100 protein-coding genes, 1 other RNA gene and 1 riboswitch (2 of these 102 cut by a window edge) are annotated in these 114,005 nt (G+C 67.5%); of the genes, 60 read left to right on the top strand and 41 right to left on the bottom strand.

What is annotated here, in order from left to right; genetic code table 11:
- From leuD to ilvC, 8 genes are all read right to left on the bottom strand, one after another.
- Positions 1–98, bottom strand: the beginning of a protein-coding gene (gene leuD, locus ACGFZ3_RS06405) for a 3-isopropylmalate dehydratase small subunit (RefSeq protein ID WP_392918026.1). The gene continues 481 nt to the left of window position 1, outside the view; the window shows 98 of its 579 coding nt (coding positions 1–98); it begins with the start codon at positions 96–98; its stop codon lies off the left edge, out of view.
- On the bottom strand, positions 98–1,519 hold the full coding sequence (gene leuC, locus ACGFZ3_RS06400) for a 3-isopropylmalate dehydratase large subunit (RefSeq protein WP_392918024.1): 1,422 nt from the start codon (positions 1,517–1,519) through the stop codon (positions 98–100). The genes leuD and leuC overlap by 1 nt, the downstream gene beginning before the upstream one ends.
- 48 nt (positions 1,520–1,567) lie before the next feature.
- Complete coding sequence (locus ACGFZ3_RS06395; RefSeq protein ID WP_392918020.1) at positions 1,568–2,350, bottom strand: class I SAM-dependent methyltransferase; 783 nt, start codon at positions 2,348–2,350, stop codon at positions 1,568–1,570.
- 11 nt (positions 2,351–2,361) lie between these two features.
- On the bottom strand, positions 2,362–3,915 hold the full coding sequence (locus ACGFZ3_RS06390) for a 2-isopropylmalate synthase (protein ID WP_392918017.1): 1,554 nt from the start codon (positions 3,913–3,915) through the stop codon (positions 2,362–2,364).
- On the bottom strand, positions 3,912–5,009 hold the full coding sequence (locus ACGFZ3_RS06385) for a threonine dehydratase (RefSeq protein WP_392918014.1): 1,098 nt from the start codon (positions 5,007–5,009) through the stop codon (positions 3,912–3,914). The genes ACGFZ3_RS06390 and ACGFZ3_RS06385 overlap by 4 nt, the downstream gene beginning before the upstream one ends.
- Positions 5,010–5,114: 105 nt before the next feature.
- Positions 5,115–5,375 (bottom strand): ACT domain-containing protein, encoded by a 261-nt coding sequence (locus ACGFZ3_RS06380; protein WP_392918011.1) that lies wholly within the window; start codon positions 5,373–5,375, stop codon positions 5,115–5,117.
- Complete coding sequence (gene ilvG / locus ACGFZ3_RS06375; protein ID WP_392918008.1) at positions 5,359–7,095, bottom strand: acetolactate synthase 2 catalytic subunit; 1,737 nt, start codon at positions 7,093–7,095, stop codon at positions 5,359–5,361. The genes ACGFZ3_RS06380 and ilvG overlap by 17 nt, the downstream gene beginning before the upstream one ends.
- Positions 7,096–7,133: 38 nt before the next feature.
- Positions 7,134–8,108, bottom strand: a complete 975-nt coding sequence (ilvC, locus tag ACGFZ3_RS06370; protein ID WP_093533610.1) for a ketol-acid reductoisomerase — start codon at positions 8,106–8,108, stop codon at positions 7,134–7,136.
- Positions 8,109–8,183: 75 nt separating this feature from the next.
- Between ilvC and ACGFZ3_RS06365 the strand changes: the two genes are divergently transcribed.
- Together ACGFZ3_RS06365 and ggt are read left to right on the top strand one after the other, a co-directional pair.
- Positions 8,184–8,528, top strand: coding sequence for a hypothetical protein (locus ACGFZ3_RS06365; RefSeq protein WP_392918005.1), 345 nt, complete (start codon positions 8,184–8,186; stop codon positions 8,526–8,528).
- A gap of 74 nt (positions 8,529–8,602) precedes the next feature.
- Complete coding sequence (ggt, locus tag ACGFZ3_RS06360; protein ID WP_392918003.1) at positions 8,603–10,321, top strand: gamma-glutamyltransferase; 1,719 nt, start codon at positions 8,603–8,605, stop codon at positions 10,319–10,321.
- 148 nt (positions 10,322–10,469) lie between these two features.
- On the opposite strand, the gene ACGFZ3_RS06355 is transcribed toward ggt, so the two are convergent.
- Complete coding sequence (locus ACGFZ3_RS06355; RefSeq protein WP_392918000.1) at positions 10,470–12,041, bottom strand: BCCT family transporter; 1,572 nt, start codon at positions 12,039–12,041, stop codon at positions 10,470–10,472.
- A gap of 68 nt (positions 12,042–12,109) precedes the next feature.
- Positions 12,110–12,211, top strand: a riboswitch (TPP riboswitch).
- A gap of 113 nt (positions 12,212–12,324) precedes the next feature.
- Between ACGFZ3_RS06355 and thiC the strand changes: the two genes are divergently transcribed.
- From thiC to ACGFZ3_RS06330, 5 genes are all read left to right on the top strand, one after another.
- Positions 12,325–14,094, top strand: a complete 1,770-nt coding sequence (thiC, locus tag ACGFZ3_RS06350; RefSeq protein WP_392917997.1) for a phosphomethylpyrimidine synthase ThiC — start codon at positions 12,325–12,327, stop codon at positions 14,092–14,094.
- A 114-nt stretch (positions 14,095–14,208) separates the two neighbouring features.
- A complete protein-coding gene (locus tag ACGFZ3_RS06345) occupies positions 14,209–14,886 on the top strand; it encodes an ion channel (RefSeq protein ID WP_392917994.1) in 678 nt (225 codons plus the stop codon).
- A gap of 272 nt (positions 14,887–15,158) precedes the next feature.
- Positions 15,159–17,474 (top strand): winged helix-turn-helix domain-containing protein, encoded by a 2,316-nt coding sequence (locus tag ACGFZ3_RS06340; protein WP_392917991.1) that lies wholly within the window; start codon positions 15,159–15,161, stop codon positions 17,472–17,474.
- 122 nt (positions 17,475–17,596) lie between these two features.
- Positions 17,597–18,478, top strand: a complete 882-nt coding sequence (locus ACGFZ3_RS06335; protein WP_392917988.1) for a helix-turn-helix transcriptional regulator — start codon at positions 17,597–17,599, stop codon at positions 18,476–18,478.
- Between the two features lie 68 nt (positions 18,479–18,546).
- A complete protein-coding gene (locus ACGFZ3_RS06330; protein WP_392917985.1) occupies positions 18,547–21,390 on the top strand; it encodes a TonB-dependent receptor in 2,844 nt (947 codons plus the stop codon).
- 238 nt (positions 21,391–21,628) lie between these two features.
- Here the strand turns inward: ACGFZ3_RS06330 and ACGFZ3_RS06325 are convergent, their stop codons facing one another.
- Together ACGFZ3_RS06325 and ppa are read right to left on the bottom strand one after the other, a co-directional pair.
- On the bottom strand, positions 21,629–22,750 hold the full coding sequence (locus tag ACGFZ3_RS06325) for an HDOD domain-containing protein (protein ID WP_392917982.1): 1,122 nt from the start codon (positions 22,748–22,750) through the stop codon (positions 21,629–21,631).
- A gap of 152 nt (positions 22,751–22,902) precedes the next feature.
- Complete coding sequence (gene ppa / locus ACGFZ3_RS06320; RefSeq protein ID WP_320458030.1) at positions 22,903–23,439, bottom strand: inorganic diphosphatase; 537 nt, start codon at positions 23,437–23,439, stop codon at positions 22,903–22,905.
- 188 nt (positions 23,440–23,627) lie between these two features.
- Between ppa and ACGFZ3_RS06315 the strand changes: the two genes are divergently transcribed.
- From ACGFZ3_RS06315 to ACGFZ3_RS06295, 5 genes are all read left to right on the top strand, one after another.
- Positions 23,628–24,152 (top strand): hypothetical protein, encoded by a 525-nt coding sequence (locus ACGFZ3_RS06315; RefSeq protein WP_392917978.1) that lies wholly within the window; start codon positions 23,628–23,630, stop codon positions 24,150–24,152.
- A 39-nt stretch (positions 24,153–24,191) separates the two neighbouring features.
- A complete protein-coding gene (locus tag ACGFZ3_RS06310) occupies positions 24,192–24,698 on the top strand; it encodes a hypothetical protein (RefSeq protein ID WP_392917976.1) in 507 nt (168 codons plus the stop codon).
- A gap of 108 nt (positions 24,699–24,806) precedes the next feature.
- Positions 24,807–25,307: an RNA polymerase sigma factor gene (locus ACGFZ3_RS06305; RefSeq protein WP_392917973.1), complete on the top strand. Its 501-nt coding sequence runs from the start codon at positions 24,807–24,809 to the stop codon at positions 25,305–25,307.
- 73 nt (positions 25,308–25,380) lie between these two features.
- Positions 25,381–26,343: a FecR family protein gene (locus ACGFZ3_RS06300; protein WP_392917971.1), complete on the top strand. Its 963-nt coding sequence runs from the start codon at positions 25,381–25,383 to the stop codon at positions 26,341–26,343.
- 133 nt (positions 26,344–26,476) lie between these two features.
- Entirely contained in the window at positions 26,477–29,401 is a 2,925-nt protein-coding gene (locus tag ACGFZ3_RS06295) for a TonB-dependent receptor domain-containing protein (RefSeq protein ID WP_392917969.1), read from the top strand.
- Positions 29,402–29,440: 39 nt separating this feature from the next.
- On the opposite strand, the gene ACGFZ3_RS06290 is transcribed toward ACGFZ3_RS06295, so the two are convergent.
- Entirely contained in the window at positions 29,441–29,686 is a 246-nt protein-coding gene (locus ACGFZ3_RS06290; protein ID WP_392917967.1) for a DUF2789 domain-containing protein, read from the bottom strand.
- Positions 29,687–29,863: 177 nt separating this feature from the next.
- On the opposite strand from ACGFZ3_RS06290, the gene ACGFZ3_RS06285 reads away from it, so the two are divergent.
- Complete coding sequence (locus ACGFZ3_RS06285) at positions 29,864–30,451, top strand: biliverdin-producing heme oxygenase (protein ID WP_392917965.1); 588 nt, start codon at positions 29,864–29,866, stop codon at positions 30,449–30,451.
- 28 nt (positions 30,452–30,479) lie between these two features.
- Entirely contained in the window at positions 30,480–30,842 is a 363-nt protein-coding gene (locus ACGFZ3_RS06280; protein ID WP_392917963.1) for a YbaN family protein, read from the top strand.
- A 50-nt stretch (positions 30,843–30,892) separates the two neighbouring features.
- On the opposite strand, the gene ACGFZ3_RS06275 is transcribed toward ACGFZ3_RS06280, so the two are convergent.
- Entirely contained in the window at positions 30,893–32,920 is a 2,028-nt protein-coding gene (locus tag ACGFZ3_RS06275; protein WP_392917961.1) for a sodium-translocating pyrophosphatase, read from the bottom strand.
- Between the two features lie 336 nt (positions 32,921–33,256).
- Between ACGFZ3_RS06275 and ACGFZ3_RS06270 the strand changes: the two genes are divergently transcribed.
- Positions 33,257–33,760: a hypothetical protein gene (locus tag ACGFZ3_RS06270; RefSeq protein ID WP_392917959.1), complete on the top strand. Its 504-nt coding sequence runs from the start codon at positions 33,257–33,259 to the stop codon at positions 33,758–33,760.
- 97 nt (positions 33,761–33,857) lie between these two features.
- Here ACGFZ3_RS06270 and ACGFZ3_RS06265 read toward each other — a convergent pair whose 3' ends face one another.
- Positions 33,858–35,114 carry a 6-phosphofructokinase gene (locus ACGFZ3_RS06265; protein WP_392917956.1) on the bottom strand — a complete coding sequence of 419 codons (1,257 nt, stop codon included), beginning with the start codon at positions 35,112–35,114 and terminating at the stop codon, positions 33,858–33,860.
- A gap of 139 nt (positions 35,115–35,253) precedes the next feature.
- Here ACGFZ3_RS06265 and ACGFZ3_RS06260 point away from each other — a divergent pair, with 139 nt between their 5' ends.
- From ACGFZ3_RS06260 to ACGFZ3_RS06250, 3 genes are all read left to right on the top strand, one after another.
- The gene (locus ACGFZ3_RS06260) at positions 35,254–35,817 is read left to right on the top strand and encodes an adenylate kinase (RefSeq protein ID WP_392917953.1); all 564 of its coding nucleotides are present in this window, start codon (positions 35,254–35,256) and stop codon (positions 35,815–35,817) included.
- A 366-nt stretch (positions 35,818–36,183) separates the two neighbouring features.
- Positions 36,184–37,548 (top strand): UDP-N-acetylmuramate:L-alanyl-gamma-D-glutamyl-meso-diaminopimelate ligase, encoded by a 1,365-nt coding sequence (gene mpl / locus ACGFZ3_RS06255; RefSeq protein ID WP_392917950.1) that lies wholly within the window; start codon positions 36,184–36,186, stop codon positions 37,546–37,548.
- Positions 37,549–37,558: 10 nt separating this feature from the next.
- A complete protein-coding gene (locus ACGFZ3_RS06250) occupies positions 37,559–38,170 on the top strand; it encodes an LON peptidase substrate-binding domain-containing protein (protein WP_392917948.1) in 612 nt (203 codons plus the stop codon).
- Positions 38,171–38,211: 41 nt separating this feature from the next.
- Here the strand turns inward: ACGFZ3_RS06250 and ACGFZ3_RS06245 are convergent, their stop codons facing one another.
- A complete protein-coding gene (locus ACGFZ3_RS06245) occupies positions 38,212–40,200 on the bottom strand; it encodes a bifunctional DedA family/phosphatase PAP2 family protein (RefSeq protein ID WP_392917945.1) in 1,989 nt (662 codons plus the stop codon).
- A gap of 55 nt (positions 40,201–40,255) precedes the next feature.
- Here ACGFZ3_RS06245 and ACGFZ3_RS06240 point away from each other — a divergent pair, with 55 nt between their 5' ends.
- A complete protein-coding gene (locus ACGFZ3_RS06240) occupies positions 40,256–40,918 on the top strand; it encodes a serine/threonine protein kinase (protein WP_392917942.1) in 663 nt (220 codons plus the stop codon).
- A gap of 207 nt (positions 40,919–41,125) precedes the next feature.
- The gene (locus ACGFZ3_RS06235; RefSeq protein ID WP_392917939.1) at positions 41,126–41,968 is read left to right on the top strand and encodes an SDR family oxidoreductase; all 843 of its coding nucleotides are present in this window, start codon (positions 41,126–41,128) and stop codon (positions 41,966–41,968) included.
- A 436-nt stretch (positions 41,969–42,404) separates the two neighbouring features.
- Here ACGFZ3_RS06235 and ACGFZ3_RS06230 read toward each other — a convergent pair whose 3' ends face one another.
- Entirely contained in the window at positions 42,405–43,277 is an 873-nt protein-coding gene (locus ACGFZ3_RS06230; RefSeq protein ID WP_392917936.1) for an ion transporter, read from the bottom strand.
- A gap of 64 nt (positions 43,278–43,341) precedes the next feature.
- Between ACGFZ3_RS06230 and ACGFZ3_RS06225 the strand changes: the two genes are divergently transcribed.
- Positions 43,342–44,571, top strand: a complete 1,230-nt coding sequence (locus tag ACGFZ3_RS06225) for an acetylornithine transaminase (RefSeq protein WP_392917933.1) — start codon at positions 43,342–43,344, stop codon at positions 44,569–44,571.
- A gap of 34 nt (positions 44,572–44,605) precedes the next feature.
- On the opposite strand, the gene ACGFZ3_RS06220 is transcribed toward ACGFZ3_RS06225, so the two are convergent.
- Positions 44,606–45,220 (bottom strand): HAD-IA family hydrolase, encoded by a 615-nt coding sequence (locus ACGFZ3_RS06220; RefSeq protein WP_392917930.1) that lies wholly within the window; start codon positions 45,218–45,220, stop codon positions 44,606–44,608.
- A 143-nt stretch (positions 45,221–45,363) separates the two neighbouring features.
- Between ACGFZ3_RS06220 and azu the strand changes: the two genes are divergently transcribed.
- On the top strand, positions 45,364–45,792 hold the full coding sequence (gene azu, locus ACGFZ3_RS06215; protein WP_392918879.1) for an azurin: 429 nt from the start codon (positions 45,364–45,366) through the stop codon (positions 45,790–45,792).
- 25 nt (positions 45,793–45,817) lie between these two features.
- On the opposite strand, the gene hemL is transcribed toward azu, so the two are convergent.
- Positions 45,818–47,107: a glutamate-1-semialdehyde 2,1-aminomutase gene (gene hemL, locus ACGFZ3_RS06210; RefSeq protein ID WP_392917927.1), complete on the bottom strand. Its 1,290-nt coding sequence runs from the start codon at positions 47,105–47,107 to the stop codon at positions 45,818–45,820.
- Entirely contained in the window at positions 47,104–47,751 is a 648-nt protein-coding gene (gene thiE, locus ACGFZ3_RS06205) for a thiamine phosphate synthase (protein WP_392917925.1), read from the bottom strand. The genes hemL and thiE overlap by 4 nt, the downstream gene beginning before the upstream one ends.
- Positions 47,752–47,823: 72 nt before the next feature.
- On the opposite strand from thiE, the gene ACGFZ3_RS06200 reads away from it, so the two are divergent.
- Complete coding sequence (locus ACGFZ3_RS06200; RefSeq protein ID WP_392917922.1) at positions 47,824–48,015, top strand: rubredoxin; 192 nt, start codon at positions 47,824–47,826, stop codon at positions 48,013–48,015.
- Between the two features lie 120 nt (positions 48,016–48,135).
- Here the strand turns inward: ACGFZ3_RS06200 and ACGFZ3_RS06195 are convergent, their stop codons facing one another.
- The 8 genes from ACGFZ3_RS06195 to ACGFZ3_RS06160 all read right to left on the bottom strand — a co-directional run bounded on the left by ACGFZ3_RS06195 (position 48,136) and on the right by ACGFZ3_RS06160 (position 52,166).
- The gene (locus ACGFZ3_RS06195) at positions 48,136–48,981 is read right to left on the bottom strand and encodes a SirB1 family protein (protein ID WP_392917919.1); all 846 of its coding nucleotides are present in this window, start codon (positions 48,979–48,981) and stop codon (positions 48,136–48,138) included.
- Between the two features lie 88 nt (positions 48,982–49,069).
- Positions 49,070–49,516 carry a DUF192 domain-containing protein gene (locus ACGFZ3_RS06190; protein ID WP_392918876.1) on the bottom strand — a complete coding sequence of 149 codons (447 nt, stop codon included), beginning with the start codon at positions 49,514–49,516 and terminating at the stop codon, positions 49,070–49,072.
- A gap of 55 nt (positions 49,517–49,571) precedes the next feature.
- Positions 49,572–50,219: a ribose-5-phosphate isomerase RpiA gene (rpiA, locus tag ACGFZ3_RS06185; protein WP_392917916.1), complete on the bottom strand. Its 648-nt coding sequence runs from the start codon at positions 50,217–50,219 to the stop codon at positions 49,572–49,574.
- A 25-nt stretch (positions 50,220–50,244) separates the two neighbouring features.
- On the bottom strand, positions 50,245–50,721 hold the full coding sequence (locus ACGFZ3_RS06180; RefSeq protein WP_068853897.1) for an EVE domain-containing protein: 477 nt from the start codon (positions 50,719–50,721) through the stop codon (positions 50,245–50,247).
- A gap of 8 nt (positions 50,722–50,729) precedes the next feature.
- Positions 50,730–51,305: a 5-formyltetrahydrofolate cyclo-ligase gene (locus ACGFZ3_RS06175; RefSeq protein WP_392917912.1), complete on the bottom strand. Its 576-nt coding sequence runs from the start codon at positions 51,303–51,305 to the stop codon at positions 50,730–50,732.
- Positions 51,306–51,375: 70 nt separating this feature from the next.
- A non-coding RNA gene (gene ssrS / locus ACGFZ3_RS06170) (6S RNA) lies at positions 51,376–51,560 on the bottom strand.
- Positions 51,561–51,651: 91 nt separating this feature from the next.
- Positions 51,652–51,948 carry a cell division protein ZapA gene (locus ACGFZ3_RS06165; protein ID WP_392917909.1) on the bottom strand — a complete coding sequence of 99 codons (297 nt, stop codon included), beginning with the start codon at positions 51,946–51,948 and terminating at the stop codon, positions 51,652–51,654.
- Complete coding sequence (locus ACGFZ3_RS06160; RefSeq protein ID WP_068853894.1) at positions 51,945–52,166, bottom strand: TIGR02449 family protein; 222 nt, start codon at positions 52,164–52,166, stop codon at positions 51,945–51,947. The genes ACGFZ3_RS06165 and ACGFZ3_RS06160 overlap by 4 nt, the downstream gene beginning before the upstream one ends.
- Positions 52,167–52,295: 129 nt before the next feature.
- Here ACGFZ3_RS06160 and ACGFZ3_RS06155 point away from each other — a divergent pair, with 129 nt between their 5' ends.
- Positions 52,296–52,844: a UPF0149 family protein gene (locus tag ACGFZ3_RS06155; protein WP_392917905.1), complete on the top strand. Its 549-nt coding sequence runs from the start codon at positions 52,296–52,298 to the stop codon at positions 52,842–52,844.
- A 7-nt stretch (positions 52,845–52,851) separates the two neighbouring features.
- Positions 52,852–54,180 carry an aminopeptidase P N-terminal domain-containing protein gene (locus ACGFZ3_RS06150; RefSeq protein WP_392918873.1) on the top strand — a complete coding sequence of 443 codons (1,329 nt, stop codon included), beginning with the start codon at positions 52,852–52,854 and terminating at the stop codon, positions 54,178–54,180.
- 427 nt (positions 54,181–54,607) lie between these two features.
- On the opposite strand, the gene pepQ is transcribed toward ACGFZ3_RS06150, so the two are convergent.
- The 7 genes from pepQ to rph all read right to left on the bottom strand — a co-directional run bounded on the left by pepQ (position 54,608) and on the right by rph (position 61,875).
- Positions 54,608–55,933, bottom strand: a complete 1,326-nt coding sequence (pepQ, locus tag ACGFZ3_RS06145) for a Xaa-Pro dipeptidase (protein WP_392917903.1) — start codon at positions 55,931–55,933, stop codon at positions 54,608–54,610.
- An 82-nt stretch (positions 55,934–56,015) separates the two neighbouring features.
- Entirely contained in the window at positions 56,016–56,363 is a 348-nt protein-coding gene (locus tag ACGFZ3_RS06140) for a PilZ domain-containing protein (RefSeq protein WP_392917900.1), read from the bottom strand.
- The gene (locus ACGFZ3_RS06135) at positions 56,360–58,825 is read right to left on the bottom strand and encodes a DUF1631 domain-containing protein (RefSeq protein ID WP_392917897.1); all 2,466 of its coding nucleotides are present in this window, start codon (positions 58,823–58,825) and stop codon (positions 56,360–56,362) included. Before ACGFZ3_RS06135 ends, ACGFZ3_RS06140 begins: the two co-directional genes overlap by 4 nt.
- A gap of 81 nt (positions 58,826–58,906) precedes the next feature.
- Positions 58,907–60,112 (bottom strand): radical SAM family heme chaperone HemW, encoded by a 1,206-nt coding sequence (gene hemW / locus ACGFZ3_RS06130; protein ID WP_392918871.1) that lies wholly within the window; start codon positions 60,110–60,112, stop codon positions 58,907–58,909.
- A 58-nt stretch (positions 60,113–60,170) separates the two neighbouring features.
- Complete coding sequence (rdgB, locus tag ACGFZ3_RS06125; RefSeq protein ID WP_392917894.1) at positions 60,171–60,764, bottom strand: RdgB/HAM1 family non-canonical purine NTP pyrophosphatase; 594 nt, start codon at positions 60,762–60,764, stop codon at positions 60,171–60,173.
- Complete coding sequence (locus ACGFZ3_RS06120) at positions 60,761–61,150, bottom strand: VOC family protein (RefSeq protein WP_392917891.1); 390 nt, start codon at positions 61,148–61,150, stop codon at positions 60,761–60,763. The genes rdgB and ACGFZ3_RS06120 overlap by 4 nt, the downstream gene beginning before the upstream one ends.
- Entirely contained in the window at positions 61,147–61,875 is a 729-nt protein-coding gene (gene rph, locus ACGFZ3_RS06115) for a ribonuclease PH (RefSeq protein WP_392917889.1), read from the bottom strand. Before rph ends, ACGFZ3_RS06120 begins: the two co-directional genes overlap by 4 nt.
- A 120-nt stretch (positions 61,876–61,995) precedes the next feature.
- On the opposite strand from rph, the gene ACGFZ3_RS06110 reads away from it, so the two are divergent.
- The 14 genes from ACGFZ3_RS06110 (at position 61,996) to ACGFZ3_RS06045 (ending at position 78,940) form a co-directional block, all read left to right on the top strand.
- Positions 61,996–62,856 carry a YicC/YloC family endoribonuclease gene (locus tag ACGFZ3_RS06110; RefSeq protein WP_392917886.1) on the top strand — a complete coding sequence of 287 codons (861 nt, stop codon included), beginning with the start codon at positions 61,996–61,998 and terminating at the stop codon, positions 62,854–62,856.
- A complete protein-coding gene (gene gmk / locus ACGFZ3_RS06105) occupies positions 62,853–63,518 on the top strand; it encodes a guanylate kinase (RefSeq protein ID WP_392917883.1) in 666 nt (221 codons plus the stop codon). Before ACGFZ3_RS06110 ends, gmk begins: the two co-directional genes overlap by 4 nt.
- A gap of 111 nt (positions 63,519–63,629) precedes the next feature.
- Positions 63,630–63,929, top strand: a complete 300-nt coding sequence (rpoZ, locus tag ACGFZ3_RS06100) for a DNA-directed RNA polymerase subunit omega (protein WP_068853884.1) — start codon at positions 63,630–63,632, stop codon at positions 63,927–63,929.
- Between the two features lie 172 nt (positions 63,930–64,101).
- On the top strand, positions 64,102–66,261 hold the full coding sequence (locus ACGFZ3_RS06095) for a RelA/SpoT family protein (RefSeq protein ID WP_392917879.1): 2,160 nt from the start codon (positions 64,102–64,104) through the stop codon (positions 66,259–66,261).
- A gap of 106 nt (positions 66,262–66,367) precedes the next feature.
- Positions 66,368–66,754 carry a RidA family protein gene (locus ACGFZ3_RS06090; RefSeq protein WP_068853882.1) on the top strand — a complete coding sequence of 129 codons (387 nt, stop codon included), beginning with the start codon at positions 66,368–66,370 and terminating at the stop codon, positions 66,752–66,754.
- Between the two features lie 7 nt (positions 66,755–66,761).
- Positions 66,762–68,873, top strand: a complete 2,112-nt coding sequence (gene recG / locus ACGFZ3_RS06085) for an ATP-dependent DNA helicase RecG (protein WP_392917876.1) — start codon at positions 66,762–66,764, stop codon at positions 68,871–68,873.
- Between the two features lie 90 nt (positions 68,874–68,963).
- Positions 68,964–69,902, top strand: coding sequence for a nucleoside hydrolase (locus tag ACGFZ3_RS06080; protein ID WP_392917873.1), 939 nt, complete (start codon positions 68,964–68,966; stop codon positions 69,900–69,902).
- A gap of 113 nt (positions 69,903–70,015) precedes the next feature.
- Positions 70,016–70,282 (top strand): type B 50S ribosomal protein L31, encoded by a 267-nt coding sequence (locus ACGFZ3_RS06075; RefSeq protein WP_093533653.1) that lies wholly within the window; start codon positions 70,016–70,018, stop codon positions 70,280–70,282.
- Between the two features lie 322 nt (positions 70,283–70,604).
- On the top strand, positions 70,605–71,882 hold the full coding sequence (locus ACGFZ3_RS06070) for a citrate synthase (RefSeq protein ID WP_392917869.1): 1,278 nt from the start codon (positions 70,605–70,607) through the stop codon (positions 71,880–71,882).
- A 396-nt stretch (positions 71,883–72,278) separates the two neighbouring features.
- The gene (locus tag ACGFZ3_RS06065; protein WP_392917866.1) at positions 72,279–72,791 is read left to right on the top strand and encodes a CS1 type fimbrial major subunit; all 513 of its coding nucleotides are present in this window, start codon (positions 72,279–72,281) and stop codon (positions 72,789–72,791) included.
- Positions 72,792–72,842: 51 nt separating this feature from the next.
- Positions 72,843–75,470 carry a CS1-pili formation C-terminal domain-containing protein gene (locus ACGFZ3_RS06060; RefSeq protein WP_392917863.1) on the top strand — a complete coding sequence of 876 codons (2,628 nt, stop codon included), beginning with the start codon at positions 72,843–72,845 and terminating at the stop codon, positions 75,468–75,470.
- The gene (locus ACGFZ3_RS06055) at positions 75,455–76,594 is read left to right on the top strand and encodes a CfaE/CblD family pilus tip adhesin (RefSeq protein ID WP_392917860.1); all 1,140 of its coding nucleotides are present in this window, start codon (positions 75,455–75,457) and stop codon (positions 76,592–76,594) included. Before ACGFZ3_RS06060 ends, ACGFZ3_RS06055 begins: the two co-directional genes overlap by 16 nt.
- A 17-nt stretch (positions 76,595–76,611) precedes the next feature.
- Positions 76,612–77,310 carry a pilus assembly protein gene (locus ACGFZ3_RS06050; RefSeq protein ID WP_392917857.1) on the top strand — a complete coding sequence of 233 codons (699 nt, stop codon included), beginning with the start codon at positions 76,612–76,614 and terminating at the stop codon, positions 77,308–77,310.
- Positions 77,311–77,323: 13 nt separating this feature from the next.
- Positions 77,324–78,940 (top strand): YadA-like family protein, encoded by a 1,617-nt coding sequence (locus tag ACGFZ3_RS06045; RefSeq protein WP_392917856.1) that lies wholly within the window; start codon positions 77,324–77,326, stop codon positions 78,938–78,940.
- 21 nt (positions 78,941–78,961) lie between these two features.
- Here ACGFZ3_RS06045 and ACGFZ3_RS06040 read toward each other — a convergent pair whose 3' ends face one another.
- Positions 78,962–79,582, bottom strand: a complete 621-nt coding sequence (locus ACGFZ3_RS06040) for a hypothetical protein (RefSeq protein WP_392917854.1) — start codon at positions 79,580–79,582, stop codon at positions 78,962–78,964.
- A gap of 91 nt (positions 79,583–79,673) precedes the next feature.
- A complete protein-coding gene (locus tag ACGFZ3_RS06035) occupies positions 79,674–82,094 on the bottom strand; it encodes a penicillin-binding protein 1A (RefSeq protein WP_392917851.1) in 2,421 nt (806 codons plus the stop codon).
- Positions 82,095–82,319: 225 nt separating this feature from the next.
- Between ACGFZ3_RS06035 and ACGFZ3_RS06030 the strand changes: the two genes are divergently transcribed.
- From ACGFZ3_RS06030 to tkt, 14 genes are all read left to right on the top strand, one after another.
- Positions 82,320–83,378, top strand: coding sequence for a pilus assembly protein PilM (locus ACGFZ3_RS06030; protein ID WP_038686523.1), 1,059 nt, complete (start codon positions 82,320–82,322; stop codon positions 83,376–83,378).
- Positions 83,378–84,193, top strand: coding sequence for a PilN domain-containing protein (locus ACGFZ3_RS06025; RefSeq protein ID WP_392917848.1), 816 nt, complete (start codon positions 83,378–83,380; stop codon positions 84,191–84,193). Before ACGFZ3_RS06030 ends, ACGFZ3_RS06025 begins: the two co-directional genes overlap by 1 nt.
- Complete coding sequence (locus ACGFZ3_RS06020; protein WP_392917845.1) at positions 84,190–84,864, top strand: type 4a pilus biogenesis protein PilO; 675 nt, start codon at positions 84,190–84,192, stop codon at positions 84,862–84,864. The genes ACGFZ3_RS06025 and ACGFZ3_RS06020 overlap by 4 nt, the downstream gene beginning before the upstream one ends.
- Positions 84,865–84,899: 35 nt before the next feature.
- The gene (locus ACGFZ3_RS06015; protein ID WP_392918869.1) at positions 84,900–85,394 is read left to right on the top strand and encodes a pilus assembly protein PilP; all 495 of its coding nucleotides are present in this window, start codon (positions 84,900–84,902) and stop codon (positions 85,392–85,394) included.
- A gap of 20 nt (positions 85,395–85,414) precedes the next feature.
- Positions 85,415–87,397 carry a type IV pilus secretin PilQ gene (locus tag ACGFZ3_RS06010; protein WP_392917842.1) on the top strand — a complete coding sequence of 661 codons (1,983 nt, stop codon included), beginning with the start codon at positions 85,415–85,417 and terminating at the stop codon, positions 87,395–87,397.
- 124 nt (positions 87,398–87,521) lie between these two features.
- Positions 87,522–87,791, top strand: a complete 270-nt coding sequence (locus ACGFZ3_RS06005; protein ID WP_392917838.1) for a YkgJ family cysteine cluster protein — start codon at positions 87,522–87,524, stop codon at positions 87,789–87,791.
- 92 nt (positions 87,792–87,883) lie between these two features.
- Positions 87,884–88,915: an AAA family ATPase gene (locus tag ACGFZ3_RS06000; protein WP_392917835.1), complete on the top strand. Its 1,032-nt coding sequence runs from the start codon at positions 87,884–87,886 to the stop codon at positions 88,913–88,915.
- A 7-nt stretch (positions 88,916–88,922) separates the two neighbouring features.
- Positions 88,923–89,849 (top strand): DUF58 domain-containing protein, encoded by a 927-nt coding sequence (locus ACGFZ3_RS05995; protein WP_392917832.1) that lies wholly within the window; start codon positions 88,923–88,925, stop codon positions 89,847–89,849.
- Entirely contained in the window at positions 89,846–90,307 is a 462-nt protein-coding gene (locus tag ACGFZ3_RS05990; RefSeq protein WP_392917829.1) for a DUF4381 family protein, read from the top strand. The genes ACGFZ3_RS05995 and ACGFZ3_RS05990 overlap by 4 nt, the downstream gene beginning before the upstream one ends.
- Positions 90,304–91,308, top strand: a complete 1,005-nt coding sequence (locus ACGFZ3_RS05985; protein ID WP_392917827.1) for a vWA domain-containing protein — start codon at positions 90,304–90,306, stop codon at positions 91,306–91,308. Before ACGFZ3_RS05990 ends, ACGFZ3_RS05985 begins: the two co-directional genes overlap by 4 nt.
- Complete coding sequence (locus ACGFZ3_RS05980; RefSeq protein WP_392917824.1) at positions 91,305–93,023, top strand: tetratricopeptide repeat protein; 1,719 nt, start codon at positions 91,305–91,307, stop codon at positions 93,021–93,023. The genes ACGFZ3_RS05985 and ACGFZ3_RS05980 overlap by 4 nt, the downstream gene beginning before the upstream one ends.
- Positions 93,020–94,708, top strand: coding sequence for a BatD family protein (locus ACGFZ3_RS05975; protein WP_392917822.1), 1,689 nt, complete (start codon positions 93,020–93,022; stop codon positions 94,706–94,708). The genes ACGFZ3_RS05980 and ACGFZ3_RS05975 overlap by 4 nt, the downstream gene beginning before the upstream one ends.
- A gap of 67 nt (positions 94,709–94,775) precedes the next feature.
- On the top strand, positions 94,776–96,101 hold the full coding sequence (locus tag ACGFZ3_RS05970) for a dicarboxylate/amino acid:cation symporter (RefSeq protein WP_392917819.1): 1,326 nt from the start codon (positions 94,776–94,778) through the stop codon (positions 96,099–96,101).
- 240 nt (positions 96,102–96,341) lie between these two features.
- Positions 96,342–98,351, top strand: a complete 2,010-nt coding sequence (gene tkt / locus ACGFZ3_RS05965; RefSeq protein WP_392917816.1) for a transketolase — start codon at positions 96,342–96,344, stop codon at positions 98,349–98,351.
- A gap of 280 nt (positions 98,352–98,631) precedes the next feature.
- Here tkt and ACGFZ3_RS05960 read toward each other — a convergent pair whose 3' ends face one another.
- Positions 98,632–100,581, bottom strand: coding sequence for an acetyl-CoA hydrolase/transferase C-terminal domain-containing protein (locus ACGFZ3_RS05960; protein ID WP_392917813.1), 1,950 nt, complete (start codon positions 100,579–100,581; stop codon positions 98,632–98,634).
- 126 nt (positions 100,582–100,707) lie between these two features.
- Between ACGFZ3_RS05960 and ACGFZ3_RS05955 the strand changes: the two genes are divergently transcribed.
- The 3 genes from ACGFZ3_RS05955 to ACGFZ3_RS05945 are packed head-to-tail and all read left to right on the top strand — an operon-like array spanning position 100,708 to position 102,864.
- Positions 100,708–101,073, top strand: a complete 366-nt coding sequence (locus ACGFZ3_RS05955; RefSeq protein ID WP_392917810.1) for a BlaI/MecI/CopY family transcriptional regulator — start codon at positions 100,708–100,710, stop codon at positions 101,071–101,073.
- The gene (locus ACGFZ3_RS05950) at positions 101,066–102,304 is read left to right on the top strand and encodes a TonB family protein (RefSeq protein WP_392917807.1); all 1,239 of its coding nucleotides are present in this window, start codon (positions 101,066–101,068) and stop codon (positions 102,302–102,304) included. The genes ACGFZ3_RS05955 and ACGFZ3_RS05950 overlap by 8 nt, the downstream gene beginning before the upstream one ends.
- A 5-nt stretch (positions 102,305–102,309) precedes the next feature.
- Positions 102,310–102,864, top strand: a complete 555-nt coding sequence (locus tag ACGFZ3_RS05945) for a hypothetical protein (RefSeq protein WP_392918867.1) — start codon at positions 102,310–102,312, stop codon at positions 102,862–102,864.
- A 20-nt stretch (positions 102,865–102,884) separates the two neighbouring features.
- On the opposite strand, the gene ACGFZ3_RS05940 is transcribed toward ACGFZ3_RS05945, so the two are convergent.
- The 4 genes from ACGFZ3_RS05940 to ACGFZ3_RS05925 form a co-directional block, all read right to left on the bottom strand.
- A complete protein-coding gene (locus tag ACGFZ3_RS05940) occupies positions 102,885–103,685 on the bottom strand; it encodes an MBL fold metallo-hydrolase (RefSeq protein WP_392917804.1) in 801 nt (266 codons plus the stop codon).
- A gap of 9 nt (positions 103,686–103,694) precedes the next feature.
- A complete protein-coding gene (locus ACGFZ3_RS05935; RefSeq protein ID WP_392917801.1) occupies positions 103,695–104,510 on the bottom strand; it encodes a S1/P1 nuclease in 816 nt (271 codons plus the stop codon).
- Positions 104,511–104,623: 113 nt separating this feature from the next.
- The gene (locus ACGFZ3_RS05930) at positions 104,624–106,294 is read right to left on the bottom strand and encodes an ankyrin repeat domain-containing protein (RefSeq protein ID WP_392917799.1); all 1,671 of its coding nucleotides are present in this window, start codon (positions 106,292–106,294) and stop codon (positions 104,624–104,626) included.
- Positions 106,295–106,706: 412 nt separating this feature from the next.
- Entirely contained in the window at positions 106,707–107,333 is a 627-nt protein-coding gene (locus tag ACGFZ3_RS05925) for an OmpW family protein (RefSeq protein ID WP_392917796.1), read from the bottom strand.
- A 200-nt stretch (positions 107,334–107,533) separates the two neighbouring features.
- On the opposite strand from ACGFZ3_RS05925, the gene gap reads away from it, so the two are divergent.
- The 4 genes from gap to ACGFZ3_RS05905 form a co-directional block, all read left to right on the top strand.
- Entirely contained in the window at positions 107,534–108,538 is a 1,005-nt protein-coding gene (gene gap, locus ACGFZ3_RS05920) for a type I glyceraldehyde-3-phosphate dehydrogenase (RefSeq protein ID WP_392917793.1), read from the top strand.
- Positions 108,539–109,011: 473 nt separating this feature from the next.
- Positions 109,012–111,669 carry a DUF2339 domain-containing protein gene (locus ACGFZ3_RS05915; RefSeq protein ID WP_392917790.1) on the top strand — a complete coding sequence of 886 codons (2,658 nt, stop codon included), beginning with the start codon at positions 109,012–109,014 and terminating at the stop codon, positions 111,667–111,669.
- Positions 111,666–113,018: a DUF3999 domain-containing protein gene (locus ACGFZ3_RS05910; protein WP_392917787.1), complete on the top strand. Its 1,353-nt coding sequence runs from the start codon at positions 111,666–111,668 to the stop codon at positions 113,016–113,018. Before ACGFZ3_RS05915 ends, ACGFZ3_RS05910 begins: the two co-directional genes overlap by 4 nt.
- 98 nt (positions 113,019–113,116) lie before the next feature.
- A protein-coding gene (locus tag ACGFZ3_RS05905; protein WP_392917785.1) for a phosphoglycerate kinase crosses the window boundary here: on the top strand, positions 113,117–114,005 show its 5' portion. Its footprint extends 287 nt past the window's final position; 889 of the gene's 1,176 nt are visible here — the first part of the coding sequence; it begins with the start codon at positions 113,117–113,119; its stop codon lies beyond the right edge, outside the window.

Genomic DNA, 114,005 nt, shown 5'->3' with positions numbered 1-114,005 from the left:
GTGGTGGAGAGGAACCGAGCCGGAATGATCTGGTCGGTGTCGATGTTGGTCTCGCGCAGCACCACGCTGCACGAGGTCAGGGTACGGAAGCCGCTCATCAGGCCACCTCCTGGCTGGCATACAGTTCACGCGGGTCGGCTACGCGGCCGTTCACCGCCGCCCACGCGGCGGTCATCGGCGAGGCCAGCAGCGTGCGCGAGCCCGGACCCTGGCGGCCTTCGAAGTTGCGGTTGCTGGTGCTCACCGCCAGCTGCCCGGGCGCCACCAGGTCGCCGTTCATGGCGATGCACATCGAGCAGCCCGGTTCGCGCCATTCTGCGCCAGCGTCGCGCACGATGGCGTCGATGCCTTCGGCCTCGGCCTGGCGCTTGACGATCTCCGAGCCCGGCACCACCAGCATGCGCACGCCCGAGGCGACGCGCCGGCCCTGCAGCACCTGCGCCACTTCGCGCATGTCGCTCAGGCGGCCGTTGGTGCATGAACCGACGAACACCACGTCTACCGGGGTGCCAGCGAGGGTCTGCCCGGCCTGGAAGTGCATGTAGTCCAGGCCTTTCTGGTCGGCCGCATCGTTGGCCGCCGGGATCGGTGCGTCCACTGCGATGGCCGTGCCCGGGTGGGTGCCCCAGGTCAGGGTGGGGCGGATGTCGGCGGCGTCGATGTGCACTTCCACGTCAAAGCGCGCGCCGGCATCGCTGCGCAGCTGCGACCATTGCGCCATGGCCACGTCGAACGCCGCGCCCTTGGGGCCGCGCGGGGTGTTGGCCACCCAGTCGAACGTGACCTGGTCCGGCGCGACCATGCCGGCGCGTGCGCCGGCCTCGATGGACATGTTGCACAGGGTCATGCGCTGCTCCATGTCCATCGCGGTGATCGCGCTGCCACGGAATTCCAGCACATGGCCGGTGCCGCCGTTGACCCCGATCACGCCGATGATGTGCAACACCACGTCCTTGGCGCCCACGCCCGGCGCCAGCGCGCCATCGACGGTGATCGCCATGGTTTTCGCCTTGCGCTGCAGCAGGCACTGTGTGGCCAGCACGTGGCCCACTTCGCTGGTGCCAATCCCGAACGCCAGCGCGCCGAACGCACCGTGGGTGGAGGTGTGGCTGTCGCCGCACACGATGGTCATGCCCGGCTGGGTGAAGCCCTGCTCGGGTGCGATCACGTGCACGATGCCACGGTTGGCCGACTGCAGGTCGAACAGCTCGATGCCATGCTCGGCGCAGTTGCGCGCCAGCATGGCGACCTGGGCTTCCGAGGCGGCGCTGGCATACGGCAGCTTGCCGTCGGCGCCGGCCGGCAGGGTTGGGGTGGAGTGATCCATGGTGGCCTTGGTCCGGTCCGGGCGGCGCGGCGACAGGCCGCGCTCGCGCAGTTCGGTGAAGGCCTGCGGCGAGGTCACCTCATGGATCAGGTGCAGGTCGATGTACAGCACGGCGGGCGCGCTGTCCGATTCGGGCACGACCACGTGGGCGTCCCACAATTTGTCGTACAGGGTGCGGGGAGCTGGGGTCATGGAATGGCCTTGCTGTGGTTCATGTGACGATAGGACGGTTCGGGTCGGTCAGGAAGTGCGCAGCCGCGCCTCGAAGCGCAGCCGCACATAATCGGCGGTCCATTGGCCATGCGCATCGCGCTGGGTCGGGGCCAGCAGCGCCACGGTGTCGTCGAGCACGCGCTGGCGCTGGCCGGCATCCAGGCCGACGAGGAACGGCGAGGCGAAGGTGCGCAGCCAGCCCTGCATGCCGGTGGGCAGCACGGTCGGGCGCGCCAGGCATTCGATATGGCGCACCTGGAAGCCGTGCGCGCGCAGGCGGTCGGCGTACTCGTCTTCATTGGGGAAGTACCACGGGAACGCCGGCACCGCATGGCCGTTGCTGCACAGGGCGGCCTGCAGTGCGCTGGTGATGGTGGCCACGTTGCCCTGGCCGCCCATCTCGGCGACGAAGCGGCCACCGGGGCGCAGCGCACGGCGCACGCCGTCGATCACCTCGTCCGGTTCGCGCATCCAGTGCAGCGCGGCGTTGCTGAACACCGCATCGAAGCGGCGCTCGAAGGTCATCGCATGAGCGTCCATCAGCTGCGCATCGATGCCGCGGGCGCGCGCGGCGCCGATCAGCTCGGGCGAGCTGTCAACGCCGGTCACCTGTGCACCGCTCAGTGCCAGGTCGAAGCTCAGTACGCCATCGCCGCAGCCCAGGTCGAGGATCCGCTCGCCGCGCTGCGGGTCGAGCAGGCGCGCCACCGCACCGCCGAGCAGCGGCACGAAGCCGGCATCGATGGCGTAGTCGTGCGCGTTCCAGTGCTGGGAAGCGTCGGTGGTGTAAGGACTGTCGAAGGCACTCATGCGTGGGTTCCTCAGGCGGCGGCGGTGGCGGCAGGGTGTTCGGCACTGGCCTGGCGCTGGCGCAGCAGGCGGTTGGCCACGTCCAGCCAGGCCAGGGCCGAGGCTTCGATGATGTCGCGGCTGGTGCCGGTGCCTTCGTACTCCACGCCGTCGTGGCGCACGCTCAGGTTGGCCTCCCCGCGCGCGTCGGCGCCGATGCCCACGCTGTGCACGTGGTAGCTGTCCAGCATCAGCTGCACGCCGGTGGCGGCGGCCAGCGCGCCAAACAGCGCGTCCACCGGGCCATCACCCTGCGCGGTTTCGGCCACGCGGTTGCCGTCCGGGTCCGACAGTTCGACCAGCGCGTTGGCGCGGCTGCCCACGTCGCTGATGGTCATCGAGGCCAGCCGGTAGCCGTTCTGGGTGGAGCTGCCCTGCATCAATACCTGCAGGTCGGCATCGGTCACCACGCGCTGCTGCTCGCACAGGGTCTTGAACTGCTCGAACACCAGCTTCAGCTCTTCTTCCTCCAGCCAGAAGCCCAAAGCACGCAGGCGCGCTTCCACCGCGGCACGGCCGCTGTGGCGGCCCAGCACCATCTGCGAATTCTCCCAGCCCACGTCTTCCGGGCGCATGATTTCGTAGGTGCCGCGGTGGCGCAGCATGCCGTGCTGGTGGATGCCCGATTCGTGCGCGAAGGCATTGGCGCCCACGATCGCCTTGTTGCGCTGCACCGGCATGCCGACCAGACGCTGCAGCAGCTGCGAGGTGGACACGATGCGCGGCGTGTTGATGCGGGTGTCTTCTTCGTAGAAGGCGTTGCGCACCTTCAACACCATGGCCAGCTCTTCCAGCGAACAGTTGCCGGCGCGCTCGCCGATGCCGTTGATGGTGCACTCCACCTGGCGGGCGCCGCCTTCGATGGCCGCCAGCGAGTTGGCCACGGCCAGGCCCAGGTCGTTGTGGCAGTGCGTGCTGAAGATGATTCGGTCACTGTCGGGCACCCCGGCGATGACGCGCTGGAACATGCCGCGGATCTCTTCGGGGGTGGTGAAGCCCACCGTGTCGGGCAGGTTGATGGTGGTGGCGCCGGCGGCGACGGCCACTCGGGCCACTTCGACCAGGAAGTCTTCCTCGGTGCGGGTGGCATCTTCGGCCGAGAACTCCACATCGTCGATATAGCTGCGCGCCAGGCTCACGTGCTTGTGCACCGACTCCAGTACCTGCTCGCGGCTCATGCGCAGCTTGTGCTCGCGGTGCAGCGGGCTGGTGGACAGGAACACGTGCAGGCGCGCATTGGCAGCTGCGTCCAGGGCTTTGGCCGAGGTTTCGATGTCGGCCGCCAGGCAGCGCGACAGCACCGCCAGGGTCGGGCGGCGCACTTCGCGGCCGATCATCGCCATCGCATCGCGGTCGGACTGCGAGCTGGCCGGGAAGCCGGTTTCGATGACGTCCACGCCCAGCTCGTCGAGCGCGCGTGCCATCACCAGCTTCTGCTGCGGGCTCATGCTGCAGCCGGGCGATTGCTCGCCGTCACGCAGGGTGGTGTCGAAAATTCGAATTCGGGGGGAGTTGGGCGTGGTCACCAGGAGGTCTCCTCGACGGCAAGGTCGGATGGCAAGGCAGGGGAAGGAAGGACGATGGAATGCGGGGGTGGCGCGAGCACGGTCGGTAGCGGTGGCCGTGTGCGCTCGCTGGCGCGGCGGCGCGGTTTGCGCGGCGGGCGTGGGCGGATGTCGGACAGCAGCTGGGCCAGCACCATCGCGTCGATGTTGCCGCCGGAGACCACCGCGCACTTGCGCTTGCCGGCCACGCGGCGACCGGCGGCCAGCGCCAGCGCGCCGGCGCCTTCGGCGATGATGTGTTCTTCCAGCGCCAGCCGGACCAGGGTTTCGCGCAGTTCGGCTTCGCGCACGATCACCACGTCGTCCAGCAGCGCACTGCACAGGCGGCGGGTCAGGGTGCCGGGGATCTTCACTTTCACGCCGTCGGCCAGGGTGGCCACCGGTGCGATCTCGCGCGTGTCGCCGCGGATCGCGCGGGCCATCGAATCCACGCCTTCGACCTGCGCGCCGACAATGCGCACGCCCTGCGACTTCAGCGCCAGTGCCACGCCGGACGCCAGCCCGCCACCGCCGATCGGCACGATCACCACGTCCGGCGCATGCGCGGCCAGTTCGATGCCCAAGGTGCCCTGGCCGGCGATCACGTCCGGATCGTCGAAGGCGGACAGGAAGCGGTAGCCGTGCTGGTCGGCCAGGGCGCGCGCGAAGGCGTACGCCTCGTCATAACTGTTGCCGTGCTGGCGCACGGTGGCGCCCCAGTGGGCGACGCCGGCAATCTTGGTCGCCGGGGCGCCATGCGGCATCACCGTGATGGCCGGGATATCCAGCCGGTAGGCCGACCACGCCACGCCCTGGGCGTGGTTGCCGGCCGAGGCGCAGATCACCGGACGGTCGTCGCCGCGCTCGCGCCCGGCCAGTAGCGCGTTCAATGCGCCGCGCACCTTGTACGAGCCGGTGCGCTGCAGGTTTTCCAGCTTCAGCCAGGTGCCGAACCGCTCCGCGTAATGCAGCGGCGTGGGTGGCAGGAACCGGCGCAGCCGCGCCTGCGCGGCCAGCACGTCGGCGACGCTTACATCGCCTACCTCCGATTCCTGCGGGGCACGGCTAGCCGGCATGGCGGCTCCGCAGCTCGCATGCGGGATGATGGACACGGTCGTGCGTGGGCGGCGGGCCTTGAAGAAGACCCCTCCGTACCGGCACCGGAACCACGGCGCGGGCGTTCATGCAGTGACTCCGGACCCTGGCTCCAGCGCGCTGATCCGCACCGAAACACAGTCATAGATCTTCTCGATCTGGCGGCACAGCGTCTCCGGCGGACGGGTGCTGTCCACCACCAGTTGCAGGTGCCAGCGGCCGTCGTCGGCCGCATTGGGCGCACCCACGATCGCGCGCGGCGCGAAGCCGCGGCGTTCGGCCATGCCGATCACGCGCAGCAGCGCGCCTTCGGCGGGAACCAGCACCAGGTCAAGCCGGTATTGCATGGGGGAACTCCTGGGGCTGATGGGCAGGGTTGCTTTCCAGCATCGTGCTGTTGGCGTTGTTGGGCGGCACCAGCGGCCAGACGTTGGCGCGCGCATCGATGGCCACGTGCAGCAGCGCCGGGCCGGGTTCGGCCAGCAGCGCGGCCAGGCCACCTTCGACGTCGTCGCGGTTCTCGATGCGGGTGGCGGGAATGCCGAACACCTTGGCCAGTGCGGCGAAGTCCGGGTTGTCGGACAGGTCGATCTCGCTGTAGCGCTCGGCGAAGAACAGTTCCTGCCACTGGCGGACCATGCCCAGCGAGCTGTTGTCCAGCAGCACGATCTTCACCGGCAGGCGGCAGCGGGCGATGGTGGCCAGCTCCTGCACGTTCATCATGAAGCTGCCGTCACCGGAGACCAGCACCACGGTGCGGTCGGGGCAGGCGAACTGCGCGCCCATCGCGGCCGGCAGGCCGAAGCCCATGGTGCCCAGCGCACCGCTGGTCAGGTGGTTGCGCGGGTGGTTGAACCGACAATGCTGCGCCACCCACATCTGGTGCTGGCCGACATCGCAGGCAATGATCGCGTCGGCCGGCGCCACTTCGCTCAGGCGCTTCAGCAGCGCCGGGGCGTAGATGTGCGCGCCCGGTGCGTCGTAGCGCGCGGCAAAACGCTCACGGTGCCCTGCGCAGCGCCTGCGCCACGCCTCCTGCGATGCGGCGGCGCGCGGCAGGGCCGCGGTCAGGGCACGCAGCGCGGTGCCGACATTGCCTGGTACCGCCACATCGGCGGTACGCAGCTTGGAGATCTCGTACGCGTCGGCGTCGATATGGATGACCCGGGCGAACGGGGCGAACTCATTCAACTTGCCAGTGGCGCGGTCGTCGAAGCGCGCGCCGACCACCACCAGCAGGTCGCTCTCCTGCACCGCCATGTTGGCCGCGCGGGTGCCGTGCATGCCCAGCATGCCCAGGTAATGCGGGTGCTGCGCCGGCAGCCCGCCCAGGCCGCGCAGGGTCAGCACGGTGGGAATGGCGGTGGCATCGACGAAGGCGCGGAAATCTTCCACCGCATCGCCCAACGCCACGCCACCACCGGCGTAGATCACCGGTTTTTCAGCGGCCTGGATCGCGACGATGGCCTCGGCCAGCGCCGCGTCGGCCGGGGCCACCGGCGGGTTGACCGTTTCCGGCACGTGCGCCGGCAGGTGGCTGGCGTCGGCGATCTGTACATCCTTGGGCAGGTCGATCAGCACCGGGCCGGGGCGGCCTTCGCGCGCAATGCGGAACGCCTCACGGACGATCCGCGGCAGGTCGTCGACCGAGCGCACCAGCCAGCTGTGCTTGACGATCGGCAGGGTCAGCCCGAACACGTCCAGTTCCTGGAACGCGTCGGTGCCCAGCAGCGGGGTGGCGACCTGGCCGGTGATGCAGACCATCGGCACCGAATCCAGCATGGCATCGGCGATGCCGGTGACCAGGTTGGAGGCGCCCGGGCCGGAGGTGGCCACGCAGACGCCCACGCGGCCGCTGGCGCGCGCATAGCCGTTGGCGGCCAGCGCCGCGCCCTGTTCGTGGCGTACCAGGATGTGCTTCAGCCCGGAATCCACCAGGGCGTCGTAGAAGGGCATGATGGTGCCGCCCGGATAGCCGAACAGCGTATCGACGCCCTCGGCTTCCAGGGCCTGCGTCAACCAGCGTGCGCCGTTGCGGGGCGCGGTGCTGTGTGCGGAGGTGTTCATGCGGTGACCTTTGCGAAAGCGGTGGGGGAGCCGCGCGGTTACGCGGCTTGACTTTGCAACCAGACCATCTTGGCGCGCAGTTCCTTGCCTACCTTCTCGATCGGGTGTTCCAGGTCGGCCTGCTTGAACTTGTTGTAGTTCGGCAGGCCCGCTTCGTATTCGGCCACCCAGTTCTTGGTGAAGGTGCCGTCCTGGATGTCGGCCAGCACCGCCTTCATGCGCTCCTTTGTGCCGGCGTCGATCACCCGCGGGCCGCTCACGTAATCGCCGTACTGCGCGGTTTCGGAGATGAATTCCAGCATGCGGGTGATGCCGCCTTCGTAGAACAGGTCCACGATCAGCTTCAGTTCGTGCAGGACTTCGTAGTAGGCGATTTCCGGCTGGTAGCCGGCTTCCACCAGCGTTTCAAAACCGGCCTGGACCAGCGCCGAGGCGCCGCCACACAACACGGCCTGTTCGCCGAACAGGTCGGTTTCGGTTTCTTCCTTGAAGGTGGTCTGGATCAGGTTGGCGCGTGCGCCGCCCAGGCCGGCGGCATAGGCCAGCGCGTACTCGGCGGCCTTGCCGCTGCGGTCCTGGTAGACCGCCCAGATGCACGGCACGCCACGGCCGATTTCGTATTCGCGGCGGACCAGCGCGCCCGGGCCCTTCGGTGCAACCAGCACCACGTCCAGGTCATCGCGCGGGGCGATCATGTTGAAGTGCACGTTCAGGCCGTGGGCGAACAGCAGCACCGCGCCCTGTTTCATGTTCGGCGCCAGCACGTCTTCGTAAAGCTTCTTCTGCACCATGTCCGGGGTCAGCACCGCGACCAGGTCCGCATCCTTCACCGCCTCGGCCGGCGCCTTGACGGTGAAGCCGTCGGCCTGTGCCTTGACCTCGGTAGGGCCGCCTGGACGCAGGCCGATGACCACGTCGAAGCCGGATTCACGCAGGTTCAGTGCGTGGGCGCGGCCCTGGCTGCCGTAGCCGACAACAGCGATCTTGATCTGGGGCAGGTCGTTGGTGCTCATGGGGAGGTCCTTTGGAGGAAGAAATCGGAGGGTTCTGAAACGAAAAAACCCGCACCAGGGCGGGTGCGGGTTTTGATGGATACCTGGCAGTTCTACTTACACGCCGGTCCGTCCCGCACCTGTTGGCTGGGTAATAAGTACGAGGACGAGAAGCGAACGGATCGTGGCCGCGCCGGGACCGGCGTGCTCGATGGATTCGCGAATGGGCGTGTGGCGCTGCAACATGTGATCGAGAAAACCACAGCGGTTTTGCCGCTGTCAACCGTGTTCCAACAATTTCCAACGGTTTCCGCTGCATCCAGCGCAAAGCCCTGCTCTGTAAGGATGGTTGCGCCTGAAAGCGTTCCGGTGAACACTCGTTCAAGTATTGAAGCGCGGTTTCTGCGCGGATCAGGCTGTCGCGGACGGCTCTGTGCATGACCATTGTCGGATGTGCGCAGCCGGCCCCAGCCGCCACCATCAAGCGCTTGCCACCCCTCCAGGAAACCCACGCCGTGACCCGACCCCTGACCCGTGCCATTCTGGCCGCAGCGCTGCTGTGCGCCCTGCCGCCGCTGTCTTCCGCTGCAGACCGGGTGACCGGTCGCGACTTTGCCACGCGCTCGGAAGTGATCGCTCCCCATGCGATGGCAGCCACCTCGCAGCCGCTGGCCACCCAGATCGCGCTGGATGTGATGAAGGGCGGCGGCTCGGCGGTGGATGCTGCGATCGCCGCCAACGCGGCGCTGGGACTGATGGAGCCCACCGGTAATGGGGTGGGCGGGGATCTGTTCGCGATCGTGTGGGATCCGAAAACGAAGAAGCTGTACGGCTACAACGGCTCGGGCCGGTCGCCGAAGTCGTTGACGCTGGCCGAGTTCCAGCGCCGCGGGCTGACGGAGATCCCAGCCACGGGGCCGCTGCCGGTGTCGGTGCCGGGCGCCGTGGACGGCTGGTTCGCGCTGCACGACCGCTTCGGCCGCAAGCCGATGGCCGACAACCTGGCGCCGGCGATCCGTTACGCCCGCGAGGGCCACCCGGTGGCGGAGGTGATCGCCTACTACTGGGACCGTTCGGTGCCGAAGCTGTCGCAGTACCCGGGCTTCAAGGAGCAGTTCACGATCAACGGGCACGCGCCGCGCAAGGGTGAGCTGTGGAAGAACCCGAACCTGGCCAACACGCTGGAACAGATCGCACAGGGCGGCCGTGACGCGTTCTACAAGGGCGACATCGCACGCACGATCGGCACCTACTTCAAGGCCAATGGCGGTTACCTGAGCTACGACGACATGGCCAGCCACCACGGCGAGTGGGTGGAGCCGGTGAGCAGCAACTACCGCGGGTATGACGTGTGGGAGCTGCCGCCGAACAGCCAGGGCATCGCGGCGCTGCAGATCCTGAACGTGCTGGAGGGGTACGACTTCTCGAAGATTCCGTTCGGCTCGCCGGAGCATGTGCACCTGTTCGTGGAAGCCAAGAAGCTGGCCTTCGCGGACCGTGCGCGCTTCTACACCGATCCGGCGTTCCAGCCGGCGCCGGTGGCCAGGCTGGTCTCGAAGGAATACGCGGCCGAGCGGCGAAAGCTGATTTCCCTGGACAAGGCGCTGCGCGAGGTGCAGCCGGGCACGCCAAAGCAGCTGGAAGAAGGCGACACGATCTACATGACGGTGGCCGATGCGGACGGGATGATGGTGTCGCTGATCCAGTCCAACTACCGCGGCATGGGCAGCGGCATGGCGCCGCCGGGGCTGGGCTTCATCCTGCAGGATCGCGGTGAGATGTTCGTGCTGCGCAAGGACCACCCCAATGGGTATGCGCCGGGCAAGCGGCCGTTCCAGACCATCATTCCAGGCTTCGTGACCAAGGACGGCAAGCCGTGGATGAGCTTTGGCGTGATGGGCGGTGCGATGCAGCCGCAGGGCCACGCGCAGATCGTGATGAACCTGGTGGACTTCGGTATGAACCTGCAGGAAGCCGGCGATGCGCCGCGCATCCAGCATGAAGGGTCGACCGAGCCGACCGGGCAGGCCACGGCAATGAGTGACGGCGGTGAGGTGAACCTGGAAACCGGCTATCCGTATGAAACGGTGCGCGCGCTGATGCGCAAAGGCCACCGCGTGACGTTCGCCGACGGTCCGTACGGTGGGTACCAGGCGATCATGCGCGATCCGGAAACCGGCGTGTATTACGGGGCATCCGAAAGCCGTAAGGATGGCCAAGCGGCGGGGTACTAAAGAGTTTCGTAGAGCCGGGCTCTGCCCGGCTGCTTCATGCATCCAGGCGAACAGCCACTGGTTCAATCATGGCCTGAGCTGGGCCGACCCTCGACGGCGTGTTGGTGGCCACGGGAAGATCGACGGCGGCTTCGATCATTTTCATGCGTTAACCATCCGCTCGCGACGCCTCATCGCGCGTCTCTTCCTGCGCGGCGATCTCGCGCTCGATCCAGGCATCCATCATCCGCCGCGCGCGCAACGCGCGGCGGCGCTGCAGGGCGTACTCCATGTCGAGCACGCGGTACAGCGACCACATGACCGCCAGCATCAGCAGTGCAAAGGGCAGGGCGGCGATGGTGATCATGCCCTGCAGCGCATCCAGGCCGCCGGCCAGCAACAGCACGGCGGCGATAAGCGCGATCGCCACGCCCCAGGTGATCCGTCGCGACAGCGGCGGATCGCCGGCTTCGTCGGTGGACATGCTGGCCAGTACCAGCACGGCGGAGTCTGCCGAAGTAACGAAGAAGATCATCAATAGCAGCAGTGCGATCACCGAAAGCACGGTGGGCATCGGCAGGCTGTCGAACATGGTGAACAACACGGTTTCGTAGCCGTTGCCCAGCGCCTGCACCAGGTCTACATGGCCGAATATCTGCGACCACAGCGCCGTGCCGCCGAACACCGAGAACCACAGGAAGCCCAGCACGCTCGGTGCGATCACCACGCCGAGCACGAATTCGCGGATGCTGCGGCCGCGCGAGACGCGGGCAATGAAGGAACCGACGAACGGCGCCCACGCGATCCACCACGCCCAGTAGAAGATGGTCCAGTCGGCCACCCAGGTACTGCCCGAGAACGGCGACATGCGCAGGCTCATGGTCACCAGCTGGTTGAGGTAAGAGCCGATGGTGGTGGTGAAGGTATCGAAAATGAAGGCAGTCGGACCCAGTACCAGCACCAGCGCCAGCAGCACCGCCGCCAGCCCCAGGTTGAAGTTGGACAGCCACTTGATGCCGCGATGCACGCCGCTGGCAGTGGAGGCCATGTACAGCACGAAGGCTACCGCGATGATGGTCAGCTGCAGCGGCGCGCCGGCGTGGAGTCCGAACACGCGCTCAAGCCCGGCGGCGATCTGGATGGTGCCAAAGCCGAGCGTGGTGGCCACGCCGATCGCGGTGGCGACCACCGCGGCCACGTTCACCACGGTGCCGATCCAGCCCCGATGGTGCGTGCCGATCAGCGGCTGCAGCAGGTCGCTGATCAGTCCACGGCCGTTGCGGTTGAACTGGAACCAGGCCATCGCCAGCCCGATCAGCGCGTAGATCGCCCACGGATGCAGGCCCCAGTGGAAGAATGCATAGCGCATCGAGGCGCGCGCCGCGTCCATGCTCTGTGGTGGCAGGCCTTCGGGTGGCGTGACGAAGTGCGAAACCGGTTCTGCCGCGCCCCAGAACACCAGGCCGATCCCCATGCCGGCGGCGAACAGCATCGACATCCAGCTGGCGTTGGAAAAATCCGGTTCGGCGTCTTCGCCGCCGATCCGCAGCGAACCCAGCCGCCCGAACGCGAGGTAGAGCAGGAACGAGAGCGTGATGAACACCACCAGCAGGTACAGCCAGCCGGCGCTGCGGATGATGTGCACCAGCCCGCCGCGCACGATCTCGTTGAACGGGTCGGGTGCCACGCCAGCGGCCAGCACCAGCAGCACCACCAGGGCGATGGAGAGTCGAAATACCATGCGCGGCAGTCTAGCCAAGGCGGCATGACATGGCTGTTCACACTTCCGGCGCAGGTGTGGTCTAATCCGCCCCGAAGCGGGGGTACCGCGGCCATGTGGCCACGGTTGAGACAGTCCCTTCGAACCTGATCCGGTTGATACCGGCGTAGGGAAGCTTCGCAACAGCCGATGCACCGCGCCGCCCAGCCCCCGCCTGGAAACCGCGCGCCGTGCGCCGGCCGTGCGCCGCCGCTTCGTCCCTCGCCGTGCGAACCCTCGCACCGACAACCCAGGACGATGCCCGATGAACGCACACCCTTCCGCCCTGCAGCAACAGGCCCAGCAGCTGTCTGAATCGGTCACCCGACCCATTCCCGGCTCACGCAAGATCTACGTGCCCGGCTCGCGCAGCGACCTGCAGGTGCCGATGCGCGAGATCGCGCTGAGTGGCGGCAACGCCCCGCTGACCGTGTACGACACCTCCGGCCCGTATACCGATCCTGATGCCCGCATCGACCTGTCCACCGGCCTGCCGGCGTTGCGCGCGGGCTGGGTCGCCGAGCGCGGCGACACCGAGCTGCTGGGCCGGCCCAGCTCGGCGTTCGGGCGGTCGCGCGCAACCGATGCGCGGCTGGACGCGGTGCGCTTTTCGTCGCGGCTGCAACCGCGCCGCGCCGTGGCCGGCGCCAACGTCACCCAGATGCACTACGCCCGGCGCGGCATCATCACTCCGGAAATGGAGTTCGTGGCGATCCGCGAAAACCAGCGCATCGAGGCGATCCGCGACCAGGCGCTGCTGGTGCAGCACCCCGGGCAGTCGTTCGGTGCCTCCATCCCCGCCTCGATCACCCCGGCGTTCGTGCGCGAGGAAATCGCGCGCGGGCGGGCGGTGCTGCCCAACAACATCAACCACCCCGAAAGCGAGCCCATGATCATCGGCCGCAACTTCCTGACCAAGATCAATGCCAACATCGGCAACAGCGCGGTGTCGTCCGGCATCGCCGAGGAAGTGGAAAAGCTGGTGTGGGCGATCCGCTGGGGCGGTGACACGGTCATGGACCTGTCCACCGGCAAGCACATCCATGAAACCCGCGAATGGATCCTGCGCAACTCGCCGGTGGCGATCGGTACGGTGCCGATCTACCAGGCGTTGGAGAAGGTCGATGGCCGCGCCGAGGACCTGAGCTGGGAGATCTTCCGCGACACCCTCATCGAGCAGGCCGAGCAGGGCGTGGACTACTTCACCATCCATGCCGGCGTGCTGCTGCGCCACGTGCCGCTCACCGCCAATCGGGTCACCGGCATCGTCTCGCGCGGCGGCTCGATCATGGCCAAGTGGTGCCTGGCCCATCAGCGCGAGAACTTCCTCTACACGCACTTCGAGGACATCTGCGAGATCATGAAGGCCTACGACGTGACCTTCTCGCTGGGCGACGGCCTGCGCCCCGGCTGCATTGCCGATGCCAACGATGCGGCGCAGTTCGGCGAGCTGGAAGCGCTGGGCGAGCTGACGAAGATTGCCTGGAAGCACGATGTGCAGACCATGATCGAAGGCCCCGGCCATGTGCCGATGCAGCTGATCAAGGAGAACATGGACAAGCAGCTGCGCGAATGCGGCGAGGCGCCGTTCTACACGCTGGGGCCGCTCACCACTGATATCGCGCCGGGGTACGACCACATCACCAGCGCGATCGGCGCGGCGATGATCGGCTGGTATGGCACCGCCATGCTCTGCTACGTCACGCCCAAGGAGCACCTGGGCCTGCCCAACCGGCAGGACGTGCGCGACGGCATCATGGCCTATCGCATCGCGGCCCACGCCGCCGACCTGGCCAAGGGCCACCCGGGCGCGCAGGTGCGCGACAACGCGCTGAGCAAGGCGCGCTTCGAGTTCCGCTGGGAAGACCAGTTCCACCTGGGCCTGGATCCGGACAAGGCGCGCGAGTTCCATGACGAAACCCTGCCCAAGGACGCCCACAAGGACGCCCATTTCTGCTCGATGTGCGGCCCGCATTTCTGTTCTATGAAGATCACCCAGGACGTGCGCGACTACGCAGCGGGCCAAGCGGGGTAGGTCACGACCGTTGGTCGTAACCCGCCAGGACGGGCGGCCAAGGCGGACCGTCATGCCGCCTCGGCGCGGCAGCCGCTAAGCTTCGGCCACCGACACAGGGGCAGGGACACCACGATGGCCATAGCGCGCACCACCCGATGGCTGGCCATCGCCCGGCGGCACCCCTCGGCCTGGTTGCTGGGGGTGCAGCTGCTGGGGGTGCTGCTGTACCCCGCCATGGACGAGTCCGGGGCCGGTCGCGCGCTGTTCGGCGCCTTTGGCATCGCGGTGCTCGGCCTGGCACTGTGGGTGGTGCGGCGCAGCCCGCTGGGAATGTGGGTGGCGCTGCTGCTGGCCATCCCCTCGGTGGTGTTCTCGCTCTCCGGGGCGCTGCTGGGGCGGCCGGCACTGGTCACCACCGCCCAGCTGCTGGAGTGCCTGCTCTATTTCTATACGGCCGGCAGCCTGATCGCCTACATGCTGCAGGACCACAAGGTGACCCGCGACGAGCTGTTCGCCGCGGGCGCCACCTTCACGCTGCTCGCGTGGGCGTTCGCGTTCGCCTTCGCGGTCTGCCAGCAGTTTTTCCCGGGCAGTTTCGTGGCCACCAGCGAGAGCGACCTGCGCACGTGGATGGAGCTGCTTTATCTGAGCTTCAGTTTGTTGTCCGGAGTGGGGCTGAGCGACGTGGTGCCGGTGCACCCGCAGGCACGCGCGCTGGTGATGCTCGAACAGTTCGCGGGCGTGATGTACGTAGCGTTGGTGGTGTCGCGACTGGTCGGCCTGACCATGATCCGCAACGCGCGAAACTGAATCGCTGATAAAAAAATACTGAATCGCAGATAAAAAATTCGCGCCATGAGGCGCGAATGTTGAAGCGATTTATGTGGATTCGTCGGCGAGAGAGGCCTGATGTCCTCTGCGCGCACAGGCGCAGTTAACCGGCATAGGCTAGTATTCGCGCGCTTCAGTGTTTTTGCCCTTTGCGCTGATGCCTTGTGCGGAATCTGGCGGTTCGTTCGATCTGTGGTTGATTCGATGAATGCTGCGTTCCCGTTGTTCAGTTGTCTGTACGTAGCGCCGGAATGATCAGCCTGGAAAGTGAGACACCCGCTGCCGACCGCCTCCGGATCGGCGACTGCACCATTACGCTGTCATCGCGTGAAGTGGTGGTGGACGGCGCGCGTCGTCCGCGGCGTCTCACGCCCAAGGCGCTGGGTGTCCTCAAGGTGCTCATGCGCGCTCCCGGTGCGGTCGTCACCCGCGATGAGCTGTTCGCCGAGGTCTGGCCGGACACGCTGCCGACCAACGACGTGCTGACCCAGGCGGTGACCCAGCTGCGCAAGGCGTTCTCGCGCGACGACGACGCGGGCACGGCATATATCGAAACGATCGCCAAGACCGGCTATCGACTGCTGCAGCCGGTAACGGCGCTGGTCGAACCGACCGCCGATGCACTCGATGCGGGGCTGGCACCCAGTGAAGATGAGCGCAACGCGCTGGCCGCCACCTTCGCCGCCGCCCAGGCCGTGCCGCGCCCGCGCAGCCGCTGGCGCCGCGCGCGCCGCTATGTGCTGCTTGCCATTGGCCTGGCCATGGTCGTCGCACTGCTGGTGCTCACGGCGCTGCTGCTGCAGCGGCCCTCGCCCAACCCCACCGCCAGCGGGGTACTGGAAGATGGCAGCCGTGTGGTCGGCAGCCCGCAGCGCCCGTATCGCCTGATCACCGCCACCGCCGGGTTCGAGACCTACCCGACCGTATCCCCGGACGGCTCGCAGGTCGCCTATGAAGCGGACGACGCAGCCGGCGGCGGCAGCGCGGTCAAGGTGCAGACCTCGGGCAATGCGCCCGCGCGGCTGCTGACCGAGACTCCGGCCGGCTATTCCGACCGCTTCCCGAACTGGTCGCCGAACGGCCGCGATATCGCGTTCGCGCGCTTCGGACCGGAGGCCAGCTGCGAGGTGTTGATCGCCAGCGCCACCGGCGGGGCGATCCGCCATGTGACCCGCTGCGACGGCACCGAGCTGCTCAGCTTCGACTGGACGCCTGACGGCCGCGGGCTGGTATTCGGGTCGCTGTCGGGGCGCCACGCCCATCGCGGCATCCGCGTACTGGACATCGCCAGCGGGGCCTGGACCCCGGTCAACTACCAGGTCGCCGACGACAGCTTCGACTACGCCCCGCGCTTCTCCCCCGATGGGCGCTGGATCGTGTTCGTGCGCAATCCGCAGATCGGCGACCTGTGGCGGCTGCCGGCAGCGGGCGGCCAGCCCGAGCAGCTCACCAGCGACTCTGCCGAGATACGTGGGTGGGCCTGGCGTGGCGACAGCCGCCACATCGTGTTCGGCCGCCGCGTGGACAGCGAGGCCCGGCTGTACGAACTGGATACCGAAACGCGCACTCTGCGGGATGTCGGCCTGGATGACGCGCAGTCGCCGGCGCTGTCGCGCCACAACAACATGCTGGCCTTCGTGCACCGCAAGGCGCAGTTCGGCCTGTTCCGCGTGCCGGTGAAGGACGGGCGTCCAGGCACCCCTGAGCGGCTGTTCCCGTCCAACGGACGCGATGCCCAGCCGATGCTGGCGCCCGATGGCCGGCAACTGGTGTTCACCTCGGATCGTTCCGGCAATTACGGGCTGTGGTGGGCGGACCTGACCCGGCCCGAGTCGTTGCGACCGGTCGAAGGCCTGCGCCCGGAAACCCGGCAGGCCGCCGATTGGTCGCCGGACAGCACCCACTTGCTGGTGTCTGGCCGCGATGCCCAGGCACGGCCGTTGATTTACGAGGTTTCCCCGCGCGACGAACAGGTCGTGGCGCTTCCGGTGCCGGTGGCACAACCACTGCAGGCGCTGTATGCGGGCGACAATGATCACCTGCTGGTCGTCGAGCGCGACCATGATGAGCACATGCGGCTGTCGCTGTTTGACCGGCGCAGTACGCCGTGGAAACTGCTCGGCCACGTGGACGGGGTCTCGCAGGCACGGCTCGATCCGGGCAACCAGCGCGTCCTGTTCACCCGCCTGGCGGCAGGCGGGCTGTGGTCGGCCGATCTTCGCCTGGATCCGTCCAGCATCCGGCAGGTCAGCGAAGACCGGCCCTCGCGCTGGCGCTACCGAACCTGGGCCGTGGCCCGCGATGGCAGTCTGGATTACCTCTCCAACCGTGCCGATTGTTCAACGGTGTTTACCCGCATCAGCGCCCCCTCGGCCGGTGTCGAGTACTGCCTGGATGCGCAACGGCTCAGCGCCGGCAACGGCTTCAGCGCGCAGCCCGACGGCAGTGCGCTGTACCTGGCCCTGGCCGTCGCCGATGGCGCCGATATTGGCGTGATGACCCTGCCCGAACCCGCACGCCCGGTGTTCTCGCTGGTTCCCAACGTATTGTTCTGGAAGGGAAAGTAGTCGTCGTACTTTTTTCGTGATGGCGTCGTGGCGAATTCGGATCAATCTCGTCGAAACGTCCTGACGCACACCGCCTGATTTGGCAAAACGGGAGCCCTGTAACGGCAAACCCGGTGTACGTCATGCGTCAGCTTTCCCTCGCCGATCGCGGCCAATCGCTCTCCCTGGACAAGATCGTCGACGACGGTCCGCTGCCGACCTGCCTGGGCGTGGCCCGGTTGGGCAGCCTGCAGACGGCTGGCACCACCTTCACCGTATTGATGCAGCTGCGTGGCAGCGCGTGGGTCGAATCCAAGGAAGGCCGCTTCCGCCTCCGCCAGCGCGAGTGGATCGCGTTCGAAAAGGAATCCAAGCCGATGATCCAGGCCGGCCGCGATGGCTTGTGCATCGGCTTGAGCCTGGCGCCTGAAGCGCTGCGCGCGTTGGGCGAACTGGCCGACTGCAGCCTGTACGCCGGTCGCGGCAGCATGAGCCGCAGTGAAGTGCGGGTCGCGCTGCGCCTGTGGCGCGATGCACTGGCCAGCGGCCAGCCCGCGCAGGCACTGCGCCCGGTGTTGCTGCACCTGGCCTCGATGCAGCGTGGCATGGCTGTCGGCGTGCAGCGCTGCCCGGGCCGTTCGCGCATCCGCAAGCGCCAGGTGTTCGGCCGCATGCAGCGTGCGCGCCTGTATCTGGAAGGCAACAGCCACCGGGTCGTGCGGATCGGCGAACTGGCCGAGCTGACCAACTTCTCCAGCTGGTACCTGTCCAAGACATTCCAGAGCCTGTATGAAGAAAGCCCGCAGTCGCTGTCGGCACGCCTGCGCCTGGAGCGCGCAGCGGATCTGCTGCGCGATACCGACATGATGATCGGTGAAGTTGCGGCCGCCAGCGGCTTCGACAACTGCTGCAGCTTCGCGCGCGCATTCCGCGCCCGTTATGGCCAGTCGGCGTCGGGCTATCGGCAGACTGGCGGATCGCTTTCGCCAAACTCGGCAAAGAGTCCGGTGGCATCGCGCAAATAATTAACGGTAACGCAATCGTAACTTTCCGAGGCGGTTTAACACGCTACTAACGTACCTTGGAGAGATTGATGAATTTTCGTACTCCCGCAGTGCGGCTGGGTCTTCTGCCGGCCGGCATTGCGCTGGCGCTCGTGCCGAGCTTCGCTTCGGCACAGGAAGCAGCCTCCGGCACCACTGACCTGGATCGCATCTCGGTCACCGGCTCGCGTATTCGCGGCGCCAACATGGAGACCCAGCAGCCGATCCTGACGATGACCCGCGAAGCCCTGGAAAAGCAGGGTTTCTCGAACGTCGCCGACGTGCTGAACAACCTGACCTCGGCCGGTTCGCCGGCCATCTCGCGTTCGGACTCGCTGTCCTCGGGCGAGAACGTGGGCGGCTACTACGTCGACATCCGTAACTTGGGCGCCCAGCGCACCCTGGTGCTGATGAACGGCAAGCGTCTTGGCGCCACCACCGGCGGCTACCAGGATCTGAGCCAGATTCCGATGTCGGCCGTTGAGCGCATTGAAGTCCTGAAGGACGGCGCCTCCTCGATCTACGGTTCCGACGCCATCGCTGGCGTGGTCAACGTGATCACCCGCAAGAACTTCGACGGCGGTGAAGTCAACGTCTACTTCGGTCAGTACGACCAGGGCGACGGCGAGAACCAGCAGTACTCGATGACCCTGGGTGCAACTGGCGAGCGCGGCAGCCTGACCCTGTCGGCCGAATACTCCAAGCAGGATCCGGTGTGGGCCAAGGACCGTTGGTACAGCCGTGATGGCAGCCGTGGTCCGAACTCCGTGGCCGCCGATGGCAGTCCGATCAGCCAGTACGGCAGCTGGTGCAACCCGCTGCAGGTCAACTGCGCCGATTCCAAGACCGCCGTGTGGCAGACCCTGAATCAGGGTGGCAACCCGAACAATCCGAACGACTACCACACGCTGACCGCCGAGGAGTACGCCAACTCCAACGAGCAGATGAGCCTGCTGACCGGTATCGAGCGCAAGTCGCTGTACGTCAACGGCACCTACGACTTCACCGACGCCATCAGCCTGAACACCGATGTGCTCTACAACGAGCGCAACACGTTCCAGCAGATTGCCGGCTACCCGTACCAGTCGTCGTCGTTCGGCACCCCGCTGACTGCTGAAAGCGCCTTCAACCCGGTCGGCCAGGACGTCAGCTTCCGTCGCCGCCTGTGGGAAGTGCCGCGTACCACCGACAGCCAGCTGAAGACCCTGCGCTTCGCCCCGACCGTCAGCGGCTACTTCGAGCTGGCTGGCAAGTCCTTCGATTGGGACGTCGGCGCGCTGTGGAACCGCAATGAGTCGATCAAGACCCAGCGCGGCGACATGAGCCTGATCGCTTCCGAACAGGCCCTGGGTGCGTCCTTCATCAATGCGCAGGGCGTGGCACAGTGTGGTACCGCTGCCAACCCGATCGCACTGGGCGACTGCCGTCCGTGGAACCCGCTGCTCCCGTACGGCGTTGCAGGCCAGGGTTCGCTGGCGGATCCGGAGCTGCAGGACTTCCTGTTCCCGACCTACACCACCCGTGGTGTGACCAAGACCACCAGCTTCACCGCCAACCTGTCCGGTTCCATCGTGACCCTGCCGGCCGGCGACCTCGGCTTCGCCGTGGGCGTGGAGCACCGCAAGGAAGAAGGCAGCTACGTGCCGGACGCCTTCGCACAGTCGGGCATGTCCACCGGTCTGGGCCAGAAGCCGACCCAGGGTGAGTACGATCTGAACGAGGTCTACCTCGAACTGAACGTGCCGATCCTGGCCGACATGGCGTTCGCCAAGGAACTGACCCTGAACGTTGCCAGCCGTTATTCGGACTACAGCAACTTCGGTGGCACCACCAACAGCAAGTTCGGCCTGACCTGGCGTCCGATCGACGAGCTGCTGGTCCGCGGCACCTATGCCGAGGGCTTCCGCGCTCCGACCATCAGCGACCTGTACGGTGGCCTGAGCTCAAGCTTCGAGCGTTACACCGATCCGTGCGCCGTTGGCGTGTCGGGCAGCGTGGCCGGCAATGCCGCCTGCCTTGCCGGTGGCGCTCCGGCCAACTACGTGCAGTTGGGCCAGGGCAACGTCCCGTGCTCGACCACGCCGTGCCAGTCGGGCGACCAGTTCATCTCGGGTGCGAACCCGAACCTGTCGCCGGAAACCTCCAAGAGCAAGACCGTCGGTCTGGTCTGGAGCCCGCGTTGGGTGCAGGGCCTGGATGTCTCGCTGGATTGGTACCGCTACGAAATCAGCAACATGATCATCGACGACTCCGTCGATCGCATTTTGCGTGATTGCTACGTGCTGGGCGATTCCAGCCGTTGCAGCAGCGTGACCCGTGCGGCCGATGGCCACATCAGCGCGATCACCTATGGCACCGCCAACCTCGGCAAGATGGACACCGAAGGTTACGACCTGGGCATCAAGTACCGCCTGCCGGAACTGGCCATCGGTCAGTTCAACATTGACTGGCAGACCAGCTACCTGACCAAGTACGACGAAGCCGCACAGAACGCCGCTGGCGACAACATCATGATCGGCAAGGTGGGTCAGGATGCACTGTTCCGCGTGCGCTCGAACCTGGGCGTCAACTGGTCGCTGGGCAGCTTCGGTGTGAACTACACCGCGCGCTACTACTCGGGCCTCAACGAAGCCTGCATCGCGATCGGCTGCACCGATCCGGACCGCATCGCTTACGGCGAGACGGCTCCGCTGCGCAAGACCGGCTCCAATACTTTCCACGACCTGCAGGTCAGCTGGAAGGCGCCGTGGGATGCCACCATCGCCCTGGGCGCGAACAACGTGTTCGACCACAAGGGTCCGCTGATGTACTCGCAGCAGAACTCGAGCTTCGCCTACTACGGCGGTTTCGATATCGGCCGCTTCCTGTACATGAAGTACACCCAGAAGTTCTGATCCATCGAACCACTGGTGCAATTGCAATAAGAGAGAGGGCGGCCCGCAAGGGCCGCCCTTTCTTTTTGATCACGACCAACGGTCGTGATCTACCGATGACACGAGCAACGGTCGTGATCTACCGCTGACCCACGACCATTGGCGATGGCGCCGCGCAAAAAAAATGGCGCGCCACACGGCACGCCATCATCGTTCCTGAAATCGCCGCCGGCAGGCAACGACCGCTGGTCGTTGCGCCTTATGCGTCCGCCGTAGCGAGACCCATCAACCCATTGGCGTGATCCCGCCACTGCGGCAGCTTGGCCAGCACGCCCGCACGCTGCAGGTAGTCCTCGTCCACCGGGTCGCCGTTGACCAGCGCCAGCGCCACGTGCACTGCGCCGGTGACCCAGAAGCTGCGCGTGTTGGAACGCTGCGGCTGCAGGTGGAAGGCCACCGCTTCGATGATCGGCATCGGCAGGCCCCACAGCCCCAGCAGGTAGGCACCGGCTTCGCTGTGCCCCGGGCGCGGATCGGCGTCGTCGGCCGGTTCGCTGCGCTCGTTGCGCACACCGGGCAGCAGCAGGCCGATATCGGCCAGCAGTGCGGCAGTCGCGCCCAGTTCGGCGCTGGAGTCAGGCAACAGCTTCGCGGCCAGCCGCGACGCGAGCAGGGCGCGCTGCTGCAGCGCGTTGCGCTCGCCGCTGGACAGCGGCGAGGCCGAGAACACCTCGCTGGCCAGCACCAGGTCGCGCAGGGTTGCCAGGCCCAGCCGGGTCACGGCGGTGCGCAGGTCGGAAATGGTCCGGCCGCTGTTGAAGAAGGCCGAGTTGGACAGCTGCAGCACCTTGGCCGCGATGGCCGGATCGGCCGACACCAGCTTGGACACGTCGGCCGTGTCGGTGTCGTCGTCGTGCTCCAGTGCCTGGGTCAGGCTCAGGTACAGGTGCGGCGGCGAAGGCAGCTTCTCGATGCGGCCGATGGCACTGCGCAGGCGCGCACTGTCAAGCAGCTCGCGCAGCTCTTCCAGGCTGGTCAGCGCTTCAAGCAGCACTTCCGGTGCCAGCGGCAGCGGCAGGAAACGGTGGGCAACGCCGATCAGGCGTGCCGGCGGCGGGCGGTTGCCCTGGGCCGCGTCGACCAGCGCGATGCGGATCGTCTCCGGGCGCAGCGTCCGGATCTGGCCCAACAACGTGGTGGCGTTGAGATCGGGCAGGGAAGGGCAGGCGATCACCGCATCCACCGGCGTGGACGCCACCATGTTCATGGCCGTCTGGCCATCGGGTGCCCGCAACGGCTGCCACTCTTCCCCAAGATCGGCAATGAAATCCATCAGCTCAGCCGACAGGCTGGCTTCGTCCCCAACTAGCAGAATACGCACGACACAATCCCCTGGGTGACCACGATGAAACGCACCGTGGACGGTGTAGAAGTCGCAATGTACCCAATCCGGCGCAAACAGTGATGCGCCGCATTGTAAAAACGTGATGCCCATCGCTCCGGCGGCGTGCGCCGGAGCAGGGTCATTCAGCCTCAGCTGTTGCTGGACAGGTAGCGCTGGTGGGCGTCAACCAGGATCTGCTTGGCTTCGGCAGCGCCGCCCCAGCCGTCCAGCTTGACCCACTTGCCCTTCTCCAGGTCCTTGTAGTGCTCGAAGAAGTGGCCGATGCGCTCCAGCCAGTGCTTGGACACCTGCTCGATGTCTTCCACGTGCGCGTAGCCGCTGAACACCTTGGAGATCGGCACGGCCAGGATCTTTTCGTCGCCGCCGGCTTCGTCGCTCATCTTCAGCACGCCCACCGGACGGCAGCGCACCACCGAACCCGGGACCAGCGGCAGCGGCAGCACGACCAGCACGTCGGCCGGATCGCCGTCGCCACACAGGGTGCTCGGCACGTAGCCGTAGTTGCAGGGGTAGCGCATCGGGGTGGAGAGGATGCGGTCGACGAAGATCGCGCCGGTTTCCTTGTCCACTTCGTACTTGACCGGTTCCGAGTCCTTCGGGATCTCGATGATGACGTTGATTTCTTCCGGCGGGTTCTTGCCGGGCGAGACGAGTTCCAGACCCATGGTGTGCTCCGAGAGGGGGGATGGCGCGATAAGACCTCCCATTTTATGCCTTTGCCGGCCAACGTGCAGGTGGGGGCCTGCCGACCCACGTTCGCGGCGAGCGCCGACCCGCGGACTGGCGCCCCGCTGATCCCCCCCAAGCCGCCGGCAGCGCACCGTAGAGCTCCCGCCACGAGCCCGAGCGCCCCATGTCCCAGCCTTCACCGTTGCGCCGTCTGCAGTCGCTGTGCTCCGTCCTGCTGGTGGCCGGCACCGTCCTGCCAGCCCCGGCGGCCGCCAGCCCGCCGCGCTACATCGACCTTGCCGACCGCCTGGAACCGGGCGAGCCGGTCGACGACACCGCCTATCACGATCTCGACCGCTGGCTGGCAGAGGAGTTCACCGATGCCTGCCCGGACGTGTTCTGCGCGGGCGCGTTCGGAAACTACCGCCCGCTGCGCCTCAACTGCGTGGTCGACACCCGTGACGACCACATCCACAACTGCCGGTACGCGGTGGTCGCCAGCCAGAGCCGGGTCCATCCCGGCAACGGGGCGGTCACCACCGAACTCAGCCAGTGGCATTGTCCGGTACCGCTGCCGGCCGGTGTGTCGGCCGCCACGTTCCTGTCGGTCATGACCACCCTTCAGCCGGACAGCTCCGGCTACCTGTTCAACCGCCTGCCGGGCTCGTCGGAGTCACTGTTCGACGTCCTGCGCCGCTGCCTGCCTTGACCCCATGAACCTGAACCCAGGACCCGAGGAGAACTGCCCATGCATGGCCTTTCCGTACTGCTCCGTTGTTCCCTGTTGCCCGCCGCGCTGCTGCTCCTGCTTCCTGCATCGGTCGTGCGCGCTGCCGCCGCAGTTCAACCGCTGCACGTCGATCTGGTCGATTACCCCACGCCGCAGGCGAACTGGTCAGCCTTCCGCGACCTGCGCCACCGCCTTGAGGCCGGGTTCGACGACGTCTGCCCCGACACCTTCTGCGAAGGCGAGTACACCGACTACCAGCCGCTGAAGATGCGCTGCTCGGTTGAACTGGCCACGGGTCGGGTGAAAACATGTGGCTGGGCATTTGCCGCCAGCGATCTGCAGGTCGACCCATCGACGGGCAACCTGGAGCGGCAGCAGCCCACCTGGCTGTGCCATTTCCCGATTGGCGGCGGCACTACCGTAGCGGCGTTGCTGGCGGCGATGGACGGGCCGCAGCCGCTGTTACGGCGTCTTCCCGGTACGGGACAGTCGGTATTCGAGGCGCTGGGAGACTGCCTGCGCTAGTCGCCCGCGCAAGGGGGGGGGCTGCATTTTGTGGATGCGATGCAACGAACTTAACGTGACGCATTCTCATTTGGGCGGTAAGATGCGGCTGCTCCGCGCGCCCTCCGCATGTCCTCCAACGCCTCCACCCTGACCGACCTGTTGATCCGCGAACGCCCGGCGCTGCTGCGCCTTGCGCAACGGATCCTCGGCAGCGACGGCAGCGCCGAGGACGTGATTCAGGCTGTCTGGTTCAAGGCGCGCGGGGTGGATGCCAGCCTGACCATCGACAACCCGCGGGCCTATCTGTACCGTCTGGCCACCAACCTGGCTACCGACCAGGGCCGGGAACGCAGCCGCCATGCGCGGCTGTTGGCCGACCACTATCTGTGGGGGCCGGATGAAGTGCTGTCCACGGAAGAACAGGCCATGGCCCAGGACGAGCTGCAGCGCGTGCTCGCCGCAGCCGACCACCTTCCCGAACCGACGCGCACGATCTTCCGCCTCAACCGGTTGCAGGGGCTGACCCAGGCGGAAATTGCCCGGCGCCGCGGCGTGTCGGTCACGACCGTGGAAAACCATGTGCGCGCTGCGTTGCAGCGGCTGGCATGGGCGCGTAGCGGCCGGTGACGCGCGGGCGTGGGGAAGTGCCGTTCCCCAGGTCTTGATGGTATCGGCGCTGCCCTTCCCACGCTTGCCAGCCATGAGCCCGCACGACCTGCCCACCGACCCGACCACGCCCACCCCGCCCGACCTGCTTGCCGAACAGGCGCAGGCGTGGATCACATGGCTGGCCTCCGGCTCCGTGGATGCGCCGCGCATGCAGGCCTTTGAAAACTGGCTCAGCCTGCCCGGTCATCGCCGGGCATTCGAATACGAGCGCCAGCTGTGGCAGGCCGTGGCGCAGCCCCCGGCGGTGGCACAGCGCGCGCAGACCCGCCATCGTCGCCTTTCACGCTTGGCCCTGGCCACTGCCGCCGCGTTGGCGCTGGCATGGGTTTCACCCGAAGCCTGGCTGCGCCTGCGCGCGGATCATCGCAGCAGCCAGGAGGTCGTCACGCTCGCCTTGCCCGATGGCAGCCGCGCGGTGCTGGATGCCGATTCGGCGATTGCCGTGGACTACGACGACCAGCGGCGCGGCATCCGCCTGCTGCGCGGGCGCGCCTGGTTCGAAGTTGCGCCCGGGCACGCGCAGCCATTCCAGGTGAGCGCGCAGGGCGGCATGGTGGAGGACATCGCGACGGCGTTCGCGGTGGCCAGCACCCCGCAGGGGGTGCAAGCGGAAGTCTCGCAGGGCCAGGTCCGCGTCGCGGCCTCACCCAATGGCGGGTGGACGTACCTGTTGGCGGGCCAGCGCGCCGGCTTCGCGCAAGGAGGTCGGGTGGTGCGCCATGACGACCTCGCCCCCGATCGCATCGCCGCATGGCGCGACGGCGAGCTGCTCCTCGATTCCACCGGGGTGGCAGACGCGGTTGCGCAGATTGCCCGCTATCGCGACGGACCCACCTACGTGCGCGGCGACCTCTCATCCCTCCCCACGGTCAACGCTGCGCTGCGCGCGGACCAGCCCGAGCAGGCACTGGACGCGCTGGCGACGTCGGCCGGGCTGCGTGTCACGCGCCTTCCGATGGGCGTGGCGATCGTGAGCGTCGCACCGGCGCGCTGAACCCGCCTTGGGGAAGTGGCCGCGCCGCACGTCTTACCCCCGAACGTACCCGCCGCCGCCACGTACGCGCAGCGCCCGCACCCCGTGCGGGGAAGCCGTGCTTCCGCGGCATCGCCTCTCGACAGGTTTCAACATGCTTCCTCTTTCCCGACCGGCGCCGATGCTGCGCCCGTCCCGCCTGTTCATCGCGCTGTTGGCCGCCGGCATGGCCTGGGCAAGCACGCCGCCCGCCGTGGCTCAGTCGGCGGACACCCGCGCACTGGCCGGCACCCGTCAGTTCGACATCCCCGCCCAGCCGCTCGCCGATGCACTGCGTAGCTACATGCGTCAATCCGGGGTGCAGGTGGCGTACCCGTCCGCACTGGCCGACGGCGCACGCTCCACCAGCGTGCGCGGGGCGCTGGACCCACAGGTGGCACTGGCGCGGCTGCTGCACGGCAGCGGCCTGGTGCCGCGCGCGCTGGGCCCGGGTGCGGCGACCCTGGAGCGCGCGCCGCGCGGCCAGGGCGACGACGGGGTGATCCACACCGCTCCCCTGCGCGTGGCCGCAGACCAGGTCAGCGCCCAAGGCGCCGCCGAGCGCGCGCTGGAGCAGTACCGCAACAGCGGTTCAAGCGTATACGTGCCGCGCGCCACCATCGAGCGCTTCCGCGGTACGTCCACCGCCGACATCGTCAAGGGCGTGGTCGGCGTCACCGCCGGTGATCCACGCACGGCCAGTGCGCTGGACCTCAACATCCGCGGTATCCAGGGCCAGAGCCGAATCCCGGTGATCATCGACGGCGGGCAGTCCACCATGGACACCTACCGCGGTTATGCCGGCCAGTCGCAGCGCACCTACCTCGACCCGGACCTGATCTCCAGCCTTACCGTGACCAAGGGCCCCAGCCTGGGCGCCAACGCGTCGGGTGGCATCGGCGGCGTAGTGGAAATGGAAACGCTGGACATCGGTGATGTGCTGCGCGACGGCCAGCGCGCCGGCCTGCGCGTGCGCAGCGGCATCTCCAACGGCAGCGCGCGCGATCTTCCCGCGTACAACGCCACCCCCGGCACCCACCGCAACAGCCTCGGTGGGCAGTTCTTCAACATCGCCGGCGGCAGGCAGTGGGATCGCTTCGACCTGGTGGCGGCCTATGCCTGGCGCGATACCGGCAACTACCATGCGGGCAAGCACGGCTACGACGATTTCCCGCAGACCCGGCGCACCCTTGCGCCGCTGAACCCGCCCAGCACCGAAGTGTTCAATACCTCGTCCAAGTCCAACTCGGTACTGCTCAAGGGCACCTGGCGGATTGACGACACGCAGACGCTGGAAGCCGGCTATCGCCGCTACAGCGGCCGCCAGGGGGAAATCATGGCCTCGCAGATCATCCGCGTGGACCGCGACCGCGTACCGCAGTGGGAGCCGGGCAGCGTGGACATGGATGCCTACAACCTGCGTTACCGCTTCAATCCGGACAACGACATCGTCGACCTGAAGGCCAACCTCTGGTACACAGACGCCGACAGCCTGATGTACAACGGCCTGACCGGCATCACCCCGTGGTACTTCGACCGCCGCACCGAGTGGTATGACGGCCCGTCCTTCAACACCGATCCCGGTTACAAGGAGGCCTACCGCAACGACATGGCCCAGACCCGGCTCGGCCTGGACGTGTCCAACACCACGGTGATGAGCACCGACAGTGCCGGCTTGTTCACCTTCGACTACGGGTTGTCCTTCAGCGACGAAGACGTGGGCCCGGGCGACAGCGCGCCGATCATGCACGATGACCTGATCAACAACCGCTTCCTGCGCAATGCCACGCGCAGGGAGTACAGCGCAGTGACCTCGATGAAGTGGCAGCCGGGCGAGCGCTGGGACATTCTGGTGGGCGGACGCTTCAACCGCGTCAGCATCCGCGACCGCAACCGCCTGGCCACGCCGGATACCATGGAAGTGATCGGCCAGTACCGCTACACCCAGCTGCTCAACGGCAACCCGGCGCTGCCGGCGTGGCGCGCGCAGCGGATCGCCATGCTCAACTGGTACCCCGATGCGAACGGCCAGTTCACCGAAGCCTCGCTGCTGGCTTCGCCGTACAAGAAGGGCACGGTGGCCGACATCACCGGTTGGAACTTCCACGACGTCACCGCCACCGAAGACCTGATCGTACCGACCAGCTGGACCTGGTCGCAGCCGATCCGCCGCACCGACAACGCGTTCATGCCCACCGCCAGCGTCACCTGGCACGCCGCTGAAGACACCCTGGTGTACCTCAAGTACGCCGAAGGGGTGAAGTTGCCCAGCCTGTTCGAGAGTACCCTGGGGCTGTTCACGGCGGCCAAGCCGGTGGACGGCGAACTCAAGCCCGAGCGCGCCGGTACGTGGGAAGTGGGGGCCAGCACCGTGCGCCACGACCTGTTTGCCGAAGGCGACCAGGCCGCATTCAAGCTCTCCTACTTCAACACCCGCATCGACGATCTGATCACGCGCGACTACCGCACGCTGTCGGCCGGCTATATCCGCAACATTGATCGGTTCAAGGTCTCGGGCCTGGAGTTCCAGTCCAGCTATGACGCCGGCACGGTATTCGCCGATCTGTCGGCGCATTACTACTTTGAAGCCAAGACCTGCGCCCCGGACATCGCCGCCGAGCGCCGCGCTTATGGCGTGCAGCGGAAGATCGAAGAGCTGGCCAGTACCCCCGACTGTGTCGACGGCGGTTTCGAAGGCTCCTACAGCAACACCCAGAACCCACCGCGCTACACGGTCAACCTGACGCTGGGGTCACGGCTGGTGGACCAGCGCCTGGCCTTCGGGGCCCGCGTGATCCACAACAGCGGGCCGATCAGCACGCTGGACAAGGAATGGAACGTGGGCCTGTCGGCGATCCAGCAGCTGTACCAGCCGGCCACCATCGTGGACGTGTTTGCCAGCTGGCAGGCCAGCGAGCAGCTGGCGGTCGAGGTCAACGCAGACAACCTGACCGACCGTTACTACCTGGACCCGCTCGCACTGGGGGTAATGCCAGCCCCGGGCCGGATCATGCGTCTGTCGCTCACCTGGCGGTATTGAGAACGTCGCGGGCCGGGATCCACCCGGCCCGCGCGGACACTACCGGGCGGTCGCATCCGCATGCAGCGCCTCGTTCAACTCATCCACCACGATCGCCCAATCCGCATCTTCCTTCAGCTCTTCGCGCAGGAACTGGCGCTGCGCATCGCTCCAGTACGTGGCTTCGGCCAAGGTCACGTCGCCGGGCAGCTGGTGCGCCCGGATGAACCCCGCAATGGCCTCAGGGCTGGAGTCCAACCCCAACTGCTCGAACAGGTTGGTCATGCGCGATTCGGTGGTGTCCATCATGGCAATCCTTGTGGGCGGAAGAATGCGCCATTATCAACACCCCAAGGTGAGGATGGCATCGCCGGAACGGGGGAGGGCAGCACCGGCGATCCGGGTTGGGGTAGTCTGCGCCACAGGCGTCCTATCCCTGTGCCGGGCCTTGCCGGCGCTGCCACCTCTTTCTGTCATAACGCCATGAACGCCACCGATACCCTTGAAGCCACCCGCAGCCAACGCCTGAAGGCGGCTACCCGAGACAGCCACGGCGCGCTGGACAAGCGCATCATGGCCGGCGACATCTTCGCCGACCGTGGGCGGTTCGCGCGCTTCCTGCGGGTCCAGTACCGCTTCCACCGCGATATCGACGGCCTGTACGCCAACGCCGCGCTGGATGCGCTGCTGCCGGACCTGGCCGAGCGCCGGCGGCTGCCGCAGATCACCCGTGACCTGCGCGATCTTGAACAGACCCTGCCAGACCCGGTGCCGCTGCGGCTGGACCCGGATCTGCCGCTGCCTGCTGCACTGGGCTGGTTGTACGTGGCTGAAGGCTCCAACCTCGGCGGCACCGTCCTGTACAAGATGGCCGCGCAGCTGGGACTGGATGCGGACTTCGGCGCCCGCCACCTGGCCGCGCATCCGGATGGTGCCGCACGCCACTGGCGCGCGTTTACCGCCGCACTGGACAGCGTGGTGCTTACCGAGCAACAGGAGCAGGAGGTGGTGGATGCGGCCGATGCCGCGTTCCGCAGCGTGCACGCTCATGTGGAGCTGGAATTCGCATGAGCACTGATGCGCGCATCGGGTCGCGCTGATGCGCTGGCTCTGGTTCTGCCTGGGCTGGGTAATGGTGGCGCTGGGGGTGATCGGCGCGCTGTTGCCGATCATGCCGACGACCATCTTCCTGATCCTGGCCGTGGGATGTTTCGCACGCAGCTCGCCGCGCTTTGAACGCAAGCTGCTGGACCATCCCCGGTATGGCCCGTCGTTGCGTGCATGGCGCGAGCAGAGCGCGGTGAGCCGTAAAGGCAAGGCATTTGCCGCCGGCGGCATGGCCTTCGGCTTCGCGATGTTCTGCTGGGGCGCGCGGCCATCGTGGCCGTTGCTGCTGGGCGTAGGCGTGTTCTTCGCGGCGAGCGCAGCCTACGTGCTGTCGCGCCCGACCCCGCTACCGTAGAGCCACGCAGGGTAGCCCCCGACCGTTGGTCGGGGGGGACCCGAAAACTTCTACAACAACGGCACCAGCAACAACGCCACGATGTTGATGATCTTGATCAGCGGATTGATCGCCGGCCCAGCGGTGTCCTTGTAGGGATCGCCCACGGTATCGCCGGTTACCGCCGCCTTGTGCGCCTCGCTGCCCTTGCCGCCGAAATGGCCGTCTTCGATGTACTTCTTGGCGTTGTCCCAGGCACCGCCGCCGGTAGTCATCGAAATGGCCACGAACAGGCCGGTCACGATGGTGCCGATCAACAGCCCGCCCAGCGCGCGCGGCCCGAGCAGCAGGCCCACCACCACCGGCACCGCGACCGGCAGCAGCGACGGTACGATCATTTCGCGGATCGCCGAGCGGGTCAGCATGTCCACCGCGCGGTCGTACTGTGGCTTGCCGGTGCCTTCCATGATCCCGGGGATTTCGCGGAACTGCCGTCGCACTTCCTCCACCACCGCGCCGGCGGCACGGCCCACCGCTTCCATGGCCATTGCGCCGAACAGGTAGGGGATCAACCCGCCGATCAGCAGGCCGATGATCACCGTGTGGTCGGAGAGGTCGAAGGCGAACACTTCACCCGGGTGCGCCGCCTGCAGGTTGTGGGTGTAATCGGCGAACAGCACCAGCGCGGCCAATGCCGCCGAACCGATCGCATAGCCCTTGGTCACCGCCTTGGTGGTGTTGCCCACCGCATCGAGCGGGTCGGTGATGTTGCGGATCTCCGGCGGCAGCTCGGCCATCTCGGCGATGCCGCCGGCGTTGTCGGTGATCGGCCCGTACGCATCCAGCGCCACGATCATGCCGGCCATGGACAGCATCGCGGTGGCCGCGATGGCGATGCCGTACAGGCCGCCGTGCAGGTGCGCCAGCCAGATCGCCAGGCAGACCGCGATCACCGGCAGCGCGGTGGACTTCATCGACACGCCCAGGCCGGCGATGATGTTGGTGCCGTGACCGGTGGTGGACGCCTGCGCCACGTGCTGCACAGGCTTGTACTGGGTGCCGGTGTAGTACTCGGTGATCCATACGATCAGCCCGGTCAGGACCAGCCCGATCAGCGCGCAGAGATAAAGGTTCGTTGCCCCGTGGGCGTTGTCCGGCATCAGCTGCAGGGTGATCGGGTAGAAGGCGATGGCGGCCAGCACGCCCGACACGATCACGCCCTTGTACAGCGCGCCCATGATCGAACCGCCCGGCTTCACCTTGACGAACAGCGCGCCGATGATCGAGGCGATGATCGACACCCCGCCCAGCACCAGCGGATACAGGATCGCGTTGCGGCCGGCCTCGGCGATCATCAGGCTGCCCAGCAGCATGGTGGCGATCACCGTCACCGCGTAGGTCTCGAACAGGTCGGCGGCCATGCCGGCGCAGTCGCCGACGTTGTCGCCCACGTTGTCGGCAATCACCGCCGGGTTGCGCGGGTCGTCCTCGGGAATGCCGGCTTCGACCTTGCCGACCAGGTCGGCGCCCACGTCGGCACCCTTGGTGAAGATGCCGCCGCCCAGCCGCGCGAAGATCGAGATGAGCGAGGAGCCGAACGCCAGCCCGACCAGCGCATGCAGCGCCGCCGCGGTATCCAGCCCCATCTTCAGCAGCAGCGCGTAGTAGCCGGCCACGCCGAGCAGGCCCAGCCCGACCACCAGCATGCCGGTGATCGCACCGCCGCGAAATGCCACGTCCATGGCGGCACTCAGCCCGTTGCGCGCCGCTTCGGCGGTGCGCACGTTGGCCCGCACCGACACGTTCATGCCGATGTAGCCGGCCGCACCGGACAGCACCGCACCGATCGCGAAGCCGATCGCGGTGTACCAGCTGAGGAAGATGCCGACGAGCACGAACAGCACCGCGCCGGCGATGCCGATGGTGAGGTATTGGCGGTTGAGGTAGGCGCGCGCGCCTTCCTGGATGGCGGCGGCGATTTCCTGCATGCGGGCATTGCCAGCCGGTTGCCGGAGGATCCAGCGTGCCGACACGATGCCGTAGAGAATCGCGAGAATGGCGCAGAACAGCGCCAGAGAAAGCCCATGACGTTCCAGCATGTCCCCTCCCGGGTGATGGATGGCATCCAGTTGACGGACGAACCTCACCACGCGGGGCACAACGGGCTGCAACGATGGACCGACCCGTTCAGACCGTACCCGGTCATCAAGCGTGTGGCTTTGTTCAGCAATCCCTGGTGCCCCGAGTATGCAGGGAAAAACAAGGAAAGCACCACAACCCTGCGCCAAAGCGCCAACCACGCCCCACTTGCCAGCCGCACGAGCGTAGTGCCAGGCACTGCCTGGCAACCACGCACACCCAAATGGGGTGGCGCCTTGCCACACCATTCATCCACCCAATGCCAGCCTCCCCCCATCCCCAAGGAGGCCCCGCCCATGTCCCCCCGCCACCTCATCCTGCTGGCCCTGCTTCCCGCCCTCGCGGCTAACGCCGCTGAAACCCCCGAACGCCAGCGTCCGGTAGGCGCGGCACAGGCAGTGAACGTCCCCCACACCCTGCGCCAGATCCCCGAAGCCTGCGCGCGCCTGGAAGGCACCTTCACCGGCGACGCAGCGCAGCCTTACCGATTCGTGGTCGCCCGCACCAGCGAGCAGTGCCAGCCGCGCGCGAAGTTCGTCGAGTTCGACAAGGCGCAGCCCAGCGAAGCCAAAGGCTGGAAGCTCAACGACGTGATCCGCGTACCCAGCGCGGCCTGTCCCGCACAGCAGGCGGTGGTGAGGGTCTGGCGCCTGCCGGTGGAACAGAAGCCGCAGCTCGACGGCCAGGGCCAGTCGCGCATCTATCTGGAAGACGCGAAAAAGCAGGCTGCCACCGGCCAGATCGCGAAGATCCCGATGTTCGCCGCGCAGATGACCGTGGAAGGCAAAGTGTGCGGCTGAAGGGCCTGCGTAGGGACACCCCATGGGTGTCCGCTCTTCGTTCCGGGGTCATGAACGAGCCACGCCGCGCGTGGCTGCACCGTGTCCCCAAGCCCGGTTACGCCTCAAATGCCGGCAGCTTCTTCTTCACTGCCACGTTCTTCAGGGTGACGTATTTGGGCAGGCCATCGCTGCCGTAGGGCAGCGGTGCCTCGCCCTTGATCAGCGGCGACAGATACGCGCGGGCCTGGTCGGTGATGCCGAAGCCGTCGCGGCGGATGAAACCGGCCGGCATCTTTTTCTCATGGTTGGCCACCTTGTGCAGCGGCGCCGGCTCGATCCTCCAGCGGTACGGCGCATCGCTGCTGCGCACGATCACCGGCATCACCGCGTTCTGGCCCTTCAGCGCGTACTGCACCGCCGCCTTGCCCACCGCCTGCGCCTGTTCCCAATCGGTCTTCGAGGCAATGTGCCGGGCCGAGCGCTGCAGGTAGTCGGGCAGGGTCCAGTGCACCTTGTAGCCGAGCGCGTCCTTCACGCGCGCGGCCAGCTGCGAGGCAACCCCGCCCAGCTGGGTGTGCCCGAAGGAATCCTTGCCGCCGCCAGCATCGGCCACGAACTGCCCATCGGCGGTCTGGATGCCTTCGGAGGCCACCACCACGCAGTGGCCCACGCGTTCGACCACCTGCTTCACCTTCGCCAGGAACGCGGCCTCGTCATAGGCACGCTCGGGCAGCAGGATGATGTGCGGAGCCTCGTCCGGGCCGTTTCCGGCCAGCCCTGCCGCAGCGGCCAGCCAGCCCGCATGCCGGCCCATGGCCTCGTACACGAACACCTTGGTGGAGGTTTCGGCCATGGCCGCTACGTCCAGGGCCGCTTCGCGCACCGACACGGCGGTGTATTTGGCCGCCGAACCGAAGCCGGGGCAGGTGTCGGTCACCGCCAGGTCGTTGTCGATGGTCTTGGGCACGCCGATGCAGGTGAGGTCGTAATCGAACGCCTTGGCCAGCTGGGAGACCTTCCAGGCGGTATCGGCAGAATCGTTGCCGCCGTTGTAGAGGAACCAGCGCACGTCATGCGCGCGCAGCACCGCCAGCAGGCGCTCGTAGCGGGCCCGGTCGGCGTCCAGCGACTTGAGCTTGTAGCGGCAGGAGCCGAAGGCGCCGCCGGGGGTATGGGCCAGCGCCGCAATTGCCGCAGCCGACTCCTTCGAGGTGTCGATCAGCTCCTCACGCAGCGCGCCCAGGATACCGTTGCGCGCGGCCAAGACCTTGATTCCCTTGGCTCTGGCGGTGCTGATCACCGCCGAGGCGGTGGCATTGATGACGGCGGTGACGCCGCCTGACTGGGCGTACAGCAGGGTACCTTTGGACATGATGGGACCTTTGTCGGGGGGAAGGACATTGCAGGGACATTACCGGTATGAGGTAAAGTGCGCGTATTGCGGTGCAGCGTGATTGTGGACAATCCCGGGCGCGCGCCCTTCCGTTTTTTACCAAGTTGGAGTCAGGTTGATGCGATTGGTTCTGTTGGGACCGCCCGGTTCGGGCAAGGGGACGCAGGCGACGCGCCTGAAGGAACACCTGAACATTGCGCACATTTCCACCGGTGACCTGCTGCGCGCCGAAGTGGCCGCCGGCACCGAGCTGGGCAAGCAGGCCAAGGCCGTGATGGACGCCGGCAACCTGGTGTCCGATGACATCCTGCTGGGCATGCTGGAATCGCGCCTGGGCCAGGCCGACGTGGCCAACGGCTTCATCCTGGACGGTTACCCGCGCAACGTGGCCCAGGCCAACGCACTGGACGCCGTGTTGGCCAAGATCGGCCAGCCGCTGGACGCGGTGGTGCAGCTGGATGTGCCGAGCGAACTGCTGGTCGAACGCATTGCCGGCCGCGCCCAGGAACAGGGCCGTGCCGATGACAACCCCGAATCGGTGCGCAAGCGCCTGCAGGTCTACACCGACCAGACCGCGCCGGTGGTGGATTTCTACGCCGGCCGCGGCACCCTGGCGCGCGTGGATGGCGTGGGCGGGCTGGAAGAAGTGGAAGCGCGCATCCAGGCAGCGCTCCAGGGCTGATCAACCTACACGCGCACGCCCGGTCCTTTCGGAAGCCGGGCGTGCGGTGTAAGGCGCCAGCGATCGGGCCTGCTCAGAGCCCCACAATATGAGCCCCCCTGGGGATGGCCTCTTGGGGAGTAGGACCGTCGGGGGTACTGCGGCTGGCGCGGTGAATTGTGTCCGTCTTCACAGTACACCGCTATCGGGATTTCCCCGACAGCACGCCAAAAGCCGTGCGCTGTCGTCCTACGTTGTGCTGCGCAAACAGTGGGCCCCATTCCACCACCCACGTCCCCGCCGCTTCGCGGCGGCCCCCTGACTCAGGGGCATGGTGCGCTACAGCCTCATCTCCCCAACGTGGTGGGCTTTGGGCGACAATCGGGTATGAGCACGATCCACATTCTTGGAATTGCCGGCACCTTCATGGGCGGCGTGGCCGCCTTGGCGCGGGAACTGGGCCATACGGTCCGTGGCAGCGACCAGGCGATCTATCCGCCGATGTCCACCCAGCTGGAACAGCTGGGCATCGCCCTGGACCCGGGCTATCGCGCCGACAGCGTGGCCCGCGATTGCGATGAAGTCGTGGTCGGCAATGCGCTGTCGCGCGGCAATCCGGCCGTGGAAGCGGTGCTGGACGCGGGGCAGCGTTACATTTCCGGCGCGCAGTGGCTGTCCGAACAGGTGTTGCCGGGCCGCGACACGTTGGCCGTGGCCGGTACGCATGGCAAGACCACTACCACCACCATCCTGACCTGGCTGCTGCAGGCCGCCGGCCGCGAGCCGGGGTTCCTGATCGGCGGCGTGGCTGAGGATTTCGGCGTGTCCGCGCGCGTGGGGCAGGGGCGTGAATTCGTGGTCGAGGCCGACGAGTACGACACCGCGTTCTTCGACAAGCGCAGCAAGTTCGTGCACTACCGCCCGCTGGTGGCGATCCTCAACAACCTCGAATACGACCACGCCGACATCTTCCCGGACGTGGCCGCGATCCAGCGCCAGTTCCACCACCTGGTGCGCACCGTGCCCGCGCGCGGCCGGCTGATCGTCAACGGCGAAGATGCCTTCCTGGCCGAAGTGCTGGCGATGGGCTGCTGGACGCCGGTGGAACGCTTCGGCTTTGATCCCGGGCTGGAATGGCATGCCGAACTGGTCAATGCCGACGGCAGCGCCTTCATCGTGCACCACCGTGGCGTGGTGCTGGGCGAAGTGCGCTGGTCGCTGCTGGGCCGCCACAACGTGCTCAACGGCCTGGCCGCGCTGGCGGCCGCGCACGCGGTAGGCGTTGCGCCGGCCAGCGTGATTCCGGCATTGGCACGGTTCCGCAGCGTCAAACGCCGCATGGAAGTCATCGGCGTGGCCGACGACATCACTCTCTACGATGACTTCGCCCACCACCCCACCGCCATCCACACCACGCTGGAAGGGCTGCGCGCCAGGGTAGGGGAGCGCCGCATCGTGGTGGCGATGGAGCCGCGCAGCAACTCGATGCGGCTGGGCGCACATGCCGCTGCGCTGGCCCCCTCGTTGGCGCTGGCCGACGCGGTGGTGTTCCTGCACCGGCCGGAACTGGCCTGGGATGCGGCGAGCGTGATTGCTGCCGTTCGCGGCCAGGCGCACGCGGTGCGCGACACCGATGCACTGCTGGCGCAACTGGGCGCCATCGTGCAGCCGGGCGACCACGTGGTGTTCATGTCCAACGGTGGCTTCGACGGCGCGCCGCGCCGTTTCCTGGCCCAGCTGCAGGCCAGGTGATCGGCCGGCCATGACCGATTCCATCGCCACGCTCCCGTTGTTCCCGCTGCACGCAGTGTTGCTGCCCGGCGCCGCACTGGGCCTGCGGGTGTTCGAACGCCGCTACCTGGACATGCTGCGCGAGTGCAGCCGCAACAACACCCACTTCGGGGTCTGCCTGATCCTGGACGGCGACGAGGTCGGCGCCCCGGCCACCCCGGCCGCGCATGGTGTGGAAGCGCGCATCGACGATTTCGACATGGGCGACGACGGCGTGCTGGTGCTGCGCCTGCGCGGCCATCGCCGCTTCCATGTGCGCCAGGTACGGGTACGCGACAACGGCCTGATCATGGCCGACGTCGAATGGAGCACGCCCGACCATGATGACGAACTGCGCCCGGAACACGCGCTCCTGTCCATCGTGCTGGGCCACATCATTGAACAGGCCGGCACCGCCTTCGCGCCCGCGCACCCTGCGCTTCTGGACCAGGCGGCATGGGTCGGCTGGCGGCTGGCCGAACTGCTGCCGCTGGAGGAATCGCAGCGGTTGCAGCTGCTGCAGCACGATGACCCGCACCAGCGGCTGGACGCGCTGCTGCGCTGGATGCCGGCCAACGCAACGCCGATCGACGAGAACTGGTAACCCGTAACCCGGTCACTCACGACCGTTGGTCGTGATCGCCCTCAGTACGTCCGCACCCGCAACACCGGCATGCCGGTCTCGGGATGCGTGTCCACTTCCTGCGGCAACCCTTCCAGCGCCTCGCGCACCGCCTTCAGCGACGGATCGATGCCGCGCATCGGTCGCCACATTCCCATCAGGTGGAAGTGCTGGTAGTGCAGCGTCTGCGCGCTGCCCAGCCACAGCGGCTGGTCGCCCGGCTGCAGCTGGGTCGCGGCCGGCCACAGGCGCAGCGCGAAGATCTCGTTGGGTGCATTGCCCGGGCGCAGCAGCAGCAGCGATTCGACCTGCGTATCCAGCGTGGCCGGCAGCACCGGCACTTCGTCCGGGGTGGCCGACTTGTCCAGCATCAGCAGCGCCTGTTCCCAGCCGGCCTGCGGCTGCACGCGCCAGCCCTGGCTTTCCAGGCGCTCGCGCAGCGGTGCCAGCGGCCCGGCCACCTGGACATCCAGCGGCCAGCGCTGGTCATCATCGAATTCATTGCGACGCGAAGGTTGGGCGCGCCACTGGCTGCCCCACCAGTCCTGCGCGGCCACATTGGTCGGCGCCGGCTGGGCGGGCTCGAAACGCTCCAGCTTCGCCTCGGTGTTGCGCGGCGCGTACCACAGCGCGGCTACCGCGAAAGTACCGTAGAACAGCCACGAGACCGGCTTGACCCAGAAGGAGCGGTTGAAGCGGCGGCGGTAGGCGATGCCCAGCACCAGCAGCCAGAAGATGCCGAACAGCATCCCGCCCACCACGTCGCTCAGCCAGTGCGCGCCCAGGTACAGCCGCGAGAAGCCGATCAGGCTGACGATGATGCCCGACAGCAGGTAGGGCCATACGCGGGTGCGGCCGGGCAGCTCGCGCGCGATCAGTACCGCGAAGAAGCCGAAGGTGATGGTGGCCATGGTCACCGACACCGACGGGAAGCCGAAGCCACTGCTCGCCCCCGGCGGGCGCACCACCGTCACCGTGGCCCCCAGCAGCTTGGTCAGCGCCAGCCCGAAGGCCAGCGCCGCCAGCCAGTGCGCGGCGGCCATCCAGCGCCGGCGCCAGATCAGGTAGCCCATCGTGACTGCCGTGGCCGGCAGCAGCACCGGCCAGGCGCCCAGCGAGGCCAGCGCCGCCATGGGGTAATCGGCCAGCGGATTGCGCAGCGCCAGCATCGCCTGGTGTACGGCCAGGTCCAGGCTGAGCGGCTCGCCATGGGCCACCACCGCCATCAGCAGCGCGAACCAGCACCAGCCCAGCAACAGCAGCATCAGCGCCAGCATCGCCAGCGGCACCGATTCACGGCGCTGCGGGTCGAACACCGACACCGAATAGCGGCCCAGCGTGGGGTGGCGCTGCGACCAGCGCAGCAGGCCGGCCAGCCAGCTGTCCATGCGCGCGGCCGACCAGCGGTAGCCGTACAGCACGATCGCCCAGACCACGCCCATCACCACGCCGACCAGCGCCAGCACCATCACCAGCCGTCCCGCCACCGCGGCGACTGCGTCATAGGCCTCGCCCAGCACCCAGCCCGGGGCCAGGAACAGTACCGCCCAGGAAATGCTGGCAATGCCACTGGCCTGCACGTAGCGCATGACCGGCATGTTCATCATGCCGGCGATGGCCGGCACGAACGGGCGGATCGCGCCTACATAGCGCGCTACCAGGATGCTTTTGAAGGCATTGCGACGGAACATGGTCTCGCCACGGTCCAACAACTGTGGGTAGCGGCTGAACGGCCAGAATCCGCGCAGCCTGTCGCCCCAGCGCCGGCCGATCCAGTAGCTGATGCCATCGCCGGCGAACGCGCCCAGCGCGGCGCACGCCACGGCGTATGGCCCGGAGATCTGGCCCAGCCCGATGAACACGCCCACCGCGAACAGCAGCGGCAGCGCGGGCACGATGGCGCCAAGCACGATGACGGCATCGCAGAAGGCGATGAGGAAGATGACCGCACCGGCAAGCACGGGGTGAGCTGAGATCCACGCAAGCGTGGCATCGATCCATGACGAGTCCATCGGGGGATTATAGAGGGGGCAAAGTGACTGACTGCCGGCCAGCTAGAATGGCCGCATGAATCGCCCGCTCCCGCCTGCCGCACATGCCCTGAAGGCCGACAGCTTCGGTCGCATCCTGTTGATGGAAGAAGGTGGCACGCGCTTCGTCCGCCGCGACCTGCTGGCCACCCCGTGGTGGTTGCGGCTGCCGGCCTGGTGGCTGGCCCGGCGTGAAGCCCGTGCGCTGGCGCATCTGGATGGAATGCCCGACACTCCGGCGCTGCTGGCCTGGAATGGCCGCTGGCTGGACCGCAGCTTCATGGCCGGTGACGCGATGTACCAGCGCCCGCCGCGTGGCGACGTAGCCTACTTCCGCGCCGCACGCCGGTTGCTGCAGCGGGTGCACCGCCACGGCATCGCCCATAACGACCTGGCCAAGGAAGCCAACTGGCTGGTGCGTGAAGACGGCAGCCCCGCGCTGATCGACTTCCAGCTGGCCGTGATCGGCAACCCGCGTTCGCGCTGGATGCGCCTGCTGGCCCGCGAAGACCTGCGCCACCTGCTCAAGCACAAGCGCATGTACTGCCGCGAGTCACTCACCCCGGTGGAAAAGCGCGTGCTCAAGCGCCACTCGTGGGTGCGCGACCTGTGGTTCCGCACCGGCAAGCCGGTGTACCGGTTCGTGACCCGGAAGATCCTGCACTGGGAAGACAACGAGGGGCAGGGCCCGAAGCCGTAACGTTCAATCAGCCGCGTGTCGACCAACGGTCGACACGTGCCGGAACGCCGATCGGTAGGTACCGACCGTTGGTCGGTACATGCCACTACTACGGTGCCACGGCACTATCAGATTAGCGAAGGGTGAATAACTCGCAGCAGTAACCGGGGCATCAACTATCATCAACGGGCGGTTAATTGCGCGTGGGCGCGGCATACTTGGCCGATCATGAATCCGCAGGAGTTGATCGACGTGGCCAGTCTGCAAGGGAAAACCCTATTCATCACCGGCGCCTCGCGCGGTATCGGCCTGGCCATTGCCCTGCGCGCCGCGCGTGACGGCGCCAACGTGGCGATCGCCGCCAAGTCTGCGGTCCCCAATCCGAAACTGCCGGGCACCATTCATAGCGCCGCCGAAGCGGTCACCGCTGCGGGCGGGCAGGGCCTGGCACTGAAATGCGACATCCGCGAAGAAGACCAGGTGCGCGCGGCGGTGGCGGCCACCGTGGATACCTTTGGTGGCATCGACATCCTGGTCAACAACGCCAGCGCGATCTGGCTGCGCGGCACGCTGGATACGCCGATGAAGCGGTTCGACCTGATGCAGCAGGTCAATTCGCGCGGCAGTTTCCTGTGCGCGCAGGCCTGCCTGCCGCACCTGCTGCAGGCGCCCAATCCGCACATCCTCACCCTGGCGCCGCCGCCGAGCCTGGACCCGAAGTGGTGGGGCCCGCACACCGGCTACACCTTGGCCAAGATGGGCATGAGCTTCGTCACGCTGGGCCTGGCGGCGGAATTCGGGCCGCAGGGCGTGGCGGTGAATGCGCTGTGGCCGCGCACGGTGATCGCCACTGACGCAATCAACATGATTCCCGGCGTGGACATCGGCGGTTGCCGCACCCCGGAGATCCTCGCCGACGCCGCGCACGCGGTGCTGACCCGCGATGCGGCGGGCTTCAGTGGCCAGTTCCTGCTGGATGACGAAGTGCTGGCCGAGGCGGGCATCACCGACCTGAGTGGGTACGCAGTGGACCCGACGCGCCCGTTGCTGCCGGATCTGTTCCTGGATTGATCCGCAACACGTACATCGACGCCAGCACGAACGCCGCTTTTGATTACGGAATCGTCCTGCGCACGTAACAATTCGTAGGTCCACGCCCTGCGTGGACACCGCGCGCAGCGCGGCACAAGCGTCCGAAGCCATGTGCCGTGGGCCGACGATTGGCTACCGACGTTTAGACGATCCGAAGCAGACCGTCAGGCGTTCATGACCTCGGAACGAAGAGCATCCACGCAGGGCGTGGATCTACGCACGTTATGGATCGTAGGTCCACGCCCTGCGTGGACACCGCGCGCAGCGCGGCACAAGCGTTCGAAGCCAAATGCGTGGGCCTACGATTGGCTACCGACGCTTAGACGATCCGAAGCAGACCGTCAGGCGTTCATGACCCCGGAACGAAGAGCATCCACGCAGGGCGTGGATCTACGCACCAATGATCCATCCATTCTCACTGATTGAACGTCTCCGGCAGCCGCGCCCCACATGCGCGGCAATGCTTCGCCTCCGCCTCATGCCCCTCCAGCCCGCACTGCGGGCACCCGCGCGCATCGCGCTTGGACGCGCGTTCGGCATCGCGCATGGTATTGGCCAGCTCCGCGGTGTAGATGCCGGTAGGCACCGCAATGATGCTGTAACCAATCAGGATCAGCACCGAGGTCACGAAGCGGCCCAGTACCGTCTGCGGCACGATGTCGCCAAAGCCCACCGTCGCCATCGTCACCACCGCCCAGTACATCGCGCTGGGGATGCTGGTAAACCCGTGGTTCGGCCCCTCGATCACGTACATCAGGGTGCCGGCGATGATCGTGATGGTGATCACCGTGAACAGGAACAGCAGGATCTTGCGCCGGCTGCGCCACAGCGATTCCATCAGCACGCCGCTTTCTTCGATGTAGCGGGTCAGCTTGAGGATGCGGAACACGCGCAGGATGCGCAGCGCGCGCACCACCAGCAGGCTCTGCGCGCCGGGAACGAACAGCGACAGGTAGGTGGGCAGGATCGAGGCCAGGTCGATGATGCCCCAGATGCTGAAGGCATAGCGCAGCGGCCGCTTCACCACCACCAGCCGCAGCAGGTATTCGGCGGTGAACAGGAGGGTGAACCCCCACTCGACCACGTACAGCCAGCTGGCGTGCTCGATGTGGAAACGCTGCACGCTGTCGAACATCACCACCAGCACGCTGGCGATGATGGCGTACACCAGCAGCAGGTCGAAATTGCGCGAGGGCCGGGTATCGTGGCGGTAGATGATGTCGAACCAGGTCCGGCGCCAGCCGGATTCGGTGGCGGGATTGAGCTGGGGGGCGCGGAAGGGGTGCATGGGCCGCATTGTGCCCCAGCCGGTGGAGGGGGAGAATGGAGCCTTTCCCGGACCCCTGACCGCCATGACCGCCGCTGCCCCCGATCCGCTCCTGTCCCTGTCGCATTACTACCTGCCGGTGTACAAGCCGCGCCAGGTGGTGCTCGAACGTGGCCAGGGCGCCCGCGTCTGGGACAACCAGGGCCGTGAGTTCATCGACCTGGCCGCCGGCATTGCCGTGTGTGGCCTGGGCCACAACGATCCGGACCTGAAGGCCGCGCTGATCGAGCAGGCCGGCAAGCTGTGGCACACCAGCAACGTGTTCTACAGCGAACCGCCGCTGCGCCTCGCCGAAGAGCTGGTCACCGCCTCGCGCTTCGCCGAGCGGGTGTTCCTGTGCAATTCCGGCGCCGAAGCCAACGAAGTGGCGATCAAGCTGGTGCGCAAGTGGGCCTCGTCGCAGGGGCGTCCGGCCCACCAGCGCGTCATCGTGACCTTCCGGGGCAGCTTCCATGGCCGCACGCTGGCCGCGGTGACCGCCACTGCCCAGCCGAAGTACCAGGAAGGCTATGAGCCGCTGCCCGGTGGCTTCCGCTACGTGGACTTCAACGATGAGGTGCAGCTGGAAACGGCGATGGCTGCCGGCGACGTCGCGGCGGTGATACTGGAGCCGATCCAGGGCGAAGGCGGGGTGATGCCGGCCAAGCCTGGCTTCATGAAGCGCATCCGCGAGTTGTGCGACCAGCACAACGCGCTGATGGTGCTGGATGAGATCCAGGTCGGCATGGGCCGCACCGGCACCCTGTTCGCGCACTGGCAGGACGAGATCAAGCCGGACATCGTGACCCTGGCGAAGGCGCTGGGTGGTGGTTTCCCGATTGGCGCGATGCTGGCCGGGCCCAAGGTGGCCGAGACCATGCAGTTCGGCGCGCACGGCACCACCTTCGGCGGCAACCCGCTGGCGGCGGCGGTTGCGCGCGTGGCGCTGCGCAAGCTGTCCTCGGCGGAGATCGCGCGCAACGTGAGCCGCCAGTCGCAGGCACTGCGCGATGGGCTGGGCAGGATCAATGATGAGTTCAAGGTGTTCAGCCAGGTGCGCGGCCGCGGCTTGATGCTGGGCGCGGTGCTGGACAAGGATTTCGCCGGGCAGGCCGGGGCGATCCTCGACCACGCCGCCGCACACGGGCTGCTGACGCTGCAGGCCGGGCCGGATGTGCTGCGCTTCGTGCCGGCGTTGAACATCAGCGATGAAGAGATTGCCGAAGGCCTGAAGCGGCTGCGGGCTGCGGTGCAGTCGTTCATCGCGTCGCGTTGAGGTAACACCACCTGACGACGGGCACTGCCCGGCGTCAGGTGTCGATGCCGAACCGGTGCATGAGTCTGCCGAAACTGCGGCTGTCGTTCGCGGTGTCGGCATGCAGGCCCGCCAGGCGGGCGCCGCGCACATTGACGAACAGATCGTCCACGAACAAGGTCCGGTTGGGGCGTGCGTCGAGCCGTTCCACCGCGTCCAGAAACACCGCTGGGTCGGGTTTGCGCCCACCCAGTGCGCCACTGCACAGGATGCGCCCTTCCAGTGCCGGCGCCAGCGCAGGCAGGATGCGCGGGATGGTCTGCGCCATCAAGGCGCCGTTGTTGGTGAGGATGGCGATCGGCATCACCTGTGCGATGCGCTTCACGCGCTCGACCACGCCGGTCTGCGGCGGTGACGCGGCAATGCGGGCGTCCTGCCATTGGGCGATGCTGATGGTCCGGCCGAGTGCATCGCCCAGTTGCTGCAGGTAGCTCGCGCTGTCCAGGCCCAGATCGAACTGCTGTTCAAGCCCGCTGTCGAACAATGCCGCGTGCACCTGCGCGGGCGTGCGTGCGCAGGCCTCGGCCAGATGGCGTACGCGCAGGTGCCGCGCGTAATTGACGAGCACGCCATCGAAATCCAGCAGCAGGCAGTCCAGGGCAACCGGCATGGTCCACTCATGTGCGAAACGACAGCCGACGTTACCGCACTGTTGGGCGTCGCTGCGACATCCCGTCGCACCCCGCCTTCGGTCGAGCTGCCTAGAATTGCAGTGACTGAAGGATGGAGAACGCCGTGAAACTGTTTGTCCCCATGATCCTGGCAGGGTTGGTGTTGGCGCCCACCGCGCAGGCGCGCGTGTGTGCGGTCAGCATCGACAGCACCGACCAGATGAGCTTCAGCAGCAAGGAGATCAAGGTGGCCGGCGACTGCAGCCAGGTGAAGCTGACCCTGCGCCACACCGGCAAGCTGGCGGCCACGGCGATGGGGCACAACTGGGTGCTGACCAAGGCGGCCGATTACCAGCCGGTGGCGATGGCTGGGATGCGGATGACGCTGGCCGACAGCTACCTGCCGAAGAAGGATCCGCGCGTGCTGGCACATACGGCGGTGATCGGCGGCGGGCAGAGCACCAGCGTGACCTTCGCTACCACGGCATTGCGCAAGGGCGGGGACTACACCTTCTTCTGCTCGTTCCCCGGGCATTTCGCCATGATGAAAGGCCGGTTTGTGTTCGGCTGATGCCGAACACAAACCGGGCTGATACTTACCCCTTCGCGACCTTGAACGCTTCGCGCGCGGCATCGAGGGTCGCGTCGATGATGCTGTCATCGTGCGCGCTGGACAGGAACCCGGCTTCATACGCCGACGGTGCCAGGAACACGCCGCGCTCCAGCATCGCGTGGAAGAAGCGGTTGAATGCGGCGGTGTCACATGCAGTGGCCTGGGCGTAGGTTTCCACCTTCTGGTCGGTGAAGAACAGCCCGAACATTGCGCCCACCTGATTGGTGGTCACCGCCACGCCCGCCTCCGCCGCCGCAGCTTCCAACCCGGCGCACAGGCGCGCGCTGGCTGCCGACAGGCGCTCATGGAAGCCCGGTTCCTGCACCAGCTCCAGCATGGCCAGTCCAGCGGCCATGGCCACCGGGTTGCCGCTCAGCGTGCCGGCCTGGTAGATCGGGCCGGCCGGGGCGATCTGCGACATCAGCTCGCGGCGACCGCCATAGGCGCCCACCGGCATGCCGCCGCCGATGATCTTGCCGAAGGTGGTCAGGTCCGGGGTGATGCCGTAGTGCGCCTGCGCGCCGCCCAGCGCCACGCGGAAGCCGGTCATCACCTCATCGAAGATCAGCACCGTGCCGTACTGCGTGCACAGGGCGCGCAGGTGCTGCAGGTAGCCCTCGCGCGGCGGAATGCAGTTGGCGTTGCCCACCACCGGCTCGATGATCAGGCCGGCGATGTCCGCGCCCTGTTCGGCGAACAACGCGGTGGCCGCGTCGAAGTCGTTGTAGGGCAGGGTCAGGGTAAGTTCGCTCAGACCGGCCGGCACGCCCGGCGAGGTCGGCACGCCCAGGGTCAACATGCCGCTGCCGGCCTTGACCAGGAACGAATCGCCGTGGCCGTGGTAGCAGCCTTCGAACTTCACGATGCGGCTGCGGCCGGTGGCGCCGCGCGCCAGCCGGATTGCCGACAGCGTCGCTTCGGTACCCGAGTTGACCATGCGCACCATCTCGCACGACGGCACCAGTTTGGTCAGCGTTTCGGCCATGGTCACTTCGGCCGCGCAGGGGGCGCCGAACGACAGGCCGTTGTTGATCGCGTGCTTGACGGCCTGGCGCACCGCGCTGTGGTTGTGGCCGACGATCATCGGGCCCCAGGAGCCTACGTAGTCGATGTAGCGGTTGCCATCGACGTCGTACAGGTACGGGCCGTCGGCACGCTCGACGAAGAACGGCTCGCCGCCCACCGACTTGAACGCGCGCACCGGCGAATTGACGCCGCCCGGAAGCAGTTCCTGGGCGCGGGTGAACAGGGCGTGGGACTGGTCGTGCTTCATGCGGAAGGGTCCTGGAAACAAGCAAGGTAAGCGTGCAGGGTGGCGACCGGGTCGTTGGCGGCAAAGACGCTGCTGACCACGGCTACCAGATCGGCGCCGGCGGCGATGATCGGGCCCACATTGTCCGGCGTCAGCCCCCCGATCGCCACCCGCGGCACCCCGAGTGCGGCGCTTTGCCGCAGCAGGTCCGGGTGGGCCCGGCTTCGGGTGATCTTGGTAGTGGTGGGGAAGAAGGCGCCGAAGGCCACGTAGCTGGCCCCGGCGGCCACCGCCCGTTCGGCGTTGGCCAGCTGGTCGTAGCAGGAGGCGCCGATGATGGCGCCCGGGCCGAGCAGCGCGCGCGCGGCGCCGATGTCGCCATCGGAGCCGCCCAGGTGCACGCCGGCTGCACCGACCTCGTGGGCCAGCGCAGGGTCGTCGTTGATGATCAGCGGCACGCCGTGTGTGGCGCACAGGGCCTGCAGGGCCAGCGCCTGTTCACGGCGCAGCGCGTCGCTGGCGGTCTTGTTGCGGTATTGCAGCCAGGTCGGACCTGCGGCCAGCAGTGGCGCCACGCGGGCCAGCAGGCGGGCGGTATCCGACTCGTCGGGGGTGATCAGGTACACGCCGCGCGCGGGCGCGGCCGGGGAAGCAGGGAGCGTCATCAATGGCTACCGGTAGGGCGGCGGGAGTGGGACAATGGCCTATGACCGTACTGCCCAACGCCTGATTATCCGATGACCGACGCCACTGCCACCACCTTCCGCACCTGGATGTGCGTCGTCTGCGGCTTCATCTACAAGGAAGTCGAAGGCCTTCCTGAAGAGGGCATCGCCCCGGGCACCGCCTGGGAAGACGTGCCCGACACCTGGACCTGCCCGGACTGTGGCGTGACCAAGGACGATTTCGAGATGGTCGAGATCGACTGATCCACCAGACCTGCATAGCGCCCTCCGGATGAGGGTAGCCCCCTGAGTCAGGGGGCGGCCGCGAAGCGGCGGGGTATGGGTGCTGGTAAGAGAGGGGCCCGCGTGCGATGACGCATACCCTCAATGCAGGCGCGGCACGCGCCCGCCCATTTCCACCAGCTTCTCCCGCACCCACTGCGCATCATTGGCCTGGCCGTTGCGCTGCAGGTACAGCGCCAGGTCCTGGCGCGCGCCGGCCTGGTAATCCAGCTGCAGGTAAGCCAGCCCGCGGTCACGCAGGGCATCGTCCTGTTCCGGGGCCAGCTTCAGCAGGCGGTCGGCACTGCGCGCGGCGCGGTCCCACTCGCTGCGCTCCACGTATACGCCATGCAGGTTGCGCAGCATCCGCATCAGGATCGCCCGCGCCGGGGCCGCATCCAGGATCTGCGCCAGCACGTTGTCATCGGGCACTTCGCCGCCCAGGTGGGAGCGGGCGCGTTCGCGCAGCTCCTCCACGTCCAGCGGGCGTCCGCCGTTGAACGGGTCCATCACCAGCATCCCGTCATCCACCGGCAGTCGCACCAGGAAATGGCCGGGGAAGGACACGCCGTCCAGCGGGATGCCCAGCCGGCGCGCCACTTCCATCTGCACCATGGCCAATGAGATCGGGTTGCCCAAGCGGCGTTCGAACACCTGGTTGAGGTAGCTGTTGCGCGGGTCGTAATACTCGCCGTGGTCGCCGCCATAGCCCAGTTCATCGAACAGGTGGCGATTGACGGCCGCGATCTTGAGCGGCCACTGCTCAATGGTCTCCACTTCGGTGCGAAGGTGGTCGGCGTGGCTCTGCACCAGCGCGTCATAGACCTGCGGGTCCAGATCGGGGTATTCGTCGCGGGCGATCAGCAGGGCCGTAGGCAACAGCGGCAGCGCCTCGTCGTCCAGTTCGGCCAGGGAGTCCCACGCCGGCAATGTAATTGGCGCCTGCATGGACACAGCGTGGCGACAAACGCGGCCCGATTCAAGCAGGATCGCGTGAAAAAACCCGGTGCTGGCAGGGCATGCCTGCCAGCGCAGTTCAAGGCTTGTCGGCGATACCGGGGCCGAAGGTCAGCACCGCGCCATCCTGCAGGCCCAGCTTCTCGGCCTGGCCGGCATTGAGTTCCAGCACGTACCGGGCCGGGCCGCTGCTGGGATAGGGCGGACAGCGGTCGCCCGCCGAACACGGCGGCACATCACGCTGCTGGCTGACCAGCCGGCGCTGGTCGTCGAAATACAGGATGTCCAGCGCGATCCTGGTGTTCTTCATCCAGTACGCCTGCAGCTCCTGGCGGTCGTGCAGGAACAGCATGCCGTGGTCGGCGGGCATCTCGTCGCGGAACATGAGGCCACGTGCGCGGCTTTCATCATTGGTGGCCAGTTCCACCTGGTAGCGGGCGCCGCCCAGTTCTACCCAGTGGCTGGCACCGGCGCTGGCGCAGCCGGACAGGGTGAGCAGCAACAGCAGCGGCATCAGCAGGCGCATGAAGGGCATGGGCGGTCCTCGCAGGAGAGCGGCACTGGCGTGCCGTCGGGGGGTATCAGAACACCATCGGCGGTTCACCGCCAACAATGACCACATCGGCGCGGCGGCGCGCGAACAGGCCCACGGCAACCACGCCGGGCAGCTGGTTGAGCTCGCGCTCCAGCGCCACCGGGTCGGTGATCTGCAGGTGGTGGATGTCCAGGATCTGGTTGCCGTTGTCGGTCACCACGCCTTCGCGCCAGGCTGGCTGGCCGCCGGTCATGTCCATGATGCGCCGGGCGATCAGGCTGCGCGCCATCGGGATCACTTCCACCGGCAGCGGGAACCTGCCCAGCACCGGCACCTGCTTGCTCGGGTCGATGATGCACACGAAGCGCTCGCTGGCCTCGGCAATGATCTTCTCGCGGGTCAGCGCGGCGCCGCCGCCCTTGATCAGGCACTTGTTGCCGTCGCATTCGTCTGCGCCGTCCACGTACAGGGACAGGCCGCCGGTATGGTTGAGTTCGAGGACTTCGATGCCGTGCTGCCTGAGGCGCGCGGTGCTCTGCTCGGAGCTGGACACGGTGCCCTTGATGCGGTGCTGGATGCGGGCAAGGCCGTCGATGAAGTAGGCCACCGTAGAGCCGGTGCCGACCCCGACGATCATGCCGTCTTCGACGTATTCCAGGGCTTTTTCTGCGGCGAGGCGTTTGGCTTCGGACATGGCGGGAAACTCGTGAAGGAAAAGGTCAGTGTTTTTCGAGCGACAGCAGCAGCTTCCACTGCGCGGCGGTCACCGGCAGGATCGACAGGCGGTTGCCGCGTGCGATCAGGGGAAACCCTTCGCCCAGCGCGTCGGCATGCAGCTTGATCTCGTCCAGCGAAATGGTGTCGCGCAGTTTGCGCTCGAAGGCCACGTCCACCAGCAGCCAGCGTGGCGTTTCGCGGGTGGCCTTGGGATCGTAATAGTCCGATTTCGGATCGAACTGGGTGTCATCCGGGTACGCCTCGGTAGCGACCGTGGCAATGCCCACGATGCCCGGCACCTTGGTGTTGGAGTGGTAGAACAGGATGCCGTCGCCGACTTTCATGCCGTCGCGCATGAAGTTGCGCGCCTGGTAGTTGCGCACGCCATTCCAGGGTTCCTGGCCCACGCGCTTGAGGTCATCGATGGAAAAGGCGTCCGGTTCGGACTTCATCAGCCAGTAGCGCTTGCGTGCGGTCATGCGTCGTTCTATCGGGGAAGGTACGTGGTGGTGTCGGTACAGATCGCATCCACGCCGACGTCCCACGGCTGCACGGGCAGGTTGTCGACCTGCTGAACCGAAAAACCGACGCCGACCAGCCACGGCGGGGCCGGTCGCTGGTTGCGGAATGCGAAGCTGCGATCATACCAGCCGCCTCCCATGCCCAGTCGCCGGCACTGGGCGTCGAAGCCCACCAGCGGGGCCACCACCAACGCCATCTGTTCGGGCGCCAGGGTGTCGTCCACGGCCATGTCGGGTTCGGGAATGCCGAAGCGGTTGCTGGTCAGCGGCTGGCCCGGACGCCACGGCGCAAAGCGCAGCGTGTCGCCGGCCAGCACGGGCAGGCAGTAGGTGGCGGTGTCGGGCAGACGCATCTGCCAGCGGTGCAGTGCGATTTCGCCATCCAGTGCCCAGTATCCGGCCACATGGCCGTGGGTGGGAGCGAATGGCACGGCAAGCAGGGCATCGGCAAGCAGTTCGGCGGCGGCCAGGCGCTGCGCGGGGGGAATGTCTCGGCGGCGTTGGCGCAGCTGCTGGCGCAGTGCGGAGCGCGGGTCGGTCATGCCTGGGTCCGTTGGGGCCGGATAAAACAAGAGCGACGTTCCAGTGGAACGTCGCTCTTGCCGGAATACTGCATTCTCCGCGGTGACGATGCGTGCGAAACGACCTTGAACCCGGGGTTCAAGTGGGTACGCTGGGCCTCCATCGGGCTTCCCGCTACAAGGCGGACCTGCACTCCCGGCGACGTCGCGCACCCGTGGTCGTAATTAAGGGACAAGGCGAATGTTTGCACACGCCGTCGTTCACAGCAGAGAACGCACGGCCATTATAGCCAACCGCACCGGATCGGATACCCCGTTCGTCGGTTCAATTACGTGCCAATTCAGAACGGTGAACTGCGCGTGTGTGTCACGCGCCGTCGATGGCGCGGTCCAATCGCCTGTTCAGATCAGCCAGCGTCTGCTGCAGGGCCACGCCCTGGCGGGCATGGTCGTCGCGCAGCTGCTGCAGCTCGTGCGCCAGGTTCAGCGCGGCCAGCACCGCGACCCGGTCCACTGCGGCCATGCGGTTGCTGCCGCGGATCTCGCGCATCTTGGCGTCCAGCAGGCGCGCGGCGGCGGTGAGGCTTTCGCGCTCTTCGGCGCCGACGCCGACGGTGTATTCGCGGTCCAGGATGCGGACACTGACCGGTTCGGTCTGGCTCATGTGTGCTGCTCCAGGCTTTTGAGCCGGGTGATCATTGCTTCCACCCGCGAGCGCGCCTGCTCGTTCTTGGCCAGCAGCTGCGAGCGCTCGTTGACCAGCTGTTCCTGCTGGTGGCGCAGGCTGCGGTTTTCCTCGGCCAGCCGCTGGTTGCGGTCCAGCAACGCCTCCACCCGGGCGGCAAAGGCCTGCAATTGGGCGATGGCATCGGCGGGTTCCATGTCCGGCACGATAGGCAAGCGGGGTGGAGCCGGTCAAGCTAATAATGACAAGGGGCGGATTGATACACTGTGGCGCTGCCAACCCAGGGTTGCCGGCCGCGCCGCCGACCCACCTGATCGAGCCCCAAGATGACCGAACTTCCGAGTGTCAACGACGTAAACCAGGCCAGCCAGGCGGCGGGCCTGGGCGCTACTGCCGCGGAGCTCCACGGGGGCCTGTGCGGCTGGCTGTCGGCCGGTGGCGCGCCGGTGCCCGAATGGCCGGCCCGTGTGCTGGCCGACGACAACCTGCCGACCCCGACCGCAGGCGATGCGCTGGACCGGCTGCTCGGCGCCAGCGTGGCGCAGCTGGAGGACCGCGATTTCGCCTTCGAGCTGCTGCTCAGCGACAGCGATGACACCGCCGCGCAGGCCGATGCGCTGTTCACCTGGGCGCGTGCGTTCCTGGGGGGCTTTGGCCTGGGCGCGGGCCAGCAGCGTCCCAAGCTTTCAGAGGAAGGCGACGAGGCACTCAACGACCTGGCCAAGCTGGCCCAGGCCTCGAGCGAGGACTTTGAAAGTGGCAACGATGACGATGAGGACGCGCTTGCGGAAATCGAAGAGTTCATCCGCGTGGCAGTGCTGATCCTGCACGGCGACTGCGTGATGGCCGCGCGCCACCGGCAGCGCCTGAACTGAGATGGACATCCGCGAGTTGACCGGCATCACCGCGGCCGAATACGCGGGGCGCCGCCAGGCGCTGATGGACATGGCCGGCGATGACGCCATCCTGGTGCTGCCGGCCGCGTCCGAGCGGGTGCGCAGCCTGGATACGCATTATCCGTTCCGGCAGGACTCGGACTTCTGGTACCTGAGCGGCTTCCCGGAGCCGGATGCGGTGCTGGTGCTGATTCCCGGTCGCCGCCACGGCGAAGTGATCCTGTTCTGCCGCGAGCGCGATGCCGACCGCGAAGCCTGGGATGGAGCACGTGCCGGCCAGGAGGGCGCGGTGGCGCAGTACGGAATGGATGACGCGTACCCGATCGATGATCTGGACGACATCCTGCCGGGCCTGCTGGAAGGGCGCTCGCGGGTGTATTACCACTTCGGGCGCGACGCCGAGTTTGACCTGAAGCTGATCGGTTGGGTCAACCGGGTGCGTTCGCAGGTGCGGCATGGCGCGCAGCCGCCGCATGAATTCCTGGAACTGGGCCACCTGCTGCATGAGCAGCGCCTGTTCAAGTCCAGCGCGGAAATCGCCTTGATGCAGCGCGCGGCCGACATCACGGTGCAGGCGCACCGGGTCGCGATGCGCGTAGCGCGGCCGGGCATCCACGAGTACGAACTGCAGGCGGACCTGGAGCGCGAATTCCGCGCCAACGATGCGTGGGCGGCCTACGGCAGCATCGTGGGTACCGGCGCCAACGGGTGCATCCTGCATTACCGCGCCAACAACGCGCGCAGCCGCGATGGCGAGCTGGTGCTGATCGATGCCGGCGCCGAGTACCGCGGCTACGCCAGTGACATCACGCGTACGTTCCCCGTGAATGGTCGCTTCACCGCCGAGCAGCGCGCGCTGCACGACCTGGTCGGTGCGGCGCAGGCGGCAGCACTCGCGCAGGCCAAACCGGGCGTGCCCTACGAGGCGGGCCATCTTGCGGCGGTGCAGACGCTCACCGAAGGCCTGCTGCGGCTGGGCCTGCTCACCGGCACGCTGGAAGAGAACATTGCCGCTGGCCACTACCAGCGTTTCTATCGGCACAAGACCGGTCATTGGCTTGGCCTGGATGTGCACGACGTGGGCGACTACCGCCTGGCGGGCGATTCGCGGCTGCTGGAACCGGGCATGGTGTTCACCATCGAACCGGGCCTGTACATCAGCGCCGACGACCGCAGCGTGGAAGCGCGCTGGCGCGGCATCGGCATTCGTACCGAGGATGACGTGGTGATCACCGACAGCGGGCATCACGTGCTGACGGCTGGGTTGGCGCGAAGTGCCGATGAGATCGAGCAGGAAATGAACGCTGTTCGCTGAGTCAAAGGGAAGAGCAGCGTTTCAGTTGCTACGTGTTGGGGAGGCCGACGGGCAGCCCCTTACGGGACACGCCGTAGATACATCCTTGTAGGCTTGGCAAAAACACCCATGTTTTTGACAGTCCCTACAGGGGCTGCCCGCCGGCCTCCCCCGACAGATGGTGGCGTGCGGATGCAAACGGCGGACACGCATGGCGTGTCACTACGCGGTGACGCTGGTAGGTTCGGTTCCCGAACGAACGCACGGAACGCACCAGCGTCCGGTAACGCACGGAATTGAAACAGCGCCGCCGTTGATCTTCCCGTGGCCACCAACACACCGTCCACCCGCCGGCCCAGCTCAGGCCATGCGATGCGCACCGGCTGTTCGCCCAAATGCATGAAGCAGCCGGGCAAAGCCCGGCTGCAAGAGAAGGCGTCGATCAACGTTACGCCTTCGCGAACTCCGGTCGGGTCAGGTTCTCTGCATCGCCCTCGGTGCAAAGCACTTCATCTTCAATGCGGATGCCGCCGTAAGGCCGGAAGAAGTCCACGCGAGCCCAGTCGATGCTGTCGCCCTGGCCACGCTGCTTCACTTCGTCCAGCAGCATGTCGATGAAGTACACGCCCGGTTCGATGGTGACCACCATGCCCGGTTCCAGTGCGCGGGTCAGGCGCAGGTACGGGTGGCCCTGCGGGCGCTCGACGCGGCCGCCGCGGTCGCTGGCGGCAAAGCCGGCCACGTCGTGGACCTGCAGGCCGATCAGGTGGCCCAGGCCATGCGGGAAGAACGCGGCGCTGACGCCGGTGGCCAGCGCCGCTTCCGGCGAGACCTTCAGCACCCCGACGTCCTTCAGGATGCCCATCAGCGACAAATGCGCATCGATGTGCAGCTGCTTGTAGTCCACGCCTGCGCGCACGCCGGCACCCATCTTCTGCTGGGCCGCGTCCACCGCATCGATCATCGCCTGGAACTCGTCGTGGCCGGCGGCCGCATACGTGCGCGTGATATCGCTGGCATAGCCGTACGCGCTGGCGCCGGCGTCGATCAGGAAGCTGCGCAGCGGCTGCGGCGCGCTGCGGCCCAGGTCGGTGTAATGCAGCACCGCAGCGTGCTCGTTCAACCCGATGATGTTGCCGTAGGGCAGCTCGTTGGCATCCTGGCCGACCGCACGGCAGTAGGCCATGTGGATCTCGAATTCGCTGGCGCCGGCGCGGAACGCCGCCTCGGCCGCGCGGTGGCCGCGCACGCCCAGCTGCTGGGCCTGGCGCATCAGCGCGATTTCATAGGGGGTCTTGTACGCGCGGTGCCAGTCCAGGTAATGGATCACCGGTTCGGGGTTGTTCGGGGTGAACGCGCCCAGCGCGCTCTGCGGCTCGCCCAGGATCGCGCAGCGGGCCGCATCGCGCGGCAGCAGCGCCAGCGCCTCATCCGGCGTGCGGATGATCTCGATGTCGAAATGGTCCACCCACCAACCGTTCGGCGCATCGGGCACCACGTGCCAGTAATCGAAAGGCTGGTGGAAGATCACCTTCGGGCGCTGGCCCGGGGAGTACACCAGCCAGCTGTTGGGCACCTTGGTCAGCGGCAGCCAGGCCTTGAAGTTCGGGTTCACCGCATACGGGTAATCGCGGTCGTCGAAGGCCTGGTAGTGCAGCGTGCCGCTTGGAATCACCAGGTGGTCAAAGCCGCCGCGCGCCAGCGCCTGGTCGGCGCGTTGGCTCAACACGCGGACATGATCGGAATACAGGGCGGCGAGGTCGGGCTGGTTCATCGCGGAGGCTCACAAGGCAATGCGGAATGCAGCCCCTGATTCTGCCGCAATCAGCCCGCGCGCGCTGTGCCGGAACCGGCACTCACACCGCCGAAGATTCCTCGGCGATCCAGGCGCGCAGCTGGTCGCGGTGCTCGCGGCTGAGGGTCAGGAAGCGGAAGCCTGCCCAGGATTGGCCCGGAGCGTTGCTGTGTTCGTTCCACAGCAGGTGAGCGCCCACATCCACCTGCACCGGCTGGCCGTGGCTACCCTGGATGGCAAACCGGAACTGATACAGCGCGTCGGGCGTCATCGGCACCGAACAGATCATCAGCATGCCGGTCTCCGACACATTGCCCAGCCGGCCGATCACCGCCTCGGCCATCATGTCGGTCACCGGCACCTGGTCGGCTACCTCGCGGCGGGGGGCTCGGCGGGTGTCGTCGTTCATTGTCCAGTCTCCGCAGTGGCCGGGGTGCCGGCCAGCGAGCGCAGGGTGCGCAGGGTGGCCTGCCAGGCGCGGTCGATCAGGCGACTCTTGTCCTCGTTGACCAGGCGCGCCTGGCCATGCGCCATCAGCCGGGCCAGACTGTCCAGTGAATGCTCGGCCACCTTCTGCCCGCGCGGATTGACGAACAGCGCATTGTCGGTGATCAGGCTGTACCAGGACAGCCGTTGGCGGCGCATGTCGCCCTGCTGGTTGGTGGTGAATTCGAACCACGTGCCGAAGGGCAGGGTGCGCAGCTGGCGGTACCAGTCTTCCTCGGCCGGGCTGCGCGCCAGCGGCGCCTCGCGCCGTGCTTCGCTGCCTTCGGCCTGCTCGCCCAGCCGGGTGCGGGCACGGATGCGTGCGGTCAGTTCGGTACGCGAGCTGCCGTCGTCTTCGCCGCCCGGGGTCGACAGGCGCCGCGCGATCGCCGCTGCTTCGTCCTGGTGGTAGCCGACCTGAAGCAGCGCCGCTTCAACCTGCTCGCCCAGCTGGGTGTCGCTGTCGGCGCTGCCGGGCGGCTGGCAGGTGACCTCGGCGATGCGTGCGGTTTCCTGCTCACGCGCCTGCCATTGTTCGGAGCCTTCGCCGCTGCGCAGCAGCGTCAGGGTCAGCACGTCCGACCAGGCCTGCTTGAGCAGCGACTGCACGAACCGCGGCGGGGCGGCCTGCGCGCACAGCTGTTCGATGCTGGCGCCGGCCTGCTGCTTGGCGGATTCCAAGCGTTCCTTGCCGCGCGCCGCTTCCACGTGGCGGCGCTCGGCCAGCTCGGCTTTGTGCGCCAGCGCGCGGAAGTGCTGCTGGATTTCGTCGTTGGCCGTTTCGAAGACTGCCGCATCGCCCTCGTAGTCGGCGACCACCTTGTCCACGGCGCGGTCCAGCTTCTGCACCAGCTGGGGGTCGACATCTTCCTCGCCCAGCCAGTTGGCGCCGGCTTCGGCCACCGCGTTGAGCAGCTCGCGGGCCGGGTGCTGGTCGCGCACGAAGAAGGCCGGGTCGGACAGCGCCGCGCGCGCCACCGGCACCTGCAGGCGGGTGAGCAGGTCCACGGCGGCCGCGTCGGGGCGGACCTCGCGGTGGATCTGCCCGTACAGCATGTCAAGCAGGTCGAAGGTGTCGGTGTCCTTGACGGTCAGTGAGGCCTGCGGGCCGTGGTCGGCACGCATCTGGGCAAGCAGGGCGTTGTGCAGGTCGGCCATGGTCCGGCGCACGCCGGCTGACTGCGCCTGCAGCTTGGCCAACGTGGCGTGCAGGTTGCCGCTGGAGATCGCGACCGGTTCCGGGCGCTCACCTGCGCCTGCATCGGACGGGAGCGACGCCCCGGCCGCGGCCTGTGCCTCCGCGCCACCCGCGCCAGCCCCGACGGGGGTGCCGTGCTGGGCCGGTGCCAGCGGGATGCCGTGGCCCAGACCTGCCGCCCCCTGGGCATGGCGGGCGACGTCCAGCAGGTGGTGCAGGGCCGATGACGCCGGCGCGCTCAGGTCGACCGGGGCAGCGTCGGCGGGCGATCCAGTGGCGGTCGACGGCGGGCCGGCGGCGGGGGCCGGAGCCGCGGCCGGGCCGATCGCTTCGCTGGTCATCGCCGCCCAGCTGCCGCTGCTGGCCGAGCCACTCCACCCGGTAAGCGGACGTCCGCCCGCTGCGCCGGGTTCGCGCGCGGGCGCCGTGCCGGCGCTGCGCCCGGGACCGGTGACGATCCGCCGGGTGGTGGCCGAACGCGCCAGGTACGGGGTGTACACCAGCCCGGGCAGGACGCCCTCATGGGTCAACAGCACGTTGGCGCGTTCCAGCAGCTCACCCAGGCGCTCCAGCAGCTGGCGGTCGAACACGCGGAACAGCGCCAGCTGGGTTTCCAGGCCCAACGCGAATTCCTCACCCAGCTCACGGGTGATCCGACACAGCACGTAGGGCCCGAACGGCAGGTCCTCCGCATCGAACGCCGGGCCGGCGGCAAGCACGCCGAAGCGCTGCCCCAGCAACTGCAGCGCACTGGCCGAACGCTGCGCCTCACGCCGGGTGATGTCGGCAAGCACGATGTCGCGGTCGATATCGGTGTCGGTCACCAGGGTCAGCGTGGTGGCCGAGACCGGCGCGCCGGGGGCGGGCACGTGGCGCACCCGTGGCTCGCGCAGGTTGGACAGGGCCGTGGCCAGCGCATCCAGGAAGCGGGGCGCGAACTGCGCGTTGATGTCGTGCAGGCGCCGTGCCTGGGCGTAGATGTCGGCCTGGATCTGGCTGTTGCGCGCGCGCTCGGCGTCGCGCAACAGTTCGCGCTCGAGCTCCACGATGGTCAGCTTGAGCGGGGTGCTGAGGGTCTGCACGGCCAGTGCATGCAGCACCGCCAGCAGGCGGCGCACGCGCGGCGGCGCATTGACGCTGGCGAACCGGGTCAGATCGGGTGGCGATGAAGGTGCGGACGCAGACATCCGTTGTAGGTTCCGGCTCCCCTGAGAGCACAGAATCTAACGTTTTCCCGGGGTCCCCGCCAGAAGGGATCTCCCGACCCCTCAGCCCAGGAACAACTCCACTACGTCGTTGGTGAAGCGCCGCCCCAGCTCGGTGGGCTGGACATGATCGCCCTGCACCACCATCCATCCGTTGGCGAGGGCCGTCTGCAGCGGCGCGGCGATGGTTGCCCGGTCCAGCCCGGTCCGCGACTCGAAATCCTTGTAGCGGAAGCCCTCATGCAGGCGCAGCAGGTTGAGCATGTATTCGAACGGCAGGCGGTCGGCGCCGATCACCTCGTCGCCGCCGATCGACGCAGCCGTACCGGCGGTGTCCATGAACGTCTGCGGGTGCTTGTGCTTCCAGCGGCGAAGCACGTGCTGCCCGGCACCGGAGCTGATCTTGCCGTGGGCGCCCGCGCCGATGCCGAGGTAATCGCCGAAGCGCCAGTAGTTCAGGTTGTGCTGGCTCTGCCGACCGGGCCGCGCGTAGGCGCTCACCTCATACTGCGCATACCCGGCATCGGCCAGCAGGCGCTGGCAGTGCTCCTGCATGTCCCACGCCGAATCGTCGTCGGGAATGCCCTGCGGCGGCCGCGCGAAGAACACCGTGTTCGGCTCCAGGGTGAGCTGGTAGTGCGAAAGGTGGGTGGGCTGCAGCGCGAAGGCGCGCTCCAGGTCATGCTCAGCCTGGGCAAGGGTCTGCTGCGGCAGCGCGTACATCAGGTCGATGTTGAAGTTGTCGTAGCCTGCGTCCTGGGCCAGCTTCACCGCGCGCTCGGCTTCCCCGCTGTCGTGGATGCGGCCCAGCCGTTGCAGCGCTTCATCGTTGAAGGTCTGGATGCCGAAGCTGATCCGGTTCACCCCGGACGCGCGGTAGCGGTCGAACCGGCCATGCTCGGCCGTGCCCGGATTGGTTTCCAGGGTCACTTCCAGGTTGGGCGCGAAGCGCAGCCGTGCCGAGGCTGCCTGCAGAAAGCGGTCGATCGCCTCCGGCGGAAACAGGCTGGGGGTGCCGCCCCCGAAGAACACGCTGTTCACCACCCGGCCCCAGACCAGCGGCAGGTCCTGGTCGAGGTCGCGGATCAGCGCATCGATGTAGGCGTCGAACGGCAGCTCGCCCTTGGCCTGGTGCGAGTTGAAATCGCAGTACGGGCATTTGCGCACGCACCAGGGCAGGTGCACGTACAGCGACAGCGGCGGCGGCACCAGCGACACAGCGTGGTCGTGGTTGCAGCTTCCGCCGGGCAAACATTCGTGGTCTGACATCGTGCTCATCGGTAGCGCCGGCCGTTGGCCGGCCCTCGGGAGATCATCAATAGTCGAATCAGGTCAACGCCGACAATTTCTGCTTCAGCACCTGCAGCGCCTTGCCGCGGTGGCTCATCGCGTTCTTTACGTCCGGTGCCATTTCCGCAGCGGTCTGGCCCAACACCGTATCCAGGAACAGCGGGTTGTAGCCGAAGCCATGGCTGCCGCGCAGCTCATCCAGGATCTCGCCTTCCCAGCTGCCTTCGCAGATCAGCGGCTGCGGGTCGTTGGCGTGGCGCAGCAGCACGATCACCGCGTAAAAGCGCGCGGTGCGCCGCTCGACCGGTACATCGCGCATTGCTTCCAGCAGCTTGGCGTTGTTGGCCGCGTCGTCGGTCGGGCTGCCCGCATAGCGCGCGCTGTAGAGACCCGGCGCGCCGTCCAGCGCATCCACGATCAGACCCGAATCGTCTGCCAGTGCAGGCAGGCCGGTGCTGGCGCTGGCATGGCGGGCCTTGATCAGCGCGTTCTCGACGAAGGTCAGGCCGGTTTCCGGCACATCGCTCACGCCCAGCTCGCCCTGCGCGACGATCTCCAATGGCAGGCCGGCCAGCATGGCCTGCAGTTCCTTCAGCTTGCCGGCGTTGCCGCTGGCCAGTACCAGTTTCATTGCTTGGGCTCCAGCAGGTCCCACGTGTTGCCGTACAGGTCGCGGAACACCGCAACCGTGGCGTAGGGCTCTTCGCGCGGGGCTTCAAGGAATTCCACGCCGCGCGCGGTCATGTCGGCATGGTCGCGGTGGAAATCGTCGGTGTTGAGGAAGAAACCGACCCGGCCACCGGTCTGGTTGCCGACCCGGCTCTGCTGGTCTTCGTTGCTGGCGCGGGCCAGCAGCAGCGCGGCTGCGCTGCCGTCGGTCGGGCCGACCACCACCCAGCGCTTGCTGCCCTGGTCGATGTCATCGATCAGCTGGAAGCCGAGCTTGCCCGTGTACCAGGCGATCGCCTCGTCGTAATCGGCCACCACAAGGGTCACCAGGGCAAGGCGCCGGTTCACGCTTGCGCCAGCGCGGCCTGCTGGGCCGCGAACAGGTCGGTGATGCCCTTTTCGGCCAGGGCCAGCAGTGCGTCCAGTTCCTCGCGGCGGAACGCGTGGCCTTCGGCGGTGCCCTGCAACTCGATGAAGCCGCCGCCGTCGTTCATCACCACGTTCATGTCGGTGTCGCAGTCGCTGTCTTCGGCGTAATCCAGGTCGAGCACCGGGGTACCGCGGTAGATGCCCACCGACACTGCGGCAACGGCGCCGAAGATCGGGTTGCGCTTGATGTCGCCGCGCTTGATCAGGAAGTTCACTGCGTCCACCAGCGCCACGTAGGCGCCGGTGATGGCGGCGGTGCGGGTGCCGCCATCGGCCTGCAGCACGTCGCAGTCCAGAGTGATGGTGCGTTCGCCCAATGCGCCCCGATCAATACAGGCGCGCAGGGTGCGGCCGATCAGGCGCTGGATCTCCAGGGTGCGGCCGCCCTGCTTGCCGCGTGCCGCTTCGCGGTCGTTGCGGGTGTGGGTGGAGCGCGGCAGCATGCCGTATTCGGCGGTGACCCAGCCTTCGCCCTTGCCACGCAGGAAGCCCGGCACGCGGTTCTCCACGCTGGCGGTGCACAGCACGCGGGTTTCACCGAAGCTGACCAGCGCCGAGCCTTCGGCATGGCGGGTGAAGGCGCGTTCGATGCGCACTTCGCGCAACTGGTCGGCCTGGCGGCCGCTGGGACGGGAATCGGACATGGATGGCTTCCGGTAAGACGAGGGATGCGGGACCGCGCCCGGACCGGTGACCGGCAGGCGAGGAGGCTCCAAAGGAACCGCTAGGGTACCATTTGCACTTTGAGAGCACCGGAAACCCGCATGATTCGAAGCATGACCGCCTATGCCGGCGGCGAGCGCGCCACACCCTGGGGCACGCTGGCCTGTGAGCTGCGCTCGGTCAACCACCGGTTCCTGGAGGTGGGCGTGCGCCTGCCCGAGGAGCTGCGTGCGCTTGAACCGCAACTGCGGGAGCGTGTCGCCAACCGCTGCAGCCGCGGCAAGATCGATCTGGTCATGCGGCTGCGCGCGCCGGAGGTCACCGGGGCATTGGTGGTCAACGATGCGCTGCTTGCCCAGCTCGGCGAGCTGGCCAGCCGGCTGGCGCCGGGCTTCCCCAGCCTGCAGGTGAGCTTCACCGAACTGCTGCAGGTGCCGGGCGTGATGCAGGGAGAGGCGGTCGACGCTGCCGCGCTGCAGGCCGAGGCCCTGGCCCTGTTGGAGGAGAGCCTGGACGGGTTCGTTGCCGCGCGCGAGCGTGAGGGCGACAAGCTGGCCACGGCGATCCAGGAGCGGGTCGATGGCGTGGAGCGCATCGCCACCGAGGTCACCACGCTGATTCCGCTGATCCGCGATGGCCAGCGCGCCAAGCTCTCGGCCCGGCTGGCCGACCTGCCGCACCCGGTCGATCCTGGCCGCGCCGAGCAGGAACTGGTGCTGTGGCTGCAGAAGCTGGACGTGGACGAGGAACTGGACCGCCTGCGCAGTCACATCGTGGAAATCCGCCGCGTGCTCGGGCAGCGCGAGCCGGTTGGCCGCCGCCTTGATTTCCTCCTGCAGGAGTTCAACCGCGAAGCCAACACGCTGGGCTCCAAGTCGGTGGACAGCCGCACCTCCAATGCCGCCGTCGAGCTGAAGGTGCTGATCGACCAGATCCGCGAACAGGTGCAGAACATCGAATGAGCAGCCAGCCCCTCCAGAGCCCGGAACCGGCCCGCGGCACGCTGTACATCGTGGCCGCCCCGTCCGGGGCCGGCAAAAGCAGCATCGTCAACGCCACCCTGGCGCGCGACCCGCAGATCGCCCTGTCGATCTCGTTCACCTCCCGTGCCATGCGCCCGGGTGAGGTGAACGGCCAGCACTATCACTTCGTCAGCGCCCCGGAGTTCGAGCGGATGATCGCTGCCGGCGACTTCTTCGAACATGCCTGGGTGCATGGCGACTGGAAGGGCACCGCCCGCCAGTCAGTCGAGCCGCAGCTGTCGGCCGGCCAGGACGTGCTGCTGGAGATCGACTGGCAGGGGGCCCAGCAGGTCCGCCAACTGGTACCCGGCACGGTCACGGTGTTCATCCTGCCGCCGTCGAAGCAGGCACTGCAGGACCGCATGCGCAAACGCGGGCAGGACAGCGAGGCGGTGATCGCCCAGCGCCTGGCCGCCGCGCGCGAGGAAATGCTGCACTTCAACGACTTCGACTACGTCATCGTCAACGAGGTGTTCGAGACTGCCGTGGACGAGCTGTGCGCCATCTTCACGGCCAGCCGTCTGCGCCGGGAGGCCCAGAAGGTCCGCCACGCGGGCCTGATCCAGGCTTTGTTGACCCAGGATGCAACCGCAACTGACTGATTCACAAGGGGTGGGTGCCCGGTCGGCTTGATTTTTTCCAGGCCCGGCCGGTACAATCCGTCCCCTTTCCCTCATTCGATGAGCAGCCCCCGCCGGCTGCCGGGAGCCCGCATGGCCCGCATCACCGTAGAAGATTGTCTGGAAGTCGTCGATAACCGTTTCGAGCTGGTCATGATGGCGTCCAAGCGCGCCCGTCAGCTGGCCAATGGCGTCCAGGCCACCCTGGACAACAGCGAAACCGAAGACAAGCCGACCGTGCTGGCGCTGCGCGAAATTGCCGCCCGCAAGATCGACAACGCCCTGATCGACGAAGTCGAGAAGGCCGAACGCGAGCGCGCCGAGCGTGAAGCGCTGGAATGGGCCGCTGCCGAAGTCGTCGCCGACGAAGACATGTCCAAGAACGACGACTGATCGCACCCGATCATCCGTTGTTGCCACAGACAGCCCGCCATGTGCGGGCTGTCTGCTTTTCGGTGGGTGGGTCGCAAGCATCGCTCGGTCACGACGTCGGTCGTGACGCATTTGACGGTTGGCAGCACGCAATAGTTTGCCGTTATCCCGTCGCTGGAATAGTCTTCCAGCCATGAACCCAGGCCCCTCTGCCAAGGTCGCCGCGTCTCCCGGCGCGGCCGTACCCGACTATGTCCTCCAGCTGGAACGCGCAGCGCATTACCTGCCGCCCGAGCAGTTGCCACTGCTGCGTCGCGCCTGGGAAGTAGGGGCGTCCGCGCATGCCGGGCAGACCCGTAAATCCGGTGAGCCGTACATCACCCACCCGGTGGCGGTGGCGCAGGTGCTGGCCGAGCTGGGCCTGGACGTGGAAGCGCTGATTGCCGCGATCCTGCACGACACCATCGAAGATACCCCGCTGACCCGCGAAGAGCTGGCCGCCGAGTTCGGCGAAGCCGTGGCCGAGCTGGTCGACGGGGTCACCAAGCTGGACAAGCTGAAGTTCCGCGACCGCCAGGAAGCGGCCGCCGAGAGCTTCCGCAAGATGCTGCTGGCAATGTCGCGCGACCTGCGCGTGATCATGATCAAGCTGGCCGACCGCCTGCACAACATGCGCACGCTGGGCGCGCAGAGCACCGAGGCGCGTGGCCGCATCGCCCGCGAAACCCTGGAGATCTACGCCCCGATCGCGCAGCGGCTGGGCATGAGCCTGGTCAAGAGCGAGCTGCAGAACCTGGGGTTCAAGGCGCTGTATCCCTGGCGCCACGCGATCCTGGAAAAGCACATCCGCAGCCAGCCGGTAGTGCGCCGCGAGGCGATGGCACAGGTGGAAGTGCAGCTGTCGCAGCGGCTGGCCAAGGAAGGGCTGGAACACCGCCTGGTCAGCCGGATCAAGACCCCGTGGAGCATCTACAACAAGATGCGCGACGAGAACAAATCCTTCGACCAGGTCATGGACGTGTTCGGCTTCCGCCTGGTCGTGCGCAGCGTGCCCAACTGTTATCACGCGCTGGGCTCGGTGCATGCCACCTTCAAGCCGCTGGATGGGCGCTTCCGCGATTTCATCGCCATTCCCAAGGCCAACGGCTACCAGTCGCTGCACACGGTGCTGTTCGGACCGTACGGCTCGCCGATCGAAGTGCAGATCCGGACCGAGGAAATGGACCTGATCGCCGAGCGCGGCGTGGCCGCGCACTGGACCTACAAGTTCGGTGGCGACACTCCCAACAGCGCGCAGAGCCGTGCCCATGCCTGGATCGTGGAGCTGATCGATTCCCAGCGCGCGGCCGGCTCGTCGCTTGAGTTCCTCGACAACGTCAAGGTGGACCTGTTCCCGGACGAGGTCTACCTGTTCACGCCCAAGGGCAAGATCCTGGCCCTGCCGCGCAACTCCACCGCGCTGGACTTCGCCTACGCGGTGCACACCGACGTGGGCAACATGGCGGTCGCCTCGCGCGTGGACAAGAAACTGGTGCCGCTGCGCACAAAACTGGTCAGCGGGCAGACCGTGGAGGTCATTACCGCGCGTTCGGCCACGCCCAAGCCGCAGTGGCTCGAATTCGTGGTCAGCTCCAAGGCGCGCACCGCGATCCGCCACCAGCTCAAGCAGCTTGAACATGAAGATGCCGTGCAGCTGGGCCACCGCATGCTCGACCGCGCGCTGGAAGCGATGGACAGTTCGCTGGAGCGGCTGCCGAAGGGACGCCTGGATGCGTTCCTGGCCGAACACCGCTATCCGCGCCTGGAGGCCCTGCTGGCCGAAGTGGCCTTGGGCAACTGGATGCCGAACCAGGCCGCGCAGGCGCTGATGGCGTATGCCGAGCTGCGCGGCGGTGCGCATTCCAGGCGCTCGCAGGAAAAAATCCTGATCAACGGCAGCGAACGTGGCGTGGTCAGTTTCGCCAATTGCTGCCAGCCGATTCCCGGCGACGAGATCATGGGTTACCACACCGCCGGCAAGGGCATCGTGGTACACCGCCTGGACTGCCCGAACCTGGCCGAGCTGCGCAAGTCACCCGAGCGCTGGGTGCCGATTGGCTGGGATACCACCGTCTCCGGCGATTACGACACCGCGCTGGTGGTGGAAGTGGAGAACGGCACCGGCGTGCTGGCCCAGCTGGCCGCCGCCATCGCCCAGAGCCACTCCAACATCGAGCGGGTGGACTACCTGGACCGCGACTTCAACGCCGCCGTACTCGCCTTCAACATCCAGGTCCGCGACCGCAACCACCTGGCTGAAGTGATGCGCCGGCTGCGGCGTTTGTCGGTCGTCCAGTCTGTACGCAGGCAATAACGCCGGACACGTGGAGCCACGCCCTGCGTGGCGGGCCGCGCAAAGCGCGGCAATGATCGAAACCGATACAATGGCCCCACCATTGTTCGACATAACGAGGCACTCCATGTCCCGCCAGATCATCAACACCGAAAACGCACCGGCCGCGATCGGTCCGTATTCGCAGGCCGTGCGTGCCGGCAACACCGTGTACTTCTCGGGCCAGATTCCGCTGGATCCGGCCACCGGCGACATCGTCGGCGCCGGTGATGTCGAAGCCCAGGCGCGACGCGCCTTCGACAACCTCAAGGCCGTGGCCGAAGCGGCCGGCGGCTCGCTGGACAAGGTGGTCCGCCTGGGCCTGTACCTGACCGACCTGGCCGAATTCGCCAAGGTCAACGCGGTCATGCAGGACTACTTCCAGGCGCCGTTCCCGGCCCGCTCCACCATCGAAGTGTCCGGCCTGCCCAAGGGCGCCAACTTCGAGGTTGATGCGGTGATGGTCATCGACTGACCGTCACGTGGCACGCAGACCGGCGGTCACTCCGGCGCTGGCGCCGTCCGGCGAAGCTTCGCTGGGCGTGCTCGCTGGCGTGGGGCCGGCCGTGGCCGCCAAACTGGCAGCCCGCGGCCTGGCCTCGCTGCAGGACCTGTGGCTGCACCTGCCGCTGCGGTATGAAGACCGCACCGCGCTGACCCGCATCCAGGACCTGCGCAACGGCGTGCCCGCACAGGTCGACGTCCGCGTCATCGCGGTCGACCGCGGCATGCGCTTCCGCCCCACCTTGAAAGTGGCGGTGGAGGACGAAGGGCAGGGCACCCTGGTGCTGCGCTTCTTCCACTTCCGCCAGCAGCAGGTGGCCCAGTTTGCAGTGGGCACCCGTCTTCGCTGCTTCGGCACGCCCAAGCCGGGTCAGTTGGGGCTGGAAATGGTCCACCCCAGTTACCAGGTGCTCGGCCGTACCGATGACCCTGCGCTGGGCGACAGCCTGGATCCGGTGTATCCCGCTGTGGAAGGCATCGGCCCGGCCACGCTGCGCCGCTTGATCGGCCAGGCGCTCGACCGTCTGCCGGAAGAATCCGCCCTGGAACTGCTGCCGTCGGGCTGGCTCGATGGGCTGGCGCTGCCCTCGTTGCGCAGTGCGCTGCTGACCGTGCACCGCCCGCCACCGGACGCCAATCTGGCCGCACTGGCCGCAGGCACCCATCCCGCGCAGCGCCGGCTGGCACTGGAAGAACTGCTGGCCCACCACCTGAGCCTGCGCCGCCAGCGCATTGCCCTGCAGGCACACCACGCACCGCCGCTCGCCGGTCCCGGAAAACTCGCCAAGGCCCTGCTGAAACAGCTGCCGTTCGCCTTGACCGGCGCACAGAAACGGGTGTTCACCCAGATCCGCGAGGACCTGGCCCAGCCGCGCCCGATGCTGCGGCTGGTGCAGGGCGACGTCGGCTCGGGCAAGACCGTGGTGGCCGCACTGGCGGCCATGCTGGCGGTGGAGCAGGGCAAGCAGGTGGCGCTGGCTGCCCCGACCGAACTGCTGGCCGAACAGCACCTCACCAATCTGCGCGGCTGGCTGGAACCGCTCGGCGTGCAGGTGGCCTGGTTGGCGGGCAAGGTTACCGGCAGGGCGCGTGCAAAGGTGCTGGAGCAGGTGGCCAATGGGCAGGCCCAGGTAGTCGTGGGTACCCATGCGCTGATGCAGGAGGCGGTGGTGTTCAATGATCTGGCGCTGGCCATCGTCGATGAGCAGCACCGCTTCGGCGTGCACCAGCGGTTGGCCCTGCGCGACAAAGGACCGGGCGGGCGCAGCGTACCGCACCAGCTGGTGATGACCGCCACGCCGATTCCGCGCACGCTGGCGATGTCCGAGTATGCCGACCTGGACGTGTCGGCGATCGACGAACTGCCGCCCGGGCGCACACCCGTGCAGACCGTGGCACTGAACAATGATCGCCGCCCGGAACTGATCGAGCGCATCGCCCTGGCCTGCCGCGAGGGCCGCCAGGTCTACTGGGTGTGCACCCTGATCGAAGAGAACGACGAGCTGGATGCCACCCCGGCACAGGCCACCTTCGAATCGCTGCAGGCGTTGTTGCCGGGCGTGCGGGTGGGGCTGGTACACGGCCGACTGAAGGCGAGCGAGAAGCTGGCCACCATGGTCGCTTTCAAGGCCGGACAGATCGATCTGCTTGTGGCCACCACCGTGATCGAAGTGGGTGTGGACGTGCCCAATGCCTCACTGATGGTGATCGAGAACGCCGAGCGGCTCGGCCTGGCCCAGCTGCACCAGCTGCGCGGCCGGGTCGGGCGTGGTTCGGCTGTATCGCGCTGCGTGCTGCTCTACCAGGCGCGGCTGTCGGCGATGGCGCGCGAACGCCTGGAAACCATGCGGCAGACCAACGATGGCTTCGTGATCGCCGAGAAGGACCTCGAGCTGCGCGGCCCCGGCGAGCTGCTGGGCACCCGCCAGACCGGCCTGGCCGGCTTCCGCATGGCCGACCTGGCCCGCGACGCGGACCTGCTGCCGGACGTGCATGCGCTCGCAGACCGTCTGCTGGCCGAGGCCCCGGCGGTGGCGGACCGCGTCGTCGAGCGGTGGATTGGATCGGCGGTGCGATACGCCGGCGCGTAACGACCAATGGTCGTTACCGCATCGGTACCGGCCTTGTATTTGTAACCTCCGGGTGAGACATTCCGTTGCCGCTAGATGAAGACGGCACGCATGACCAAGAAGATTCCGCTGTTGATCGACACCGATCCGGGTGTCGATGACGCCCTGGCCCTGTTGATGGCCTTTGCCGACGAACGCCACGACGTGGTCGGCCTCACCATTGCCGCCGGCAATGTCGGCCTGGACCACACGGTCCGCAATGCCCTGAAACTGTGCGAAGTGGCCGGGCGGGAGGACGTTCCGGTGTTCGCCGGCACCGCCGATCCGCTGCTGCACCCCTCGGTGGATGCTGCTCACGTGCACGGCGCCGATGGCTTCGGCGACGTCAACCTGCCGGCCGCCAGGCGCCAGGCCGAAGCCGAACACGCCGCGCTGGCCATCCTGCGCCTGTCCCACCAGTACGCCGGTGAGCTGTTCCTGGTCGCCCTGGGTCCGCTGACCAACCTGGCCCTGGCACTGAAGCTGGACCCGACCCTGCCCCAACGCGTAAAGCGCTTCCTGGTCATGGGCGGGGCGGTGACCTGCCACGGCAACATCACCCCGGCTGCCGAGTTCAACATCGCCTTCGATCCGGAAGCGGCGCACGTGGTGTTCACCGGCTTCCCGCACATCGAAGTGGCCGACTGGGAAGCCACCGTCGCCCACGGCCTGCTGCACAAGGATGTCGAGCAGTGGCTGGCCTTCGACAGCGACAAGGCGCGATTCTACGAGCTGATTTCGCGGCAGACCCGCCTGTGGTCCGAAGACAGCCGCGGGGAGCGCTGGTTTGCTGCCGATGCCCTGGCGATGGCCTGGGCGCTGCAGCCCGAAGGCGCGCTGCGGGTCGAATCGCGTCCGCTGAACGTCGAACTGACCGGCACCCACACCCGGGGTGCTACGATTGTCGACTGGAACCGCCAGACCGGGCAGCCGGACAACACCCAGCTGCTGATGGCCTACGACCAAGGGCGTTTTGAAGCCCAGGTCCGGCGTGCGCTCGGCGTTGCCTGAGGCCGCAGCGGCGGTATCTTCACGCGGAACATGGCCTTGGCTTGCCCTAGGGGAAGGCCTCGGCTATAATGCCGCTCTTGCGTTTCCCTGACCTTATTTACGGTGTGTGCCCCATGAAGGACGATATCCATCCGAACTACCGTGACGTCGTTTTCCAGGACGTCACCTCCGATTTCAAGATCCTGACCCGTTCCACCATGGCGACGAAAGAAACCGTGAAGTGGGAAGACGGCAACGAGTACCCGCTCGTCAAGATCGAAATCTCCTCTGCTTCGCACCCGTTCTATACGGGCAAGCACAAGGTGATCGACACCAGCGGCCGTATCGACAAGTTCCAGAAGCGTTTCGGCAAGCCGGCCGCGGCTGCTGCTGCCGAATAAGCGCTCGACGCTGCTGTCCGAAAACAACGGTCGCCCTGGCGGCCGTTGTTTTTTTGTGCGCGCGATAAACCCTGCTGGCGGATGAACGGCGGTTCAGAAATTGCGTGGCTCGACGGAACGCAGTGTCCACCCCGGCCACGGTCGCAGCGCTGCCAGGCTTGCGCGGACAGGGCCACGGCCCGCTTCGTCTACGACTTCCGTCCTAGGGCGTGGCAAATGTTGCTGTGCGATAATGACGTGATCCACAGCACAGGTTGTGGACTTCATTCACGTGCCCGCCCCACGCGCTTGGGTGGGCGCCTTCCCCTGAGGAGCGCACACAGTGTCCGATCTTGATCAGGTCACGCTCAACGCCGGCGACAAGCCGGTTGTTCTGCCTGTCATCAAACCCACGCTCGGCAACGATTGCGTCGATATTTCGAAGCTGACCAAGGAAACCGGTCTCTTCACCTACGACTCCGGCTTCACCGCCACCGCCAGCTGCAAGTCCGCCATCACCTTCATCGACGGTGACAAGGGCGTGCTGCTGTACCGCGGCTACCCGATCGAGCAGCTGTCGGAAAAATCCAGCTACGTCGAAGTGGCTTACCTGCTGATCCATGGCGAGCGTCCGAGCGCCGAGCAGCTGAAGGCCTTCACCGATGAGCTGGCAGCCGAAGCCAACGTCGATGCCTCGATCAATGCCCTGATCGCCAGCTTCGACAAGGATGCCCACCCGATGGCCATCCTGGCCGCTGCCATCGCGCAGCTGTCGGCGAAGTACCACGCCTCGCTGGACCTGTCCGACGCCGAACAGCGCCGCCAGTCGGCCGTGCGCCTGATCGCCAAGGTGCCGACCCTGTCGGCGCTGATCTACCGCCACGGCAAGGGCCTGCCGGCCAATACGCCGGACACCTCGCTGGATTACGTCAGCCGCTTCCTGAAGCAGACCTTCGAATCGGCCGATGGCCAGTACGAGCTGAACCCGGATGTGGTCAAGGCGCTGGACCTGCTCTTCATCCTGCATGCCGACCACGAGCAGAACGCCTCCACCTCGACCGTGCGCCTGGTCGGTTCGACCGGTGCCAACCCGTATGCATCGGTTGCCGCTGGCGTCACCGCGCTGTGGGGTCCGGCCCACGGCGGCGCCAACGAGGCCGTGCTGAAGATGCTGGAAGAAATCGGTTCGGCCGACAACGTTGAATCGGCCGTGCTCAAGGCCAAGGACAAGACCTCGGGCTTCCGCCTGATGGGCTTCGGCCACCGCGTGTACAAGAACTTCGACCCGCGCGCCAAGGTCATCGGCGAGATGACCAGCAAGGTGCTGCAGCAGCTGGGCGTGCAGGACCCGCTTCTGGACGTGGCCGTGAAGCTGGAACAGGCTGCGTTGCAGGACGACTACTTCGTTGCCCGCAAGCTGTACCCGAACGTCGATTTCTACAGCGGCATCATCTACAAGGCGCTGCAGATCCCGACCGAGATGTTCACCGTCATGTTCGCCCTGGGCCGCACCTCCGGCTGGGTCGCGCACTGGCTCGAACAGCAGGTCGATCCGGAAATGAAGATCGGCCGCCCGCGTCAGGTCTACACCGGCCACGACGTGCGTGACTACCAGGGCTGATCAGCTGCCGTGGTACATGAAAAGACGCCTCCGCAAGGGGGCGTTTTTTTTGTTTCAAAAGCCTTCATGCAAGAGCCTTCAAGCAGCATCCTGCAAACGACGGCTCTGGCTCTGGCTTTAAGCCTTTCGCTTTCAGCCAATGCCAACACCAAGCCGTGCCGCGGCGAGCATAAAGCCAGCAACCCGCAACATGCGCATGCGCGCGCGTCGGAATGCTTGCGTTGCGTCCGGTTCGCGTGCGCTGTCGCAGAACATGCGCGTGCGCAATGGGTTTAAGAATGGTTGCGTGGGGCGACATCGCGCACAGAACTAACGTGATCGTGTCGCCGGCACTGCACATCGCAGGGTGGGTGATCGCCTCGACCGAGGCGTTTTTCAATCATGGGAGAGAACCACATGTACCGCACCCTGAAGCAGGCCGCGTTGGGCCTGGCGATCTTTACCGCCGCACTGTCTGCCCACGCCGTTGAAGCGCACATCACCGTCTGGGCGAACGTCGACCCGACCCTGTCGCTGCTCCGGGCCGATGGCAGCGCGCTTCCCGCCGAGGTGGAAATGCCCTACCGCGCCGGGCAGGGACTGAGCAGCTGGAGCGAACGCGTGCGCGTGTTCTCGAATGACACCAGCCTGGACGTCGACGTTCGCCTGGCCGAACCGGCCGTGTTGATGCCCAAGGTCACCGCCGCCGGCGCGGTCGACATACCTCTCTCGGTCACTCTCAATGGACGCGAGCTGGGCCTGGCGCCGGTTGCGTTCACCGCGCAACAGCTGTTCTACGGTGCCATCCCCGGTGCTTCCATCGAAATGCCGCTGACCGTTGCCCAGTCCACGCCGGGCCCCATTGCCGCCGCCGGCCTTTACGACGGTCCGGTCAGCCTGGTGCTGGTGCAGAAGGCCAGCAGCCTTTAAGCCCCTGCGCGGGAGTCGGTCCTCCGGGGCCGGCATGCCTGCAGTCCTGCCATGCGCATTCCTGCTCCCGCCGTGGTCCGGCTGGCGGTGGCGCTCGCCCTGGTGCTGGCCTGCGTGGCCGTCCAGGCGGGCCCGGTGCCGGCAGGATTCGAAGATCTTGTCAGTGGCCAGCGCGAGCGCGTGGAAGTACGCGCGTTCGGGCGTTCTGCCGGCCTCTGGCCGGCCTGGGTGACGCTGGACCACGTGCAGCTGGAACAACCCGCGCAGGTGTTGGCCGCGCTGGGTGTGGCCGCGCCCGCGCAGCAGGCGCTGCTGCCCGCGCTGTCGCTGCCGCTGCCACGCAACAGCCACATGGCCTGCGTCCACGGCCAGCCGCAGCCAGGCTGCGGCTGGCGCCCCCCGCCCGAGGATCCTTCCCACGTGCATGCCATCTTTGACGAAGGCGACAGTGCGTTGTTGCTGTTTCCCGCATTACGCTGGCTGCCGCGCGCGTTGCCCGGCAGCGCCGGGCTGCACGAGCCCAGCGAGCAGGCCGAAAACGCATTGCTGCACCAGCAGACGCTTGCGCTCAGCGGCAATGGCGGCCAGTACGCCCTCAACGCGCACGGCAGTGCCACGCTGGGCGTGCTGCGCAGCGGGCATGTCGGCGGCAACTGGAACTACGCACGCCACGCCTGGCCCGGCCAGCGCGCGCGTACGCGCTTCCAGTTCGACGATCTGTACTACCGGCATGACCTGGCCCGGCGCCACTACCTGCAGGCCGGAAGGATGGACCGGCGCAACCTTGCCAGCACTCAGGGGGGGCAATTCGGCTTCGGCTTGTTGCCGCTCGACCGCTTCGATGGCGTCCGCGCCGGTACCACCCAGGCCTACAGGGATGCCAGCGCCGACGTCGGCGCCGCGCCCCTGACCGTATTGCTTGCGCGACAGGCGCGCGTGGATGCCTACGACGGCGAGCGATTGCTGCAGACCTTCTACCTGCCCGCCGGCGTCACCGACCTGGATACCCGCCAGTTTCCGCCCGGCAGCTACGACGTGACCCTGCGCATCCACGAAGACGGGCGCCTGCTGCGCAGCGAGACACTGCCGTTCTCCCGCACCCGGGAATGGGGTGAACCGGGCCTGCAGTGGTTCGTGCAGGGCGGGCGCAGCCGCGCGCGCGACCTCCGCCCGGCCTCCGGCGACAGCGTGCTGCAGGCCGGCCTGCGCCTGCCGCTGGCCGACCAATTCGGCATGAGCCTGGGCGTGTCACGCCTTGGCCATGCCAGCCATGCCGAAGTGCGCACCGGCCTCCGCCATCGCCTCGGCGGGCATGACCTGTACGCCGAAATGGGCGCGATCATCGGCAGCGACGGCCGGCGTGGCAGCCAGCAACAGCTCAGCGTGCGCAATACCGTTTCCTGGAACCTGTACCGGCAGCGCCTGCGCGGCGCCCGCTGCCGCGCCCACCCCCGATCGGCCGACAGTGCATCGGACTGCGCCGACGCCCTGGGGGCATCGCTGACCATCCCGCTGACCGGCGGCAGTCTCCATCTGGGGCACACCCGCCGCCGCGCGCTGGCACCCGGCCGCGGGCCGGACGGCAGCGCCCGCAGCCTGCAGGCCAGCTATGGCCTTACGCGGCAGTGGCGCAGCGTGAGCATCGGTACCCGCCTGGGTGCATGGCGGCAGACCGGGAGCGTGTCCGACCAGGGGCTGCAGTTCTCCGTCACCTTTTCGCAGCTGCAGCGTGCGGCAGGCGCCAGCACACTGCGCCGCATCGGCGCGGAAGCACGGCGCACGCAGTCCGGTGATGCCGGACAGCGCATGCTGCTGGCGCACTCCTGGCGCAAGGAACAGGATGCCGGCGCGCGCGAGATGGCCACCGAAATCAGCGTGCAGGACGCCGATGCTGTCGATGCGCTGCTGGCACTGCGCACCTACGCGCCGCTTGGCCAGACCAGTGCCGTGCTGTCGCACCACCGGCAGGCGCATGCCCGCGACACCGGCTACAGCCTCAGTCATGGATCGGCGCTGGCAGTATCGCCGCGCGGCGTGTTCTGGGGCGGGGCGCCGGGGGCCGATGCGGGCGTGGCCGTCAGCGTCGAGTACGCCGATGCCGGCGGGTTCGAGGGCGCGGCCGCCGAGGTGCAGGCCGGGGCCAGCCGTCGCCAGGTGCTGCGCGTTGGACAGCGCCGGCTGTTGCCGCTGAGCGGGTATCAGCGCCATCGGGTGGAGGTGCAGGACGTGTCAGCGCAGGCCCACGAGGCAAGCATGCGAGTGGCCCATCCCGGGCCTGCGCAGCAGCCCTTCCTGTTGCCTGGCAGGGTGATCACGTTGCCGGTGGGGGTGGAAGCCACCTTCACCTATATCGGCAACGCCGTGGACGACGCCGGTACTGCCCTGGCCGGCGCGCGCATCCTCAATGCCGCGGTTCCCCGGCTGGGAGCCGACGGCGGGTTCATCACCGAATTCGCGCAGCGCGAACCCGCCCTGTACCTGTTGCAGGCCGGCCGCCTGCTGCACTGTCCATTGCAGGTGCGTGAGCAGCGCAGCGTGGTGCTGCTGGTGGGGCGGGTGGCCTGCGCGCCTATGGCGCGCGGCGCGTTGCCCAGCAGCATCGCCCGCCAGCCGCGGGTACGACAACTGCTGGACGACACGGCGCCGATGGCGCAGGGGGTGCCATGGGGCGGACCCTGATGCGCGCCTGCAGCGTCCTGCTGATACCGGCACTGTGGGTCGCGCAGCCTGCAGCGGCGCAGCGCCCGCCGCTCACCACGCCCGCCGCTGGCACCACCGTGACCACACTGAGCCACACCTTCGACCGTGCCGCGCCGCAGCCGCTGCAGTTGTGGGCACCGCGCACCGTGCTGGGGTTCGACGAGGTGGAGCATGGCCATGGTCGCCTGCATGTCACCTGCACCGATGTGCCGGCACGCGGGCGCTGCCCGCGCAGCGACACCGGGGAAGGCCCGATCGGGCGCCAGCCGATCCTGCTGGAGTTCCACGAACCACGCAGCGGCCAGCGTCGCGAGGTAGGCGTGAGCGGATGGCTGGAGCGGGTCGAGTGGGAGCGCAGCTGCAGCGACGATTACTGGGACAAATCGCAATACCCGCTGTGGACCTCGGCGACCCGGGAGTGCCACGTCGCCCCGGCCGGCACGGCGGTGACGCTGCAGGTGGGGGCGACGGACATCGGCGCGCTGGTGGCCGGGCGCTGGCGTGCCGAGCTGCACCTGGACGTGCGCGGCGGCGTGGGCGCGGCCGTCCTGGGCAGGCACGTGTTCGTGCTTGAGGTCACCGTCACCGATCCGGACCGCGCGGCCATCCATCTGCCGGAACAGGACGGCCCGGTCGGGCTGATGGACCTGCAGTTGCAGCTGCAGGCCGTGCCGCCACCGGCCAGCATCGGCGGCCAGGCGGTGCTGGACATGTGCCTGTACGACGGCCTTGGCTCCCACAGCAGCCAACTGGTGCTGGTCGCACGCGACCGCGGTCCGGACGTGCCCGGGCGGTCGTCCGATGCCTTTTCGGTCTGGCACCACGCGGGCGGCCGCGCGCCGCACGACCGCGTCGATTACCGCCTGCAGCTGGTGCACGCGGGTGGCACGATCGAGCTGCGCCGCGATGCGCACACGGTGCTGACCGGCATCGACAGCGGCGGGCTGCGGCCGGTCCTGCTGCCTGGCATGGACCAGGCCGTGCACTGTGTGCCGACCCCACTCACCTTCATCACGCCCCGGGTGTCGGCCGCCGAAAAGCGCGACGGACGCTACCAGGGTGATCTCACCCTGGAGATGCACCTTCCCACCCGCCGCCCCTGACTCCGATCGAGACCTACATGCGCCTGCATCGCCTTTTCCCGTTGCTGTTGCTGCTTCCTGCCCTGCCGGTGTCGGCCAACCTGGACGTGCACCCCATGCGCGTCCACGTCGACACCGGCGGCACCACCAGGATCCGCGTGCAGGCGCAGTCGCCGCGCACCCAGTACGTCAGGGCCACGGTCAAGCGCGTGGTCGCGCCCGCCACCGAGGACGAGCAGGAGATGGATGAGCCGCCCGGTGACGCCGCGGCGATCGCCGTGACACCGGGCATGTTCGCGCTTGCCGGCGGCGGCAGCCGGTTGGTGCGCGTGATCGCCCTGGCGCCCGTGCAGGAGAAGACCGCGTTCCGGGTGTACTTCGAAGGGGTGCGCGCGGACGACCCGGATGCCCGGTCCGATCCCTTGCAGACGCCCGCTGCCACCCTTGGCGTCAGCCTGGTGTGGGGCGTGCTGGTCAACGTATTGCCGGCCGACGGACGGGTCGCGATGCAGGTGGCCGGAGGGCGGCTGCACAACCACGGCACGCTCCGCCTGGGCATCCGCCGGGTCGAGTACTGCGTTGCGGCGGCCTGCACCACCCATGACATCGAACGCAGTGTCTACCCCGGCGCTGCGCTGGCGTTGCCATTCGAGCCGGTGCCCGGCGCGCGGCTGCGCGTGGATTACCGGCTCAGTCGTGACGGCTACCGCGAACACCAGCAGATCCTGCTGCCCTGAAAGGAGAACCACCATGTTCCGTCCCCGCCGTGCACCTGCCTCCGCGTCCATCACGCTTCTGCTGATGGCACCGGGACTTGCAGCCGCAACGTTGCCGGAGCCGTCGCCCGAGGCGGTGGCGCCGTCCGCTGCGCAGCAGAGCGCCCCGTCAACCGTGGCACCCGTGTTGTCGTTCCTTGGCGGGCTGGGTGTGGGCATGGGCGTGGCCGGTGTGTTCGACCGCGACGGCGTGCGCGAACGCATGATCCACTGTCCGGCGCCGTCGCCAGTGCAGATCCCGGACCCGGCGCCGCCAGCGGGCTGGGCGGACGCGCTCCGGCAGATCGACACCCATGGCGGACAGATCGCCCGCAACCGCGGCGACATCGATTCGCTGCACGACAACGTGCGCGGCGTCAGCGCCGACCTCGGCGACGTAGTGCGCTTCGACAAGGATGCCACCGTGCACCTGCGCGGTGCGCGCCTGGTCGCGCTGGGCGCGGGCGAGATCAGCGCCGACAGCCACCAGGCCATCACCGGCGCGCAGCTGTTTGCCGCCAGCCAGCGCGTGGCGGCGCTGGAGTACACCCAGTTGTACGCCAAGGTCGGGGCGGATGCGCAGAGCCTTCCGGCCCAGGCGGGCCACCTCGGTACCGCGATGGGCAGCGATGCACGCGCGCAGGGCGCGGGCTCGACCGCCCTGGGCAGCTTCACCACCACGCTGGCCCGGAATTCGGTGGCGCTGGGTCGCGCGGCGATCGTCCTGGACGGCGCACACGATGGCTTCGCGCTGGGTTCGCGTTCGCGCGTGCTGGCCGAAAACGGCATGGCCTTGGGCGCCTCGGCCCAGGTTTGGGAGGGCGCGCACGACAGCGTGGCACTGGGTTTCGGATCGATCGTCCAGCACCCCTTCGAGGTGTCGGTGGGCGGGCAGGGCATGCGCCGGCGGATCACCAACGTGATGCCGGGCATCGCCGATGATGACGTGGTGTCGATGCGGCAGCTGTCCGCCTTGGCGGGGTTGCTGGGCACCGGCGTGGACGGCCAAGGCGGCGTGCGCGGCGTTGGGTTCACGGTGCGGGGGCGGTGGCACGGCAGCGTGGCCGAGGCCGTGGACGCACTCGATGATGCGGTGGGCGCCGCCCACGACGCGCTGGACAGCATGGGTGGGCAGATGGGCGCGCTGCAGGCGCAGCAGGTCGCGGGAGACGCAGGACCTGCGGACGAGCCGGAGGCTGCGGATACCGCCCCCGCCAAGGCAGCCGCGCCTGCCGTTGCCCGTGCTCCCAAGGCCGACGCAGCGCCGCCCGCCGTTGATACCCGCGCGGTGGATGAGGCCGTACAGCGCGCCAACGGCTACACCGACCAGGCAATGGCGTCTGTTGACCGCCGCTTCTCGCGGCTGGACCGCCGCATGAACCGGATGGCGGCGATGGGCAGTGCGCAGGCCGCCATGGCCATGAACACCGCAGGACTGCCCACCTGGAACCGGCTCGGCGCGGGCATTGGCCATGCCGATGGCGAATCTGCGCTGGCGGTAGGCTACCAGCGTGTGCTGGAGCGGCGCGCCGCCACCACCTTCAGCCTCAACGGCGCCTTCAGCCAGGGCGGTGAGAGCACCGTCGCGGTGGGGGTAGGCATAGGCTGGTAGGTACCGACCGTTGGTCGGTACTCACCCCTCCGCCAACAACAACCGCAGCTGCGCAGCCGATGCACGCCGCATCGGCTTTTCATCGATGCTCGACAGGGGCGGCTGACGCAACCCATCGTAGGGCAGGACGGCCACGTCGAAGGTGAGCCCTTCGGCGCTGAACAGCCATACCGGAACATCCAGCGTGCGTTCGCGGTCCAGACGCAGGCGACGCGTGCGGGAGTCGGCGGGAATGCGGTGTTCCTCCAGGAAGCGCTGCACCGCATCGGCGTCGTCGCTGTGCAGCTGGAGCTGCACGGGGCTGTTGGCATCGGCGGTGCCATCCAGGACCGGCCCGCACAGACGTGGGGCGAATCCATGCAGAAACTCCAGCGCGCGCAGCGCTGCCTCGCGCCGGTGGCGCAACTGCGCGTCATGCCCGGCACCGGCAAACAGGCGCTGGTACTCGCGCAGTGCCTCTTCGATCTCGGTATTGCGCGGCAGCGAAGCATCGTCGTGGATGCCCAGCCGTCCGGCGGCTTTCAGCTTGGCCTGGTGGTAATCGCGGAGACCACTTTCGGCCATCAACCGGGCCGCCTCATGGGCAAGCCGGTGGCGGCGTTCGCGGGTCTGGCTCTGCGAGTGCTGTCGTGCCCGATGCATGAGCGACTCCCCTCTTGCGACCTGGCACCGAATGTACACCGACCGTGTGACATCGATGTGGTGCCGGCCGCCGGCCGGCACCCCGGTCCCATCAGAAAATATCGAACGCCGCGTCGTCGGCCTGCGGTGTCTGGGTGTTGAAATCGTACTCGGCCAGTTTTTCCATGTCCTCCACCTTGACCCATTCGGTGGCGCCGTTGAGCGTGGCCTGGACCATGCCGGTCGGCGGTTCGTTCTGCGCGATCGGCGTGTCCTTCAGCGCCACCCGCATGTAGTCGATCCAGATCGGCAGCGCGGCACGGCCGCCGTACTCGCGGTACCCCAGCGAACGGAAGTCGTCGCGACCCACCCACACGGTGGTCGCGTAGGGTCCGCCGAAGCCGGAGAACCAGGCATCGCGGTGGTCGTTGGTGGAGCCGGTCTTGCCGCCCACGTCTTCGCGGCCGAGCACCTTGGCTGCGGTGCCGGTGCCGCGCTGGACCACGTCACGCATCATCGAGACCAGCTGGTAGGCGGTGCGCGCATCGATCGCACGCGGTGCGGTGCGCGCGTTCGGGTCCACCGGCACGGCCGGCTCCGCGGCCTGCTGGGGCTTGGCCGGGCCGGCCGGCGCCGGTGCGGTGGCGGCACCGAAGTTGAAGCCGTCCACCACCTGGCTTACCGGCGCGCCGCCACTGGTGCCTACGCATTCGCGGCAGGCGCGGGCCGGGTTCTCCTTGAACACCAGATTGCCATCGCGGTCGCTGACCTGGTCAATCAGCCAGGTGTCCACGCGCGAGCCGCCGTTGGCGAACACCGCATAGCCGCGCGCCACCGACAGCGGGGTCAGTGAGGCGGTGCCCAGCGACATCGACAGGTTCGGGGGCAGCTCGGCTTCGGCGAAGCCGAATTCGCTGATGTACTTGCGCGCGTACTCCACGCCCATGCCATCGAGCAGGCGCACTGACACCAGGTTGCGTGACTGCACCAGCGCTTCGCGCAGGCGCATCGGGCCACGGAAGCCGCCGCCGTCGTTCTGCGGCTGCCAGGTCTTGCCGCGGCGGTCGCGGAACACCACCGGCGCATCCAGCACGATCGAGGCCGGGTTGAAGCCCTTGTCAAACGCCGCCGCATAGATGAAAGGCTTGAAGCTGGAGCCCGGCTGGCGGCGCGCCTGGGTGGCGCGGTTGAACTTGTTGCCGGAGAAGCTGAAGCCGCCCACCAATGCCTTCAGCGCGCCGGTTTCAGCATCCAGTGATACCAGCGCGGACTGGCCGCGCGGGATCTGGTCCAGCAGCCATTCGCCTTCCTTGGCGCCGGCGCGCACGCGCACGATATCGCCGCGCTGCACCAGCTTGGCCGGGGTCTTGTTGGTCCACCTGGCCGCCGACGCCGGCAGCACCAGCTCAGTACGGTTGGCCAGCACCACCGTGGCGCTGCCATCGGCGCCGGTGCCGGCCACGATGGCCGGCAGCAGCCCGGACTGGGCGCTGATGCCGCGCAGGTGCGCGGCCATGGTGGTGGCATCGTCGCCCGCGCCCAGCGCCACCTGCTGCTCCACACCGTGCCAGCCATGGCGGTGGTCGTACTCCAGCAGGCCATCGCGCACGGCCAGATTGGCGGCGGTCTGCATGTCGGCGTTGATGGTAGTGGTGACGTGGTAACCCTTGTTGAGCACATCGCCACCGAAGCGGGCGATCATCTCCTGGCGGACCAGTTCGGCCACGTAGCGGGCCTCGACCTGCACCGGCGGCTCATGCGCGCTGGCGTGCATCGGCACGGCTTTGGCCGCGTCGGCCTCGGCCTGGCTGATGAAGCCCAGGTTGGCCATCCGCTGCAGCACGTAGTAGTCGCGGCGCTCGCGGGCACGCTCGGGATTGCTGATCGGGTTGCCGCTGGAGGGGAACTTGGGGATGCCGGCCAGCGAGGCCATCTCGTCCAGGCTCAGCTCGCCCAGCTTCTTGCCGTAGTAGAACTCGGCGGCTGCGGCCACGCCGTAGGCGCGGTTACCGAAGAAGCTCTTGTTGAGGTACAGCTCGAAGATCTCGTCCTTGCTCAGTTCCTGCTCGATCTTGCGCGCCAGCAGGATCTCGGCCAGCTTGCGGGTGTAGCTGTACTCGGAGCTGAGGAAGAACTGGCGGGCCACCTGCTGGGTGATCGTCGACCCACCCGGAACCCGTTTGTCGTTGGTGGTGGCCAGCAGCCAGACGGCGCGGCCGATGCCCTTGTAGTCCACGCCCCCGTGTTCGTAGAAGCGGGCGTCCTCGGTGGCCAGGAAGGCCTGCTTGAGGCGCTCGGGCACCTCCTTCATGGTGATCGGGGTGCGCCGGGACTCGCCGAACACGGCCATGAGCTTGCCATCGGCCGCATAGACGTACATGGGCTCCTGCATCTCGATGTCGCGCAGGGTCTGGACGTCCGGAAGACGCGAGGAAATGGCGTAGTACAGGCCCCCGGCGACCGCGGCGCCGATCAGTGCCAGGACCAGGAAGGCGACCAGCAACCAGCGCAGCCAGCGGCGAAGGCGAGTCATCAGTGTCAGATTCCGATTGCGAATTTCGTGGCCGCAGAGTATAGATTACGCAAGGGAACGGCTGGGGTTGTTCCCGGGGAGAGCATTTCGGTCACCGTCAGGGGACGGGTGAAACGTGTCGTAAGTACACGTTTTGCACGTTGATGGTTGCGAATTGCAAAAAAAACGTTATTAATGCGCGGGCGCAAGTTTTGCGTCCAAGTGCCCGTCGGCAGGGGAGAAACCGTGGGGCTTATCCCAAAAAGCCAGTCGCCGCTTATTGGCGTCGACATCAGCTCGACTGCAGTAAAGCTCTTGCAGCTTTCCCGCAGTGGCAATCGTTTTCGCGTGGAACATTACGCCGTGGAACCACTACCGCCGAATGCGGTGGTGGAAAAGAACATCGTGGAAGTGGAGGCCGTGGGTGAGGCCATCCGCCGCGCGGTGAACCGTTCAGGCACCAAGGCCCGGCATGCTGCCGCGGCCGTGGCCGGCTCGGCGGTCATCACCAAGCTCATCCCGATGCCCGCTGACCTGGACGAGAACGACATGGAAGCCCAGGTCGAGCTCGAAGCGGTCAATTACATCCCGTACCCGATCGAGGAAGTGAACCTCGATTTCGAGGTGCTCGGCGCGATTCCCAACAACCCGGAAATGGTCCAGGTGCTGTTGGCGGCGTCGCGGTCGGAGAACGTCGAGCTGCGCCAATCGGCGCTGGAGCTCGGTGGCCTGACTGCGCGGGTGATGGATGTTGAGGCCTTCGCGGTCGAAAACGCCTTCGCGCTGGTAGCCAGTGAACTGCCGATCGCCAGCGATGGCGTGGTCGCGCTGGTCGACATCGGCGCCACCATGACCACCCTGAACGTACTTCGCGGCGGGCGCAGCCTGTACAGCCGCGAACAGGTGTTTGGTGGCAAGCAGCTGACCGACGAGGTCATGCGCCGCTACGGGCTGACCTACGAGGAAGCGGGCCTGGCCAAGCGCCAGGGTGGGTTGCCGGAAAGCTACGAGATGGAAGTGCTCGAGCCGTTCAAGGAAGCCACGGTCCAGCAGATCAGCCGGCTGCTGCAGTTCTTCTATGCAGGCAGTGAGTTCAACCGGGTCGACCACATCGTGCTGGCCGGTGGTTGCGCGGCGCTGGCCGGTCTTCCGGAGATGGTGGAGGAACAGCTGGGCGTGGCCACCGTGGTGGCCAATCCGCTGGCGCAGATGACGCTGGGTCCGAAGGTGCAGGCGCATGCCCTGGCCCAGGACGCACCGGCGCTGATGATTGCCACCGGTCTGGCGCTGAGGAGCTTCGACTGATGGCAAGAATCAATCTATTGCCCTGGCGCGCCGAGCGGCGCAAGCAACGCCAGCGCGAGTTCATGACCATGCTGGGCTTTGCCGCCATTGCGGGCGTGGTGCTTTCGGCGCTGATCTGGTTCTACTACGACCGCCAGATCAGTGGCCAGGGCGACCGCAATGCGTTCCTGACAGCCGAAATCGCGCGGGTCAAGGAGCAGAACAAGGAAATCGACCGCCTTGATCGCCAGAAGGACCGCCTGCTGGCGCGCAAGAAGGTGATCGAACAGCTGCAGGCCAAGCGCTCGCAGATGGTGCACCTGTTCGACGCGCTGGTCCGGACCATTCCCGATGGGCTGGTGCTGACCGCGCTGAAGCAGGAAGGCGACATCCTCACCCTGGAAGGCCGTACCCAGTCCAATGCCCGGGTCAGCGCCTACATGCGCAACCTGGAAAGTTCGGGCTGGATGACGAAGCCGGAACTGTCGGTGATCGAAGCGCGCAAGCCGGAAGAAGAGAAGGACAAGCCGGTCGGTCCCGTCTCCGACATCTCCGCGCTGCCGTACGTGTTCGTGGTCAAGGTGACGCTGCCGGCACAAAGCGAAGCGGTTGACGGTATCGCGCCGGATGGGACCGTGGTGGCACCGGGCACCGACCCGAATGCCGCGCCGGCCGCCCCCGCCGTGGCCCCGCTGGCCCCGGCCCCGGCCGGAAGTGCTGCCCCGGCCACTACGCCGACCCCGGCCGCCGAGCCGGCGCCTCCGGGCAGTCGCATCGTTCCCGCCCCGGCCGCGCAACCGGCGGCGTCCAGCACGCCGCAGAAGGGGGCCGCATGAGCCAGAAGAAAGTCAACCTGAAGGACCTGGACTTCAACAACATCGGCAATTGGCCGCAGCAGGCGAAGATCGTTTTCTGTGCGCTGCTGTCGCTGTTGATCGTGGTGCTGGCCTGGTTCGTGCTGATCAGCGGCAAGCGTGAAGAGCTCGACTCGCTGGAACGCACCGAGGTCTCGCTGCGCGCCGATTTCGAGAAAGAGCAGGGCCGCGCGGTCAACCTGGAGCCGCTCAAGCAGCAGCTGGCGCAGATGGAGCAGGTGCTGCAGCAGATGCTGCGCCAGCTTCCCAGCAAGACCGAGATGCCGGACCTGATCATCGACATCTCGCAGACCGCGTTGTCCAGCGGCCTGGTCAACGAGCTGTTCCAGCCCGGTGAGGAAGTGCCCAAGGAGTTCTACGCCGAAAAGCCGATCGCCCTGCGCATGGTGGGCAGCTACCACCAGTTCGGTGCCTTCGTCAGCGGCGTGGCCTCGCTGCCGCGCGTGGTCATCCTGACCATGCACGACATCAATCTCAAGCCCAAGGACCCCAAGACCGGCATTACCGCGCGCAGCGGCGCGCTGGAGCTGTCGGGCACGGTCAAGACCTACCGTTACCTGGACGACGTGGAAATGGAAGCGCAGGAGAAAGCGGCCGCACAGGCAGCAGGCCCGAACGGAGGCACGCCATGAACCTGGCCAGCACCGCACGGGTATGTGGCCTGCTGATGCTGGTCCTGTTGGCGGGCTGCGCACGCAGCATCTCCAGCACGCCCGGTGACGCGCCCAACCTGGAAAAGTGGGTTGCCGACGTGCGTGCACGCCCGGCACCGCCGCTCGAACCACTGCCTGTCATGCAGCAGTTCGAGACCTTCGAGTATTCCGCGCAGGGCATGCGTGATCCGTTCACCGATGCCTGGACGACGGCCCAGGGGGGCTCGGGCCTGCGTCCGGATCCGAACCGCCGCAAGGAGCCGCTGGAAGCCTTCCCGCTGGACTCTCTGGACATGGTCGGTTCGATCGGCAAGGGGAGCGCACTGGTCGCGCTGGTGATGGCGCCGGACAAGGTCACCTACCGGGTGCGTCCGGCCGTCTACATGGGGCAGAGCGACGGCCGGGTGACCGGGGTCTTCGAAGACCGGATCGAACTGATTGAACTGGTGCCGGATGGCGCGGGCGGCTGGCTGGAACGGCCTGCATCGCTTGCGCTTGAAGATCAATGAATGATTATGGGGATAGCACGATGACCTTTTCCAACGCCATGCTGCAGCGTCCCGACCGGCGCCCGAAGCTGATCCACCTGTGCGCGCTGGGAGTCGCGCTCATGGTGGCCAATGGCACCCTGATGGCGGCGACGCCGGCAGCTGCAGCCACGACCCAGGGGGCCGGCGCCGCGCCGGCCGTCGCACCGGCTTCGCTGGCGGTGTCCAAGATCGACTTCAAGCGCGGTGAAGACGGCAGCGGCCGGCTGATCCTGCAGTTCGATGGGAAGGGCGCCAACCCGGACCTGCGCAGCCAGGGCAACAGCGTCGTGATCGACGTTGGCAACGCGACCCTGCCGGACAACCTGCAGAAGTCGATCAACGTGGTCGACTTCGCCACGCCGGTACAGCGCATCGATCCCAAGCCCTACGGCGGCGGCACCCAGCTTGTGCTGGATACCAACACGCCGTTCGAGTCGCTGGCCTACCAGACCGGCAACGAATACGTGGTCGAGATCAGCGCCCGCAAGAGCGCCCCGGCTACCGGCGCGATCAACGCCACCACGGTGACCCAGGCGGCCACTGCAGTGGCCCAGCGCGGATACAGCGGCAAGCCGGTGACCTTCAACTTCCAGGACGTGCCGGTGCGCACCGTGCTGCAGTTGATCGCCGAAGAGTCCAACCTGAACATCGTGGCCTCTGACACCGTCGAAGGCAACGTCACCCTGCGCCTGGTCAACGTGCCTTGGGACCAGGCGCTGGACATCGTGCTGCGGGCCAAGGGCCTGGACAAGCGTCGTGACGGTGGCGTTGTGTGGGTCGCCCCGCAGCCCGAGCTGGCCAAGTTCGAGCAGGAGAAGGAAGACGCCCGCATCGCGATCGAGAACCGCCAGGACCTGATCACCGATTACGTGCAGATCAACTACCACAACGCAGCGCAGATCTTCAAAGCGCTGACCGAGGCCAAGGGCATCGGCGGCGGCAGTGGTGGTGGTGGTGGCGGTGGTGCCGGCAGCAGCAGCTCGCAGGAAGACAGCGGCTTCCTCTCCTCGCGTGGCCGCCTGGTGGCTGACGAGCGCACCAACACGCTGATGATCAGCGACATCCCGAAGAAGGTCGCGCGCATGCGCGAGCTGATCAACGTGATCGACCGCCCGGTCGACCAGGTGCTGATCGAAAGCCGCATCGTCATTGCCACCGACACCTTCGCGCGTGAACTGGGTGCCAAGTTCGGCATCACCGGCAGCCGCGACAACGTCTATTTCAGTGGCAACACCAGCAGCAACCACGACAACATCACCAGTGACGCCGAGAACGCGACCGAGTACCAGGAAGCGCTCAATGAGTGGGCTGCCGGCGGCGGTACCGGTCCGATCCCGGTGCGTCCCCCGCGCACCATCAATGCCGGTGGCCTGAACTGGAACCTGCCGGTGGCGGCGGCCAGCAACCCGGGTTCACTGGCCCTGTCGATCCTCAACGCCGGCTACCTGCTGGACGTGGAACTGTCGGCCATGCAGCAGGAATCGCGCGGTGAAGTGATCTCCAACCCGCGTGTGGTCACCACCAACCAGCGCGAAGCGGTGATCAAGCAGGGTAAGGAAATCGGCTATGTGACCATCACTGGCGGCTCTGCCGGCCAGGCGGCCACGCCCAACGTGCAGTTCAAGGAAGTGCTGCTCGAGCTGAAGGTCACCCCGACCATCACCAACGACAACCGCGTGTTCCTGAACATGGCGGTCAAGAAGGATGAAGTCGAAAGCTACATCGTGCTGGAGGGCTACGGCCAGGTTCCCTCGATCAACCGCCGCGAAGTCAACACCGCGGTGCTGGTGGATGATGGCCAGACCGTGGTGATCGGCGGCGTGTACGAGTTCACCGACCGCAACAGCGTCAACAAGGTGCCGTTCCTGGGCGACGTTCCCTTCCTGGGCAACCTGTTCAAGAAGCGCAGCCGCAACAAGGACAAGGCCGAACTGCTGGTCTTCGTCACCCCGAAGGTGCTGCGCGTGGCCAAAACCAACTGAGTCGCAGATCCAGCAGACGGTTGGCAAGCAAGAATCCGGTGCCCGCAGGGGCGCCGGATTTTTTTTTGGTCCGTCCATCGGAAACGGTTCAGGGCAGGGCAAGGGCGCCGCGCTATCCTGCTCCATGGCCCAGGCACACTGCTCCGGTTGCACCGCGCAATGCTGCCGGCTTACTGCCGTGCTGGCGCCGTCGGAGTGCGTCCCCTCGAACCTGACCACCGAGATTGCCGACGGCGTGCTGGCCATGGCCAAGAGCGCGGACGGCTGGTGCGTGGCGCTCGACCGGGAAACCATGTCCTGCGGCATCTATGCCGAACGCCCGCAGGTCTGCAGGCGCTTTGAAATGGCCGGACCTTACTGCAGCGCCATCTACGACGGCGCGGGACGGGCCTAGCCGCGTTCAGGCAATCTTGATCCCGCTGCGCGGCCAGCCCTGCCATCATGTGCGCGGAACCTTACGCCTGTTGCGTGGGTCAGATGGACGCCATGAACCTGCCACCCCCCATGCCCGCAATCGACCCCACGCCCTTCGTTGACACCCCCGAACACGACCGCCTGCATGCCGGCTTCCGTGCGCTGCGCGACTCGCTCGCGGCCGAAATCGTCGGCCAGGACGCACTGGTCGAGCGCCTGCTGACCGCACTGCTGGCCGATGGCCACCTGCTGGTCGAAGGCGCACCCGGGCTGGCCAAGACCACCGCCATCCGCGCCCTGGCGGCCCGCCTGGAAGCTGACTTCTCGCGGGTGCAGTTCACCCCGGACCTGTTGCCCGCCGACCTGACCGGCACCGAGATCTGGCGGCCGCAGGAAGGCTGCTTCGAATTCGTGCCTGGCCCGATCTTCCACCCCATCCTGCTGGCCGACGAAATCAACCGCGCACCGGCCAAGGTGCAGTCGGCGCTGCTGGAGGCCATGGGCGAGCGCCAGGTCACCGTGGGCCGGCATACCTATGCGCTGCCGGCGCTGTTCCTGGTGATGGCCACCCAGAATCCGATCGAGCAGGAGGGCACCTTCCCGTTGCCCGAAGCGCAACTGGATCGGTTCCTGATGCACGTGCGGATCGGTTATCCCGATTCCAACGCCGAAGCCGAGATCCTGCGTCTGGCGCGCGAGCGCGCGCGTGATGCGCTCGGCACTGCGCCGGCGCCGCCGGCGCGCATGCCGCTGGACGACGTGTTCGCCGCCCGCCGCGCGGTGCTGTCGCTGCACATGGCGCCGGCGCTGGAGCGTTACCTCATTGAACTGGTGCTGGCCACCCGCGACCCGGGTCGGTATGACCCTGCACTGGCAAAGCGCATCGCCTGGGGCGCCAGTCCGCGCGGCTCGATCGCGCTGGAGCGCTGCGCGCGTGCACGCGCCTGGCTGGCGGGGCGCGACTTCGTGACCCCCGAAGACGTGCGCAGCGTCGCCCCCGACGTGCTGCGCCACCGCGTGCTGCCGAGCTATGAAGCCACCGCCGAAGGTTGGGATGGCGAGCGGCTGGTGGCCGAGTTGCTGGCCCGCATCCCGGTGCCTTGAGACCGGCATGACCGCTACGGATGACACTGCTGCCACTGCGCTGGCGGGCAACGGCGTGCAGCCGACCCTGGCCGAGCTGGTCGCACTGCGGCGCAGCGCGCACCGGCTGGCGCCGGCGCGACGGGGGCGGCTGGCGCATGCGGGCCAGGCACCGTCACCCATGCGCGGCAGGGGAATGGAATACGCAGAATCGCGCGAATATGTCGCCGGCGACGATGCCCGGCATATCGACTGGCGGGTGACTGCCCGCACCGGACGCGCGCATACCAAGCTGTTCCAGGCCGAACGCGAGCGCCAGACGCTGCTTGTGGCCGACACCGACCCGGTGCTGTATTTCGGAACGCGGGTGCGCTTCAAGTCGGTGCAGGCCGCACGGGTCGGCGCCGTCGCGGCGTGGTTGGCACAGCGCCAGGGCGACCGCCTGTCCGCACTGCGCGGCAGCCGCACCGAAGCGCCGATCCCACCGGCCGGCGGCACGCGTGGCGTGCTGCGCGTGTTGGATGCGCTGACCCGCTGGTACGCCGCACCACCGCCCGACGATGCCGGCCTCGATCATGCATTGCAACAAGCCGCACGCGTGCTGCGCCCCGGCGCGCGCGTGGTAGTGCTGGCCGACCCGGCCCGCGCGGCCGCCATTGATGTTCCGCGCTGGACCGCGCTGGCCATGCACCATGAAGTGCAGTTGATGCTGCTGGCCGATCCGCTGGAGCTGGCGCCGCCGGATGGCGTGCTGCCGTTCCTGTCGCAGGGCCGGCAGGTAGTGCTGGATCTGCATGACAGCGCCGTGCGCGAACACTGGCACGCCCGCTTCGTTGAACCGCTGGAAACGCTGCAGCGCAGCGTCGGCGCGCGTCGCATCCAGGTGCACGTGGTGAGTACCGATGACGCCAGCGACTGCTGGCTGGGTCCGCTGCCGTCGACGGTGGTCGCATGAGCGCAGCCGCCTCGCTCCCGCTGCGCGACGTGCATCTGCCGCCCACTCCGTCCTGGTGGCCGTTGCCGCTGGGCTGGTGGGTGGTGCTGGCGGCGCTGGCGCTGGTCGTGTTGCTGGCGTGGGCGTGGCGCGCGCATCGACGGCGCCAGCAGCGCCGCTGGCTTCAGGTGTTCGACACCGCCGTGGATGCCGCAGACAGCGGCAGCGCCCAGGTCGCAACGATGGCCGAGCTGCTGCGCCGCGCCGCGCGCCGCCGCCAAGCGGGCGCGGAACTGCTGCAGGGCCAGGCCTGGCTGGAATTCCTCGATGCCCCCGGCAGCCGCGCTTTCTCCGACGGCGATGGACGCCTGCTGCTCGACGGTGGCTACCGCCGCAGCCTCGACGCGGCCGCCGTACAGCGTGTCCGCGACCTCGCGCGCGCGCGCTTCCTCGACCTGATCAGCAGGCGCGGCCGATGATCCCGGGCCTGTCTTCCGTGCTGCCGTGGCTGGATGCGCTGGCCTGGCCGTGGGCATTGCTGGCCCTGCCGCTGCCCTGGCTGATGCGCTGGTGGCCGCGCCGGAACGCAGTGGCCCCTGCGCTGCGCGTGCCCTATGCCGCCGGTGCCCTGGCCGCGCTGGGCCAGGCCACCGGCACTGGCGCATGGCGCGTCGGCCGGCTCCTGCTGTGGCTGGCCTGGGCCTGCCTGTGCGTGGCCATGGCCAGACCGCAGCAACTGGGCGAGCCGGTCTCCCCGCCGCAGCAGGGCCGGCAGATGATGCTCGCCGTGGACGTCTCCGGCAGCATGAGCGAACCCGACATGATGCTGGGCAACCAGGTCGTGCAGCGTCTTTCCGCAGCGAAGGCGGTACTGGCCGATTTCCTCGACCGCCGCGCCGGTGATCGGGTGGGGCTGCTCATCTTCGGCGAACGCGCCTATACGCTGACGCCGATCACCGCCGACCTCACCACGGTGCGCAACCAGCTCACCGACAGCGAAGTCGGCCTGGCCGGCCGCGACACCGCCATCGGCGATGCCATCGCACTGGCGGTCAAGCGCCTGCGCGAACAGCCTGAAGGCCAACGCGTGCTGATCCTGCTGACCGACGGCGTCAGCAACGCCGGCGTGCTGCAGCCGCTGCGCGCGGCCGAACTGGCCAAGGCCGAGGGCGTGCGCGTGTATCCGGTGGCCTTCGGCGGGGACGGTGGCATGAGCCTGTTCGGCGTGCAGATTGCCGCCGGCGACGATCCGGTGGACGAGGCCACGCTGCGCCGCATTGCCGACCTCACCGGCGGCCGTGCGTTCCGCGCGCGCAACACCGACGAACTGGCCGGCATCTATGCCGAGCTGGACCGGCTGGAGCCGATCACCGCCGCAGGCGCGGCGGTACGTCCGTATATCGAACGCTATGCGTGGCCGCTGGCGCTGGCCATGCTGCTGGGTGGGCTGGGCTGGCTGCTGCCGAGGCGCTGGGCATGAACACGCTGATCACCCACGTGCATCTGGCACGCCCTGCGTTGCTCTGGGCGCTGGCCGCGCTGCCGCTGATCGCGCTGCTCTGGACCTGGCGCCGCCGTCGCGGCAGCGTCTGGCGTCAGAATGTGGATGCGCACCTGCTGCCGCACCTGCTGGTGGCGGGTGGGCGCCGTGCGTGGAGCGGGCTGGCGCTGCTGTTGCTGGGCTGGACCCTGGCCGTGGTGGCCCTGGCCGGCCCTGGCTGGCGACAAGTGCCGCAGCCGCTGTGGCAGGCGCCGGCGCCGCTGGTGGTAGCGCTGGACCTGTCCTCGCGCACCACCGCCACCGACCTGCCACCCTCACGCCTGCTGCAGGCGCGGGCCAAGCTGGCCACGCTGCTGCGCGAGCGCAGCGGCGGTGAGGTCGCGTTACTGGTCTACGCCGACGATGCGTTCACCGTTGCGCCGCTGACCGGCGACGCCGCCAACGTGGCGTTGTACCTGGACGCGCTGGCCCCGGATGTGATGCCACGCGACGGCCAACGCGCCGACCGTGCGATTGAAGCGGCGGTGCTGTTGCTGCAGCAGTCCGGCGCCAAGGGCGGCGACATCCTGCTGCTGACCGACCGTGCCGATGACGCCGCACGTGCCGCGGCCGCAGCGGCCAAGGCGCAGAACATCCACGTCTCGGTACTCGGGTTGGGTACCGCAGCGGGTGCGGCGTACCGCAGCGGCGATGGCCAGATCGCGCGCGCGCAGCTGGAGCCGGACACCCTGCGCGCGGTGGCCGATGCCGGCGGTGGTCGCTATGCGCCGGTGGCCGACGATGAGGGCGACCTGAAGTCACTGGGTGTGCTGACCCCACGCACGAGCGCCGGCGGGCAGGAAAGCCGTCAAGGCGAAGGCCTGGCCTGGCGCGATGAAGGCTTCTGGCTGCTGCCACCGTTGATGCTGCTGTCGCTGTGGGCCTTCCGTCGCCGTGGCGTGGTGGCCGTTGCCCTGCTGTGCGTGATGCTGCCGCTGGCCATGCCCGCGCCCGCGCAGGCCGCCGAACGCAACTGGTGGCAGCGTGCCGACCAGCGCGACCAGCAGCGCGTGGCGGAGGGGGTGGATGCTTACCGGCGCGGCGATTTCCAGGCAGCGCAGCAGCAGTTCGAGGGCGTGAACGACGCCGAGGCCCGCTACAACCTGGGCAACGCGCTGGCCCGCCAGGGTCAGTACGACGCCGCGATTGCTGCCTACGACCAGGCGCTGGCCCTGCGCCCGGGCATGCCTGATGCGGTAGCCAACCGTGCCGCCGTGGAGGCCGCGCGCAAGCGCAAGCCGCCACCGGGGGGCGGGCAGCAACCGCAGCAACAACAGCAGAAGCCGTCGACGAAGCCGCAGCAACAACAGCAACAACAACAGAAGCAGGATCCCTCCTCGCAGGGCGAGCAGGGCCGGCCCAAGCCGGGGCAGGGCACGCCGCCGCAGGATCGCGATCCGGGCAAGCCCGACCCGGCCGAACAGGCGCGTGCCGATGCGGCCCAGCGCGAGCGCATGCGGCAGGCGCTGGAAAAACAGCAGGCCGGTGCGGGCAAAACCCCGGCGCAGCGCCGCGAGTCGAACGAAACGCCGCAGCAGCGAGAACAGCGCCAGGCGGTCGAGGCGTGGATGCGGCGGGTGCCTGATGAACCGGGCAATCTGCTGCGGCAGAAATTCCAACTGGAAAGCGAACGCAGGAAACGGGACGGACAATGAGCGCAGCACCTTCCACGCGACGTTGGTGGCGCGCCTGCGGCTGGCTGCTGCTGGGCGTGAGCAGCCTGGTCCAGGCCCAGCCCCGCGCGTGGCTGGACCGGCAGGCGATCAGCGACACCGACACGGTCACGCTCAACATCGAGACCGATGCCGGCGCACCGGATTACGCGCCGCTGCAGGCCGATTTCGAGCTCAGCGGCCAGACCAGCAGCCGCCAGGTGCAGTGGAGCCAGGGCGCGATGCAGTCGCGCTCGCTGTACGGCGTGGCGCTCAGCCCGCGGCGCAGTGGCGTGCTGACCATTCCCGCGCTGCAGGTGGGCGCGGCGCGGACCGCGCCCTTGCAGTTGACCGTGGCCGCCAGTGCCGCCGCGACGCCCGCCGTGCCCGGCAACGCCACCGCCTTCGTCGAAATGGAGGTCGATGACGCCAGCCCGTACGTGCAGCAGAGCGTGGGCGTGGTGGTGCGTCTTTACTACGCCTCCCAACTGCTGTCAGGCGAACTGGGTGTGGATGCGCCGGACGGTGCCTCGATGCAGCGCGTGGGCGAGGATCGCAGCCTGGTGCGCGAGGTCAACGGACGGCGATACAACCTGGTTGAACGCCGCTACCTGCTCATTCCCGAACGCAGCGGTCCGCTGGTGCTGCCCGGTGCACGCTTCAACGGACGCAGTGCAGGCGGCTTCTTCGATGACCTGTTCGGCGGCGATGGTCGCCTGCGCGCCAACGCGCCCGATCGCACCCTGCAGGTGCGCGCGCAGCCCGACGGCGCGCCGCAGCCGTGGCTGCCACTGCACGACCTGCGCCTGCGCTACACGGCCGCGCCCACCCGTGGCCGTGCCGGCGAGGCGGTCACGGTGGTGGTGGAAGCGGTCGCCGATGGCGCCACCCGCGCGCAGTTCCCTGAACTGCCGCCGCTGGATGCCGGCGCAGGCGCACAGGTGTTCGCCGAGCCGCCGCAGTATGACGAGACGTTCAACGGCAGCACCCCGCGCCTGACCCTGACCCGCCGCTATTCGGTGGTGCCACGCCAGCCCGGCACCCTGGTGATTCCGGGCCCGCGCATGGCCTGGTGGGATGTGCGCGGCAGCCAGCCACGCACCGCCACGCTGCCCGACCTGAGCCTGGCCGTCGCCGCCGGCGCCCCGGGCACGGTGCCCCCGCCGACAGCGCTGGATACCACCTCGCCCTTGCCCGGCACCACCGTCGCGCCGTCCGACGCCCTCACCGTGGCCACCGCAGCCGGCCGGCCGTGGGGCTGGATCGGGGCAGCGGCGGCCTTTGCGGCGCTGTGGCTGATGACCCTGGCATGGGCATGGCGCCGTCGCCGGCAGCCTGCAGCGTCTGGCGCCTCCCATGCGGTGGTGGGGCCTGTGACCGCGGCGCAGATGCCGTCCCGGAGTGCGCTGCGCCGCGCCCTGGACCACGAAGGGCTGGACGAGATCGTCGCGATGCTGGGCCGGCTGGGCGGCGTACATGGCCTGGATGCCGTGCTGGCGCGGCTGGCCGACCCGGCGCAACGGCAAGCGCTGCGCGACATGCAGGCCGCGCGCTGGAGCCGTGACGGGGGCGATGCGACCCAGGCGCGACAGGCGCTGCGCCGCGCCTTCCATGACGGACCGCACTGGCAGCCGCCGCAGACCGCGGAAAATACTGGACTGGCGCCGCTCTATCCTTCGGATCGCTGAGTGGCCACCGGGCCGGGGTGGCCGGCTTTGCTAAGCTCTTCCTCTAATTTTCAAGGAACACCGCTCCATGACTGAGGCCGCAACGACCCGGCAGAAGCTGCCATTGCATTGGAAAATGGGCATTGGCTTCGGGCTTGGCCTGCTGTTGGGGCTGATCGTGCACGCCGTCGGGCCAGGCATTCCCTGGCTGCCCGATGCTGCCCGCGCGGTGATGACCTACCTGACCACGCCGCTGTCGGGGCTGTTCCTCAACCTGATCTTCATGCTGATCGTGCCGCTGATCTTCTCGGCGCTGGTGATGGGCGTCTCGGAGATGGGCGACATCCGCTCGCTCGGCCGGATCGGCTGGAAGACCCTGGCCTACACCGTGCTGCTGTCGGGCATCGCGGTCGGCCTGGGACTGGTGCTGGTCAACGTGCTCAAGCCGGGTGTGGGCGTGGACCCGGCCATGGCCCAGCAGCTGCTGCACGAAAACGTCGAGCGCAGCCGTGAGATCGTGGCCAACATCGGCGAGCAGCCCAAGGGCATGGACATGCTGCTGTCGATCGTGCCCAGCAACGTGCTGGCCGCCGCCTCCAGCAACGGCGCGATCCTGTCGCTGATGTTCTTCGCGCTGATGTTCGGCATCGGCATGGTGCTGTCGCCGGATGAAAAGACCGCGCCGCTGCGCAAGGTCATCGAAGGCGTGTTCGAAGTCTCGATGACCCTGATCAACCTGGTCATCCGCCTGGCGCCTTACGCGGTCGCCTGCTTCATGTTCAACCTGGCCGCGATCTTCGGCTTCGACCTGCTGATCCGCCTGGGTGCCTACGTGGGCGTGGTGGTGCTGGCACTGGCGCTGCACATGGTGGTGACCTACGGTGCGGCGGTGTGGCTGTCGGGGCGGTCGCCGCTGGCGTTCTTCCGCGATACCCAGGAGGCCACGGTGATGGCGTTCTCCACCGCCTCCAGCAACGCCACCCTGCCGACCGCGCTGCGCGTGGCCGACCAGATGGGGCTGCCGCAGAAGGTTTCGCGCTTCGTGCTGACCGTGGGCGCCACCGCCAACCAGAACGGCACCGCGCTGTTCGAAGGCGTGACGGTGATCTTCCTGGCCCAGTTCTTCGGCGTGGACCTGAGCATCACCCAACAGCTGATGGTGATGGTGGTTTGCATCCTGGGCGGCATCGGCACGGCCGGCGTGCCGTCCGGCTCGCTGCCCGTGGTGGCCATGATCTGCGCCATGGTCGGCGTGGACCCGATGGGCATCGGCCTGATCCTCGGCGTGAACCACTTCCTGGACATGTGCCGCACCGCGCTCAATGTCACCGGCGACCTGGCCCTGACCACCCTGGTGGCCAAGGGCGAAACCGAGGAAAGCCCGGTTCCGGGGCCGGTCGTGCCGCGCAGCTGACCGCGCCAATACTGGGTTCGTTCAAGAAAGTGAAGGTCCGGGCGGATTCCGTCTGGTGAGGGAGCCCCCTTGTGTTAAGGGGGCGCGCCGACAGGCGCGGGGATAGGAGGCATGCCCCGGGGCCCGCGTTTCGCATCGCGAAACGTGGGGCAGATGTTGGCGCAGCGCAAGCGCGCCAGCGCTGGAGCTGCGACAATATCTCGCCCGCATTAAGCGGGAGCCTCCCGACCCGACAGACTCATGACGCAGCCCACCCGCCGCCAGTTGGCCAACGCCATCCGCTTCCTTGCCGCTGATGCGGTCGAAACCGCCAAGTCCGGGCATCCCGGCATGCCGATGGGCATGGCAGATATCGCCGAAGTCCTCTGGAACGACTATCTCCGTCACAACCCGAACAACCCGAAGTGGTTCAACCGCGACCGCTTCGTGCTGTCCAACGGCCACGGCTCGATGCTGCAGTACGCGCTGCTGCACCTGAGCGGCTACGACCTGCCGATTGAACAGCTCAAGCAGTTCCGCCAGCTGGGCAGCAAGACCGCCGGCCACCCGGAACATCATGAAACCCCCGGAGTGGAAACCACCACCGGTCCGCTCGGCCAGGGCCTGGCCAATGCCGTGGGCTTCGCGCTGGCCGAAAAGCTGCTGGCCCAGCGCTACAACCGCCCCGAGCACGAGATCGTCGACCACCGCACCTGGGTGTTCCTCGGCGACGGCTGCCTGATGGAAGGCGTGTCGCACGAAGCCGCCTCGCTGGCCGGTACCTGGGGCTTGGGCAAGCTGGTCTGTTTCTGGGATGACAACCACATCTCCATCGACGGCAACACCGCCGGCTGGTTCACCGACAACACCCCCGAGCGTTTCGAGGCCTATGGCTGGAACGTGGTGCGCGGCGTCGATGGCCACGACCCGGAAAGCATCAAGGCCGCCATCGAGAACGCGCTGTCGCAGTCCGACAAGCCGACCCTGATCTGCTGCCGCACCATCATCGGGTTCGGTTCGCCGGGCAAGGCCGGCAAGGAATCCAGCCACGGCGCACCGCTGGGCAAGGATGAGCTGGAAGCCACCCGCAAGCAGCTGGGCTGGAACTACGGCCCGTTCGAGATCCCGGAAGAGATCTACGCCGGCTGGCGTGCCGGCGGTACCGGCACCCTGCGCCAGGCCGAGTGGGAACAGCAGTTCGACAAGTACGCCGCGCAGTTCCCGGCCGAAGCCGAAGAACTGACCCGCCGTTCGCATGGCGAGCTGCCGGCCGATTTCGTCGCCAAGGCCGATGCCTACATCGCCCAGGTGCAGGCCGAAGGCCAGACCATTGCCTCGCGCAAGGCCTCGCAGCTGGCCATCGAAGCCTTCGCGCCGCTGCTGCCGGAACTGGTGGGCGGTTCGGCCGATCTGGCGCACTCCAACCTGACCCTGTGGAAGGCCAGCAAGTCGGTCGCCACTGACGACCCGAACGCCAACTATGTGTACTACGGCGTGCGCGAGTTCGGCATGACCGCGATCGCCAATGGCCTGGCCCTGCACGGTGGCTTCATTCCGTTCGACGCCACCTTCCTGGTGTTCAGCGACTACGCCCGCAACGGCGTGCGCATGAGCGCGCTGATCCCGGCTCACGCCATCCACGTGTACACCCATGACTCGATCGGCCTGGGCGAAGACGGCCCGACCCACCAGCCGGTGGAACACCTGGCCTCGTTGCGCTACATCCCGAACAACGATGTGTGGCGCCCGTGCGATGCGGTTGAATCGGCGGTCAGCTGGAAGGCCGCGATCACCCGCCAGGATGGCCCGAGCTGCCTGGTGTTCAGCCGCCAGAACCTGCCGCACCAGCCGCGCAGCGCCGACCAGGTGGCGCAGATCGCCCGGGGCGGTTACGTGCTGGCCGATGCCGAAGGCGGCGTGCCGGACGTGATCCTGATCGGTACCGGTTCGGAAGTGGGCCTGGCCGTGGCCGCCAAGGCCGAACTCGACGCGGCCGGGATCAAGACCCGCGTGGTCTCGATGCCGTCCACCGACGTGTTCGAGCGCCAGGACGCGGCCTACCGTGAATCGGTGCTGCCCAACGCGGTGCGCAACCGCGTGGCGGTCGAAGCCGGCGTCACCGGTTTCTGGCGCCAGTACGTGGGCCTGGACGGTGCGGTGATCGGTATCGACACCTTCGGTGCATCGGCGCCGGCCGAGGCGCTCTACAAGCACTTCGGCATCACCTCCGATGCCGTCGTCGCCGCCGCGAAGGCGCAGCTGGCCAACTAAGGGCCAGCAACCAACGTAGTGCGAACGGCGCTTCCCGGAACGGAAGCGCCGTTTTCATTTGGACGCGAAGGCGATGCAGATGCTGTCGCGGGTAGAGTCGGTTCCCGAACGACTGCCGACACGGGGGGGCGTTGCTGGGACGCATGACCTTCGAACGGAAACGCGCCTTCGTTTCAGGTCATGCGTTACCGGATGTTGCAGGGCCATCGGCAGTCGTTTGGGAACCGACTCTACCGGCGCGCGATGCGCGCCGCTTCAATGCCGGGCCTCTCGTTCAGCGTTACGAGGTGCGCGCCAATCCGAGGCGGACCAGGCGTGCTTCCACCTTCTCGCCGAACGTCTTCGGTGCGTCCAGGCCCATCCGCTGCAGGTACACCACGTCGCCATCGCCGGCCGGCTGGGTGAACGCGGCCAGCAGCGTGCGCAGCTTCGCGCCGCGCGTCTGGGTGTTCTGCTTCAGCCAGCCCAATGCCTTGACCAGGTGCTGCTCCACTTCGGTGAAATCGCTGCCCAGCGGATAGTCGGGCAGGGCGCCGGACTGGCGGAACGGCGCCAGCGATGCGCTCACCGCGGCGGCCGTATTGCGCCGTGCCCAATGTTCGGCCGCGACGAAACCGGTGGCCAGTTTCTTCGAGGCCTTCGCCGTCTGCAGCAGGTTGCCCTGGAACGCCGCATCGGTGATCGCCGCCATGCCGATCACACAGTCCTCGTCGGTGAGGTTGCGCAGGTCGGCGATGCCGTATTCGTTGATGTAGATATCGCGCAGGTGGCGCGGAATGGTGGTGTGCCCGTAATTCCAGCGCACGTTGGACTGCAGCGTGCCCTTGTCCTCGCGCACCGCGCGGAACATCAGGGCGCTGCGCGCTTCGGGCAGTGCGTGCGCCATCGCCACGAAGTTGTACTGTCCGCCCACCCCCGACACCACGCGGCCATCGTCCAGCGCATCGGACACCGCCGCCCCCAGCGCGGTGGCCATCATGCAGGAGTTGAAGAAACGCGCATGCCGGCGCTGCAGCCGTTCCAGTGCCTCGTTGCCGCCATACAACTGGTTGATCTCGCTGATCCGGCGCATGCCGATCGCGCGGGATTCGTCTTCCGGCAGGTCGCGCAGCCACTGGTAGAACTCCGGCGAGCCCAGGTAGAACGCGCCATGCAGGTACTCGCCTTCGGCCTCCAGCGTGGCGTGGTCGATGGTCAGCGTGCTGCCGCTTTCGATGCGTTCCATCAACGCCAGGTCATCGTGCACCTTGCGTCGGATCACCCCGGTCTGCACCAGCCGGCGGAAACCCTCATTGAGCATCTCGCTGCAGCCGTACAGGCCCACCTCGAACGGTTCCAGGCCGCCACACGCCAGCACCGTCGGATGGCTGGCCAGGGTCGGGTCCAGCGCGTGCAGGATCTGCCGGTAGCGGGCGTTGTCCGTATGCCGCAGCACCAACGCGTGGCTGATCGCATCGGCCAGCGTGCCGATGCCGATCTGCAGCGTGCCACCATCGCGGACCAGCGCGCTGGCATACAGGCCGATGGCGTAGTCGGCGTCGCTGACCGGCTGGCGCGGCAGTCCGAACAGCTCCGGATAGGGCGCCGGCGGGGTGATCACCAGGTCGAAGAAGGACACATCCACCGTGGCCGAGCCGCCCAGGTAGGGCAGCTGCGGGTCGATCTCGGCAATCAGCAGCGGGCGCGGCAGGCCACGCGCCAGCATCGCGTCGATGGTGTCCTGGGTGATGTCGTTGTTGCACGACAGCGACAGACGGCGGTCGTCGGGCCGCATCGCCACCTTCTGCACGATCGCGTGCGGCGCGCGCTGCGCCACCGCATCGGCGGCATGGGTGTAGTTGAGGCTGGTGTAGCCGCGCTGCGCCTGCGATGAACCGAGCAGCGCGCCGGACTGCATGTAGAACTCCTCCACCTGCACGTGGTCGGGCAGGCGGTCGCGCACCATCGCATCGGCGTAGGCCAGGCGCGGGAAATCCTCGCCGAAATGGCGCGCCGCGAACGGCGCCATGAACCGGGCCTCCAGCCCGCCACCGGCCTTGGGCGGGTTCAACGACAGCGCGGTGTAGATCTGCAGCGGACGCGAGGGGTCGTTCTCGATCCGCGCATACAGCGCGTTGAGCAGCCGGTGCGGCTTGCCCAGCGCCAGCGGTGCGCCGATGCGCAGCGGCCCGTCGACACGCTGCAGCAGCCAGTCGGTTGCAGCGTCCAGGTCGGTGAGATGCTCGGTCATGCGGCGCGTTCCTGCGAAGTCTGTTTTTCATTACAGCACTTCCGGCTTGAACGGACCCGTGACACGGGGGGTTGACAGCGCGAAAGATTACGCGCGTAATCGGATCGTCGATTACGGGTGTAAATGATGAGCCAGATCAGCGAAGCCGAAGCCGTTGTCATGGAAGTGCTCTGGAACCGGCACCCGCAGGGCGCCGATGAGGTGGTGGCCGCGCTGGCCGATCGCGACTGGGCCGAGCCCACCATCAAGACCCTGCTCAACCGGCTGCTCACCAAGGGTGCGATCAGCGCCAGCCGAGACGGCCGGCGCTACCTGTACTCGCCGGTGCTGCAGCGCCAGGCCTGGGTGGCCGAGCAGAGCAGCGGGATGCTGGACAAGCTGTTCGCCGGCCGGGTCGCGCCGCTGGTGGCGCATTTCAGCGAACGCGGCGAGTTGAGCGCGCAGGACATCGCCGAACTGAAGAAGCTGATCCAGGAGCTGGACCATGACTGAGCTGCTGCAGGGAGTGCTGCTGGCAAGCATGTGGGTGTCGATCGCCGTGGTGCTGCTGGCCGCGCTGCGCCCGCTGCTGCGCCGGCTGGGCGGCGCATCGCTGGTGTACCGCAGCTGGTGGCTGCTGCCGCTGGTGATGCTGGCACCGCTGTTGCCACTGCCCCGCGTGCCACTCGTCGAGGCCACGCCGGTGCACGCGCTGGGGGCCGCGCTGCGTGCGCCGGTGCTGCCGGCCGACGCGGTGCTGTGGCCGGCGCTGCTGGTCGCGCTGTGGGCGGCCGGTGCACTGCTTGTCGGCATCCTCCAGTGGCGTGGCCAGCGCCGCTTCGAACGTGGCATGGGCACGCTGCAGCGCCGCGGCGATGGCAGCTGGCAGGCCAGCGCCGATCCCGGCCTGCCGGCCCTGGTGGGCCTGTGGTCACCACGCGTGGTGGTCGGCCCGGATTTCGATCTGCGCTTCAGTGCGGCCGAACGCGCGCTGATCCTGCAGCACGAATGCCAGCACCGCCGTCATGGCGATCACTGGGCCAATGCCGCGCTGGCGCTGCTGCGCTGCCTGTTCTGGTTCCATCCGTTGTTGCCGTGGGCCTCGCGCCGCTTCCTGCGTGACCAGGAGCTGGCCTGCGACGCACGCACGGTCGACCCGCATCCGGCCTCGCGCCGGCTGTACGCCAACGCGCTGCTGAAGGCGCAGTTGGTCCACCCGGTTGCGCCCATGGCGTGCCACTGGCGCAGCCAACCGATGTTGAAGGAGCGAATTGCCATGATGAAGGAACACAAGCGCAGGGCGTTGCCGTGGGTGACCGGCCAGGTATTGGTGGTGGGGCTGTGCATGGGGCTGGGCGCGGTCGCCTGGGCCAGCCAGGCCGGCAGCGGCGGCAGCCCGGCGATCAGTGCCGAACCGTTCCAGTTCGCGCAGGAAGATGCGGCCAAGGCAGGGCTGGAGCGCCCGGTGACGATCGACAGGATGCCGCCGCCGAGCTACCCCGCCAGCGCGTTCGAGAACAACCAGAGCGGCGAAGTGGTGCTGCGGGTGGATGTGGACGCGCAGGGCAGGGTCAGCGATGTGCGCGTGCTCAGTGCAACCAACCCGGGCGTGTTCGACGCGGTATCGATCGCCGCAGCGCGGCAGTGGACCTACCGTCCGGCGATGAGGGATGGCAAAGCCGTGGCGGCCGCAGTCCGCATTCCAGTGAACTTCGCCCTGAGTGAAACGGTGACCGGCCAGTGAGGTGGCTGCTGCCTGCGGCGGTTGCGCTCGTGGTGGGGGTGGCGGGCTGCGCCGGCCACGACCGCGTCACCACGGTGGATTCACGGGCCGAATCGGTCGACCACCAGCGGCTGCGACCCGCCGCTGCGGGCGGCGCCGGGCAGGTGGAGGCTTACACGCTCAAGCCCAGCGAGGGCTACCGCATGCCGCAGCTGTACGCGGCGCCGGACCCGGTGCTGGGGGAGCGCGATCCGCGTCGTGAGCTGCCGCCCACCACAGTCTGTCTGCAGGTGGTGGTGAGCGCCGACGGTGCCGTGGAACGCAGTGCGCCGGTGAGTGATCGCAGTGAGTGTGTGGCCGGCGCCGCGCCCGAAAACCGGGTGCTGGTGGAGGCGGCACAGGAAGCGGTGGCAATGTGGCGCTACTCGCCTGCGGCCGTGTGCCACTTCGCCGCGGGCCATGCGCTGGCCGACCGCAGTGACTGTCGCGATGCCGAGCGGGTGGAACCGGTAGCCGTGAGCCTGTTCTACGCCTTCACGTTTGAGATCGTGCACGGCCAGCACACGGTAAAGACGCGATAAAACCACGCGTTGCCTGGCTTCTACGCCCCGCCCTGGATGTTCGCCTTTACCGACGGGTGCATCAACCTCGGCTCGGCAAGCGTAGCATCGCGCGCTTGCCGGGTCGCCACGAACTCCGCTTCGCTCACTCCGTCATGCAGGTGGATGTTGCGCGCGCGCTGCTCGCCGATGGTGGTTTCGTTGGCCACTTCCCGCCCGCCCGGGCCGTAGTCGTGGCAGACGAATACCCGGGTCGCATCGGGTAGCGCCAGCAGGCGCTGGATCGAGCGGTACAACAGGGCCGCATCGCCCCCTGGGAAATCGCAGCGCGCCGTACCGCTATCGGGCATGAACAGCGAATCACCGGTGAACAGCGCATCGCCGATCCGGTAGGCGACGCTGTCGCTGGTATGCCCTGGCACCGCTATTACTTCCGCCGTGATCCCGCCCACCGCGAAGCGTTCGCCGTCCACGAACAGATGATCGAACTGCGAGCCGTCGGTAGGACCATCCAGCCCATAGCGTGGCGCGAACGTACGCTGCACCTCCACGATTCCGCCGCCCATCGCCAGCGTGGCCTGCGGGAACGACTGCTTCAGCCGGCGCCCGGCGCTGACATGGTCGGCATGCGCGTGCGTCTCCAGCAGCCAGCGCACCTCCAGCGCATGCTCGCGCACGTGCGCCAGCAGCGGCTGCAACGGCCCGGCACCCACCGCGTCGGTGTCCGGGTCGTAATCCAGCACCGGGTCGATTACTGCCGCCTGCCGGGTGGCCGGGTCATGCACCACGTAACTGAAGGTGTTGCTGCCCGGGTGGAAGAAACTGGCGACGTGCGGTGACATGGTGAAACCTCAGCGTTTACCCAACGTGTCATTGAGCAGCACCGCCAGACGTTCGCCGGCCAGGCGCAGCTCGGCTTCCGCCACCGGCAGGTAGGTCGCGGTGTACTCCGGGGCAAGCGTACGCCGGGTGGGGTAAACGCCAGGTGCAATGGCGATGCGGCAGCTGGCTTCGGCCCACTGCACGGCGTCGGTGGCGATCGCCGAGCGCTTGGCCACCTTCGGCGCCTTCAGCGCGGACAGGCGCCTGGTGTACGCATCGTCGTCGAGCTTGAGCGTGTTCAGCATGCCGCTGTCCCACAGCGAATGCAGGTTGGTGCCGCGCCCGTTGTACTGCACCTGGAAGTCATTGCCGCCCTTGTCGTGGCCGTAGCCGGCATGCATCGGCTGATGGATGTCGCCAACGAAGTGGACGACGAACTTCAGCGCCTGCGCGCGTTCGGCATCCGGGCGGCTGCGGTCGCCGAGGATGGCGGTCTGCGCCTTCAGCGCTTCCACCACGCAGTTGCCATTGCGGCAATTGCGCTCAGCCTCGTACTGGCAATCGTCCTCGCCGATGTTCACGTAGTGCCAGGCGGCCGAACGCTTGCCCAGTCCCGGATCCTTGGCGCGCAGTTCGTCGGCCCACGGCGCGATGGCGGCCAGGGTCGGGGTGGGTTCGTTGGCCAGCAGGCGCGCCACTTCGGCGCGGGTCTGCGGGGTCAGGCGTGGTTCGGCAATGCGGGCCACCAGACGGTGGCCCTGTGCGCCCCAGGCAAGGGCATCGGTGGACACTACGGTGAGCGCCAGGACCAGGGCGGAAGAAGACAACAGGGAGGCGATTTTCATCGCCGCATTGTAGCGGCCCGGTCTGCCGGGCACGTTTTCCTGATCTGGCCGCCTGGCCGGTTGAAGCCGCCGGGCACGACAGAACGCGGGTTCTGGCGCCCAGCGGCTGGCCTCTACAGCGCAATCGGCTGACTGAAAGCGTCCCCAAACCGGAACACCTTGCCGCTGGGCCTTGATGATGCGGGCGGTGTCGGGCGAGCTGCTTCGGAATCGTTGGCAGCCACGTCCGCGATGGCCAGCCTCGACGCGTGCGGCGCCATCACTGCGGGCGGCGTGCCGTGCTCCCGCTGCAGCATCCAGGTCCGCAGCAAGCTCCGCAACGGTGCGATCTTTTCCTTATCGAACGGAGACAGCAGCGGCCACACCTGCTCGACGTTGGCGCTGCCATTGGCAAGGATGTCCGCGTCGGCGTGGTCGGCCATCAGTACCGCAAACGTCTGCACCTGCCCGGCGTACAGGGCTGTTTCCAATGGCGAGCGCTGAGTGACCGGGTCGAGGCGCTGGGCATAACCGGCCGGTGCGTGACGCAACAGCAGTCTCACCATCTCGGCGAAGCCCTTCTGGGCTGCATACTGCAACAGCACGTTGTCGTTGGGATTCAGCCTGGTCCCGTTTTCAAGCACGAAGCGTGCAACGTCGACCGAACCTTGGACGACCGCAGTTCCCAGCACAGCCTGGAAATCGATCTTGGGCACCTTGCGGGCCTGGCCGAGGGTCGCGTGCGCGGGTGCCTTCAGGTGTTCGTACAACATCTGGAACATGCCCAGGTCGTTCCTCACCGCAAGCCATTGGAAGTCGTCGGTCTTCGGCGTGGCGCCGTAACCGAGCAGCAGCTTCGCGCCACGGTGGTTGCCGCATTGTGCGGCAACGCCAAGCGCGGTTTCCTCGAATACTTTGGAGATCTGGTCCACATTGATCAGGCCGACGCTTTCCTCCAACAGGATCTTCAGGCGATCGTTGTGCCCGGAAAAGACGGCCAGATGGGCGGGCCCATAGCTGCCGGCATTGGGATTTCCGTGGTAGTCCCCGCCCTGCAGCAGCGTGCGGATATGCGTGCCGTTGGAGGAACTCTTCAGGCGCCCCAAGGCGGATCTGGTGGCGTGCGTGTTGCAGTGGTATTCCAGCTTTGTGTAGGCGTCCGGCTGCGGGGTGTTGCGGATGTTGTCCCGAGCCACGATATTCCGCTGCAGCTTCTCGGTGGCCATGTTGACGTGGCTGGAGCACCAGGCGCCCACGGTGCCCACCAGGCGGGTGAGGGCGCTTTCGTTGCTGTTTCCCTGCAACAGATCGCTGAAGATCGCGCCGCCGCGTAGGGCCATTGGGCCAGCATCATGGGATGCGGCAGACCGGGGTTGGACGCACCGAGTGCCCTGGACCGGAAAGACAGCGTCCGCCGTGGCCAGGGAGCGTCCCACGTGATCAGCGTTGCGGGTTGTGGAGTGCGCTGTGGGGGGTGCAGGTGGCGCTGGATCGCAAGGAACGACCTGCAACCGTGGCTCCGGCAGGGATGTGGCGGGGGTGGACAGCGCCTGTGCCGGCATCGGCTCGGTCGGCAATGGTGTCCTTTCGCGCTCGGGCAGCAGGGATTGCAGGCGCATCATCTGCGCCAGCTGCTGTGTGCGGGCGTCTGGGTCGTCCGTGGTGAGGTACGCCAATCTCAGCACCGTCAGCGTTGCCTTTGCGCTGGCGACTTCCTCGATCAACAGGTCCTCGGATGACGGTTGGCCATGGAGAGTCGTTGTCCGGTTCCAGGCGTTGAGAAGGAAGTCTTTCGCCTTGGCCATCTTTCCGGCCCCTTCGGCGGGCGCCGGGGCCTGCGGTTCCTGCAGGGGATGCGGTGTAATGTGGGCGGTGCCGGGAGTGGCGGGTTGTAGCGGAGTTGGGAACATGGCAGTCCTTCAGTAGGCCGACGGATGCGGCCAGTCATGCTCTGCAGTTGTGCATGGATCGCCCATGAATCCTTGCCAGTCACGTCACGTCGATTGACCGCGTGAATTGACGCGAGTTGCTCTACCCGATTTCTTCATCGCCGCTGCGGCGCAGCGATGCGCTAAGTATTTGGCATATCAATCGAAATCCGCGTTCTCATTGAAGAAAAAATGAACGTCTGCGTGGCAGGCAAAAAAAATCCCCGGCCGAAGCCGGGGAAACGTCATTGCTGCGAGGGTGGTGCGCGGTGCGTTTCTGATGTGTGGATCAGAACTTGAACACGTAGGAAACGCCATAGGCGAGCGGATCGATCTTGACCGTGCCCAGCTTGGTGCCGTCGAGCTTGACGTCGCTGTCGATGTCGATCCAGCGCACGTCCACCCGCAGGGCGCCCTTGTCGGCGATGGCGAAGTCGATGCCTGCGTGTGCGGCCAGGCCCCAGGAGTCTTCCAGCTTGAGGGTGCTGCCGGCCAGGGCGCCGCGGGCGTCTTCGCTGAAGAAGGTGGTGTAGTTCAGGCCGGCGCCGAGGAACGGGGACACCTTGCCCTGGGTGTTGAAGTGGTACTGCAACGACACCACCGGTGGCAGGTGCTTGGTGCTGCCGACGCGGCCGAGGCCGTCGATGTTGATGTCGTGCTTGAACGGCAGGGCGGCCAGGACTTCGATGCCCAGGTTGTCGGCGATGAAATACTCGCCGGTGATGGTGGGCTTGATGTCGCTGTCGACGTCGACCTTGAGGCCGCCGGCGAGGGTGCCGTTGTTGGACTTGGGAGCCACCTGGTGCACGCCGGCGGCCAGGGTCCAGTCGCCCTTGGACTGGGCCATGGCGGGGCTGGCCGCCAATGCGAGGGCGGCGGCGAGGCTGGCGGACAGGAGGAGGGGGGTCTTGCGCATGGTGCTGTCTCGTGGCGGGGTGGAATGGGGCCAGTTTTCCCGGCCGGGCTCTGGCGCGCCTTGATCCGGATCAATCCACGATCTTTACGGGTGTAACCGCTTCCCATCCCGGTTCCGGGGGCCGGGGCGGGTCGGGCTTTGCTAGAATGGCGGCCCTTTCCATCGGCGCCGCTCTGTCGCGGCTGCAGGAGCTTGTGAACATGGCAATCAAGGTTGGCATCAACGGTTTCGGTCGCATCGGGCGCAACGTGCTGCGTTCGGCCGTGCTGAATTTCGGTAATGACATCGAAATCGTGGCCATCAACGATCTGCTGGAGCCGGATTACCTGGCGTACATGCTGAAGTACGATTCGGTGCATGGCCGCTTCAAGGCGGACGTGGACGTGTCGGGCAGCGACCTGCTGGTCAACGGGAAGAAGATCCGCCTGACCCAGGAGCGTGATCCGGCCAACCTGAAGTGGGACGAGGTCGGCGTGGATGTGGTGATCGAATCCACGGGCCTGTTCCTGACCAAGGAAACGGCGCAGAAGCACATCGATGCGGGCGCGAAGAAGGTGATCCTGTCGGCGCCGTCGAAGGACGATACGCCGATGTTCGTGTACGGCGTGAACGACAAGACCTATGCGGGCCAGGCGATCATTTCCAATGCGTCGTGCACCACCAACTGCCTGGCGCCGTTGGCCAAGGTGATCAACGACAAGTGGGGCATCAAGCGTGGCCTGATGACGACGGTGCACGCGGCGACTGCAACGCAGAAGACCGTGGATGGTCCGTCGAACAAGGATTGGCGCGGTGGCCGCGGCATTCTGGAAAACATCATCCCGTCGTCGACGGGTGCGGCCAAGGCGGTTGGCGTGGTCATCCCGGAGCTGAACAAGAAGCTGACGGGCATGAGCTTCCGCGTACCGACCTCGGACGTGTCGGTGGTCGATCTGACCGTCGAGCTGGAAAAGGAAGCGACCTACGCCGAGATCTGCGCGGAAGTGAAGGCGCAGAGCGAAGGCGCGCTGAAGGGCATCCTGGGCTACACCGAAGACAAGGTGGTGGCAACGGACTTCCGCGGCGAGACGCACACCTCGGTGTTCGATGCCGAAGCGGGCATCGCGCTGGACAGCACCTTCGTCAAGCTGGTGTCGTGGTACGACAACGAGTGGGGCTACTCGAACAAGTGCCTGGAAATGGCCAAGGTCGTTGCTGCGAAGTAATTGCGGCTTTCTGATCTTCGAGAACGGCGGACTTCGGTTCGCCGTTTTTTTTGGGTCGATACTTGCCGGCGGTACGTGTCGCCGGCCTTCGTTCGGCTGCTGACGTTTTTTGGCGAACAGCCCTCGTCTGAGGGTCGCCGGGTTGGGGCCGGCGGGTGCGGGGGTACGGGACACGCCGTAAACCGCCCTCCGGGCCCCGGCCCAACCGCCAGCGGTTGTGCGTTCAGTCGCACGCGAGGCAGTGCCTCGCAAGCAGTGCGCCTTCACCCATGGGGGCTTGGCAAAAACATCCATGTTTTTGACAGTCCCGTACCCCCGCACCCGCCGACCCCTCGACGCTGGGTCGGTGGCCATGGGCAAGCGGGTTGGCCTCCCGGAGCGCCGTTCCCCCCGATTCAGTTAGCATGGCTGCGCTGCCGCTGGCGCCATGCTTGTCTTGGTGGGCCGTGGCGTTCCCTTGAGGATGACGCGGAATGGAAGCTTTGATTGTCCTGGCGGTACTGGTGCTGTTGGCCATGCCGGTGTTGCTGATCGTGGCGTTGGTGATGATTTCCGGCCTGCGTCGGCGGGTGGCGGCCCTGGAGCAGGCACACAGCGACAGTGCCGTGCCGGCGGTCCAGCCTGCGGTGAGTGCTGCATGGGAGGAGCGCCCTCATGCGCCGGCTCCTGTGCCTGCGCCGGCGCCTGCGGCGGAGGTTCCGCTGGCGGCTGCCGAGCCCGTGCCCGAGCCGTTTGCGGCGGCTGCGCGGGTGGCGCCGCCGCCGCTTCCCGCTGCGGCGGTCTCCGGACCCGAGCCCTTCGTGCCGCCGGCGCCGCGTGGGCCGGACCTAGGTGAGCGGATCGTGGGCACGATCAAGCGCTGGTTTACCGAGGGCAATGTGCCGGTGAAGATCGGCATGCTGGTGCTGCTGGCAGGTGTGGCGGCACTGCTGAAGTATGCGAGCGACCAGGGTTGGCTCAATGCGCCGATCGAGCTGCGGCTGGCGGCGATTGCGGCGGGGGCGCTGGCCGGGCTGGTGTTCGGCTGGGTGCAGCGCGAGCGGCGGCGGTTGTTTGCGCTGGCGTTGCAGGGCGGGGCGATCGGCATTCTGTTGTTGACGATCTTTGCGGCGTTCAAACGTTATGAGCTGCTGGATCCTGGGATCGCATTCGCGCTTAGCGTCCTGCTGATCGCGGGGATGGGGGTGCTGGCGGTGGTGCAGAATTCGCGCACGCTGGCGGTGCTGGGCATCCTGGCCGGGTTCATGGCGCCGATCTGGTTGTCCACGGGCAGTGGCAACCATGTGGCGCTGTTCTCGTATTACGCGGTGCTCAACGCGGCCATCTTCGCCATTGCGTGGTGGCGTCCGTGGCGGGCGCTGAACCTGCTTGGTTTTGCGTTCACGTTCGGCATCGGCACCACGTGGGGCGTCATGCAGTACAACGCGGAGAAGTTCGCGAGTACCGAGCCGTTCCTGCTGCTGTTCTTTGCGTTCTATCTGCTCATTCCTGTTCTCTACGCGCGCCGCCAGCCTGCGGAGAAGCGCGATCTGGTCGATGGCAGCCTGGTGTTCGGTACGCCGCTGATCGCGTTCTCGCTGCAGGCCGGCATGCTGCATGAGGACCGGCTGCTGCTGGCGCTGTGCGCACTGGGGCTGGCCGCGCTGTATACGGGCCTGGCGTGGGCGCTGATCCGTCGCGAGCGGTATGCGGCGCTGGGGCAGTCGCATGCGGTGCTGGCAGTGGGCTTTGCGACGCTGGCAGTGCCGTTGGCGCTGTCGGCGCGGGCGACGGCCAGTGTGTTTGCGCTGGAAGGCGCAGCGCTGGTCTGGCTGGGGCTGCGCCAGCAGCGGTGGTTGCCGCAGATTGCCGGTGCGCTGCTGCAGTTGGGCGCGGCGTTCGGGTTCGTGGTGGGCGCCGACTACTGGCTGGACGATGCCACGGCGATTGCCAATCCCACCTTCATGAGCGGGTTGCTGCTGGCGCTGGCGGGCTTTGCGTCGTCCTTCAGTTATCGCCGTGCCGGGCGCGACGCACCTGCCATCGTGTACTACCTGTGGGGCCTGCTCTGGTGGCTGGGCGGCGCCAGTCATGAGATCAGCCGGTTCGTGGTCTTCGATACGCGCCCGGACGCACTGCTGGTGGTGGTGGCGGTCACCGCATGGATCGCGGCCGAGGTGCATCGACGCATGCCAGCGCGGGCGCTGGTGTTGACCACATTGGCGATGCTGCTGTGCGCGTTCCCGTTGGCGCTGTGGCAGGCCGATGTCCACCGCCAGCCGTTCGCCGGGTACGGGGCGCTGGCCTGGGCGGCGTTCGCCGTGCTGGGCGTGCGCAGCCTGTGGTGCCTGCGCGGCGGCCAGGACCGGGCGGCAGTGGCGGCGCAGTTTGTCTGGTGGCTGCTGTGGCCGACGGTGGTATCGCTGGCGGCGTCGTGGCTGGCCGATCGCTTCGAGCTGGCGCAGGGCTGGAGCCTGGCCGCAGCGCTGCTGCCGTGGCTGGTAGTGGCCACGGTGTCGCTGCAGCGCTGGCGCTGGCTGACGCTGCCGCTGGGCGAGCGCTTCAACGTGGCGCGGCATGCGCTGCAGACCACGCTGTTCGCGGTGTTGGGGCTGGCCTGGGCAGGCTTCCTGTTCGCGCAGGGTGCGGCCGATCCGCTGCCGTGGGTGCCGGTATTGAATCCGCTGGAGCTGGCGCAGCTGGCCGTGATGGCGTTGCTGGCGGCGTGGTTGTGGCGGGGACAGGCGCCGTCGGCGCTGCAGGCGCGGCGGGTGCCGCTGCTGGCGGTGGCCGGGTTCGTGGCGCTGACCAGCATCACCCTGCATGCTGTGCACCACTGGGGCGGGGTGTCGTGGGACGGGCGGCTGTGGTCGTCCACGTTGGCCCAGACCAGTTTGACCGTGGTCTGGAGCGTGCTGGGCGTGATCAGCTGGGTGTGGGGCTCGCGTCGCGGGCAGCGCGCCCTGTGGCTGGTCGGTGCGGTGCTGATGGGCGTGGTGCTGGCCAAGCTGGTGCTGATCGACCGCCAGCACCTGGGCAACCTGCTCGGTATTGCTTCCTTCATCGCCTACGGCCTGTTGTGCACGGTCGTGGGTTACCTGGCGCCGGCACCGCCGCGTGCGCCTGAAACGCCGCTGGAGACACAGTCGTGATGCTCTTTTCCCGTGTGATTGCTGCGGTCTCGCTGCTGGCCGCTGCCCCCGCGCTCTGGGCCGCCGACGCGCGCCAGGACTATCGAGAACAGTGGCCGCTGCAGCTTTCCGCCCCGCAGGCGGGCGCGTACCGGCTGATGCTGGGCGAGGCGCAGTACCGCAGCGCGGTGTCGCCGCAGCTGGCCGATGTGCAGGTGTTCAATGCGCAGGGCCAGGCATTGCCGGCGGCCTTGTTGTCGGCCGACCAGCCGCTGGCGCAGGCCGCGCAGTGGCAGGAACTGCCGTGGTTCCCGCTGCCGGCCCAGGCCGGTGGCGACGGTGATGACCTGCAACTGCTGACCGAACGCAACACCGACGGCAGCGTGCGCCGGGTCGAGGCGCGCTTGGGCCGCAGCGTTGGCAGTGCCGCGCCCGGTGGCTGGCTGGTGGATGCCAGCGCGCTGCGCGGTGCGGTGCAGTCGCTGCGGCTGGACTGGCAGGCACCGTCCGCGCTGCAGGCACGGGTGCGGGTGGATGCCAGCGACGACCTGCGCCAGTGGCAGCGCGTGGCCGACGATGTGCCGCTGGTGGATCTGCAGCACGGTGGCCGCCGCTTGCAGCAGCGTCGTGTCGAGATCGGGCAGGAGGCGAAGTATTTCCGCATCGTGCCGGTCGGCGGCGATGCGCTGCCGGTGCTGTCGGCGGTGCACGCCGAACGCGTGGCCGCACCGCAGGCGATCGACTGGCAATGGCGCGCGCTGGCCGGGACCGCCGGCAAGCCGGGCGAGTTCGAGTACACCCTGGATGGCCGCTTCCCGATTGCCCAGGTGGGCATCGCCACGCCCGACAACAGCGTGGTGCAGTGGACCCTGCTCAGCCGCGACGATGCGGCCCAGCCCTGGCAGGTCCGCGCCGGCCCCTGGGTGGCGTACCAGCTGCAGGAGACCGGGGAAAGCCGCCAGTCGCAGACCCAGTCGCTGGCCGTGCCCACGCGCGACCGCTACTGGAAACTGACCGCGGCGCAGGGCACCACGATGCCGGCCCCGACCCTGCGGCTGGGCTACCAGCCTGAAGCGCTGGTGTTCCTCAGCCAGGGCGAGGCGCCATTCAGCGTGGCCGCCGGCAGCGTGCGCGCGGCGCGTACCGATGCTCCGGTAGGCACGGTGATCGCGCGGCTGCGCGAGCAGAAAGGTGCGCAGTGGCAGCCGGCGCTCGCGACCGCGCAGGGCACCGCGCAGACGCTGGGCGGCGACGCCGCCGTGCAGCCGGTGCGCGACTGGAAGCGCTGGCTGCTGTGGGGCCTGCTGGTGCTGGGGGTGCTCATCGTCGGCGGGTTCGCGGCCACGTTGTTGCGCAACAACGCGCGGTAGGTAACGACCGTTGGTCGTTACTCGCCGGGGGGCCGTTACAATGGGCGTCTGCGCCGTGCGCGGCGCCCTTTCCCTTTCCGCCAAAGAGTTGCTGCCCCATGTCCATCGTTCGCATGACCGACCTCGACCTTTCCGGCAAGCGCGTGCTGATCCGCCAGGACCTGAACGTGCCGATCGAGAACGGCCGCATCACCTCCGAGCAGCGCATCACCGCATCGCTGCCGACGTTGAAGCTGGCGCTGGAAAAGGGCGCGGCGGTGATGGTCACCTCGCACCTGGGCCGCCCTCAGGAAGGCGTCTGGAGTGAAGACGAGTCGCTGGCGCCGGTGGCACTGCGCCTGTCGCAGCTGCTGGGCGTGAACGTGCCGCTGGTGCGCGACTGGGTCGACGGCGTGGACGTTGCCCCGGGTTCGATCGTGCTGCTGGAAAACTGCCGCATGAACGTGGGCGAGGGCAAGGATGACGAAGCCCTGTCGCGCAAGTACGCCGCGCTGTGCGATGTGTTCGTGATGGACGCCTTCGGCACCGCACACCGTGCCCAGGCCTCCACCCACGGCGTGATCCGCTTCGCCCCGGTCGCCGCCGGTGGCCCGCTGCTGATGGCCGAGCTGGACGCGCTGGCCAAGGCACTGCTCGCCCCGGCCCAGCCGCTGCTGGCGATCGTGGCCGGCAGCAAGGTCAGCACCAAGCTGGAACTGCTGGCCAATCTGGTCGGCAAGGTCGACCAGCTGATCGTGGGCGGCGGCATCGCCAACACCTTCATCGCCGCGGCGGGCTACTCTGTCGGCAAATCGCTGTACGAGCCAGACCTGCTGGACACCGCGAAGAAGATCGTGGCCGATGCCAAGGCCCGCGGCGCCGACATTCCGCTGCCGACCGACGTGGTGGTGGCCAAGCAGTTCCTCCCGGATGCCGAGGCCACCGTCAAGGCGGTTGCTGACGTGGCCGAAGACGACCTGATCCTGGATATCGGCCCGCAGACCGCCC

Source organism: Stenotrophomonas sp. NPDC047960, assembly GCF_043204395.1.
In the GTDB taxonomy this organism is placed as follows: Bacteria; Pseudomonadota; Gammaproteobacteria; order Xanthomonadales; family Xanthomonadaceae; genus Stenotrophomonas.
This window is presented reverse-complemented; position numbering and strand designations above follow the sequence as displayed.

Coding starts and splice junctions, on each gene's coding strand:
- leuC (WP_392918024.1), bottom strand. CDS start 1,519: ATGACCCCAGCTCCCCGCACCCTGTACGACAAATTGTGGGACGCCCAC.
- ACGFZ3_RS06395 (WP_392918020.1), bottom strand. CDS start 2,350: ATGAGTGCCTTCGACAGTCCTTACACCACCGACGCTTCCCAGCACTGG.
- ACGFZ3_RS06385 (WP_392918014.1), bottom strand. CDS start 5,009: ATGCCGGCTAGCCGTGCCCCGCAGGAATCGGAGGTAGGCGATGTAAGC.
- ACGFZ3_RS06380 (WP_392918011.1), bottom strand. CDS start 5,375: ATGCAATACCGGCTTGACCTGGTGCTGGTTCCCGCCGAAGGCGCGCTG.
- ilvG (WP_392918008.1), bottom strand. CDS start 7,095: ATGAACACCTCCGCACACAGCACCGCGCCCCGCAACGGCGCACGCTGG.
- ilvC (WP_093533610.1), bottom strand. CDS start 8,108: ATGAGCACCAACGACCTGCCCCAGATCAAGATCGCTGTTGTCGGCTAC.
- ACGFZ3_RS06365 (WP_392918005.1), top strand. CDS start 8,184: ATGGATACCTGGCAGTTCTACTTACACGCCGGTCCGTCCCGCACCTGT.
- ACGFZ3_RS06355 (WP_392918000.1), bottom strand. CDS start 12,041: ATGGTATTTCGACTCTCCATCGCCCTGGTGGTGCTGCTGGTGCTGGCC.
- thiC (WP_392917997.1), top strand. CDS start 12,325: ATGAACGCACACCCTTCCGCCCTGCAGCAACAGGCCCAGCAGCTGTCT.
- ACGFZ3_RS06345 (WP_392917994.1), top strand. CDS start 14,209: ATGGCCATAGCGCGCACCACCCGATGGCTGGCCATCGCCCGGCGGCAC.
- ACGFZ3_RS06340 (WP_392917991.1), top strand. CDS start 15,159: ATGATCAGCCTGGAAAGTGAGACACCCGCTGCCGACCGCCTCCGGATC.
- ACGFZ3_RS06335 (WP_392917988.1), top strand. CDS start 17,597: ATGCGTCAGCTTTCCCTCGCCGATCGCGGCCAATCGCTCTCCCTGGAC.
- ACGFZ3_RS06330 (WP_392917985.1), top strand. CDS start 18,547: ATGAATTTTCGTACTCCCGCAGTGCGGCTGGGTCTTCTGCCGGCCGGC.
- ppa (WP_320458030.1), bottom strand. CDS start 23,439: ATGGGTCTGGAACTCGTCTCGCCCGGCAAGAACCCGCCGGAAGAAATC.
- ACGFZ3_RS06315 (WP_392917978.1), top strand. CDS start 23,628: ATGTCCCAGCCTTCACCGTTGCGCCGTCTGCAGTCGCTGTGCTCCGTC.
- ACGFZ3_RS06310 (WP_392917976.1), top strand. CDS start 24,192: ATGCATGGCCTTTCCGTACTGCTCCGTTGTTCCCTGTTGCCCGCCGCG.
- ACGFZ3_RS06305 (WP_392917973.1), top strand. CDS start 24,807: ATGTCCTCCAACGCCTCCACCCTGACCGACCTGTTGATCCGCGAACGC.
- ACGFZ3_RS06300 (WP_392917971.1), top strand. CDS start 25,381: ATGAGCCCGCACGACCTGCCCACCGACCCGACCACGCCCACCCCGCCC.
- ACGFZ3_RS06295 (WP_392917969.1), top strand. CDS start 26,477: ATGCTTCCTCTTTCCCGACCGGCGCCGATGCTGCGCCCGTCCCGCCTG.
- ACGFZ3_RS06290 (WP_392917967.1), bottom strand. CDS start 29,686: ATGGACACCACCGAATCGCGCATGACCAACCTGTTCGAGCAGTTGGGG.
- ACGFZ3_RS06285 (WP_392917965.1), top strand. CDS start 29,864: ATGAACGCCACCGATACCCTTGAAGCCACCCGCAGCCAACGCCTGAAG.
- ACGFZ3_RS06280 (WP_392917963.1), top strand. CDS start 30,480: ATGCGCTGGCTCTGGTTCTGCCTGGGCTGGGTAATGGTGGCGCTGGGG.
- ACGFZ3_RS06275 (WP_392917961.1), bottom strand. CDS start 32,920: ATGCTGGAACGTCATGGGCTTTCTCTGGCGCTGTTCTGCGCCATTCTC.
- ACGFZ3_RS06270 (WP_392917959.1), top strand. CDS start 33,257: ATGTCCCCCCGCCACCTCATCCTGCTGGCCCTGCTTCCCGCCCTCGCG.
- ACGFZ3_RS06265 (WP_392917956.1), bottom strand. CDS start 35,114: ATGTCCAAAGGTACCCTGCTGTACGCCCAGTCAGGCGGCGTCACCGCC.
- ACGFZ3_RS06260 (WP_392917953.1), top strand. CDS start 35,254: ATGCGATTGGTTCTGTTGGGACCGCCCGGTTCGGGCAAGGGGACGCAG.
- mpl (WP_392917950.1), top strand. CDS start 36,184: ATGAGCACGATCCACATTCTTGGAATTGCCGGCACCTTCATGGGCGGC.
- ACGFZ3_RS06250 (WP_392917948.1), top strand. CDS start 37,559: ATGACCGATTCCATCGCCACGCTCCCGTTGTTCCCGCTGCACGCAGTG.
- ACGFZ3_RS06245 (WP_392917945.1), bottom strand. CDS start 40,200: ATGGACTCGTCATGGATCGATGCCACGCTTGCGTGGATCTCAGCTCAC.
- ACGFZ3_RS06240 (WP_392917942.1), top strand. CDS start 40,256: ATGAATCGCCCGCTCCCGCCTGCCGCACATGCCCTGAAGGCCGACAGC.
- ACGFZ3_RS06235 (WP_392917939.1), top strand. CDS start 41,126: ATGAATCCGCAGGAGTTGATCGACGTGGCCAGTCTGCAAGGGAAAACC.
- ACGFZ3_RS06230 (WP_392917936.1), bottom strand. CDS start 43,277: ATGCACCCCTTCCGCGCCCCCCAGCTCAATCCCGCCACCGAATCCGGC.
- ACGFZ3_RS06225 (WP_392917933.1), top strand. CDS start 43,342: ATGACCGCCGCTGCCCCCGATCCGCTCCTGTCCCTGTCGCATTACTAC.
- ACGFZ3_RS06220 (WP_392917930.1), bottom strand. CDS start 45,220: ATGCCGGTTGCCCTGGACTGCCTGCTGCTGGATTTCGATGGCGTGCTC.
- azu (WP_392918879.1), top strand. CDS start 45,364: ATGATCCTGGCAGGGTTGGTGTTGGCGCCCACCGCGCAGGCGCGCGTG.
- hemL (WP_392917927.1), bottom strand. CDS start 47,107: ATGAAGCACGACCAGTCCCACGCCCTGTTCACCCGCGCCCAGGAACTG.
- thiE (WP_392917925.1), bottom strand. CDS start 47,751: ATGACGCTCCCTGCTTCCCCGGCCGCGCCCGCGCGCGGCGTGTACCTG.
- ACGFZ3_RS06200 (WP_392917922.1), top strand. CDS start 47,824: ATGACCGACGCCACTGCCACCACCTTCCGCACCTGGATGTGCGTCGTC.
- ACGFZ3_RS06195 (WP_392917919.1), bottom strand. CDS start 48,981: ATGCAGGCGCCAATTACATTGCCGGCGTGGGACTCCCTGGCCGAACTG.
- ACGFZ3_RS06190 (WP_392918876.1), bottom strand. CDS start 49,516: ATGCGCCTGCTGATGCCGCTGCTGTTGCTGCTCACCCTGTCCGGCTGC.
- rpiA (WP_392917916.1), bottom strand. CDS start 50,219: ATGTCCGAAGCCAAACGCCTCGCCGCAGAAAAAGCCCTGGAATACGTC.
- ACGFZ3_RS06180 (WP_068853897.1), bottom strand. CDS start 50,721: ATGACCGCACGCAAGCGCTACTGGCTGATGAAGTCCGAACCGGACGCC.
- ACGFZ3_RS06175 (WP_392917912.1), bottom strand. CDS start 51,305: ATGACCGACCCGCGCTCCGCACTGCGCCAGCAGCTGCGCCAACGCCGC.
- ACGFZ3_RS06165 (WP_392917909.1), bottom strand. CDS start 51,948: ATGAGCCAGACCGAACCGGTCAGTGTCCGCATCCTGGACCGCGAATAC.
- ACGFZ3_RS06160 (WP_068853894.1), bottom strand. CDS start 52,166: ATGGAACCCGCCGATGCCATCGCCCAATTGCAGGCCTTTGCCGCCCGG.
- ACGFZ3_RS06155 (WP_392917905.1), top strand. CDS start 52,296: ATGACCGAACTTCCGAGTGTCAACGACGTAAACCAGGCCAGCCAGGCG.
- pepQ (WP_392917903.1), bottom strand. CDS start 55,933: ATGAACCAGCCCGACCTCGCCGCCCTGTATTCCGATCATGTCCGCGTG.
- ACGFZ3_RS06140 (WP_392917900.1), bottom strand. CDS start 56,363: ATGAACGACGACACCCGCCGAGCCCCCCGCCGCGAGGTAGCCGACCAG.
- ACGFZ3_RS06135 (WP_392917897.1), bottom strand. CDS start 58,825: ATGTCTGCGTCCGCACCTTCATCGCCACCCGATCTGACCCGGTTCGCC.
- hemW (WP_392918871.1), bottom strand. CDS start 60,112: ATGTCAGACCACGAATGTTTGCCCGGCGGAAGCTGCAACCACGACCAC.
- rdgB (WP_392917894.1), bottom strand. CDS start 60,764: ATGAAACTGGTACTGGCCAGCGGCAACGCCGGCAAGCTGAAGGAACTG.
- rph (WP_392917889.1), bottom strand. CDS start 61,875: ATGTCCGATTCCCGTCCCAGCGGCCGCCAGGCCGACCAGTTGCGCGAA.
- ACGFZ3_RS06110 (WP_392917886.1), top strand. CDS start 61,996: ATGATTCGAAGCATGACCGCCTATGCCGGCGGCGAGCGCGCCACACCC.
- gmk (WP_392917883.1), top strand. CDS start 62,853: ATGAGCAGCCAGCCCCTCCAGAGCCCGGAACCGGCCCGCGGCACGCTG.
- rpoZ (WP_068853884.1), top strand. CDS start 63,630: ATGGCCCGCATCACCGTAGAAGATTGTCTGGAAGTCGTCGATAACCGT.
- ACGFZ3_RS06095 (WP_392917879.1), top strand. CDS start 64,102: ATGAACCCAGGCCCCTCTGCCAAGGTCGCCGCGTCTCCCGGCGCGGCC.
- ACGFZ3_RS06090 (WP_068853882.1), top strand. CDS start 66,368: ATGTCCCGCCAGATCATCAACACCGAAAACGCACCGGCCGCGATCGGT.
- ACGFZ3_RS06080 (WP_392917873.1), top strand. CDS start 68,964: ATGACCAAGAAGATTCCGCTGTTGATCGACACCGATCCGGGTGTCGAT.
- ACGFZ3_RS06075 (WP_093533653.1), top strand. CDS start 70,016: ATGAAGGACGATATCCATCCGAACTACCGTGACGTCGTTTTCCAGGAC.
- ACGFZ3_RS06065 (WP_392917866.1), top strand. CDS start 72,279: ATGTACCGCACCCTGAAGCAGGCCGCGTTGGGCCTGGCGATCTTTACC.
- ACGFZ3_RS06060 (WP_392917863.1), top strand. CDS start 72,843: ATGCGCATTCCTGCTCCCGCCGTGGTCCGGCTGGCGGTGGCGCTCGCC.
- ACGFZ3_RS06055 (WP_392917860.1), top strand. CDS start 75,455: ATGGGGCGGACCCTGATGCGCGCCTGCAGCGTCCTGCTGATACCGGCA.
- ACGFZ3_RS06050 (WP_392917857.1), top strand. CDS start 76,612: ATGCGCCTGCATCGCCTTTTCCCGTTGCTGTTGCTGCTTCCTGCCCTG.
- ACGFZ3_RS06045 (WP_392917856.1), top strand. CDS start 77,324: ATGTTCCGTCCCCGCCGTGCACCTGCCTCCGCGTCCATCACGCTTCTG.
- ACGFZ3_RS06040 (WP_392917854.1), bottom strand. CDS start 79,582: ATGCATCGGGCACGACAGCACTCGCAGAGCCAGACCCGCGAACGCCGC.
- ACGFZ3_RS06035 (WP_392917851.1), bottom strand. CDS start 82,094: ATGACTCGCCTTCGCCGCTGGCTGCGCTGGTTGCTGGTCGCCTTCCTG.
- ACGFZ3_RS06025 (WP_392917848.1), top strand. CDS start 83,378: ATGGCAAGAATCAATCTATTGCCCTGGCGCGCCGAGCGGCGCAAGCAA.
- ACGFZ3_RS06020 (WP_392917845.1), top strand. CDS start 84,190: ATGAGCCAGAAGAAAGTCAACCTGAAGGACCTGGACTTCAACAACATC.
- ACGFZ3_RS06015 (WP_392918869.1), top strand. CDS start 84,900: ATGCTGGTCCTGTTGGCGGGCTGCGCACGCAGCATCTCCAGCACGCCC.
- ACGFZ3_RS06010 (WP_392917842.1), top strand. CDS start 85,415: ATGACCTTTTCCAACGCCATGCTGCAGCGTCCCGACCGGCGCCCGAAG.
- ACGFZ3_RS06005 (WP_392917838.1), top strand. CDS start 87,522: ATGGCCCAGGCACACTGCTCCGGTTGCACCGCGCAATGCTGCCGGCTT.
- ACGFZ3_RS06000 (WP_392917835.1), top strand. CDS start 87,884: ATGAACCTGCCACCCCCCATGCCCGCAATCGACCCCACGCCCTTCGTT.
- ACGFZ3_RS05995 (WP_392917832.1), top strand. CDS start 88,923: ATGACCGCTACGGATGACACTGCTGCCACTGCGCTGGCGGGCAACGGC.
- ACGFZ3_RS05990 (WP_392917829.1), top strand. CDS start 89,846: ATGAGCGCAGCCGCCTCGCTCCCGCTGCGCGACGTGCATCTGCCGCCC.
- ACGFZ3_RS05985 (WP_392917827.1), top strand. CDS start 90,304: ATGATCCCGGGCCTGTCTTCCGTGCTGCCGTGGCTGGATGCGCTGGCC.
- ACGFZ3_RS05980 (WP_392917824.1), top strand. CDS start 91,305: ATGAACACGCTGATCACCCACGTGCATCTGGCACGCCCTGCGTTGCTC.
- ACGFZ3_RS05975 (WP_392917822.1), top strand. CDS start 93,020: ATGAGCGCAGCACCTTCCACGCGACGTTGGTGGCGCGCCTGCGGCTGG.
- ACGFZ3_RS05970 (WP_392917819.1), top strand. CDS start 94,776: ATGACTGAGGCCGCAACGACCCGGCAGAAGCTGCCATTGCATTGGAAA.
- tkt (WP_392917816.1), top strand. CDS start 96,342: ATGACGCAGCCCACCCGCCGCCAGTTGGCCAACGCCATCCGCTTCCTT.
- ACGFZ3_RS05960 (WP_392917813.1), bottom strand. CDS start 100,581: ATGACCGAGCATCTCACCGACCTGGACGCTGCAACCGACTGGCTGCTG.
- ACGFZ3_RS05955 (WP_392917810.1), top strand. CDS start 100,708: ATGAGCCAGATCAGCGAAGCCGAAGCCGTTGTCATGGAAGTGCTCTGG.
- ACGFZ3_RS05950 (WP_392917807.1), top strand. CDS start 101,066: ATGACTGAGCTGCTGCAGGGAGTGCTGCTGGCAAGCATGTGGGTGTCG.
- ACGFZ3_RS05940 (WP_392917804.1), bottom strand. CDS start 103,685: ATGTCACCGCACGTCGCCAGTTTCTTCCACCCGGGCAGCAACACCTTC.
- ACGFZ3_RS05935 (WP_392917801.1), bottom strand. CDS start 104,510: ATGAAAATCGCCTCCCTGTTGTCTTCTTCCGCCCTGGTCCTGGCGCTC.
- ACGFZ3_RS05930 (WP_392917799.1), bottom strand. CDS start 106,294: ATGGCCAAGGCGAAAGACTTCCTTCTCAACGCCTGGAACCGGACAACG.
- ACGFZ3_RS05925 (WP_392917796.1), bottom strand. CDS start 107,333: ATGCGCAAGACCCCCCTCCTCCTGTCCGCCAGCCTCGCCGCCGCCCTC.
- gap (WP_392917793.1), top strand. CDS start 107,534: ATGGCAATCAAGGTTGGCATCAACGGTTTCGGTCGCATCGGGCGCAAC.
- ACGFZ3_RS05915 (WP_392917790.1), top strand. CDS start 109,012: ATGGAAGCTTTGATTGTCCTGGCGGTACTGGTGCTGTTGGCCATGCCG.